Source organism: Mycolicibacterium hippocampi, from assembly GCF_010723735.1.
Classification (GTDB): domain Bacteria; phylum Actinomycetota; class Actinomycetes; order Mycobacteriales; family Mycobacteriaceae; genus Mycobacterium; species Mycobacterium hippocampi.
Genome location: NZ_BLLB01000002.1, coordinates 1588019 through 1700570 on the forward strand (window position 1 = coordinate 1588019; position 112552 = coordinate 1700570).

Genomic DNA, 112552 nt, shown 5'->3' on the forward strand with positions numbered 1-112552 from the left:
CCAGGTCCCTGTTCATCCACGCCTGCAGCGCCTCGGGCGTCATGTGCACCGACCGACCGGTCGGCGCGGTGAGCCGCCGCATCAGCTCGGCCTGCACGTGACCGTCGATCTCGCGGCGGTCGTCGTTGTCGAGTTCCATCCCCGCGAACCAGCTGTCGTCCTCCTCGAGCCGGAACAGGGTGCCGGAGAAATCGAACAGCACTGCCGCCACGTCGTCCACGCCACCATCGTGCCAGGTGTGAAATGTCCGCCAAACGGCTAAATAACCGCATGACCGCGTCCGAATCGTTCCCGCTGCAGACTGTCGTGGTGGTTCCCGCGCACAACGAGCGGGCCGATCTGCCGGAATGCCTGCGGGCGCTGGCCACCGCTGCGCTGTGCCTGTCCACCTCGGTGTCGGTGGACGCGGCCGATGTCGGCGCCACCCGAGCCGCCGGGTTCGAGTACGCGCGGTCGCTGTTCGCCGGGCTCGACGCCGCGGACATGGTTCTCGGAGTGGTTCGGGTGCCGAACTGGCGGAACTTCTCGCCCGCGCACCGCTTCGAGGAGGCCGGGCTGACCGTGCACCGCGACCGGGAGTTGTCGGTGGCGACGTCGGACCGGCGCGAGGGCCGCACCCCGGGCGGGTTCGCCCAATACCTGAAGAGAGCGTCGTGACCACCGCGCGTACCGGCAACTCCGCGCGACTGGCCGCCCAACCGCTGGCTGACGGTGGTACCCCGACGCACGCGTGGCTCGACGCCGGGTTGCGGCTGCCCAGCCTGGATCTCAGCGACTGCCCCGAGGTGGTGGTGGTCGGCGCGCATCCCGACGACGAGACGCTGGGATTCGGCGGGACGGCGGTGCAATTGGCCGAGGCCGGAGTGCGGGTGCAGATCGTCTCGGCCAGCGACGGCGGCGCCGCTCACCCGAACCAGTCTCTGCTGCAGCGCTTTCAGCTGGAGCGGGTGCGCCGCGCGGAGCTCTACAGCGCAGCCGGGGTAATGGGTCTCAACGCCCCGTTCTGCCTGGGGCTGCCGGACGGGCAGCTCGCCCGGCACGAAGATCGGCTGGCGGATCTGCTCACCGAGTTGCTGGCCACCAAGCCGGCCGGAACGTGGTGTGCCGCGACCTGGCGCGGTGACGGCCATCCCGACCATGAGGCGGTGGGCCGGGCCGCGGCTACCGCGGCCGAGCGCAGCGGTGCGGTGCTGATGGAGTACCCGGTGTGGATGTGGCACTGGGCGCAGCCCGTCGACCCCGCGGTGCCGTGGGATCGCGCGTACTCGGTTCCGCTGAGCCGCTTCGCCATCGAGCAAAAGAACCGCGCGGCGCAGACCTTCCGCAGCCAGTTCGTGCCGCGGGCCCCGGGGGTCCCGCCGGTTCTTCCCCCGTTCGTGCTGAGCAGGCTGCTGGCCGTGGGTGAGGTGGTCTTCCGCTGACTACTCGACTGCCCGACAGCTACTTCGACCGCATGTACGCGGAATCCGCGGATCCGTGGGGCCTGCAGGCGCGGTGGTACGAACAGCGCAAGTACGCGATCACCACCGCCCTGCTGCCCTATCCGCGCTACCGGCACGCGTTCGAGCCGGGCTGCTCGGTCGGCGTACTCACCGAGAAGCTGCTCGGCCGCTGCGATCACGTGACCAGCACCGACATCAGTGTCGGCGCGCTGGACGCCACGCATCGGCGGCTGCTGGCGAGCAGAACCAGGGATCGGGTGACGTTGTTGCGCGGCTCGCTCGACCAGCCCTGGCCCGCCGGACCTTTTGATCTGGTGGTGCTCTCGGAGTTGTGTTACTACCTGCAGCCCGAGCTGCTGCGCGAGGCGCTCGACCGTGAGGTGCCGCGGCTGGGTCCGGCCGCGACGGTGGTCGCGGCCCACTGGCGCCATAGGGTGCCGGACTATCCGATGGCCGGGGACCGGGCCAACGACATCATCGGCGCGACACCCGGCCTGCATCACCTCGGTGTGTACCGCGATGCCGACGTGGTTATCGATGTGTTCGACAGAGCCGGGGGAGCGTCGGTCGCCTCCCGCACCTCGGTGCCCGGCGCTTAGTCGCCTCGCGCCCGGGAAGCTTTGGCCTGCAATACTTCCCGCTCGCGGTCGTTGTCGGCGAGTGCGATCGCGCGGTCGAACTCGACTGCCGCCTCGGCGTCCCGGCCGAGTCGTGACAGCAGCTCACCGCGCACGCTGGGCACCAGATGCGACCGGTCGAGCCCCTCGATCCGGTCGATGATCTCCAGCGCCTGCGAAGGGCCCGTCAGCGGGTCGGACATCGCGACCGCGACGGCCCGGTTGAGTTCGACGACCGGAGACGGGACCAGTGCCAACAGCGCGTCGTAGAGAGCGACGATGCGCGGCCAATCGGTGTCGCCGGCGGTCGGCGCGACCGCGTGACATTCGGCAAGTGCGGCCTGCAAAGAGTAGTAACCCCACCCGGTCTTCCTGCGCTGCAACACATCAGAAGCCTGCTGCAGCGCGCGCACACCACGCTGGATCTGAGCACGGTCCCACCTGGCCCGGTTCTGGTCCTCGAGCAGAATCGGGGAGCCGTCGGCGTCGGTGCGGGCTCCCAGACGCGAGGACTGGAACTCCATCAGCGCGACCAGCCCGAGCACCTCGGCCTCGTCAGGGGCCAACGCCGCCAGCACGCGGCCGAGTCGCAATGCCTCGCTGCACAGTTCACCGCGAATCCACCGCTGTCCGGCGGAGGCGGCATACCCCTCGTTGAAGATCAGGTAGAGGACGTTGAGGACCGAGGACAGCCGCTGCGGGCGCTCCGAGCGGCCCGGGATCTCGAAAGGTACTCCCGTCAGCGCCTTCTTGGCCCGGACGATGCGCTGTGCGATCGTGGCCCGTGGGGTGAGAAACGCCTTGGCGATCTCGTCGGTGGTCAGGCCGCCGACCACCCGCAGGGTCAGCGCGATCTGGTTCTCCCTCGACAGCGCCGGGTGGGCGGACATGAAGATCAGCCGCAGCACGTCGTCGTCGATGCGGTCGGGGTCCCAGGTGTCGTCGACGTGGTTCTCCAGTTCGCGAGCCAGCACGGCGTACTTGGCGTCGAGGTTGTCCTGCCTGCGCCAGTGGTCGATGGCCTTGCGTTTGGCGACGGCGGTCAGCCACGCGCCCGGGTTGCGGGGCACTCCGGTGTCCGGCCACTGGGTGAGGGCGTCGACCAGGGCTTCCTGGGCGAGGTCCTCGGCCAGGCCGATGTCCCCGACCGTGCGGGTCAGCGTGGCGACGATTCTTGCTGCCTCGATGCGCCACACCGCGTCGACGGTCTGTCGCAGATCAGCGGTGTCCACGTTCCCCATTACTTCCCGGCGGCGCTCAACGCCCAAGCACCGTGCTCATGTCCGAATTCGCCCACAGGTTGAGGAAGTTCGTCATCATCAGCAGCCGGCTGCGCGTCTGTTCGCTGTCCGCGACGCGCGGGTCGAACCGGTCGGCCACCGGTTCGGCAGCCGCTTGAGCAGGTAGCCGGGCACATCGAGCAACCACGCCGGTCCCGTGATCGCGACGTAGGTGAGCAGGTGCCGACGTAACTCGCCGACATCCAGTGGCGCTCCGCCCGCCGCGGCGAACTCGGCGACGAAATGGTCGAGCAGCGAGTCGAAGTGGGCGTTCCACATGTCGGTGTCGGCGCTGCACATCGAGCCCCAGATCGCCATCGCGAGGTTCATCCGGCCGACGCATCCCCAGTCGAGGAGCCCGCATCGGAGCTCTCCTGCGGTGTCCCGCCAGAACCACGCGTTGTCGACGTTGGCGTTCCAGTGGCACAGCGCGACGTATCGGGGATCGGCACCCAGGGAGTCCCACAGATCCTCGACCCGGGCCGCGCACACCGTGACCTGCTCACGCAGCCGGGAGAGGAACTCCGGAGAAGTCACACCGGAAGGCAGCAGGGCAGGCTGCCGGGAAGCCAGTTCGCCGAGCTGATCGACACGGCGGTGCAGCTGGTCGGCGGTGTACGGGGTCCGCTCGCCGACCGACAGCCGTCTCATGTCGACGGGGAACTCGAAGCCGGCACCCAGCAGACCGGCCCGGTGGGCGCCGGCCAGCCTGGCGAGCGCACCCAGCAGGGCGCGGTAGTGACCGGGAGGATCCGGCATGACGTGATCGGCGCATTTGTCGTAGTGGGGCTCGATCCCGTTGCTGCCATAGGCGATCCGGGTGGTGATCAGGATTCCGGTTCCGGATCGCTCGTCGTAGTCCGCGAACAGGCACCGGGGCACGTCTATCGGGAATTCCGGGGAGCCGGTGAGCAATGCGAACCGCACTTCTTCCGCCATCTGGCTGCGTCCGACGTCGCGTCCGGGGTCGTCGAAGTCGCGGGAGAACTTCACGAACAGGTCTCGCGGTAGGTCGCCGTCCTGTCGGTACGACACTGACAGCACCGCTTTCCGTCCTGTGCTGCCCCCGCCGAACTCCCTCAGCTCCTCGATCGCGACCACGGCGTTGTCGCCGGTGAGGGCACCCGCGCGGCGGAACGCCTCGGTGAGGAACTCCGCCCCGCCGGCACCCAACGAGTTGGTGTCGGCCGGGACGTCGAGGCCGAGATGACCGCCGGGGAACCACCGCTGGTCATCCATCGATCCCGCCGAGGTGCCCATGCCCGTGATTGTGCACGGCCGGCTCACACGTAGCGGGAGCGGCCGGCCAGCGCGCCGGCCCCGATCTGCACGGCATAGACCACCAGGAACATCATCCACGGCACCGTCCAGCCGTGCGTCACGTCGTGGAGCAGGCCGAACAGAAACGGTCCGGTGCCCGCGACGAGATAGCCGAATCCCTGCACCATGCCCGACAGTTGCGCGGTGTCCTCTGCGGTGCGGGCACGAAGCGCGATCACCGCGAGCGCCATCGAGAACGCGCCCATGCCGACACCGATCAGCACGCTCCAGAGAACGGGGTGCGCGGCGGGAGCCAGCATCACGCCGGTCGCCCCTGCGAAGCCCACCACGCCGAGCGCGACGATCCACCAGGTCTGGTTGGCACTGCGGGCGGCCAGTGGGGAGATCACCAGCGCCACCGGCACCCCGATCAGCGACACCAGTCCGACCAGCAACCCGGCGTGCAGCTTGTCGATGCCGTTGTCGATGAAAACCTGTGGAAGCCAACCCATCACGATGTAGGCCATGAACGCCTGACAACCGAAAAACAGCGTCACCGTCCAGGCCAGCGGGTTGCGCAGCAGCGAACGGGGCCGACCCGCCAGCCTGCCCTGCTCAGCCCACGTTCCGCGGTGGCGCCGGGAGGCGGGCAGCCACACCGCGAACGCCACGAAAGCCACCGCCGCCCATGCCGCAAGAGCGACGCGCCAGCCACCCAGTGGGCCCTCCAGCCCGGGTGTCACGGCCGAACCGAGCGCTCCGCCGCCCTGCAGTGCAGCGGTGTAGATGCCGGTCATCAGGCCGACCCGGGCGGGAAACGACCCCTTGATGACGACGGGGATCAACACATTGATCAGCGCGATGCCGGCGCACGCCACAAGGGTGGCGCCGATCACCACGTGCGGTCCGTCGATGACCCGGGCGGCCAGGCCGATGGTCAACGCGACCATGGCCGCCGAGATGGTGCGCCCGAGGCCGATCCTCGAGGACAACCGCGGCGCGGCCAGTCCGGCGGCCGCGAAGCACAGCGCGGGCAGTGTGGTCAGCAGGCCGGCCCAGGTGGCCGACACCGCGAGGTCGGTGCGCATCTCGCCGAGCAGGGGCGCCACGCTGGTCACGGCCGGCCGCAGGTTCAATGCGGTCAGCACGACGGCCACCGCGAGCAGCGCCCCACCGGCCACCGTGGGAACCCCGCCCGGCTCGTCGGGCGGGGGTGTGTCGATCTCGGGCTTGGTGCTGCGCACCCCGCTACACTGCCATACATCCCATGATTGGTTGAAAGGATCTCTCTGTGCCGTTGAGCACTGCCCGGCGGGCCGGCCTGGTCGAGCAGGTCATCGACCAGCTTCGGCATGCGGTGACCGCCGGTGAATGGCCGGTCGGTCAGCGCATCCCCAACGAGGCCGTGCTCGTGGAGTCGCTCGGCGTCGGACGCAACACGGTGCGCGAGGCGGTTCGCGCCCTGGCCCACGCCGGGATCCTGGAGGTCCGGCAGGGGGACGGCACCTATGTGCGGGCGACCAGCGAGGTGTCGGGAGCACTGCGCCGACTCTGCGGCGCCGAGTTACGCGACGTGCTCCAGGTGCGCCGCGGCCTGGAGGTCGAAGGAACGCGCCTGGCCGCGGCCAACCGTACCGAGGCCGACCTCGCAGAGCTGACGGCGTTGCTGGCCCGCCGTGATCAGTGCCAGGCGGCCGGCGACACCGACGAGTTCGCCCGCGCTGACGCCGAGTTCCACCTCGCGGTGGTGCGCAGCTCGCACAACCCGATGCTCACCGAGCTGTACCGGGGCTTGATCGAGGCCATCACGGCCAGCGTCGCGACCACCCACGAGAAGCCGGTGGAGATCGTCGATCACGCAGTGCTGCTCGAGCACATCGCCGCAGGCGACGTGGAGCGGGCGGCGCGGACGGCCGCCGCGCTGCTCGACGGCATCCTGGCGACCCTGGACGGCTGATCCGGGTCGGAACCGTCGCGGCGACGAAAGCGATCGCGTCTCACGTCGGCTGCCAGAGGACGGCTAATTGTCGGTTGGTGGTGGTGGTTGGTAGGGGGTGTACCACTTCCATTGGGCGCGTTCGCCGGTCGGCCCGCGGTACGGGGCGACGGCCGGGGGCGCTGTGGTGGGTGGTCGGGCCAGTGATCCCGAACTGAGTTCCTGGCCTTCGTTGTCGGTGACTTTGAGGCGGTGCGCGGGCCCGGTGAGGGTGATGCCGCCCTGGTGGTGCAGCCGGTGATGGTAGGGACACAGCAAGACCAGGTTGTCGAGTTCGGTGGGGCCGCCGTCTTCCCAGTGCCGCAGATGATGGGCATGCAGACCTCGGGTGGCGCCGCAGCCGGGGACCACGCAGCAGCGGTCCCGATGCTCCAGGGCGCGGCGTAGCCGCCGGTTGACCGTGCGGGTGGCCCGGCCGGCGCCGATGACCCGGCCGTGGCGTTGGAACCACACCTCACAGGTCGCATCGCAGAGCATCATGCGGCGTTCACTGTCGGACAACAATGGCCCGAGGTGCAGGGCGGCGAGGTGTTGGTCGACGTCGAGGTGGGCGATCACGGTGGTGCGTTGCCCGTGTGGGCGGCGAGCTACTTCGGTGTCCCAGCCGGCGTCGACCAGGCGCATGAACGCATCCACGGTGCTCGGGAACGGCGGCGCCTGATCCGACACCGGTCCGCCGGTGTCGTGGTCGTGGCGCCAGTCGGTGACCAGGGCGTCGAGGTGGGAGGCCAGGGCGGCGTCGACGACCGCGGCCTCAGCGTGCGGCAGCCGGATCCTGTAGGTGGCGTGGGTGTCGTCGCCGGTCTTGATGACCGACCGCTCCGGCTCGGGTTGCGGCTTGGGTTCGGGCTTGGGTTTGGGTCGGGGGGCTGCTTTGAGGGCGGTGTGCAGTTGGGTGACCGTCGCCGATTCGGCCAGCTTCGCGTAGTGGGCGTCGGAGCCGTCGGCGGCCCGCCCGGCGATCACCCCGACCTGATCGAGTGACAGCCGCCCCTCGCGCAACCTCTGGGTGCAGCGCGGAAACTCCTCGAGCCGGCCGGCGATGGTGGTGATGGTGTTTGCGTTGGTCGGTGAGGTGCCCAGTTTCCAGGCCACCAGCCCGGCCACCGAACGGGCCCCGGTCAGACCGCAGAGTTCGTCGCGGTCGATCTCGGCGACGATCTCCACGATCCGCCCATCGATGGCATTACGCTGCCCCGCCAACTCCGCCAACTCGGCGAACAACACCTCAAGACGCTCCTTGGGAGCCAAAGAAGTTGCCGCCGAAGACATGCCACCATCATGACAGCGGGGTCCGACATTTCGGGTTGAAAGAGCTAGCCGACCGCCCGGCCGGAACTCTCCCAGAACTGCGCCCGCACAGCCTTCTTGTCCGGCTTGCCGAGCGCGGTGACCGGCACCGAGTCGACGACGATCACCTGCTTGGGCACATGCACCGAGCCCTTGCGCTCCTTCACCGACGCCTGGATCTCGGCGGTCATGGTGGCGACCGCGGCGTCGTCGGAGGCCATGTCGGGCCGCAGCACCACCACGGCCGTCACCGCCTCGCCCCACTTCTCGTCGGGCGTACCGATCACACACACCTGGGCGATCGACGGATGCTCGGCCACAACGTCTTCCACCTCGCGCGGGAACACGTTGAAACCGCCGGTGACAATCATGTCCTTGGTGCGGTCCACGATGTAGTAGAAGCCGTCGGAGTCTTCCCGGGCCAGGTCGCCGGTACGCATCCAGCCGTCGCGGAACGTGTCTGCGGTGGCATCGGGCAGGTTCCAGTACCCCCCGGCCAGCAGCGGTCCCGACACGCAGATCTCGCCGACCTCCCCCTGCGGCACCGGGGTTCCGTCCTCACCCAGCAGCGCCACCCGCGCGAACAGCGTCGGGCGCCCGCACGAGGTCAGCCGCTTCTCGTCGTGGTCCTTCTTGGGCAGGTAGGTGATCACCATCGGCGCTTCGGACTGGCCGTAGTACTGCGCGAAGATCGGCCCGAACCGCCGGATCGCCTCGGCCAACCGGACCGGGTTCATCGCCGAGGCCCCGTAGTACACCGTCTCCAGCGACGACAGGTCCCGGGTGTGGGAGTCGGGATGGTCCATCAGCGCGTAGATCATCGAGGGCACCAGCATCGTCGCGGTGATCTTCTGCTCCTCGATCACCCGCAGCACCTCGGCCGGGTCGAACTTCGTCAGCACGATCAGTTCGCCACCCTTGACGATGACGGGGGTGAAGAACGCCGCACCGGCGTGGGACAGCGGTGTGCACATCAGAAAGCGCGGGTTCTCCGGCCACTCCCACTCGGCCAACTGCACCGTGGTCATCGTCGTGATCGACTGCGTCGTCCCGATGACACCCTTGGGCTTGCCGGTGGTGCCGCCGGTGTAGGTCAGCCCGCCGATGTGGTCGGGCGGCAGGTCGGCTGCCACCAGGGGCTTGGCCGGATACTTCGCCGCCTCCGCGTTCAGGTCGATGGCCTTGACGCCGCTGTCCGCGAGTTCGGCGGGCACCGGGCCGATCGTCAGGATCTGCTCGAGCGACGGCACCTTCTGCATCAGGCCCAGCGCACGCTCGACGAACATCGGGTTGGGGTCGATGATCAGCGACGTCACCTCGGCATCGGAGAGCACGTAGGCGTGGTCGTCCAGTGACCCCAGAGGGTGTAGCGCGGTGCGGCGGTAACCCTGTGACTGGCCGGCGCCGATGATCATCAGCACCTCGGGCCGATTCAGGGAGAGCAGACCCACCGCCGCGCCGGTTCCCGCCCCCACCGCTTCGAAGGCTTGGATGTACTGGCTGATGCGATCGGCGAGCTCGCCGCCGGTCATCGTGGTGTCCCCGAGGAACAGCACCGGTCGGTCCTTGTGTCGTTTGAGCGCACCCACCGTGAGGTGGCCGGAGTGCAGGGGATGGCGCAGCAAGTCACTCATGGGGACCAGACTAGAACGTGTTCCAATTCCAGTCACAGGGTCTGCACCATTTCCGCCGGAACTGCATTCCAGCAGGCGTGCTCTTGGGCAGATTCATACGGTCAATGCAACATCCAGTGATTTGAGGGGTTGCTATGCCGTCAGGGTTTCCGGTGCCGTGGGTAGTCAAGCGGGAGTTCTTCGATCTGGTCTGTGGCGGGATGACCACGACTGAGGCGTCGTTGCGGGTGAGCGTGTCGCGACGTACCGGCTGGTTGTGGTGGCGCCAGGCTGGGGGCATGAAATTACGGATAGGCGGCGACGGCCTGGGTGGACTGGCCTACGCGGGAGATCTGACACGTGCTGGTGGGCGCGGACATCGGCTGAGCTTCGCTGAACGCTTTGAGATCGACCGCGGCCTGCAGGCCGGTCTCAGTTTCGCCGAGATCGGTCGCCGGCTCAAGCGCGACCGATCGGTGATCTGGCGCGAAGTGCGGCGAAACAGCCTGCCCAACGGCGATTACCACGCCTTGATGGCCCAGGCCGGGCCACCGACAACGCCCGCCGCCCGAAGAATTTCAAGCTCAGCGATCACCGGCTGTGTTCGATGATCGAAGCCTGGATGGACGACGGCTGGAGCCCGAGGCTGATCTCGCAGATGTTGGCGTGTGACTTTGCCGATGACAAGCTGATGCAGATGAGCCACGAGACCCTCTACCAGAGCCTCTATGTTCAGACTCGTGGTCAGTTACGTGCTGATCTGCACAAATGCCTGTCGACGAAACGCTCCACACGCAAACCCCGTGGGCACCCCGGCCGCAGCGGTGTCTACACCCCTGGGGAAATCTTCACTATCAGCGATCGCCCCGCTGAAGCCGGCGATCGTGCCGTACCCGGGCATTGGGAAGGCGATCTGATCATGGGCTCGGGCAACCGCAGCGCGATCGGCACCCTGGTCGAGCGCAGCACCCGGTTCACCATCTTGTTGCATCTGCCCGGCGACCACACCGCCGAGACCGTGGCTGCGGCGATGATCGAGGCGATGGCCGAACTGCCCGATCACCTGCGCCGATCGATCACCTGGGACCGCGGCAGCGAGATGGCGAACTGGCAGCACATCAAGATGGCCCTGGGCACCCCGGTGTACTTCTGCAACCCGCACTCACCGTGGCAGCGCGGCACCAACGAAAACACCAACCGGTTATTGAGGTTCTGGTTCGAAAAGGGCAGCGATCTGAGCGGCTACACCAAAGCCGACCTCAGACGTATCGCCGACAAACTCAACACCCGGCCACGGCCCACCCTCGACCTCGACACACCCGGCCAACGACTCAACGCACTTCTTAGCCAAGCCGCCTAAATGTTGCACTAACCGGTTGACATTGCCTTGCACTCTTGCTGCTGGAACGCAGTTCCGCCGAGATCGGGGCCAGCTACTGCCAGACGCCCTCCTTCTTCCACCTCAGCTCCTTCTGGACCCATTCGTTGTCCTGCGGGAACTCCTCGGTCTCGGTGATGCGACGCACTTCCAGCCGGGCGCCAGGACCCAGCGGGCACTTCAGCGCCCACTGCTTGGCCTCCTCGATCGACGACACCCCGAGCACCCAGAAACCGTTGAACAGCTCCTTGGCCTCGGTGTACGGGCCGTCGGTCACCACCGGGGTGTCGGAGTCGAAGTCGACGACGAAGCCCTCCTCGGGCCCGGCGAGCCCCTCGCCGGCCAGCAGCACCCCGGCCTTGATGAGCTCCTCGTTGTAGCGGCCCATCGCCTCGATCACCTCGTTGAAGTCGACGTTCTCCATCGCCTTCTCGGCCTCCGGGGTCGACCGCAGGATCAGCATGTAGCGGGTCATCGTTCTCTCCTTCTTTTGTCGGGAAGGGTCCGTCCAGTCTTGTTCACCGGGCCCTCACAACGACGTCGATCGGCGAGACCGGGAATCGACATGAACTCGAGAAAATTTTCAGAAGTCTTCAGAAGTCTTCAGAAGTCGTCGAACCGGCCGGGCACCTGACCCCATTCGCGCAGCCATCCCTTGCGCGCGGCCGGGTACCACTTGAACGACGCGGGCACATAGACCCACCCCGCGCGGATACCGGCCCGGATCGCGCGGTACCGACGTTCGTCGGTGCGGCTCCACCGGATCTCGAAGCGCTCCCGCACGACGGAAGGCAGACCACCGAATATGACCAGACGCATCGGGGGCGCCAAAGCCATCCGGACCGGCTTCGTGGGAAGCAGCGCGTCGGCCAGGGGTCGCAGCCGCGGATGGCTCGGATAGTCGGCAGACGCGCTCATGTCCGGGATGGTGCGCCGGTTGATGAACTCGATCAGATAGTCCGAGGCCGGGTTCGGCTCGAGAACGTCGCGGCAGTAGCGCGCGACCTCCCGCTCGAACGCGGCGCGGTCCGCGGGGACGACGCTGTCCGTCATGCCGTAGCGCCGGTACCACTCGCGGCCCTCCGCGTAGAGTCGCTGGCTGTCTTGCTCGGTGAGCCGGTACCGGTCCCAATACGTCGCCAGTCGGTCGACCATCCGTTGGAAAGTCGCGTGCGCCCACCAGAACGTTGCCGGGTCCAGCGCATGGTAGCGGCCTCCGCCGAAGCGCGCGCCCAGCGTTCCCTTGATGTCGTGGTGGAAGTCGCGGACGCGCAGCCCCGTCTCCTCGGCCTGCGCGCCGTCGTAGACGGTACCGAGAATGCCGGGGAGCGAACGGAACACACGATCGACCGGGTCATCGAAGAAGTCCGAGTGGTCGATCAATCCCTGCCCGATGGCCGGGTGCATCGTCTGCAGCAGGCCTGCGGTGCCGCCCTCGAAGGCGATCCGCATGTCACCCGCCCACCTCCACAGCAGGGACTGGGGCCCGAGCTCAGCCCGGGAGTTCACCGACGGCATGCTGCTGCTCTCCGAAGTACTTGTCCAGCAGGTCGTCGCTCGATCGCTTACCCCAGCGCTCCAAGTATGCCCTGCCCCGACGGGTACGTGAAAGCATCTGGTAGCGAACGGCATTCTTCGCGATGACCGGGACGATGGCCCAGGGAAGTGCACGGGGCAGCCCGAGATCGTCCATGCCTTCTGCTAGAAGGAAGTACCTCAGCATGCTCAGCAACCGGGCGCGGGCGTAGGCGCCGCGCAGGCCCACCAGATTTGGATAGTGGAGTGCACGTTGCGCATCGACGATCGCGTTGGCCAGTGCCGGTCCGGCCTCGCTGACCGTCGATTGGGTGATCAGCAGGTGGTAGTTCAGTCGGTGTTGCTCAGCTTCTCTGTCGCACAACCAATCTTCGTCGACACCCATCAGCCAACCGACGTACTTCCACATGTGCATGATCGCCCGGGACTCGGCACTGCTGACCCGGACTCCGAGCATCCGCACACCCAGCAGCAGGGCCCCGTTGAACAAACCCAGTGTCGCGGCCTGGTCGGTCTGATTGATCGGCAGGCCCCACTTCTCGATGTCCCAACGACCGTTCGTCTCGAACTGATGGTTGACGAGCGCGTGCATCAAGCGCACGTGGACGGTCAGCGCAAAACCTTCGCCCTCGCGACGCATCGCGTCGGGTTGGGAAACGGCGATCGCCCATTTCTGCGTCTCGGCCAGTCGGCGTACGGTTTTCCGTCCGGTCAAACCGCCGGTTTCGACGAGCAGATCGGTCGGGCCGCCGAAGCGGTACCCGCCGATCAACGACAACTGCAACATGACATCCGAGGCGTTGGTGCCCAGCCTGCGGTAGGCGCTCGCACCCTCGTTGACGAGGTCGAAGTCCACCCAGGACGGGACGTGCTCGACGGTGGCGAAGAAGTCGCGCAGCGGCGGCGGGCATTGCGGCACGCTGTCGACGCCGTGGTGCAGCGCCTGTTTGAACTGCCCCATGGTCACCCGGTCGGGATGTCCTGGTTCGTCGATCCGCATCGCGGCGACCAACGCCGCCCCCACTTCGTCGCGGTGCATGAGGCGTTGTCCGATCGTGTCGATCAATTCACGGTCGGGACGCACCGTTCTGGTGAGCAGGCGGAGGGGACGGCCGAGGCGGCGGTTGCGGTACTGGGCCGCCATGAACCGCCGGGGGTGCGTGACGTCGGTGTCCTGTGTCAACATGGACGTCATGCTGACACGAGCGATTACTCGCGTTCAATTCGCGTCCTCATGAGCCGCAAGCCATCTCCGCGCCAGCGCCGAGCGCCGAGCCAGGAAAGATCCAGGGCGATGGTCGAGCGCATCCTCGACGCGGGGCAGCAGATGTTGATCACCCACGGCTATGACGGCGCGTCGACCAACCGCATCGCCGCGGCCGCGGGGATCAGCCCGGGATCGCTTTATCAGTACTTCCCCAACAAAGACGCGATCGCGGCGGCGGTCATCGACCGCTACAGCGACCAGCTGTCCTCCCGTGTTGCCGCACGGGTGTCGGAGCGATTGGACCAGCCGGCGCCCGACTACGTGCGGGAGTCGATTGCCGCATTGGTCGACGCTCTGGACGTGCACCCGGAGTTCCTGCGGGCGGTCATGGAACAGACGCCGCGGCTGGGCGCGGGCAGCAAGTTGATCGCGTTCGAGCAGCGAATCGGCGAGCTCACCGTGGCATATCTGACGATCAATCGACAGCAGATCCGACCCGGAACCACGCTGGACACGGCGTCATGGATGCTGGTGCGGATGGTCGAGCACCTCTGCGTTCGCTACGTTCTCGATCAGCCGGCCATCAGTCGCGATCAGTTCATCGACGAGCTCACCCTCATGGCGCTGAGCTACCTGCGACCGTGGCCGACTCCACCCGAAGAGTGCTTCCCCGACCTCGGCTGAGTCGCCCCGCCAACGCGAATTGAACACGAGCGATAGCTCGTGTCAACATGTGACCCCGCATGTTCAGCGTGGGAAATCGGGAAACCGTCCCATCGAAAAAAGTTAGCGGTCATACTGCTCCCTATCGGTGTGCATAGTTCGCGGGTAGGGCCGAGGTGCGCTCGACAACAGCTGGGCAGCTGGTGTTGTATGACCACATTCAGCACGAATAAGGGACGGACAGATCTCACACGGCACGCAAGTCACGGACATTAAGTGAACAACCATTCAGATACACCAAGGGCCGTTGTCCATGGTGGGCGGGCGCCCGGCGACGGCGTCGACGTGATCACGGGCTGGGCCGGCGGCTACGTCAGGCGTCACCCGATGGCGTCACTGTCCACCGTCGGAGATCAGTTCGTGCTCGGCGTGCGGACCCTGCAGTACTTCTTCATCGACTTGTTCACGGGCCGGTTCCAGTGGCAGGAGTTCATCAGGCAGGGCGCGTTCATGGCCGGCACCGCCGTGTTGCCGACCGTCCTGGTGGCACTCCCGATCGGCGTCACCCTGTCCATCCAGTTCGCGCTGCTGGCAGGTCAGGTGGGTGCCACGTCGCTGGCAGGCGCCGCAAGTGGGCTCGCCGTCATCCGCCAGGCGGCGTCGCTGACCGCGGCGATCCTGATGGCCGCTGCCGTTGGATCGGCGATCACCGCCGACCTGGGATCGCGCAAGATGCGCGAGGAGACCGACGCAATGGAAGTCATGGGTGTCTCGGTGATTCGGCGGCTCGTCGTTCCCCGATTCGCCGCCGCCGTCCTCGTCGGCGTAGCGCTCACCGGCATGGTCTGTTTCGTCGGCTTCCTCGCCAGCTACCTGTTCAACGTCTACTTCCAGAACGGCGCACCCGGCAGCTTCGTCGCGACCTTCGCGTCGTTCGCGACCACCGGTGATCTGGTGGTGGCACTGGTCAAGGCCGTGATCTTCGGTGCCATCGTCGCGGTGGTGTCCTGTCAGAAGGGCCTGTCCACCCAGGGCGGCCCCACCGGGGTCGCGAACTCGGTCAACGCCGCGGTGGTCGAGTCGATTCTGGTGCTGATGATCGTCAACGTCGCGATCAGCCAGCTCTACATCATGATGTTCCCGCGGGTCGGGCTATAGCGATGGCGGCGTCGACGTTCTCACCCGCCGTGGTCGGCGGACTGTTGCGAATGTACCGGCGGGGGACGACGCCGATCGTGCGGCTCGGTCACATGCTGGCGTTCTTCGGCCGCGCCGTCATGGGTGTTCCGGTGGTGTTGCGGCACTACCGCGCCGAGTTCACCCGGCTGCTCTCCGACGTCGCCTGGGGCAACGGCTCATTGGTGGTCGGCGGCGGAACCGCCGGGGTGGCCATCGTGCTCGGCATCACCGTCGGTGCGCTGGTCGGCATCGAGGGGTACAACTTCCTGGACCTGCTCGGGCTCGGCCCCGCCACCGGCATCATCTCGTCGTTGGTGAACACCCGCGAACTCGCTCCGATCGCGGCATCACTGGCCTTTGCCACCCAAGCCGGCTGCCGGTTCACCGCACAGCTGGGTTCGATGCGCATCGCCGAGGAGATCGACGCGCTCGAATCCCTTGGCATCCGGCCTATCCCGTACCTGGTGACGACCCGACTGATGGCTTCGGTGATCGCGGTGATCCCGCTTTACGTCGCGTGCCTCGCGGTCAGCTACCTGACCACCCAGTTTGTGGTCCAGATAATCAGCGGCGGGTCGACGGGTTCGTACCTGCACTACTTCAGCTTGATGCTGTCCGGGCAGGACATCCTCTACTCGGTCCTCAAGACCATCATCTTCGTGTGGATCGCATCGACGGTCCAGTGCTACTACGGCTTCTACGCCAGCGGCGGCCCGGTCGGTGTCGGTGTCGCTGCCGGCCACGCGATGCGGGCCAGCATCACCGTGGTGATCATGGTCAACATGCTGCTGACGATGGCCCTGTGGTCCATCGATGCCGGAGCGAGGTTCGGAGGTTAGATGGCGAATCCCTTTGAGCTGGACGGGCGTGGCCCCACCGAACGGCAACTCCTCGGCAGCGGCATCGCGCTGATCGTGATGACCGCACTTGTCGCCGGCCTGCTTCTGCTCAAGTCGACCGGGCGCCTCGAGTCCAGCGTGCGGGTGGTCGCCGCCTTGGTGAACGTCGGCGACGGCCTGCCGCAGCGCTCCGACGTCAAGTACCACGGTGTGTTGGTCGGCGCGGTCACCGACGTCACGCCAGCGGCCTACGGGGACCCCAACTTCGTGCACATCGACCTCAAGTCGGAATACGCCAGGGCGATCCCGTCAGGCGTGACCGCACGGGTGGTGCCCAGCAACGTCTTTGCGGTGTCGTCGGTGCAACTCGTGGATTCCGGCGGCGGGCCGCCCATCGCGTCCGGGGCCGAGATCCCCGAGGACACCGAGTTGCCGACCGTGTTGTTTCAGACCACCATCAGCAAGTTACGGGACATCCTCGCTGCGACCGGGCGCGGTCGCGAGGACGATACGATCGGCATTCTCGCCGCGGTGAACGCGGCGACCGAGAATCGTCGAACCGAATTGCTCACCAGCGGTGCGCAGTTGAACCGGCTGGTCGATCAGCTCGATCAGATCGTGGCCACCGAGCCGGACCAGACCACGGTCTCGGCACTCGTGGATGCGACGCGCGGCCTCGCGCAGACCACCCCCGAGCTCGTCGACGCGCTGCACCAGGCGGTGCAACCCATGCAGACGCTCGTCGAGCAGGACGCACAGCTCACCGCGTTCGTCAACGGCGGCATCCACACGGTGGGCACGACGCACACCGCGCTGAACAACCACACCGATCGGATGGTCCGGATCACCACCGAACTGACCCCGGTGATCGGCAGCCTGGCCCAGACCTCGCACCACTGGGTGCCCGCGTTCGTCAAACTGGATGAGCTGTCGGACCGGTTCTTCGACGAGGTCTGGATCCACGAGCGGGACATCGGCAACTTGCGGGTGAACCTGTCGTTCACGCCGACCTACTCATACACCAGGGCGGACTGCCCGGAGTACGCCGGGCTGAAGGGGCCGAGTTGTTTCACCGCCCCGCTGGTGCCGACTCGGCCCGAACTACCGGATGTGCTGTTGCCACAGAACTACCAGCCGCCTGCGGACCTGATGCCCCCACCGGGCACCGAGATCGGGCCCAGCGGCAATCTGGTCGCCGTGGGCCCGCCGCTGGTGAACCCCAATCCCGATCTGACGGACCCCAATCCGCCGCTACCCCCGTGGATGGCTCCGTCGCAGCCGGTGCCTGGCACCGCCAACCCGGCGTTGGTCCCGGTCCCCCCGCCGCCGACACCGTTGTCGCCGCCGGCCCCGGTGGCGCCGCGCCCGGGCGATCCAACGGCGGCGCCAGCATCGTTCGGTGGGAACGTGGGACCTGTTGGCAGCCAACAGGAACGCACTCAACTCGGCATCGTCACCGGTCAACCGGCCACGGTGGCGACCCAGCTGCTGCTCGGTCCGGTGGCACGTGGGACCACGGTTTCGACGAACGACGCCATCAGCGAGGAGCCTCGATGAAACACCGCGGCGCACTGGCAGGATTGTCGATCTTCATGGTCGTGGCCGTCACTCTGACGTGGCTGGTGTACGTCACGCTCCGGCGCGATGTGGCCGGGACGACGGCACCGTACGCGGCGATGTTCACCGATGTGTTCGGGCTGCGTGAGGGTGATGACGTCCGAATGGCCGGTGTCCGGGTCGGCCGGGTGCAGAGCATCGAGCTGCAAGGTCATCTCGCCAAGGTGTCGTTCGTGGTCCAGAGCAACCAGCAGCTGCTGGGGACCACCGTCGCATCTGTGACTTACCAGAACATCGTCGGTCAGCGTTATCTCGGTCTGTCGCTGGGTACCAGGGGAGAGCCCGACCCGTTGCCGGCGGGCAGCGTCATCCCCATCGAGCGGTCCGATCCGTCGTTCGACGTGACCAGACTGCTCAACGGTTACGAGCCGTTGTTCAGCCTGCTCAACCCGAGGGATGCCGACAACCTCACCCGAGGCGTCATCCAGTCGCTACAGGGCGACGAGGCATCGATCACCGCACTCGTGGACCAGACATCCCGGTTGACCGACTCATTCGCCGGCCACGACGAGGAACTCGGCACAGTGATCACCGACCTGAACATGGTGATGAGAAACCTCGCTCAGCACAACGACAGCCTCGATCAGATTCTCACCGAGGCACAGTCGGCGGTGTCCATCTTCGACGGGCGGCGGTCCGCGTTGGTGGACTCGACGGGGTCGATCGCAAGGGTGGTTCAGCAGCTCTCGGAGATCACCGATGAGGTGTACCCAGATCTGAAGGAGCTGGTGGATCGTCAGCCGGGGTTCGCCCAGCACATGGTTGGCATCGAACCTCAGCTGGCGTTCACCGGCGCCAATCTGCCGTTGCTGCTCAAGGGTTTTGCCCGGCTCACCGGTGACGGAGCCTATGCCAACGCATATGCCTGCGACCTCAACGCCACCGGATTCTTCCCCGGACTCAACGACGTGGTGCCGATCGTCGTCGATGCGGCGACACCCGGCAACAAGGCCCGTTACTCCCCGAAGTGCAGGAACATGGCAAATGGCTGAATCGAAGAAGAAGTCGCGGCGGTCACTGGAGGACCGCAACAAGGTCGGGTTCGGCCTCCTCGCGATCATCGTGGTGAGCGTGCTTGTCGGGGCGTTGCTGTTGGTGCAGGCCGCCGACGTCGGTTACCGCCACTACACGGCGCAGTTCCTCCAGGCGGCTGCGCTGCGACCGGGTAATCCGGTCACCGTCGCCGGGATTCCGGTCGGTGAGGTGACGAGCATGGAGTTGGCGGGGGACCACGTCAAGGCCGGTCTCAAGGTGCGCAATGACGTCGAACTCGGCGCGGACTCCCGGGCGATCATCAAGGTCACCACCATTCTCGGTTCGCGCTACCTGTCACTGCAGCCCGCCGGCGGGGGCTCGCTGCCCGACGGCAGGTTCGATCTCGCCCACACCGAGGTCCCCTACGATCTGCAGGAGGCCCTGGCAGACGTCACGACCACCTACGAACAGGTCGATACCGACCAGTTCGCCGAGACGCTCGGAATCCTCGGCGAGCAGTTGCAGGGGCTGCCACCGGTGGTCCCGCAGGCGCTGGAGAACACCCATACACTGTCGACGATCGTCGCCGACCGCCGCGACCAACTCGGCTCGTTGCTGGAAACCACGGAACTGGTCAGCACCACACTGCGCCGTCAGCAGGCGAATATCGCCAGCATGGTCCGGCAGGGTAACGATCTGTTGGGCGAGTTCGTGATGCGGCGGGCATCTTTCCACGCCATGATGAACGCGATCACCAATCTTGTTGAGACGCTGAGCAATATCGTGATCGATGACCGTCACGAGCTGGAGGGGCTCCTGGTCGATGTCCGGGAGCTCTCCGACATGCTCGGCCAGAACGACGCGATGCTGCGCAGTGTCCTGCAGTCGGCCCCGCTGGCGTTGCGCGGCCTGGCCAACGCCACCGGTTCGGGCAACGCGGTCGATTTCAACGCCGCCAACGGATTGCTCGTCGATTCGTGGATGTGCGCGATCAGCGGCCGGGCCAAACAATTCGACATGATCGAGTACTTCAAGGACTGCAAATGATGAGCGTCAGAACACGGCTGGTGGCACTGTTCGCCACGGCAGTGGTGGTCGCCACCGGCGTTGCTGCAGTCGGATGGTCCGTGGTGTCGGACCGGCTCGACACCATCTCGGTGACCGCGCAGTTCGACAATGTGGCTGGACTCTATGAGGGCAATACCGTTGCGGTACTGGGAATGCCGGTGGGACAGGTCACCAAGATCGTCGCGAAGGGTGGCTACGTAGAGGTTGAGTTCACCGTTGACGGTGACGTCCAGGTGCCTGCTGATGTCCAGGCGGTGACCATCTCGAACTCGATTCTGACCGACCGGCAGATCGAACTGACACCGCCCTACCGGGGCGGGCCGACCTTGCAGCACCGCGACACCATCGGCCTCAATCGCACGACCACTCCGGTCGAGTTCGCCAGGGTGCTCGACGTGCTCGACAAGCTGTCCACCTCGCTTCACGGCGACGGCCAGGGGGGCGGTCCGGTCGCCGGCGTCGTCGACGCCAGCGCCGCGATTGCCGACGGGAACGGTCAGGCGATGAAGGATGCGCTCGGCGAGCTGTCCGAAGCTCTGCGGCTGAGCTCAGATCGAGGCGCGATGACCCGGGACCAGCTGAGTGCGGTCATCAGGAACGTCAGCACGTTGTTCGAGGCGGCGGCCAACAACGATGCCACCCTGCGGGAATTCGGCTCGCATGTGAGGCAACTCAGTCAGGTACTCGCCGACGAGAACTTCGGTACCGGGACGACCGGAAAGAAGATCGATGACGTGGTCAACCAGTTGGGTGAGGTGCTGGTCACCCACCGGGATGCAATCAAGCAGATTGTCGCCAACGGCGACATGGCGTTGAACACGACGGTGGACCATCGGCGGGATCTCGCAGAGCTCCTCGACCTGGCTCCGATGACACTGGACAACATCTACAACGCGATCGACCGGACCAACGGGGCGGTGCGCGTCCATGTGCTCACCGACAAGGTGCTGTTCGACACCCAAACGGTCAAAGAGATGTGCAACATGATGGGTTTGCGTCAGCTGGGCTGCAGTACCGGTACCCTGCAGGACTTCGGTCCCGACTTCGGTCTGAGCTACGTGCTGGACGGCCTCGCGGCGATGGGGCAGAAGTGATGGCCCACCCCAGAAAGTCTGTCGCCACACTGGCACTCGCCGCCTGCGTCTCGATAACAGGCTGTGCGACAGAGGGATTGGCCAGCCTGCCGCTACCGGCACCCGGCGGGGGTTCGGATGGCTTCATGTTGACAGCGGTGTTCTCGAACGCGCTGAACCTGCCGGCGATGGCGAAGGTCAGGCTTGCCGGGGCCGATATCGGACAACTGGAGTCGATGGAGGCCCGCAACTACACCGCGGTGACGACGCTGCGCATCAGGGACGGGGTGCAGTTGCCGCAGGGCAGTACCGCCGAGTTGCGTTCGGCAACCCCGCTGGGGGACGTGTTCGTCTCGATCCGGCCTCCGGATGCGGTGCCGGCGGGTACGCCATTGCTCGGGGACGGCGACACCATACCGATCGAATCCACCACTGCGGCAGCGACTGTCGAGTCTGTGTTGAGCTCCGCGGCGATCCTGGTGAACGGCGGTGCGGTGCGGAACTTCACCAACATCATCAACGGTCTGGGTCGTGCCACCGGTGATCAGGGCCAGGCATTCGGTGACCTGATCCGCAAGACCAACCACACCCTGGGGACGCTGAACAATCGGTCCGACCAGATCGCCACCTCGCTGACCGAGACCTCGCGGCTGGTCGAACAGCTGGAGGCCAAGAACGACGATCTCGGCGAGTTGATGGAGCAGGCCGGCCCGGCCACCGAGACCCTGGCCGCCCACACCAACGAGATCACCGATCTGGTCCTGCAGATCGGCGACACCGCTGGGCAGTTGAGGAAGTTCCCGTCGATCGGGGGGACCGACACCAGCGGTCGAAGTGTCATCGCGGACGCCAACACGATCGCCGAGGCGTGGAACGACGTGGTGCTGACTCCCGATGCGACGCTCTACGCGCTGAACCGGTTGATGCCGCCGTTCGTCAAGTCGACAACGAGCAATGCGATTGCGGTGCGGGCCAGCATCGATCGGTTGGTGCTCGGATCGATTCCCGATATCGGGTTTGCCGGGGACACCGGTCTGCACGGGCCCAAGCGCTACAACTGGCATCAGCTCGTCGGGTCGATTCAGTACACCCTCTTCCGGTTGCAGGAGCGGATCGTGGGGAAGGGACCCGGCGTGCCGCAGTTGCCGGTGATGCCGAGCCTCACCGACCCAGGGCAGATCGTGACCGCCCCGGGCCCCGCGGCGCCGGCCCCGCCACCACCCCCGGGGGCGGTACCGCAGGCGCCACCGGCATCGGTATGGACTCCGCCGCCGACACCCGCGTCGCAGGCACCTCCGGGACCTGGGGTGCCGGCGCCGCCGGTTTCCGCGCCGGTGCTGCCGGCTGAGGCACCGCGATGATCGGCGTCGTAGCGGACCGCATCGTCGGGATCGTCCGCATGGGCCACCGGCGCCGGGCCTGGTTGTCGGCGGGCGCCCTGCTGCTGACCTTGGTCGTGGCGAGCGGATACCTGTTCATCGGTGCGCTGCAAGTCAACCCGGTAGCGTCGAGCTACCGGGTGACGGTGACGCTGCCGGAATCCGGGGGACTGCTGCCGAATCAGAACGTGACATTGCGCGGCGTCCCGATCGGCCGGGTCGAACGCCTGGACATCACTCCCGGGGGTGTCAACGCGGTCGTGACGGTCGATTCGACGGTTGCGGTCCCGGCGTCGAGCGAGGTGCGGGTGTCCGGGCTGTCACCGGCCGGTGAGCAGTACATCGACTTCGTCGCCGCCAGCGGCGAGGGGCCGTATCTGAGTGACGGAAGCGTGGTGGCCGAGGCGGACACCACGGTGCCGGTGAGTCTGGCGACGCTGCTCGCGAACGCCGATGGTGCGCTCGCGCAGGTGGATACGGCCAAACTCGAGCTCATCAGGGAAGAGCTCAGCATGAGCGATGCCGGACCGCAGAAGCTCGCCGACATCATCGACGGTGGCACCTTCCTGCTGTCGACCCTCGATTCGGTGCTGCCCGAGACCACCAGCATGCTGCGCACCAGTCGAGTGGTGCTGTCCCTCGCGGCCGACAAGAACGAGGGCATCGGGGTCGCCTCGGAGAACCTCGACCAGACCTTCAACGGTGTGAACCGGATGCGCGACGGGTTCCGCAGGCTCACCAATCAGGCTCCAGAAGCGTTGACCGCCATCGACAATCTGTTCGTCGACAACTCCGACACCATGGTGCAGCTGCTGGGGAATCTGACCACCACTTCGCAGCTTCTTTATCTTCGGGTCCCTGCCTTGAACGCGTTGTTCCCCGACTACCGCACCTCGGTCCTCGATGCCATCGGCAGCATCATGCACGACAACGGACTGTGGGCCACCGGGGACATTTACCCGCGCTACACGTGTGATTACGGAACGCCCCGTCTGCCACCGTCCTCGGCTGACTACCCGGAGCCCTTCATGTACACCTACTGTCGCGACGACCATCCCGGCGTCCTGGTCCGCGGAGCGAAGAATGCGCCCCGTCCGGCCGGCGATGACGGTGCCGGTCCGCCGCCGGGCGCCGATCTGGGCCGCACCACCGATCCCACACCACAAGGGCGGTACACGATCCCGACACCGTACGGCGGTCCGACACTGCCTATCGAGCCGCCCCGATGAAACCCGACGAAGGAAGTCGCCACGAGATGAATGTGTCTGTCGAGAATGACCGGAAACTCCAAGACGAGACATCCGATTCCGCACCCGATACCGAGGTCGGCGACGACGGAACCGACGACGGCAGTGACGGTGCGGAAAGTGTTGCAGCCGAGCGTAGGCCGTGGCGGCGTCGTCTGGTCTTCGCGGCGGTGGCGGTACTGATCGTCGGCGGATTTGCGACGTCGGGATTCTTGGGGTGGCAACTGTGGCAGGACCGGCAGGTGGCACGTGCCGGGGAGCAGGCGCAGGCGGCTGCGGTCGAGTACGCGCAGGTACTGACGAGCATCGACTCCGCCAGGGTCGACGAGAACTTCGACCGGGTGCTCGACGGCGCGACCGGTGAGTTCAAGGACATGTACTCCGAGTCCAGTGTGGAGTTGCGGCAGTTGCTCATCGACAACGAGGCGGCCGCGCACGGCGTCGTCGTCGAGTCAGCTGTGCAATCGGCGACGACGGACGAAGTGGTGGTGTTGCTGTTCGTCGACCAGTCGGTGTCCAACTCTTCGATTCCCGACCCGCGTATCGATCGAAGCAGGATAAAGATGACAATGGAGTTCGTCGACGAGCGTTGGCGTGCAAGCAAAGTCGAGCTTCCCTGAGGTGGGATGGTCCGTGGTGCGGTTCAGTGGGATAGCGGCGGCAGTGGGGCTGGCGGCCGGCGTGATTGCGGCACCGACAGCCGCGGCATCTGCGCAGACCTTCTGTTCGGAACTCGGCGGCGCCTGGAACGGCCAGTACTGTCACACCTCGGTGCTGTCGGACCGGAAGGCGATCCGCGACATCAAGGTGGCGATCCCGGCAGAGGTCGTCGACGACCCGGTGGCCGGACCCGTGGTCCGCGACTACCTGCGCACGCTGGTGGACAACTGGCGGACCGCGGGTGCGAAGATGGTCACCGACAGTTTCGGCGAAGGCAACTACCAGATATTCCGACGTGCCGGTGCGATGACCCTGGTGTATCGCGAGACTTATCACGCTGACGGTCCCGACTTCAACAACGCCTACCGCACATTCACGTTCGACACGACCAACGGACGGCAGCTGCAGCTGGCCGATGTGGTGAAGTCGGGCCTGGATCCGTTGGTGGTGATTCCACCGCTGGCGGAGCCGTTCGTCAGGCAGGCGCTCGACGTGGCCCCGCCCCAGCACGAGCCGGGCAGCTACCCGTTCGTCGTCGACCGTTGGACGCCGGACAACGTGTACTCCGGCGGTTACAAGGCCTGGGCGCTGACCCCGGATGAGCTGATTCTCTACATGCCGGACTATCCCGTGGGCCGGGATTCCCCCACGAACTTCACGCCGGGGGTGATGCAGTGGTCGATGGACGGCGGGACCGTGCAGGCGCATATCCCGCTGGCTGCGCTGGCGCCGGTGCTGCGTCCAGAATTCGGCGGTTCCTGAGCATGTTCGGGAATCGCGCCCGCTGTATGTCGCTGGTTCTGGCGCTGCTGCTGCTGGTGGCAGCACCGGTGAGTTCGGCGGAACCCGGGCAGGACGGAGTCACTCCGTCGCTGCCGCCGTTCACCCCGTACCCGTCGGACTGGTCGCCTGACTACACAGTGTTCCCGTATGACGTCTGGCGGTCCCGGGTGACACCTGAGCAGATCATCGCCCAGCGGGAATCCTGTCAATGGTTCAACGCCCAGTACGACCAGTTGTGGCAGCAGGCCCTTGGGTTTCAGCAATTTCTCGGAGACCACCATGACGACTGGTCGGCGACCGGTGTCCGGGAGGCCGGTGCTTTCGTGCTCGCCAACCTCGACCAATCGGCGGCCTTCCTGAAACCGCGTGCGCACACGTTGTTCATCGTGAACTACCCGGATCTGAGCGAGTATTCGCCGTTGTTCCACGGGGACTCGATCTACCGGCTGTGGTTTCAGCTGACCCAGATCAGCGACAAGATCGCACGGCGGGTTCCGTCGGGTCAGATCAACGCCAACACGGCGACCCTGAATGTCTACGGCAGGGCTATCCGCGATTCCGGGGTCTGCGACGGCGCTTGACTGCGGCTGTGTCCACCGGCCGAGCCGACCCGTGTCTTACCGCCCTGTGGGCCTCGGCCGCGGCGGGGACATCCTGGCCGGCTTCGGTCGTGGCGCATCCGTCCACGGACGCATCGCCGCCATCGTCTCACCCCGCAGTTCAATGGTGATCGTCTCACCGGCCTCGATGCGGTCGAGTAGTCGTCCGGTGCGCCTGCGAAACTCGTCGAGCGACACCGGGATCAGCCTGTGGTGGCGATCGTGCGCGGCCTGTAGACGCGCGACCGGCCGCCCACGCCTCAACACGTTGAACGAATCTCCTGCCGCCACCCGCTCGATGTAGTTTCGCGCATCGCCACGCAGCTGGCCGACTCCGATCGCATCGCACATGTGCACTCCAGTCGCGCCGACCCGATGGTGGCTTTACCGTCTTATGTTAATGGCCATTCGTCACTTCGGCGCACTGATTCGCGATGCTCGCGAGGCCCCTTCCACATCGCGTAGCCGGGCTGCCGCTGTCGCTTGAACAGCCTGCGGGCCAGGTAGTCCACCACATGGTGTCCAGCCTCGCGAGCACGCTCGCGTCCCGACGGCTTGGCTGTAAGTGAATGTTGATGACCACCGAGAGAATCGATCGCAGATCTGGCGGCGGCCTTGACACATTGACACAAAGGACTAGCCTTTGTGTCAACAACGACGTCGGGAGGCGCCACATGGTCGCGGTCATCGAGGATGCTGCTCAGCAGGTCCCGCCCGAGGTCCGACCTAAGGTCATCAACGAGTTCCGCAAGCACTCGGGCAGCGTGCTGGGTGGCTTCTTCGGCGCGGCCGCGTTCGACGAAGTGGCGCTTGTGCCGGTGGCCGCCGCGGTCGACAAGACCGGACGGTTCGAAGCGAACTTCGCCGACCGTGGTGTGCGCAGCGGCTTTTCGACATTCCTGGCGATCTGGGGCGACGCCGCCGATCGCGCCGCCGAGGGGGAACGGCTCAAGACGCTGCATCGCGACGTGCACGGGCGCGGCAAGGGAGAGTTCGCGGACGTCCGATACAGCGCGCTGGATCCGAAACTGTGGAACTGGATCGCGGTCAGCGGTTTGATGCTGGTGCTCAACTCCTTCACGCCGTGCACCGGCATCACGCTGACCGAGGACGAGCGTGCCGTCGCCTACCAACAGCTCCTCGATTCGTTCCGCGCGCTGGAGCTGCCGAGCAAGAACGCCAAACTCCCCGCCAGCTACGCCGAGGCGGTCGAGTACTACGAGGCCATGGTCGACGGTGAATTGGCGGCGAATCCGTTTCTGCGCCGGGTCACCGAGAACCTGACCCGGTTGCCGCTGCCGACGCTGGTCCTCCCGCCGGCGCTGCGGCTGGCGCTCACTCCGTCCTGGCTGGTGCTTCGTCCGCTGGCCGGACGTGTCGTGAAAGTGTGCTCGTTCGGCATCCTGCATCCCGGGGTACGTGAGCTCACCGGGTTCGACTGGCGGAGCCGCCATGACCGGGAGTTCGCCCTCTACACCCGGCTACTCCAGCTGGCGTGGCGCACCCTTCCCGACCGGGTCTTGCTGATCCCGTTGGCCCGCAACCGCATCGAATACGAGAAGCTGGTGCGCCTGCACCGTTCGGTGGGGCTGGAGTCGTTCGCTCCACCGGCGGGCAGTTGCCCGGTGGGCTGAGGCGGCCATGCGAAGAATCCGCAACACCGACAGCCGCACCGAGCAGGAGTCGGCGATTCTGAAGGCCGCTGCCGAAGAGGTCGCGCTGGTGGGCATCGGCCGGCTGAGCATGGACGTGGTGGCCCGGCAGGCCGGGGTCAGCCGCAGCACGTTGTACCGCCGGTTCCCCAGCCGGGACGCGTTGATCACCGAGTTGGGCCGTCAGACCTTCGAGTTCGCGATGGCGCGGCTGCAGACCGTGGCCATCGACTCCGGGCCACAGGCCGCCTCGGTGGCCGCGTTCCGCGAAGGGGTCCGGCTGCTCACCGGAGAGCCGGTGATGCGCCGGTTCCTGCAACTCGACGGCGAGTTCGCTGCGACCACCGAGATGGTCGCCGAGGCGCGGTTGTTCCTGATCAGTGCGGCGACGGCGATGGCCAAGGCGCTGCGGGCGGCCGGTGCGACGATGCCCGACGACGAACTGCTGGCCATCGCCGAGGCGCACATCCGGCTGGCCGCGTCGCTGGTTCAGGTCCCCACGAACGTCCTCGACGTCACCGACGACGATGCGGTGGCCCGCTACGCGCGGACCTACCTCGCACCACTCGTACACTGATCGGAATGGGCGTTCACATAATTTGATGTGCAACGAGTTGACGGCGATATTTCTGGCTCCGGCCAGCATGGAAGGATGAAACTGTGGATCACATCTGCATGATTGAGCGAAACCGGACAGCGGCGAGCGTCGGCGTGGCACGCTTCTGACCATGGCTGATCTGCCCGAACCCCGATTCCTCGACGACCGCGTAGCGCACTGGGCCGCCACCACGCCCGATGCCGAAGCGATGGACTACCTCGATCGGTCCTGGACCTGGGCGCAGTGGAACGACCGCGTGCGACGGCTGGCTGGTGCGCTCAAGGAGCGCGGCGTCCAGCGCGGCGACGTCGTCGCGTTCCTCGACAAGAACCACCCCGCGTGCGTCGAGCTGACGTTCGCTGCGGCGTCGCTCGGTGCCGCCAACGCGATCGTCAACTTCCGGTTGGCCGCCGACGAACTCGACTACGTCCTCAACGACTCGGGGGCCAAGGTGCTGATCGTCGGGACGGAGTTCAAGCCCGCGATCGACAAGATCCGCGACAAGCTCACCAGCCTCGAGCACGTCATCGCCGTCAGCCCCGAGGGTGACGACGAGTACGAGGCCATGCTGGAAGCCGCGACGCCGGCCGAACGCGGTGACGACGTCGACCCCGGTGACGTCGCGATCATCATGTACTCCTCGGGCACCACCGGACGGCCGAAAGGCGTGGAGCTCACCCAGGCCAACATGATCGCCCACACCGTGAACGCCCACGAAGGCTTCGAGTTCGACGAGGGTGACAAGAACATGGTGTCGATGCCGCTGTTCCACGTGGGCGGCTCGTCGTACGTGCAGTTCGGCATCCACGACGGAGTTCCGAGCGTGATGACCCGCGAGGTCGACGGTGCCGCGCTGGCCGGGGCGATCCTCAAGGGCGCCAACCGCACCTTCCTGGTGCCCGCGGTGCTGGCCAAGGTGCTGGAATCCGGCGAGGACGCCGTCAAGTTGTTCGGCGCACTCAAGACCTACGGCTACGGTGCGTCGCCGATGCCGCTGCCCCTGTTGCGGTCGGCGCTCGAGGCCTGGCCGAACACCGATTTCATCCAGGCCTACGGACTCACGGAACTGTGCGGGGTGATCAGCCATCTGATGCCCGAGGCGCACCGCGCCGAAGACCACCCGGAGCGGCTGACGAGCGCGGGGACGCTGGTGCCCCACGCCGAGGTCCGCGTCGTCGACCCGGACACCCTCGAAGACGTCCCCACCGGCGAGCAGGGTGAATTGTGGTTCCGCTCACCGCAGTTGATGAAGGGCTACCACAACAAGCCCGAGGCGACGGCCGAGTCGATCACCGACGACGGCTGGTTCCGCACCGGTGACGTCGGCCGCGTCGACGAGGGTGGTTACATCTTCGTCGAGGACCGGCTCAAGGACATGATCATCTCCGGCGGCGAGAACATCTACTCCATCGAGGTGGAGCGGGTGTTGGCCGAACACCACGCCGTCGTCGAGGTGGCGGTCATCGGTGTGCCCGATGAGCGGTGGGGCGAGGTCGTCAAGGCGGTCGTTGTGGTGGAGGGTGAGGCCAGCGAGGCCGACCTCATCGCGTTCGCGCGCGAGCGGCTGGCGGCCTACAAGTGCCCCAAGACCGTCGACATCACTGACGAGCTGCCGCGCAACCCCACCGGCAAGATCTTGAAAAAGGACCTGCGCAAACCTCATTGGGACGGGCGCGACCGCACGACGGTCTAGGCCTTGACCGGTACCGCAACCTCGTTGCGCCGCCGGAACGGTAGCGTCCACGGCGGGTCGTAGAACCACGCCACCACATCGCCACTCGGTTCGACGCCGTTGTCGCCCAGGGCTTTGTGCAGCCGTTCGGTGGCGGCCGCAACGGCCTTCGGGCCACGGTCGCCGCTGAACCGCAGCACTGCCATCGTCTCCGCGGGCACTGGGACCAGCCGCACCGTGTCGTCGTCGGGCTCCGGCAGTGTCTCCATCGACCACTTCGAGGGCATGAAGAAGCGCATCGTCCAGCCCTCCTCGGCGTTGCCGGTCTGCGAGACCGGAGCGGTCATCGCGATGTCCTCGCCCGCCGACTGCTGGCTGACCGGGGCGGTCATCGCGATCTCGGTGTCGTGGTGGTTGCCGCCGAAGATGTAGCCGGCCAGCCGGCGGAAGCCGGTGTTCAGCGCGGCCTGCTTGTCGCCTTTGACGGTGGTCTCGGCGGCTATGCGCGGCCCGTACTGCCGGATCTCCACGCCATCGGCCAACGGCCGCCGGAGGTGGTGCGGTTCCTCGGTACCCGCGCGGATACCGACGATCGACAACGCGGACTCACCGATCTGGCCGACGATCTTCACGATGCGGTTCATGGCACACTCCCTTCTCGACGGGCTGGCTACCCACGTCACCACGCGGAACCCTCGCCCGGTGGTGTATTCGTCACCGCCGCTGATGCGGATGGGTTCTTTCCGCAGCGTTGTAGCGTGGCGAGATGAACCGGCCGACGGTCAGTGTCCGCACCGAGGTCTCTGCCCCGGTACAGCGCGTCTGGCGGTTCGCCTCCGACATCACGCTGATGCCGGGGTTCAGCGACGAGTTGCAGACGGTCGAGTGGGTCGACGGCGATGCGCCTCGCCTCGGCGCGCGGTTCCTCGGCACCAATACTCACCCCATGGTGGGCACCTGGACGACGCAGTCGTGCGTCGTCGACTTCGACCCGCCGCGAGTATTCGGGTGGGCTGTCGGGAACCTCGACGCCCCGGCCGCCACTTGGCGTTTCGATCTGACGCAGACGGAGCCGGCCGCCACGATGCTGCGATACACGGCGGTCATCGGACCCGGCCCCTCGGGAGTGACGATGATGATCGAGCGCGAACCACACCGCCGCGAACAGATCGTCAGCAACCGGTTGCGCAGCTTCGAACAGGCGATGACCGCGACAGTTGCCGGGATCAAACAACTCGCCGAGTCCACTGCGCGATGAGACGCCGCCGATGGTCGGCCTCGGGGTCACTGATACCGCCCGACAACGAGGCCGTCATCTCGTCGATCGCTTCGACGAAGCGTCCGTCGCGGGCCAGCAATTCGGCGCGAACCGTACGCAAGCGGTGGTCGGGCTCGAGACCGGCCAGTGCGGCCAGACCCGCGGGTGTCCCCCTGGCTTCTGCGACGGCGACGGCCCGGGCCAGCCTGGCGGAGGAACTCGGCGCCACGTCGATGAGCAGGTCGTAGAGCCGCACGATCTCGTCCCAGTCGGTGTCCGGGTAGGACGCCGCGGCGGCGTGTGTTGCGGCGATCGCCGCCTGCAACTGATAGGGGTCGGCGACACCGCCGGAGCGCCGCAACGAGTCGGCCAGCAGTGAGCACCCTTCGTCGATCGCCACCGCATCCCACGCGGCACGATCCTGCTCGGCCAGCACGACGGGATTGCCGTCGGCATCGGTGCGGGCGCCGCGCCGGGCCTCGGTCAGCAGGATCAGAGAAAGAACCGACATCGGAGCCCCCTCATCGGGCATCAGCGCGCAGACCAGCCGTGCCAGCCGGACCGCTTCCCGGCAGCCGTCCACATCGATGAGCTCGCTGCCCCCGGACGCGGTGTGCGCGCTGGTGTACAGCGTGTAGATCACGGCGCACACCGCCGAGAGGCGTTGCGGCAGCTCGTCGCTGGACGGCACCTGGTAGGGGATCGCAGCGCGTGCGATCTTGGCACGGGTGCGGGTCAACCGCTTGGCCACCGCGGATTCAGTGCTCAGCAAGACCGCGGCGATCTGGGCCGTCGACAGCCCGCACAGCACCCGCAGCGCCAACGTCACCTGGGCCTCCAGAGCCAGCGCGGGGTGGGCGCAGGTGAACAACAGCCGCAACATGTCGTCGTCGACCACATGTCCGGGTGGCTCGTCCTCGAAGTGCGGTTCCATGGCCGCACGCTCCTTCGCGGTCCGAGCACCCTCTCGCCGGATGACGTCGACGGCCGCCCGCCGGGCTGTGACGGTCAGCCAGGCGCGCGGCGAGTCGGGTACTCCGGTGACCGGCCACTGCCGCAACGCGCGGGCGGCGGCCTCCTGCACTGCGTCCTCCGCGAGGTGCAGGTCGCCGACGGTGCGAACCAGCGTGGCCAGGATCCACGCGCCCTCGGCACGGATCGTTTCGGCCAGCCGGGTATCGGCAGCGCTCACCCCTCGAAGCTCAACCCTCGAACTCGATGACGGGGCGCACCTCGACGGCGCCGCCCCACGCTGCGGGGATCTCCGCGGCGGTCCGCAAGGCCTCGTCCAGGTCGGCGGCCTCGATCAAGAAGAAGCCGGTGAGTGCTTCCTTGGTTTCGGCGTAGGGGCCGTCGCTGAGGACGACGTCGCCGCCGCGGGCCCCGGTGACCCGGACAGTGGTGGCCGTGGCGGTCGGATACAGCGCGGCGCCGCCACGGATCTTGTCGGCGTGTGCCGCGCCGAACTTGCCGTATTCGGCCATCTCGGCCGCCTGCTCGGGTGCGGTCCAGTCGACGTCTGCGGTGTAGGTGATTGCGGCGTACTGCGGCATGGTGTGCTCCTTGTTGTTGAGTGTGACGTCGTTGATGCGACCCCGAAGTGGAATCACATCAAGAAGACGAATGGAACGCACCGAAAAGGACATCAGCGCGGGGCGATACCCCCACCGCTCGCAGGGCAGTCCCGTCGGCCGGCGTTGGTAGCGTGGGGGAACAGGCGTCCGGCCCGAACCGGGCGCGACCGGTGGAGACGACCAGAAGCCGTGGGCTGCAATGAGTGTTGACGATGTCGACGTACTGGTGATCGGCGCGGGGCTGGCCGGGTTGCGCTGTGCCGGGGTGCTTGCCGCCGCGGGGCGTGAGGTGCGGGTGTGGGAAGCCTCCGACGTCGTCGGCGGCCGGGTCCGCACCGACGTCATCGACGGCTTCCGCTGCGATCGCGGCTTCCAGGTGCTCAACCCCGCCTACCCTGAACTGGGCCGGGCCGTCGACGTCGACACGCTGCGGTTACAAGCCTTCGGGCCGGGGGTGGCGGTGCGCCGCGAACACGGCTCGACGGTGTGGGTCCACCCGCTGCGGGCCCCGGCCAGGGTGCCGGCGATGCTGAGCCGAGGTGGGCTGGGGCTGCGCAACCTGGTGGCCGCGGCGCGGTGGGCGGCGCCCGCCCTGCGGCCGCGCGCGCTGACGTTGACCGTTGACGACTGCTCGCTGCGCAGCGCCCTGGATGCGGCGGGCGTTCGCGGTGAACTGCGGCGGGTGATCGACCGATTCTTGGCGGGGGTGCTCCTCGAGGGCTCGGGTGAGACCTCCAACGCGTTTGTGCTGTTGCTGCTGCGGATGTTCGTGCTCGGGGTTCCGGCGCTGCCTGCCGAGGGTATGCAGGCGCTGCCGCGACTGCTCGCTGCTCCGATCGACGACCGAATCTCTGTGCAGCACAACGTCGTCGACATGGGTCGCGAGGGCAGCCGGTGGCGGGTGACCGGCGGTGCGGGCACCGTGCGGGCGAACCAGGTGGTGATCGCCACCGATCCGGGGACCGCTGCCGACCTGGCCGGGCTGCCCGCGCCTGCAATGCACGGCGTGGTGACCGACTGGTGGGCCACCGACGACGCGCCCGCCGATCCGCCGATGCTGTGGGTCGACGGTCGCGAGACGGCCGGGCCGGTGGTCAACACCGCAGTCATCAGTGCGGCCGCCCCGAGCTACGCGCCGCCGGGTCGGCACCTGGTCGCGGCGTCGGCGCTGCTGGGGACGGACGGATCCGCACCCGACGAGTCGGTGATCCGCCGCCACGCCGCCGGCATCCTCGGCACCGATGGCGCGCGCTGGAGCTTGCTGGTCCGCCACGTCGTCCCGAACGCGTTGCCTGCCCAGCAGCCGCCGCTGGCGGTGCGCCGTCCGGTACGCCTCGGCGACGGCCGATGGGTGTGCGGGGACCACCGCGACACCGCTTCCATCCAGGGCGCGCTGGTCAGCGGTAGGCGCACCGCCGAGGCGCTGCTGAAGAGTCCGGGGTGACCGCCGACGTGGCGGTGGAGTTGTCCGACCTGCTCGAGCGGCTGCACGTTGTCGCGCTGCCGATGCGGGTGCGGTTTCGCGGCATCACCACTCGGGAGGTGGCGTTGATCGACGGCCCTGCCGGGTGGGGTGAGTTCGGCGCCTTCGTCGAGTACGAGCCGCCAGAGGCCGCGCACTGGCTCGCCGCGGGCCTCGAGGCGGCCTACGGCGCCCGGCCCGACGTGCGTCGGGACCGCATCCCGATCAACGCCACGGTGCCCGCCGTCGCCGCCGCCGAGGTCGCCGGAGTGCTGGAACGTTTTCCCGGTGCGCGGACGGCGAAGGTGAAGGTCGCCGAACCCGGGCAGTCGCTGGCCGACGACGTGGCGCGGGTCAACGCAGTGCGTGCTCTGGTGCCGACGGTGCGGGTCGACGCCAACGGCGGCTGGGATGTGGACGACGCGGTCGCCGCGGCACACGCGCTCACCGTCGACGGCCCGCTGGAGTATCTCGAACAGCCCTGCCGGACCGTCCCCGAACTCGCCGAGGTCCGGCGCCGCATCGAGGTGCCCGTCGCCGCCGACGAGAGCATCCGCAAGGCGGACGATCCGCTGCACGTGGTCCGCTGCGGCGCCGCCGACATCGCGGTGCTCAAGGTGGCGCCGCTGGGCGGAGTGCGCGCCATGCTGGCCATTGCCGGCCAGATCGACATCCCGATCGTCGTCTCCAGCGCCCTGGACTCCGCGGTGGGCATCGGCGCCGGGCTCGTCGCCGCCGGCTGCCTGCCCGACCTGCCCTATGCGTGCGGCCTGGGCACCGGGGGGTTGTTCGTCGAGGACGTCGCCGAGCCGGTGGCGCCCGTCGACGGTCACCTGCCCGTCACGACGGTGACGCCCGACCCGGCGCGCCTGGAAGCACTCGCGGCGCCACCCGAGCGCAGGCAGTGGTGGATCGAGCGGATCCGGGCGTGCCGCCCGCTGTTGTCCTGATCTGTGGGATGCATGGCCTGGACGCCATCGGCTGACTGGCCAACACTGGGACCATGCCGCGCACGGTGCTCATCCTCGGGTTCGAAGGTGTGCAGGCGCTCGACATGGTGGGCCCGTTCGAGGTGTTCACCGGCGCGTCGCTGTACGTGAGCGCCCAGGGGGCCGAGGGATACACCGTGCGCATCGTGTCCTCCGGAGGAGCACCGGTCAGCACGGGCACCGGGCTGACGCTGGTCGCCGAGCCGCTGCCGGACCCCCGCGAGGCCGTGGACACAGTGGTGCTTCCGGGTGGCTGGGGCACCGAGACCGCCCGCCACGACGGCGAACTGCTCGACTGGATATCGACGGTGGCCGGGCACGCCCGGCGCGTGGTCAGCGTCTGCACCGGGGCGGTGCTGGCCGCTGCGGCCGGGCTGCTCGACGGCTGCGTGGCCACCACACACTGGGCGTTCGCCCCGCAGATGGCAGCCGAATTCCCGTTGGTCACCGTGGATCCCGATCCGATCTTCGTCCGCAGCTCCGAGAAGGTGTGGACCGCGGCGGGGGTCACCGCGGGGATCGACCTGGCGCTGTCGCTGGTCGAGGACGACCACGGCACCGACGCCGCACAGACCGTCGCCCGCTATCTGGTGATGTACCTGCGTCGCCCGGGTGGGCAGACCCAGTTCGCCGCGCCGGTGTGGATGCCACGCGCCCGCCGCACGCCGATCCGCGACGTGCAGGAATCGATCGAAGCCGAACCCGCAGGAGTGCACAGCATTTCCGAGATGGCCCGCCGTGCGGCGATGAGTCCCCGGCACTTCACCCGGGTGTTCACCGAGGAGGTCGGTGAGGCGCCCGGGGCCTACGTGGAACGGATCCGCACCGAAGCCGCCCGCCGCCAGCTCGAGGAAAGTGAGGACACCGTGACGGTCATCGCCGCGCGGTGCGGTTTCGGTTCTGCGGAGACGTTGCGCCGCAACTTCGTCCGTCGTCTCGGTATCTCGCCGGATCAGTACCGCAAGACATTCGCCTGACACGACAAGGAGATCGACCATGCAGATCGCGATCATGCTGTACCCGGGGTTCACCGCACTGGACTTCATCGGCCCCTACGAGAGTCTGCGTTACCTGCCCAGCGCCGAGGTCCGGTTCGTGTGGCACCAGCCGGGGCCGGTCGCCGCGGACTCGGCGGTGCTGCTCGTCGGCGCCACCCATTCGTTCGATGAAACCCCCTCGCCGGACGTGCTGCTGATCCCGGGCGGATTCAGCACCGTCGAGCACGCCCGCGACCCGAAGGTGCTCGACTGGGTGCGCACCGCCCATCAAACCTCGACGTGGACGGCGTCGGTGTGCTCGGGCTCGCTGATCCTGGCGGCCGCGGGCCTGCTCGAGGGCAAGCGGGCCACCTCGCACTGGGCGGCGTTGCCGGTGCTGCGCACGTTCGGCGCGCAACCGGTCAACGACGAACGCATCGTGTCCGCCGACGACAAGACCGTCACCTGTGCCGGGGTGTCGGCCGGGATCGACCTCGGACTGTGGCTGGCGGGCCGCATCGCAGGCGAGGGCAAGGCCAAGGCCATCCAGCTGTCCATGGAGTACGACCCGCAACCACCGTTCGACTCCGGCCACATGTCGAAGGCCTCGGCGAGCACCAAGGCGCTGGCCACCGCGATGATGTCCAAGGAGCTGGCCAAGCCCGCGGCGCTGGCGGCGAGCACCGGCCTGCTGTGGGACGCTGCTCTTCAGCGAATTCGGCGTGCCAAGCGACCCGCGCCCCATTGAGGCTGCGTCCACGGTGGAGTTTTCCGGCGATTCACCACCCGTGATGCAGTCTCAACGACAATCGAAGTACCGTCGTCGGGGTGAATTTGGCTTATGACGAACGCGGCTCGGGGGAGCCGGTGCTGTTCATCGCAGGTCGTGGCGGTGCGGGTCGCACCTGGCACCTGCATCAGGTGCCGGTCTTCACCCGAGCCGGCTACCGCTGTGTGACATTCGACAACCGCGGGGTCGGCGCCACCGAGAACGCCGAAGGGTTCACCACCGAGACGATGGTCGGCGATGTCGCCGATCTGATCGAGAAGCTAGACCTCGGTCCGGCCCGGATCGTCGCGGTGTCCATGGGCTCCTACATCGCCCAGGAGCTGATGGTGGCCCGCCCCGAACTGGTGAGATCGGCGGTGCTGATGGCCACCCGTGGCCGCCACGACCGCTCGCGTGATTTCTTCTGGAAGGGTGAGCTGGCGCTGGCCGAGTCCGGCATTCAGTTACCCGTCGAATTCGAGGCGAAAGTCCGTCTGCTGGAGAGCTTTTCACCGAAGACGCTGAACGACGACAGCGCGGTGCGTGACTGGATCGACATGTTCACGATGTGGCCGCAGAAGCCGACTCCCGGTATGCGGACCCACCTGAGGATCGCCCCGCAGGACAGCCGGCTGGCCGCTTACCAGAACGTGACCACCCCGGCGCTGGTCATCGGTTTCGCCGATGACGTGGTGTTGCCGCCCCATTTGGGCCGCGAGGTCGCCAACGCGCTGCCCAACGGGCGTTTCCTCGAGATACCCGGCACCGGGCACCTCGGGTTCATCGAGAAGCCCGAGGTCGTCAACACCGCGGTCCTGAATTTCTTCGCCGATAGTCTGTAGGGATGAACCCCTCGACGGCGCAGTCCCGGGTTGTCGTCGACGAACTGATCCGCGGCGGTGTCCGCGACGTCGTGCTGTGTCCGGGGTCGCGCAACGCTCCGCTGGCGTTTGCGCTGCACGACGCCGACCGAGCCGGCCGGCTGCGGTTGCACGTGCGCATCGACGAACGCACCGCGGGCTTCCTGGCGATCGGGCTGGCCGCCGCGGAGCGGGCCCCGGTCTGTGTCGCCATGACGTCGGGCACCGCGGTGGCGAACCTGGGCCCGGCGGTGGTGGAGGCCAACTACGCCCGGGTTCCGCTGATCGTGCTGTCGGCCAACCGGCCCTACGAACTGCTGGGCACCGGCGCCAACCAGACGTTCGAGCAGTTGGGATACTTCGGAACCCAGATGCGTGCCAACATCAGCCTGGGTCTGGCACCCGACCTGCGCGGGGCGTCGAGTGAGCTCGACACCTTCAACGCCCAGTGGCGGTCGGCGACGTGCCGGGTTCTGGTGGCGGCCATGGGATCTCGTTCGGCCAACGCCGGGCCGGTGCAGTTCGACATCCCGCTGCGCGAGCCGCTGGTGCCCGCCGCCGACGACGCCGACGAGCCGGGCCGGCAGTACGCTCCCGAGGGCCGTCCCGGCGGCAGGCCGTGGACCTACACGCCGCCGGTGACGTTCGACCAGCCGCTGGACATCGACCTGACCCCCGACACGGTGGTCATCGCCGGACACGGCGCCGGCGTGCATCCGAACCTGGACCATCTGCCGACGGTCGCCGAGCCGACGGCGCCGCCCGCGGGCAACCCGCTGCATCCGTTAGCGTTGCCGCTGCTGCGCCCCAAACAGGTCATCATGCTGGGCCGTCCGACACTGCACCGCCCGGTCTCGGCGCTGCTCGCCGACTCCTCGGTGCCGGTCTTCGCGCTGACCACCGGCCCGCGGTGGCCCGATGTGTCGGGCAACTCGCAGGCGACCGGCACCCGCGCGGTCACCACCGGCACGCCGTCGCCGGACTGGCTCCGTCGCTGCAAGGAGGGCAACCACCATGCCGTCACTGCGGTACGCGAGCAACTGTCCGCCCATCCGTTGACCACAGGCCTGCACGTCGCCGCGGCGGTGGCGGATGCGGTGCGGCCGGGTGACCAGCTGGTGCTGGGCGCGTCGAACCCGGTCCGCGACATCGCCCTGGTGGGGTTCGACGCCACCGGGGTGAAGGTGCGTTCCAACCGCGGCGTGGCCGGCATCGACGGAACGGTGTCCACTGCGATCGGCGCGGCGCTGGCGTTCGAACGTGCCGGCGGGAGCCGCACCATCGCGCTTCTCGGCGACCTGACGTTCGTGCACGACAGCTCGGGTCTGTTGATCGGGCCGACGGAGCCGACACCGCAGGGCCTGACCATCGTGGTCTCCAACGACAACGGTGGCGGCATCTTCGAACTGCTCGAGCAGGGTGATTCGCGATTCGCCGACGTGTCGTCGCGCATCTTCGGCACTCCTCACGACGTCGACGTCGGCGCGCTGTGTCGGGCCTACCACGTGGAGAGCCGCCAGATCGAGGTCGGCGAACTCGCCGACGCCCTCGACGAGCCGGGTGACGGGATGCGGGTGTTGGAGGTGAAGGCCGACAGGTCGTCGTTGCGGGCGTTGCATGCGTCTATCAAGGCTTCACTGTGAGCGAAGCTCTGAGCGAAGCGCTGGCCCGGTTGAAAGCGTTGTGGCGGCTGATCATTCCGCATCTCTACGGTGAGCCAGGGGAGACACGCGGCGGCCGGATCGTGCGACGTATCCGGATCGGCATCGTCGTGGCGGCGTGCCTGGTGACGTTGCAGTCGGTGCTGCTGGTGCTCGGCGCGTGGCGCAACGACCGGCAGATCGAGCGTCACCTCGGGGTGGCTGAAGCCAGTGTGCTCGACGCCGGGCCGCGACGTTCGACCATCGAGTTCGTCACCCCCGACCGGGTGACCTACCGTCCCGAGCTCGGCGTGTTGTACCCGTCGGAGCTGGAACCCGGGATGCGCATCTACGTCGAGTACGACACCAACAATCCGGATCTGGTGCGGGTGCGCGACCGCGACGCCTCGCTGGCGGTGATCCCCGCAGGCTCGATCGCGGTCGTCGGTTGGCTGGTGGCGGGTGCGGCGCTCGGTATGACCGCGATGCTGGAACGGCGCCTGGACCGGCGCGAGGTGACCTCCGGTCAGGACGCGACGAGTTCGTCGAGCCAGTCGTTGTCGTAGATGTCGAGCTTTTCGCCGCCGTTGAGGTCGTAAACCGTTGGGGTGCCGGTCTGCAGCGGGTCGATCTCGAACAGGTAGCCGAAGTTGTTGTCCTCCATCTCGGCGATGTCAACCGCCTCCTCGTCACCCGCGACGGCATCCGCCACGGCGTCGGACAATCCGGAGGCGGCCGCCATGTCGCGGAGTTCGTCGGCAGTGAACGCCGGCCCGCCGGAATCCTGGTTGGCCCATAGCTCTTCGACGAAGCGCTGGAACTGCGAGCCGTCGGCGGCGGCTCCGGACACCGGCGGTTGGGCGGCCAGGAACATCGCGTTGGCGACCGTCGAGGAGTATCCGTCGTAGTCGTCGTCCATGAACGTCAGCGGACGGTAGGTGACCTGGAGCCGGCCGACGTTGATGAGGTAGGCCAGCTGGTCGCCGAAGTCGCGTTGCAGGTCGGCGCAGTGCCGGCACTGCGGTTCGGTGAAGATCTCGATCTGTGCCGTCGCGTCGTCGAAGCCGGCGACGATCCCGTACCCGTCGGCGGCCAGCGCCAATGGCGCCCTGGCGGGGTCGCGTAGGGCGGTTCCGGTGATCTGGTTGGTGCAGCCGACGACCGCTAGCAGCAGCCCGAGGATTCCGATGACCAGGGTGGTTCTGGAAATCCGCATGTCGAGAGACTAGTTGCGCCTGGCAATTCGTGTGGCATATCCCTTCTGGCAACCTCGGCGACAGATGGTGATGTCACTGTCGCGTTGTGCGGGTCGCGATCGTCGCAGAATCATTCCTCCCGAATGTCAACGGCGTCACCAACTCGGTGCTCCGGGTGATCGAGCATCTTCGCCGTACCGGTCATGAGGTGTTGGTCATCGCCCCGGACACCCCACGGGGGCAGGCCCCCGCCGACAGGGTGTACGAGGGGATCCGCGTGCACCGCGTGCCGTCGCGGATGTTTCCCAAGGTGACCTCACTGCCGTTGGGTGTGCCGCGGCCGCGGTTGGTCGGCGTGCTGCGTGGGTTCGATCCCGACGTGGTCCACCTGGCGTCGCCCGCGCTGCTCGGCTACGGCGGTCTGCACGCCGCGCGCTACCTGGGAGTGCCGACTGTCGCGGTGTTCCAGACGGACATCGCGGGTTTTGCAAGCAGCTACGGCATCGGGATCGCCTCCCGTGCGGCGTGGGCGTGGACCCGGCATCTGCACAAGCGGGCCGACCGCACTCTCGCACCGTCCACGTCGGCGATGGAAGACCTTGCTGCGCATCGCATCCCACGCGTGCACAAGTGGGCGCGCGGGGTGGATGTCACCGGATTCGCGCCGTCGGCGCGTGACGAGCAGCTACGCCGGTCCTGGTCACCGGACGGTAAGCCGATCGTCGGCTTCGTCGGGCGTCTGGCACCCGAGAAGCACGTGGAACGACTGGCGGCGCTCGCCGACCGTGATGACCTGCAACTCGTCGTCGTCGGCGACGGCGTCGATCGCGCCAAACTCCGATCCGTGCTTCCCCGAGCGGTTTTCACCGGTTCGCTGTACGGCGAGGCGCTGGCCGCCGCGTACGCGAGCATGGATGTCTTCGTGCACCCCGGTGAGCACGAGACGTTCTGCCAAGCGGTTCAGGAGGCGATGGCCTCGGGGCTGCCGGTCATCGCGCCCGACGCCGGCGGACCACGCGACCTCGTCGCGCCCTACCGCACCGGCCTGCTGCTGCCTGTCGACGAGTTCGAAGGCCGGTTGGCGGACTCGGTCGACCACCTGGTGGCCGAACGCCGTCGGTACTCATTGGCGGCTCGGCGCAGTGTGCTCGGCCGGACCTGGCCGGTGATCTGCGACGAACTGCTCGGCCACTACGACGAGGTGCTCGGAGTCGGCGCCGCGAAAGCTGCGTGAGCCCCCGAGGCCCCGCAGCCTCAGCCGCGGTGCGGGACGAACTCCTGCGCCTTGGTCTTGGCGCCCTGGACCATCAGATGCCAGGCCGCCGGGTCACCCTTGAGGATCGACGAGGTCAGCTCCTTGGCCTGCTCGTAGGTGGCGTGCGGCGGTATCGGCGGCACCTCGGGGTCACATCGGATGTCCAGCACCATGGGGCCGTCGGCGGCCAGCGCCCGATCCCACGCGGCGCCGATGTCGTCCTCGTTGTCCACGGCGATGGCCTGCAGCCCCATCACGCGGGCCACCTCGGCATAGGAAACCTCGGGAATGGTTTGTGATTCCTCGAACTTCGGTGCGCCACCCATGGCGCGCAGCTCCCAGGTGACCTGGTTGAGGTCGTTGTTGTGGAAAACACAGATGATCAGCCGCGGATCGGTCCACTGTTCCTGGTAGCGCCTGATCGTCAGCAGTTCGGCCAAACCGTTCATCTGCATCGCGCCGTCGCCGACCATGGCGATCACCGGCCGGTCGGGGTGGGCGAACTTGGCGCCGATCGCATACGGCACCGCGGGGCCCATGGTGGCCAACGTCCCTGACAGCGACCCGCGCACCTCGTTGCGGAAACGTACGCAGCGCGCATACCAGTTGGTCGAGGATCCGGAGTCGGCGGTGACGATCGCGTTGGCAGGCAGCCGTTCGGACAGTTCCCAGGCGACGCGCATCGGGTTCACCGGCTTGGCGGACAACATGCTCTGCCGCTCGATGGTTTCCCACCAGCGGGCGACGTTCTTCTCGATCGTCTCCTGCCAGGTCCGATCTTCGTTGCGTTCGAGCAACGGGATCAACCCGTCCAGCGTCGACGCCGCGTCGGCGACGATGTTGAGTTCGGTCGGGTAGCGCATGCCGATCGCGGTGCCGTCGATGTCGATCTGAACGGCACGTGCCTGCCCGTATTCCGGCAGGAACTGGCTGTACGGGAAGTTCGACCCGACGATGAGCAGGGTGTCGCAGTCGCGCATCAGTTCATAACTGGGGCGGGTGCCCAGAAGTCCGATCGAACCGGTGACATACGGCAGGTCGTCGGAGAGCACATCCTTGCCCAGCAGGGCCTTGGCCACGCCGGCGCCGGTGAGTTCGGCGACCTGTTGCACCTGGGTGGCAGCCGAGCGTGCCCCTTGCCCGATCAGGATGGCCAGTTTGCTTCCGGCGTTGATGATGTCGGCGGCCCGGCGCACCTGGTCGTCATGGGGCACCACAATCGGGTGCTCGTAGCCCGGGGTGCTCGACGGCACATGCTTGAACTTGTGTCCCGGTGCCTCGTAGGGCTCTTCCTGCAGATCGGCCGGGATGATGATCGCCGTCGGGGCGCGACGGGTGAGCGCGGTGCGGATGGCACGGTCCAGCGCGTTCGGCAGCTGGTTGGCCACGTTGACCTCGGCCAGGTATTCGCTCGCCACGTCCTTGAACAGGGACTGGAGGTCGACCTCCTGCTGGTAGCTCCCGCCCATGGCGCTGCGCGCGGTCTGGCCGACGATCGCCACCACTGGGACACGGTCGAGTTTGGCGTCGTACAGACCGTTGAGCAGATGTACCGCTCCCGGCCCCGAGGTGGCCATGCAGACGCCGACGCGACCGGAGAACTTTGCGTAGCCGACCGCTTCGAAGGCGGCCATCTCCTCATGTCGAGCCTGGATGAACTGCGGCTTGTTGTCGGATCTTCCGAAAGCGGCCACCAGGCCGTTGATCCCGTCGCCCGGGTAGGCGAACACCTGCTCGACGTTCCATTCGCGCAAGCGCTTCAACACGAAGTCCGCGACGTCCTCTGCCATGTTCCTCCTCCGCGGTGGCGGACACCAGTCGGTGTGCCGCTGCGCTCTGGCCGGGTACCCGAGCGCGCCGGCCGGAAACGGCGATCACAAAATTCGAGGGGTCGATCAGTTGCGCACGCGCAACATCTCGTCGTTTCAGGACGTCGCGGGCCAGAGCAGTGTCAGGATGCTGGCTTCGTCGTCGGTTTCGCCGGCTGCATCGGCGAACGCGGCGAGCGCACTGGCGAGTGCGTCGCGTTCGGTGGCCGGCATCCGGCGCAGGATCCGCTGGATGGCCGTTCGGCGTCGCCGGGTGACGTTCTCCACGAGCCGGCGTCCCGGCAGGGTCAGGGTGAGGACGATGTTGCGGCGGTCCACTTCGGAGGGCCGACGGTCGAGCAATCCCTCTCTGATGAGTCGATCGCAGGTGCGGCTGGCGTTGGACGGGTTGACGTCCAAACCGGCGGCGACCGAGGCGAGATTCATCGGACCGCGGGTGTAGATCATGACGAGCACCCGGAACTGTGGAACCGTGACGACGTCGTCGACTCCGGCCAGGGACGCCGCGGCGATGCCGACCAGCGCTCGGGACGCCACCAGGACGGCGTCGACCTGCTCCGGCGCCGGGGCATCGGCGGGGGTGCGCCCTGGGCGCTGCTGAGCCATGACGTGGATTCTCCCCGAGTTCCTTTGGGCGCGGCAAACCGCCTCACCCCAGCCGCGCCGCCGCCTGAGCGGTTTCCTCGCTGCTCTCTTTCAGCTGAGGTATCAGGCCGCCGGCGAGCACGTACCGCGCTTGGCGAGGGGAGAGCCGGTGGCGCACCTGAAATGACGACTTCTTGGTGAGGTTCTCCACGGTGATCGGGTCGGCGCCGTCGAGTGCCTTGTGCAGACCGCGCAGTGCCAGCAAGTCGTCCTGGTCGACCCCCTCGTAGTCGCCGGCGTCGATGAACTCCAGCGCCAGCACACCGAAATTGGCCAGGTTCTGCCAGTGGATACGGGCATAGGATATTGCGATCACCGCCCGAAGGCCCAGATGCCGCAACGCGATTGCCGCGTGCTCGCGCGACGAACCCTGACCGTAGTTCTCGCCGCCCACCACGATGTGCCCGGTATCGCCGGCGTCCTGTGCCCGCTGCGGGTAGGTCTCGTCGATCTGGGTGAAGCTGAACAGCGCGAGCTTCGGGATGTTGGACCGGAACGGCAGCGCCCGCGCGCCGGCGGGCGAGATCTCGTCGGTGGAGACGTTGTCCCCCGCCTTCAGCAGTACGGGTGCCTCGAATTCATCGAGCATCGGCTCCGGGTCGGGTAGCCGGGAGATGTTGGGGCCCTTCACCGGTTCGACTCGCTGGGCGTCATCGGGGTTCAGCGGCGCCACCAACATCGCGGTGTTGATGCTGTGCCGCGACGGCAGGTCGAGCGTCGGGTAGGACACGCCATGCTCGTGTGCCCAGTCCCGGGGATCGGTGATCACTCCGGTGAGCGCGGAGGCGGCGGCGGTCTCCGGCGAGCACAGCCAGACCCGGTCTTCCTTGGTGCCCGATCGGCCGGGGAAGTTGCGCGGCATGGTGCGCAACGAATTGTGCCCGGTGGCCGGCGCCTGTCCCATCCCGATGCACCCCATGCAGCCGGCCTGGTGGATGCGTGCGCCGCTGACTATCAGCGAGGTCGTCGCCCCCATCTTGGTGAGATCGGTGAGGATTTCGCGCGACGTCGGGTTGATGTCGAAGCTGACGTCGGCGGAGGTCTGTCGGCCGTCCACCATCGCGGCTGCGATCGCGAAGTCCCGCAGGCCGGGATTGGCGCTGGAACCGATCACCACCTGAGCGATCTGCTCGCCGGCCACCTCACGGACCGGCACCACGTTGCCCGGAGACGACGGTTTGGCGATCAGCGGCTCCAGCGAGCACAGGTCGATGGTGTCCTCGACGTCATAGCCCGCCCCGTCGTCGGCGAACAGCTCGACCCAATCGTCGTCGCGTTCCTCGGCGCGCAGGAAGTCGCGCACCGCCTCGTCGCTGGGGAACACCGTGGTGGTGGCGCCGAGTTCGGCGCCCATATTGGCGATGACGTGCCTGTCCATCGCCGTCAGCGAGGCGAGTCCGGGTCCGTGGTACTCGATGATCCGGTTGACGCCGCCCTTCACATCGTGGCGGCGCAGCATTTCGAGGATGACATCCTTGGCCGAACACCACTGTGGCAGCTCGCCCTCCAGCCGCACGCCCCACACCTCGGGCATGCGTAGGTGCAACGGCATGCCTGCGATGGCAACCGCGACCTCCAGTCCGCCCACACCGATGGCGAGCATGCCGAGCGAGCCCGCGGCCGGGGTGTGGGAATCCGAGCCGACCATCGTCTGACCCGGGACGCCGAACCGTTGCATGTGTGTGGGATGCGAGACTCCGTTGCCGGGTTTGGAGAACCACAGGCCGAACCGTTCGGCGGCGGTGCGCAGATACTCGTGATCTTCGGCGTTCTTCTCGTCGGTCTGCAACAGATTGTGGTCGACGTACTGCACGCTGACCCGGGTGCGCGCGGTGTCCAGCTCGAGCGCCTCGAGCTCCTGCATCACCAGCGTGCCCGTGGCGTCCTGGGTCAACGTCTGGTCGATGCGCAGCGCGATCTCCTCGCCGGGCGTCGTCTGTCCGGATACCAGATGTGATTCGATCAGCTTCTGGGTGACATTCGCCGGCATCACATCTCCTGCCGCAGTCGGAATCCGATGGTTGTCGGTTAGCCCGATCGCGGAGACGTCAAACGGTGACGTCCGGCGCGAGTTACGTCGGCTCAGCCCCGCCTTGCGCTTCGACCGCCACCGGCTGCCACTGCTCCCAGGTCGCGAGTCGGTTCTCGTAGTCGGCCTTGGCCAGTTGCAGTGGCACCTCGCCGAAGAACACCCGCAGCGGCGGTTGCGGTGCGTCGACGACCTTGAGGATCGCGCGGGCCGAGGCCTGCGGATCGCCGGGCGTGGAGTTGCGGGAAGCGCGTTCCTCGGCGGCGGCGGCATGTACGTCGGCGTAGTCGGGCAGCGGCTCGGCGCTTTTGGCCGACGGGCCGGCCCAGTCGGTGGAAAAGCCCCCCGGCTCGACCAGCGTGACGTGCACGCCGAAGGGCGCCACCTCCTGGGCGAGGGCCTGGGAGAAACCTTCCAGCGCCCACTTCGACGCGTGGTACATGCCGACATTGGGGAACGCGGTGATGCCGCCGATCGAAGACACCTGGATGATGTGGCCGCTGCGTTGCGCGCGCAGGTAGGGAAGCGCGGCCTGGGTGATCCACAGCGCACCGAATACGTTGGTCTCGATCTGAGCGCGCGCCTCGGCTTCGGAGATTTCCTCGATGAACCCGAACTGCCCGTAGCCGGCGTTGTTGACGACGATGTCGAGCCGGCCGAAATGTGTGTGGGCCTGTTCGACGGCGGCGAAGTCGGCCGCGCGGTCGGTGACGTCCAGCGTGATCGGCAGCAGCGCGTCGCCGAACTCGGCGACCAGGTCGTCGAGGGTGGACACGTCACGTGCGGTGGCGGCGACCTTGTCGCCACGCTTCAGCGCCGCGATCGCCCATTCGCGGCCGAAGCCGCGGGAAGTGCCGGTGATGAACCAGATCTTTTCGGTCATGGCTGGGTCAATGCGCGCACCGCCACCTCGCATTCCCATCACAAGCAGGTTCACAGGTAGCGTCGGTCGGGTGAATCGCGCGTCGCTGGAGAAGAATCCCCATGAGGTGGCGTCGATGTTCGACGGCGTCGCACGCCGCTACGACCTGACCAACACCGTGCTCTCGCTGGGCCAGGACCGGTTCTGGCGCCGCGCCACCCGCGAGGCACTGAGAATCGGGCCCGGCGACAAGGTGCTCGACCTGGCGGCCGGCACCGCCGTGTCGACCGAGGAGCTTGCGGCCTCGGGCGCGTGGTGCGTGGCCGCGGACTTCTCCGTCGGCATGCTCGCCGCGGGCGCGGGCCGCCGGGTGCCGAAGGTGGCGGGTGATGCCACCCGGCTGCCGTTCGACGACGGGGTCTTCGACGCGGTGACGATCAGCTTCGGCCTGCGCAATGTCGTCGACCACGCCGCGGGGTTGCGGGAGATGGCCCGGGTGACTCGCCCCGGGGGGCGGCTGGTGGTGTGTGAGTTCTCGACGCCGACGAACGCGCTGTTCTCCACGGTGTACAAGGAGTATCTGATGCAGGCGCTGCCGCGGATCGCCCGTGCGGTGTCGTCGAACCCCGACGCCTATGTGTATCTGGCGGAGTCGATCCGGGCGTGGCCGGAGCAGCCCGAGCTGGCGCGGCGCATCGGTGAGGCCGGCTGGACCGACGTGCGGTGGCGCAACCTGACCGGGGGCATCGTCGCCCTGCACGCCGCCACCAAGCCGCAGTAGCTTCGTCCCGCGAACGCGCGCGTCTGCACGCCGACGCGCCGCCACAGACGTACATCTGCGCGCGTTCGCCGCCCGCGAAAGCGCCCGTCAGCGCACCCAACAGCGCTAGCGTCACGACCATGCCGCACGGACGCCTCGCCGACCCCGACACCACGCTGGGCACCGACCCGCGCTCGGACCCCCGGATGGTCGCGGCATTCGCCCGATTCGGTTTGGACGGACCGATGCCGTCGAGCGGGCTGACTGTCGACTCCCCGCTGGAAGAGCGGCACGCGTTCGCGGCGATGAGCGAAGAAGCCATCGGCATGATCTTCGAAACGCTGGCCCACGACGTCACCGAGCCCGACGGGGTGTCGTCGACCGCCACGACCATCACCGGTGTCGACGGCAACGACATCACGCTGTACATCAGCGGGCCTGATCACGCCGATGGCCCGCTACCGGCCATCCTGCACCTGCATGGCGGCGGGATGGCGATCGGCAGCGCGACGGACCTGTGTTACGTCCGGTTGCGTGAACATCTCGCCGCGACCGGTCTCGTCGTCGTCGGGGTCGAATTCCGCAACTCCAGCGCCAAATTGGGCTCATATCCGTTCCCGGCCGGGCTCGACGACTGCGCGTCAGCCGCCCGTTGGGTCAGCGCCAACCGCCGCAATCTCGGCATCAGTCACATCGTCGCATCCGGCGAATCCGGCGGCGGAAACCTGACACTGACGTTGGCGCACAAGGCGAAACGGGAAGGTTGGATCGACCAGATCGCAGGCTTCTATGCGCAATGTCCGTTCATCTCGAATCGGTGGCAGCAGGACTGCGACGACCTGCCGTCCCTCGAGGAGAACGACGGGTACTTCATCAGCCGCGAGCAGGCCGCGCTGCTCGGATCGCTGTACGACCCCGACGGAACCCACGCTCGGGATGCGACGTGCTGGGCTGCGATGGCCACCGACGTTGAACTCAAAGGCCTTCCGCCGCATATGATCTCGGTGAACGAACTGGACCCGTTGCGCGACGAGGGCCTGCAGTACTACCGCAGGTTGCTGCGCGCGGGGGTGCCTACCGTAGGTCGCGTGGTGGCGGGTACCTGCCACGGCGGGGACCTGCTGTTCGGCAGCGCGATGCCGGAGGTGTTCGGGGCCAGCGTCCGCGATCTCAGCGGCTTCGCGCACTCGCTGGCCTAGGTCCGGCGAGCGAGCGTGTCTGCACCCCGACGCGCCGCAGCAGACGTACCAACGCGCACCCTCGCGGCGCTCGACAGTGTCAGCAATGTTCCCACAGCCGCGCGGACTGACCGCCGACGTCCGGATCGTGGATCTGCTGGAAATTGCGCCCGCCCCGGCCGAAGGTGGCGATCACCGCAGGGGGCGCCGCAGACTCGGTGATCGGGGTCGCCAGCCACCGGCACGGTCGAACGTGAACGAGGTCGACGCTCTCGCCGTCGGCGTCGTAGAAGTACGGCCCGTCGAGCAGTCCTAGCCAGTACAGCCCGTCGCCGTCACGGCTCCACACGAACGACCCGTCGGCGACCGAGGCGAAGCGTTCGATACGGCGGGCCAATCGCTCCGGGTCACGATCACCGCCGAAACCGCACAGCCCCAACGTATGTGCACGCTCTATCGCACCCTGTGGATCCAGGTCGTCACGGCGCGACCGCAAGGGTGCGCGGTACACAGACGTCACGCTCGCCCCACGATGAACGCGCGCAAATGCACACCGATGGCGGCGCGCCGGTGTACAAACACGCGCCCTCGCGGAGCGAAGGCACCTGTCACGTGAAGGGGCGGCGGGCGTCGATCCGGCCCGAGAGCCGGCCCGCCCCGCGCCACACCCGGGCCACCGCGTCCACGTCCTCGTCGGTGACGAAGTTGCCCATCACCCGCACCGCGATCTTCATCAACGCCGACGACCGCATCGCCAGTGGCCCGGCTGCCGGCAGGAACCGCGGGAACGTCAACAGCAGCGCCAGCCGGCGCGCCACCGAAAATCCCCGCGCGTAGTGCTCGTGCAGGACCGCCGGCCACGCGCGCGAGTAGTCGTCGAGGTCCAACAACTCCACGGCCAGTCGGCCGGTTTCCAGTCCGTAGTCGATGCCCTCGCCGTTGAGCGGGTTCACACATGCGGCGGCGTCGCCGATCAGCATCCAGTTGGGTCCGGCCACCCCGGAGACGGCACCACCCATCGGCAGTAGCGCCGACAGCCCGGCCCGCGGTTCCCCCTGGAAGCCCCACTCCTCGCGGCGCAGTTCGGTGTAGTAGCTCATCAGCGGGCGCAACGCCGCGTCGGCGGGCCGTTTGGAGGTGGCCAGCGCTCCGACACCGATGTTCACCTCACCGTTGCCCAGCGGGAAGATCCAGCCGTACCCCGGCAGCACCTCACCGGCAGGGGAGCGCAGCTCCAGGTGGGAGGTGATCCACGGTTCGTTGCTGCGCGGGGTGGCGATGTACCCGCGGATCGCCACCCCGTAGACGGTCTCCTTGTGCCATTCGCGGCCGAGGATGCGACCCAGGGTGGAGCGGGCGCCGTCCGCGACGATCAGGTCGGCGCACCGGACGACCTCCCCGGAGTCGAGCACCACGCCCGTCACCCGACCGGACAGATCACGATGCACGTCAACGGCTTTGGCGCCGAGCTTCATCTTCGCGCCGTCGTCGACGGCGACCAGCCGGATGCGCTCGTCGAGCTCGGTGCGCGGCACCGCGCTGCTCGAGGGCGGGAACGACGGGCCCGGCCAGGTCACCTCGACGTCCGCGCCGAACCCCGACATCCGCAACCCGCGGTGGGCGATCTTGTCCTCGAGCCAGGAACCGAGCCCGAGGCGTCGCATCTCGGCGATCGCACGCGGGGTCAGCCCGTCGCCGCAGGCCTTGTCGCGGGGGAACTGGGCGGAGTCGATCACCAGCACGTCGCGTCCCGAGCGCGCCGCCCACGCCGCCGCCGCGGATCCGGCAGGCCCGGCCCCGACCACGACGACGTCAGCACTGCTCGACCCCTCGGTCGCACCTGTCGCCGGGTAGTCCATGACTCCCAGTATGTTGGCAGTGTGAGGACACCGGCGAACGTGGTGGCAGGAGTGGACTTCGGGGATGCCCAGTTCGCCCAGGATGTCCGGGACGGCGTGGCCCGGGTCGAGGCCCTGATGTCCGAGGAGCTGGGCCGTGCCGACGCACTGATGTCCGAGGCCGTGCAGCATCTCTTCCAGGCCGGTGGGAAACGGTTCCGCCCGCTGTTCACGGTCTTGTCCGCCCAGCTGGGACCCGAGCCCGACGCCTGGCAGGTCACCGTCGCCGGATCGGTGATCGAGCTGGTGCACCTGGCGACGCTCTACCACGACGACGTGATGGACGAGGCGCAGATGCGTCGCGGAGCGCCCAGCGCCAACGCCCGATGGGGCAACAACATCGCGATCCTGGCCGGCGACTACCTGTTCGCGACGGCGTCGCGGTTGGTCTCACGGCTCGGTCCGGAGGCGGTGCGGATCATCGCCGACACCTTCGCGCTGCTGGTGACCGGCCAGATGCGGGAAACGCGCGGCACCGCCGACCACGTCGACTCGGTGGATCACTACCTCAAGGTCGTCTACGAGAAGACAGCCTGTCTGATCTCGGCCTCCGGCCGGTTCGGGGCGACGTTCTCCGGCGCCGACGCCGACCAGGTCGAGCGGCTGGCCCGGCTCGGCGGCATCGTGGGCACGGCCTTTCAGATCTCCGACGACATCATCGACATCGACAGTGACCCCGACGAGTCGGGGAAGGTGCCGGGCACCGACCTCCGCGAGGGTGTGCACACCCTGCCGGTGCTGTACGCGTTGCGCGAGACCGGACCGGACGCCGAGCGGCTGCGTGAACTGCTGTCCGGTCCGGTCAACGACGACGACGACCTGGCCGAGGCACTTAGGTTGTTGCGCGCCTCACAGGGCATCGCGAAGGCCAAGGAGACCGTGGCCGGGTATGCCAAGCAGGCCGAGGTGGAGCTGGCCCAGCTGCCCGACGGGCCGGGACGTCAGGCGTTGGCCACGTTGGTGAACTACACCATCACCCGGGACGGCTGAGGCCCGAAGGAACCAGCTGGTGCCTCCTGAGCGTTGAGTACAGCGATGACTCTCGTAGGTTCGGCGCAGCTTTCAAGGAGGAAGCCACGATGACTTGGCATCCGCATGCCAACAGGGCGAAGACGTTCCTGTTGCTGGTGGTGTTCTCGGGTCTGATCGTCGGTGTCGGCGCCATGTTCGGGCGCAACATCATGTTTCTGGCGGTGCTGTTCGCCGTCGGCATGAACGCCTACGTGTATTTCAACAGCGACAAGATGGCGTTGAAGGCGATGCACGCCCAGCCCGTCACCGAGATGCAGGCGCCGGTGATGTACAAGATCGTGCGCGAACTCGCCACCACCGCCCGCCAGCCGATGCCGCGGCTCTACGTCAGCGACACCGCCGCGCCGAACGCGTTCGCCACCGGCCGCAACCCGCGTAATGCCGCGGTCTGTTGCACGACGGGCATCCTCGGAATCCTCAACGAACGTGAGCTGCGGGCCGTGCTCGGCCACGAGCTGTCCCATGTCTACAACCGCGACATCCTGATCTCGTGTGTGGCCGGCGCGATGGCCTCGGTGATCACCGCCCTGGCCAACCTGGCGTTCTTCGCGACGATGTTCGGCGGCAACCGGGACGGTGGAACCAATCCTTTTGCGATCCTTCTGGTTTCGCTGCTCGGTCCGATCGCCGCGACGGTCATCCGGCTGGCGGTGTCGCGGTCGCGGGAGTACCAGGCCGATCAGTCCGGCGCCGAGCTCACCGGCGATCCGCTGGCGCTGGCGAGCGCGCTGCGCAAGATCAGCGCCGGGGTGCAGCAGGCGCCGCTGCCGCCGGAGCCGCAGCTGGCCGACCAGGCCCACCTGATGATCGCCAACCCGTTCCGCGCGGGCGAGAAGATCGGCAAGCTGTTCGCGACGCACCCGCCGATGGAGGACCGGATCGCCCGGCTGGAAGCCATGGCAGGCCACCGCCCCTACTGACCCCCGCCGGAACGGTATTCCAGCAGGCCCGCACGCGCATTTTGGCTGCTGGAATACAGTTCCGGCGAAAGCCCGCGGCGCTGTCCCGGTGCGCGGGGTGCGCGCCCGGAAGCCGCCCCTTAGGGTGAGCGGCGTGCTGATGAGAATCCTCACCGGGGCAGCGGCAGCTGTCGCAGCCCTGGCCCTGCCCAGCGTCGCCGCGGCCGACCCGCCTGCGCTGCCGAACGTCAACGCCATGGCGCCGGTGAACCCGATGGACTTCGCCGCCAACGAGGGCGCCTGGTACTCCTTCGGCGTCCCCGGCGGGGTGACGTGTGTGATGGACCGCCAGACCGGCAGCTATGGCTGCAGCGGTCCACTGCCGGCGGCACCGGGTGGCGCCAACCTGGTCACCGGCTGGGTCGGCGGTAGCCCCGGCTTCAGCAACTCCGATCGCCCGATGTACGGCGCCGTCGACAACCCCCGGCCGCTTCCGCCGGGCACCCGGATGAGCTTTCGCACCCTGAGCTGCGGCACCGACGGCGTCGTGACGTCCTGCCTCAACACCGTCGACCAGTCGGGCTTCGTTCTCAGCCCGGCCGGCAGCTTCACCTTCTGAAACACTGCTGACCTCTTCGACGACACATAGGCTGTGATGGTGCGCAGCAGAATTCTCGTCGGCAGGCTCGTGGCTCCCGCATGCGTCGCCGCGGCCGCTGTCCTCAGTGTGTCGGGGCTCGCCGCGGCTCAGCCGCCGCCGCCACCTCCCACGCCGCCGGCCCCGAACATCAACGCGATGGCGCCGGTGAACCCGAAGGATTTCGCGGTCTACGACGGCTCGGCCTACGTGTTCGGCTCGGCCGGGCTGACCTGCATGCTGCAGCGCTCCGGCGGCTACGGCTGCAACGGCCCGATCCCCGCGGGGCCGGAAGGCGCGAATCTGGTCGGCGGCAGCTCGGGCGGAGTGCCGACCTTCGGTTCGTCGGCCACCCCGATGTACGGCGGAACGGTCAACCCGCTCCCGCCGAACACCCGCCTGAGCTTTGGCACCGTCAGCTGCGGTGGCGACGGGACGATGACGTCCTGCGTCGACAGCAAGAATCAGTCCGGCTTCGTGATCAGCCCCGCCGGGTCATTCATCGTCAACCCGGTGAACCCGTTGGTGGCCCGGCCCGAGGGCACCAACCCCTACATGAACTAGAAGCCCGATCCGTGCACCTCGTGGCCGGGCTTCTCCACCATCAGGCCCCGGTAGGCCTGCTCGACGGTCGAGCCGTGATTGATCACGCCGTCCACCTCGCGGGCGATCGGCATCGAGATGCCGCATTTGTCGGCGAACTCCATGATCACGCTGGAGGCCTTGACGCCCTCGGCCACCTGGTTCATCGACGCGATGATCTCCTCGAGCGGCTTACCCGCGCCGAGTTGCTCGCCGACGTGCCGGTTGCGGCTGCGCTGGCTGGTGCACGTCACGATCAGGTCGCCCATGCCGGCCAGCCCGGCGAAGGTGTCGCGGTGCCCGCCGAGCGCTTCGCCCATCTTGGACATCTCCCGCACCGCGCGGGCCATCACCATGGCGCGGGTGTTCTCCCCGATGCCCAGCGAGTAGCCCATGCCCACCGCGATCGCGTACACGTTCTTCAGCGCGCCGGCCATCTCGACGCCGACGACGTCGTCGGTGGTGTAGGTGCGGAACCTCTTGGTGCGGAACAACTCGGCGAGGTGAGCGGCCAAGCCCTGATCGGGCATCGCGAGCACGGCGGCGGCCGCGTAGCCGTCTGCCACCTCCCGGGCGATGTTGGGGCCGGCGAGGATCCCGGCGGGGTGGCCGGGCAGTATCTCGTTGACGATCTGGCTCATCCGGTAGTTGGTGCCCTGTTCGAGGCCTTTGACCAGCGAGACGACCGGCACCCAGGGCCGCAGTTCGCGGGCCAGCTCAGTCAGTACGTTGCGGAAGCCATGTGACGGCACCCCCATGACGATGACGTCGGCGCACTCGGCGGCCTCCGAGAAGTCGGTGGTGGCCCGTAGCGTCTCCGACAACTCCACCTCGTCACCGAGGTACTTGGAGTTGCGGTGGTTGTTGTTGATGTCGTCGGCGGTCTCCTGCGAGCGCACCCACTGCAGCGTCGGCCCGCGCCTGGCGCAGATCGACGCGACGGTCGTCCCCCAGGATCCGCCACCGAGGACGACGACGTTGGGATCGCGCTGCGCAGGTGCCATAGCGACACATTAGGACCGCCGCCTCGACTGCCGGGCGCGTTTGGGGAGCATCGGCGAGCATGGGGCTGACCTGGGAGAGCATCTTTGTGCCTAGAGCTGGCGCCAACGTGTCAGGGTGCGTACCACCATCCGTATCGACGACGCGCTCTACCGCGAAGTCAAGCAGCGTGCGGCGCGCACGGGCCGGACGGTCGCCGCGGTACTCGGAGACGCAGTCCGCCGCGGCCTCACTCCGACAGACACCGGCGCCCGCGACAGATTCGCAGTGCACCCCACGGGCGACGGTGGACTGATGCCCGGGGTGGATCTGTCGTCGAACTCGTCGCTGCCCGAAATCATGGATGACAAGGCATCGCTCGATGCGATGCGTTGACACCAATGCCGCATGCCTATCTCGCCGCCTACACGCTCGAGAATGCGACGTTCCTCAGCGCCGATCGCGGCTTCGCCAGGTTCGGCCGGCTGCGGTGGCGGCATCCGACGGACGGCCTCAGCGGTAGTTGACGAACTGCACCGCGACGTCGAGGTCGGCGCCGCGCAGCAGCGACTGCACCGCCTGCAGGTCGTCGCGCTTCTTCGAGCTGACGCGGATCTCCTCGCCCTGGATCTGCGCCTTGACCCCCTTGGGGCCCTCGTCGCGGATCAGCTTGGTGATCTTCTTGGCTTCCTCGCTGCTGATGCCCTGCTTGAGGGTGCCGCTGACCTTGTAGGTCTTGCCGCTGGCCTGCGGGTCCCCGGCGTCGAAGGCCTTCATGGAGATGTCGCGGCGTACCAGCTTCTCCTTGAACACGTCGACGGCGGCCTTCACCCGCTCCTCGGTGGAGGAGACGATCTCGATGGCCTCCTCGCCCTTCCACTCGATGCTGGTGTCGGTGCCGCGAAAGTCGAAGCGCGTGGACAGCTCTTTGGCCGCCTGGTTGAGCGCGTTGTCGACCTCCTGGCGGTCGACCTTGCTGACGACGTCGAACGATGAATCCGCCATTGGACTCGTCCCTCCCTCGATGGTGGTGTGAGTGCTTGGTTCCATCTTGGCCGCTGCGCGGCGCAACGTGAACACCGGCCCCCACCCGCCGGTTTGTGCCCGGGGCCGGTGGTCGTTGTATCCTGCTGAACGCGCTTGGAGCGCACACGCAGCACCCCAGGCAGGTTGCCCGAGCGGCCAATGGGAGCGGACTGTAAATCCGTCGGCTTACGCCTACACAGGTTCGAATCCTGTACCTGCCACGCTGTTCAGGCCCCCTTTCGAGGGGGCCTGATTGCGTTCCGTGGACGCGAATTGTCACAACCCGCGCGGAACTCAGCGCGGAGACGGCCTCTCCTTGCCCAGCCACTTCCGGATCGTCATGCGGTCCAGGCCCAGACGGGTAGCGAGGCCATTCTCGCTCCAGCCGTCGGCCACTGCGACGATCACCGTGCCGCGTGCCTGGGCCGCCGCAAACGCCGCCCTGTCCCGAGTCTCCCGAATCTCTTCGGCGACGTCGTCGAGGGTCGCCGTCCGCGACTCCGGATCGGTCTTGAGGTAGCGCATCGCGGCGTTCACCGCGACGTTAACGCTGCCGGTGTCATCCCCGAAAGCCTTCGCGGCCACCCGCCTGACGAGGTCGAGTTGCTCCTGCTGGTCGTCGGAGATCTTCAGTGGGCTGCCGGTCGTGCCGACGATCTTGCCCTGCTTGCTGTTGGTAGCCACGAGGCCCTCCGTTGCTGTAGATAGGTCTACAGTAGAAACGACGACTGTAGAGCTGTCTACAACGGCGTCAGGTCTCCGGTCGCGGCCCGCCGGCTACTCGCGCGAAACTGGTGGCTGCACTGGCCAGCGCGTCCGACTGGGAGTGCGGCGCCATGGTGCCGCTGCACAGCCGGCGCGCCGCGGCGAGGAGCGCCAGCTCGCGGTCGATCTCGTCGGGCGTGCGGGTCACAGGTCCACTCGGACTCCGCCCGAGAATGCCGAATCGTGCAGGACCAGAGCGGCTGGGGAAGCTCCTGGGGGAACGTCGAACGGCAACAGCACATTGATGGCGAACCCAGGCCCGAGGTCGAGCACCATCGAGTCTGTGTTTATGCGGATGGCCGCCATGTTATCCGCGGCATACTCCCGGCCATTGGCGTCGAGGAGCTGCTGATTGCCGACGAAGAACGACTGCGGCTCGTTGCCGACATTCGTCACCGTCACGTCAGCGACCACCCACGTACCCCGCGCCGGCGGGAGCCCCATGCGGCCGCTGGTGCTAACGTTGTTCACCCGGAACTCGAACTTACCGTCGCGCACGTTCTGGCCGATGCCGCCGGAAGCCTCCAGCGATGACCCGCCGGATTCGTCCATGTTCGATGCGACGGCGCCCATGAAGGCGACGCACCCCCCGAATCCGAGGATCAGTACCGCGCCGACGCTGAGCAGCACCCACAGCCCAGTGCGACTCTTGCGTTGTGGCGGCTGCCCCGGCGCCGGTGGAGCGTATTGGCCGGTCCAGTCGTTGCCGTCGAAATACCGCTGCTGCCCGCTGCCCGCCGGGTCCGGATACCACCCCGGCGCGCTCACAGAATCCTCCCCATGCACGGATGATAGCGAGCACCTCAAACTTGTCACGCGGTTGTCACCACTCGCGCGGATCATGTCGGTTCGGTGTGGAACACCACGTAGTACTTCGCCCAGCTCAGCGGGATTCTGCGGTCAGGGTTGGTCGCCGCGGAGCACTATTTCTCGGACCTGTAAATCCGTCGGCTTACGCCTACACAGGTTCGAATCCTGTACCTGCCACGCTGTTCAGGCCCCCTTTCGAGGGGGCCTGATTGCGTTCGGCTGGACGCGATCAGGCGGCGGGGCATTCACCGCCGCGCCGCGGGTGAGCCCGAACGGGCTCGGGGCCGTACGAACTCACTCGGCAGGAGCGGGTATCGCTGACAGTGGTTGACCTTGCTCAGCGGCCCACACCATGTCGATGCAGAATTTCTCGCCGATCGGAAGTTCCTTCGGCGTCGAGACGTGCTGCCAGAATGCGTTCTCGCTGAGCAGGCCGAGGGTCCCAACCCTGACCTCTTTCTCAACTCCTGGAACCCGCACGACGACCGAGCCGTCCGCTACGTCCATCTCGAATCGGTACGTGCCGTTCAGTGCCAGGGGCGGGTTGAACGTACCTTTGGCCACGTTCGTAGGTGTGTCGCTGTCCCGATGCCGGGTCAACCCCCAGCTGACGGGGGAGACCGTGAGCTGCACCAGGTTTCGGCTCAGGCTGTCATCTGCTGCGATCCCCATGACCAGGGTCTCGTGCCCTCCGTTCCTGACCTTCGTCCAGCGTCCCTCTGCGCCGACGCGACGAACGGTGCCTCGAAGGGTCTGCACTGCGTAGACGTTGGTGTCGTCGGACGAAACGAAGTGGCCATCGCGGATGAACGCGCCTGTCGCCACCGGAAGCGCGGGGCTGCCGGGTTCGCCTGCGCGCATTTCCCATCTGTCAGCGAGACCGCCTGCGGTGTCGGGTCGTTCAAAATCATCGACGAACGATGCACCCGGCTCCAGTGGAGGGGGCGGGGGAGCGACGGGCGGCGGCGGCGTGTAACGAGATTCGTACGGCGGCGGTTCATGAGCACAACCACTGACCGCCGTGAACAGCAATGCAGCAGCAAACAGCCGCTTCGACCCCACCATGCAGGAAGTCTAGTCGGAGTTATCCCTGGACCACTGGAAAATGGCGGTGTGGGCGCACCCAGCCGGTGTTCTGCTCGACACTGACGATCCCGTGTTACGCAGTAATGGATCAACAAAGGAGGGCACCGCCGCGCCCGGGAATACTCGCTGCCGTTTCCGCGGTAGATAACCCACATGGACAAAGCAGCTATCGAGGAGATGAACCGCACGGTGATCGCGGAGTTCCGCGCCACCGGCGGTAAGGCCGGTGGGGTGTTCGAGGGCAAGCCGCTGGTGCTCGTGCACCACGTCGGCGCCAAGTCGGGTACTGAGCGCATCGCACCTCTGGTGCCGTTGTTGGACGACGGCCGAATCTTCGTCTTCGCCAGCAAGGGCGGCGCCGACAACCACCCGGACTGGTACCACAACCTGATGGCCCGCCCGGAGGTCACCGTCGAGCAGGGCACCGAGACGTTCCGCGTCACCGCGCGGGCGCTCGAGGGGGACGAGCGTGATGAGGTCTACGCCAAGCAGGTCGCCGTGGAACCGCAGTTCGGTGAGTATCAGAGCAATACGACGCGGGTCATCCCGGTCATCGAGTTGGTGCGCGCCGGCTGATCACAGCCGCCACAGCGATTCCTGCGCCACGCTGGCCACCAGGGTTCCGTCCTCGTCGACGATCGACCCCCGCGCCAGGCCGCGAGCATCGCTGTGGCTGACGGCCTGGGCATCGTAGAGATGCCACCGCTGCGGGTCGAAGGGGCGGTGCAGCCACAGCGCGTGGTCGAGGCTGGCCGCCCCGCCGCGGGGCACCTGCTCGCCGGGCGGCCGGGCGATCGCCACCAGACCCACATCGGAGATGAAGGTCAGCGCACACGCCCGCAGCAGCGGGTCGTCCTCGATGGCGTGCCGGCTGCGGAACCACATCGGCTGGATCGGCCAGTCGTCCATGCCTGCGCCGGCGGTGCGGATCTCGAAGTGATCGGCCCACTGCTCGGGTAGTGGGTTCGCCAGCGTGGTGTCCGGCAGCGCGACGCTCGGCGCTTCGGGGCGCTGCCAGTCGGTGGTCGTTTCGGCTCGGTGAAACGAGGCCAGCATCTCGAAGATCGGAACCCCGTCCTGGCTGGCGGTGACCCGGCGGGTGTTGAACGACTTGCCGTCGCGGGTGAGCTCGACGACGTACTCCACGTCGACGCCGACCCGGCCGCCCTTGATGAAGTACGCGTGCAGCGACTGCGGCAACCGTCCGGGCTCCAGCGTCGCGCCGGCCGCGGCCAGTGCCTGGGCGGCGATCAGCCCGCCGAAGAGCCGGCCGCCGGCACCGAACGTCGCTGTGCTGCGGAAACCCTCGCCACTGCCGTCGAGCTGTACCAGTTCGGCGATCCAGCTCGGCGTCCAGCTCGGCATGGTCCTCCATCGATGATCGGCGCGGTTGACACATGTTAAGTGGCCGACCCCGCGGTCGCCGAACCGGCCACCGCGACAGCGCGGCGGCCGACTCGACGGGCCGGTTCAGGCCGGCTTACGGAACCGCTGGATCCCCCACGCGAGATATCCGTGGTCGGCGGCATCCACCCAATTGCGGAGCCCGACAACCATTTTGTCGAGGTAGGCCGCCGACGACCGCTGCTGCAGCTCGGCGCGCCGGGACTCCAGTTCTTCGCGGACCCGGTCGTAGTGGGTGCGCAGGTTGTCGACCAGGTCGACCTGGTCGAGCACTTCGAAGCCGACGTCCTGGGCGGCCTCGCGGTAGAACCGCATGGACCCCAGGTCACGCAGGTTGAGCCGGTCGTAGACCGGTTGCAGCACCCCGTCGGGCACGTCGTCGGCCTGCATCGGATCGGTGAAGACCAGTTCGCCGCCCGGCTTGAGCAGCCGGAACGCCTCGTCGATCACCTTGCGCCGGTCGGGCGCGTGCAGGAAGGCGTCCTGGGACCAGACGACGTCGACGCTCCCGCTCGGCATCGGAACGTCGTCGAAGCTGCCGTGGATGACGCTGACCTGGCGATCCAGTCCGGCCTTGCGGTTCTTGGCCCGGTTGGCGTCGTTCTGCGTCTCGGAGATGTTGACGCAGGTCACGGTGCAGCCGTGCGCGGTGGCCAGCCGGCGGGCCGAGCCGCCGTACCCGGCGCCCAGGTCGACGACCGCGCTGGAGGCGTCGAGCCCGGACAGCGTGCCCGCCATCCGGTCGACGGTCGCGACCCCGGCCGCACCGATGTCGTGGGTGTCCTCGTAGCACCCGACGTGGATGTCCTCGCCGCCCCAGATCAGCGAGTAGAAATTGTCCGCGTCGTCGCTGTCGTAGTAGGCCTCGGCCTCATCGGTGGCCGTGGGTCCGGTCTCCACCGACTTCTCCGCCACATGGACGAAGAAGTCGGGTTCGTTCTCCTGGTAGGTCTCCTGGAAGTCGCCGTAGGTGCGGACCCGTTCGAAGCCGGCCTCCCGGATCAGGCGCCGCACGTAGTTCTTCCGCAGCGGGAACATGTTCAGCGTGTACTCGGCGCCGTCGGGGAACGTGTACTTGAACCGCGCCAGTCCCTCGTCGACGTGTTCTGGTTCGGCGGAGACCTGGTCCCCGCAGTAGTAGTACTTGTGTTTCGACGTGAAGCCGTGGTCGAGCATCTCGTCGTAGTTGCGCTGGTCCAGGATCAGGATGCCGTCGTGGCGCAGCGCAGCGTAGAACTCGGCGAGTGCGCGGCGGCGGTCCTGCTCCTCGTGAAGATGGGTGAAGGAGTTGCCCAGGCAGATGATGGCGTCGTACTTGCCCTGGATGCTCTTGTTGAGCTCGCGCCAGTCGGCCTGGACGCTCTTGAGGATCAGCCCGCGCTTCTTGCCGTTCTCGAAGGCTTTGGCCAGCATCGCGGCCGAGCCGTCGGCACTGGTCACGTTGAATCCGGCGCCGGTGAGCCGGACCGAATGGAATCCCGTTCCGGTGGCGACGTCCAGCACGCTGTTCTTGTCGCGGGCGCGCAGCACGTCGATGAAGAACCGGCCCTCGGACTGAGCCCTGGCGTCCCAGTCGATCAGCTCGTCCCATTTCTCGACGAAGCTCATCACGTATTCGCCGCGGTAGAGATCGGTGTTGCGGTCGGCCAGCGGATCCTGACCGTAGTCCTGCTCGTGCATCCGTAGTTCGGCATTGTCTCGGGTGCTCGTGGAAGTCATGCGACCTTTCTTTGACGTTGGCTTCCGCACGCATCCGAAGACGCCGATGCGTGCGCTGTTCCGTCGTTCTGAGGACTGCGCACGCCGGGCGAAGGCGTTGCCGCGCCGTTCCCCGCAGAGCGGGGGACAGGCAACCGCCGCACCCACACCGCGGTTCCACCCTATTTTCATGGCATCGTTCCCGCGACCGCTGGGGTCGGTTCGGCCGCCGGTCGTACGGTGAGGTGGCGTCGTCACGGAGTTGTCACGGAAGGGAGAACATGTCCGAGCCAGAGCCGGCCGTGCTGGTCTTCGACGTCAACGAAACCCTCATCGACATCGAGTCGCTGCAACCGCACTTCGAGCGCATCTTCGGGGATGCCCGGGTGCTGCGGGAGTGGTTCGGACAGCTGGTGATGTATTCGATGGCGCTCACGCTGTCGGGTCGCTACACCGATTTCGCCACCCTGGGCCGTGCGGTGCTGCAGATGACAGCCGAGGTGCACCGCGTCGACGTCGGTGACGACGACCTGCGCGATTTCGCCGCCGGGATGCAGACCATGCCGGCACATCCGGACGTCGCCGACGGGCTGACCGCGTTACGTGACCACGGCTACCGGCTGGTCACGCTGACCAACTCACCCGCGCCCCCGGACGGGCGCACCCCGCTGCACACCGCGGGTCTCGGCGACTTCTTCGAACACCAGTTCAGCGTCGACCCGCAGCGGATGTACAAACCGTCGCCGCAGCTCTACACCGCCGTCGCCGAGGACGTGGGGGTGCCGGCCTCGGCCTGCATGATGGTGGCCGCGCACCCGTGGGATCTGATCGGCGCGCAGGCGGCCGGGATGAGCGCGGCGCTGCTCACCCGCCCGGGCAACGCCGCGCTGCCGCTGCCCGGCGTCCCCGCGCCGACGGTCGTCGCCGATGACGTCGCCGACCTCGCCCGCCGACTGAGCGGAGCCGGCGCATGAAGATCGCGATCAGCGGCGCCGGGGTCGCGGGCGCGGCGCTCGCCCACTGGCTGCACCGCACCGGCCACACCCCGACGCTGATCGAGCAGGCGCCGCAATTCCGCACCGGCGGCTACATGATCGACTTCTGGGGTGTCGGCTACCGGGTGGCCCGGCTGATGGGTCTCGAGGACCAGATCGTGGCCGCCGGGTACGACATCAAGTCGATCCGCTCCGTGGGGGCAAACGGAAACACCAAGGCCGACGTGGATGCCGAGGTCTTCCGCAACATCAGCGGTGCCGATTTCACCAGCCTGCCCCGCGGCGACCTGGCCGGCGCGATCTACGACACCATCGAGGGCAAGATCGACACCCGCTTCGGTGACAGCATCACCTCACTCGTCGACCGACCCGGCGCTGTCGGGGTCACGTTCGAGCACGCGCCACCTGATGAGTTCGACCTCGTCATCGGTGCCGACGGGCTGCACTCCAACGTCCGCCGGTTGGTGTTCGGTCCCGACGAGGCGTTCGAGCACTACCTGGGCTGCAAGGTGGCGGCCTGTGTGGTGGACGGATACCGGCCGCGCGACGAGCTGGTCTACGTCACCTACAACACCCCGGGCCGTCAGGTCGCGCGGTTCGCGCTGCGCGGTGACCGCACGATGTTCCTGTTCGTGTGGCGCGCCGGCCACGACGACCGACGGCCCCCGAAAGATCAGCTGCGCAACACTTTCGGCGACGCCGGATGGGAGTGCGAGCAGATCCTGGCCGCCGTCGACACCGTCGACGAGCTGTACTTCGACGTGGTCAGCCAGATCAAGATGGATCGCTGGTCGCAGGGACGGGTGCTGGTGATCGGTGACGCGGCCGGGTGCATCTCACTGCTCGGCGGTGAAGGCACCGGGTTGGCGATGACCGAGGCCTACGTGCTGGCCGGCGAGCTGCAGCGGGCTGAAGGCGATCACCGGCTCGCCTTCGGCCGCTACGAAGACCGGCTGCGCCCCTTCATCGCCGGCAAGCAGGCCGGGGCCGAACGGATGCTGGGGTTCTTCGCCACCAGGACCCGGTTCGGCCTGTGGTTCCGCAACTTCGCGATGAACATGATGGACGTCGGGCCGCTGGCCAAGCTGTTCGCGGGCAGCGTCCGCGACAACATCGACCTGCCGGACTACCGGCTCTGAGACCTCAGACCAATTCGCCCGGCGACAGCGCGGTGCCTGCGGGTGAGGCATCGCAAAGACCCACCGTCGGCGGCCGGACTCGGCCCCGCATCATTGGGACCAATGGCCATTGCGGGCCCGGACCTGCGAGCGCATCCTCGTCAGGTGGGCAGTGCGGTGCCGGGCGAGAACGACGTCGACGAACGCGGTCTGCGGGGCTTCGGTACCTCGGTGTCAGATATCCAGCCGGCGACCGGCTACGGCCGGGCGCGGCCCCGTGATCACTCGAGAGGTCGAGGCGTCCGCAGTAGCCGACTTGGCCTTTGCGCCGCCGCGGGCCGCATTGGCCGCCGTTTTGGGTGACGAAATCCACTTGCTGCCAATTCGTTTGACGGTGGGCGAACCTGGGGATCCGGCATCGTCGCCTCGCCTGGTGCAGGTGCCGGACGACACACCGGATCTGGATGGTCACGATGTCGTGACGGTTGCCGACGACGGTCCCCAATGGTTCAGGTTGCGATCGCTGACGGTCCGCGGGACGGCAACGGCTGTCGGTGACCAGTCCTACCGTGTCACAGCGCGGCGCGTGGTCGGCTGGGACTACGGCGCCCTTCGACGCACACCCGCACCCTCACCGAACCCGAACCCACGACCGACTTCGCTGACCGCGGTCGACCATCAGGACGTGAACCCCTGCAGCTCGCCTCATCTGGATGCCGAGCTCTCCACAGCTCGGGTCATGATCCTGGCCACCCGATCACCGAGCGGGATGCCGTTCGCGGTACCACTGTGGTGCGTCCCGCATGAAGGCCGGATCTACGCGACCACGGCGGCGTCCTCGTGGACGATACGCAATGTGTCCGCTTGCCCTCAGGTGGCCGTGTTGCTGGGCGGCGACGATGCACCCGACCCTGGCCGACTACTGGTTCGCGGACACGCCCGTGCGCACCAAGGCTTTCCACCGCTGCCCGTGCTCGCGCGCATAGCCTGGCGTTACTATCTGCAACCGCAGTTCGCTGTCGTCGAGCTGAGCCACCTGGCGCTGTGGCCGCGACGCATGAAGTACTACGCCCAGTCCAAGCCGGCGCATCTTGTGATCACTCCGCAATCAGCGACCGAATGTCGGGTCCCCTAAGGGATTTTCGGCATTGGTCAGCTGGGCAGTTGCTCATCGGACGTCGGGCCTTCCTGGTGTCGAGAGAGCGCAGGATCAGTTTGCGGATCTCGCTGGCCCACAGCACGGTGCTGGCCATCACCAGACAGACCAACCATTGGATAGGGGACAGTGCCTCGGTGGAAAAGGCGCGTTGCAGAAAGGGCAGGTGCACGACGGCCAACTGCAGGAGCGCCGAGACACCGATCGCGACCCACAGCCACCGATTACCCAAGAAGCGGTGGAAAGCCGTGCCGGTCTCGGAACGAGCGCACAGCGCGTTGAACAGCTGAGCGAGCACCAGCACGGTAAAGCCGGCTGTGCGGGCATTGTCCAGCGACTCCTCGCCGGCGATCAGACCGCCAGGCAGGTAGAGGTCGAGGGTGAGCAGCGTGGCGACCGCCATCACCACGCCGGTCAGCACGAAGCCACCCCACATCCGGCCGTCGATAATGCGCTCCGACGTCGATCGTGGGGGCCGGCTCATGATGTCGTCAGCCTCGGGGTCGACGCCCATCGCCAGCGCCGGGCCGCTATCGGTGAGCAGATTGATCCACAGGATCTGAGTGGCGAGTAGCGGCAGCGCGATCGTGCCGTCGACGTCAGTGAGGCCGATCACGCCAGCCAGCACGACGCCGAAAAAGACGGTCAGCACTTCGCCGATGTTGGAGGAAAGGAGGTAGCGCAAGAACTTCCTGATGTTGGCGAAGATCCCGCGGCCTTCCCGAATGGCTTTGACGATGGTGGCGAAGTTGTCGTCGGCAAGGATCATCGTCGAGGCTTCCTTGGCGACCTCCGTCCCGCTGCGTCCCATCGCGATGCCGATGTCGGCGGATTTCAGGGCTGGGGCGTCGTTGACGCCGTCTCCCGTCATGGCGACGATCTGGTGGTCGGCATGCAGCGCGTGGACGATGCGTTGCTTGTCCGCCGGAGTGACTCTGGCGTACACCGAGCGGTGGCGCACCGTCTCGCGAAACTGCTCCTCGTCGAGCGACGCAAGCTCGAGCCCGGACACCGCGGAGACTTCCTCGGTCATACCGAGATCGCGGGCGATCCGTGCTGCAGTACGGGGATGATCCCCGGTGATCATCATGACCCGGATCCCCGCGCGTCGGGCCCGGGCGATGGCGTCCGCCGCCTCCGGGCGGGGAGGGTCGATGATTCCGACCATGCCGCAGTAGACCATCTCCCGCTCGAGGGATTCGTTGATCTCGGGGAGAGTGGAAGTCTCCAGTAGCCGATATGCGACCGCCAGGGTGCGGAAGGCATCGCCGGACAGGCGTTCCACGTCGGCGATGATCTGCGTCCTCTGGACCGCATCGAGCGGTTCGATTCGATGGCTGACGTGGACGTGCGTGCAGCGGCTGAGCACGACTTCCGCAGCGCCCTTGGTCACGACGGTGACCCTGCCGTCGCGGTGGGCGTCCGACTCGAGACTCGACATCAGCTTGCGTTCGGAAGTGAAAGGGATTTCACCCATTCGGCGAAACCGCTCGGTCCGGCGGTGCCCGGTGCCGATTTTCATTTCGGCGACCAGGAAGGCGGCGTCGGTCGGATCGCCCTGTACCGCCCACTCACCGTCCTGCTCCTGCAGCGCGGCGTCGTTGGCGAGACAGCCCCCGCCGAGCACCAGCGCGCTTTGGCGCCACAGATCGCTGCCCTCCGGGAGTGCGACACCGTCACGCTCGATCCGCCCAGCGGGATGGTATCCGGCACCGGTGACCGTCACCTCACCCACCGGTGTGGCGATCCTTCCGATTGTCATTTCCCCGGTGGTGAGGGTTCCGGTCTTGTCGGAGCAGACCACCGTCGCCGACCCCAGCGTCTCCACCGACGAGAGCTTCTTGACGATCGCATTCTGGGTGGACATCCGCCGAACCCCGAGCGCCAGCACCACCGACATGATGGCGGGCAGTCCCTCCGGCACAGCAGCGACCGCCAGCGAAACGCCCAACAGCAGGGCGGTGACCACATTGTTGATGGTGTGGACGCCGGACATGAGCAAGATGGTGGCGATCACCACTACGGCGATCGAGAGCACCGCGATTCCCAGCATCCTTCCCAGCCTGGCGATTTCGCGCTGCAATGGCGTGCGTTCCTCATGCACAGACCGCAGCAGGACGACGATCTGACCCATCTGGGTCGCCATCGCGGTGGCGGTCACCACCGCCCGCCCGGCGCCCTGATTCACCGCAGAGCCGTTGAACACCATGTCGAGCCGATCCCCGAGCGCGGCCGGCGCGGCCAGTGTCCGGGCATCCTTCATGACGGGCTCGCTCTCGCCGGTGAGACGCGCCTCCGACACCTGCAGCGTGGCAGCCGACAGCAGTCGGGCATCGGCCGCCACGGTGTCACCCTCCACCAGCACCAGCAGATCGCCGGGCACCAATTCGCGGGTGGGGACCCGCTGCTGCACGCCGTCCCGAACCACCGTCGCCGTCGCTGCACTCATCCGGGCGAGCGCCTCGACCGCATGCTCGGCATGCGCCTGTTGCACGTACCCCAAGCCGGCGTTGACAACGATGATGGCGGCAATCACCGAGGCATCCATCGGCCAGCCCGGCGCTCCGTCAACCGCCCACACGATCAGGGAGATCCCGATCGCGGCGAAGAGCAGGTAGACCAGCGGGTCGCGAAACTGCTCGACGAACTTGCGCCACCGAGGAACAGGCGGCACGGTCGCGATCTCGTTCGGGCCCACCTCGCGGAGTCGTCGCGCGGCCTCCTGCACGCTCAGCCCGCGGTCGGGGTCGCTGCCGAGTTGTTCAACGACGGTGTCCCAGTCCAGCAGCGAAGGATCGGCATCGGCCACGGCACTGACCACGCAAGAGATCCTCTCCGATGGTTCGGTCATCGAATCCGTAATCTGTAGCACGAGTGCCCAGGATCGGCGCCTCGCGAGGGCCACAGCTGCTGTGTGTGGCGGCGTCGTAGCGCCGACGCGTCTGATGTTCACCTGCAATCAATCTCACCTCTGCCTGGCGGCAGGGCGTCCCCTGCCGCGCTGGGTAGGGTCGACAGGATGATCGGTCCAGCTCTTCATGGGTTTCGCGTACTGGGCGCGCCGCTGCGCGCAGCCGTGGCGGGCACGCGGATGGCTGCGACCGCGACTGTCGCGATGGCCGCAGGCGGCACGGCCCTGTTGGGCGGTAGTGCGGTAGCCAGCGCGAGCAGGTCACTGGCCGGCGCCGCTCCTGATGTGGAGGCGTTGGCCCGCGCCGCGGTCGGCATGGCCATCGAATCGATCGGTGGGCCTCCCGTGAGGCGTAGCAGCGCCAACGGCGACCGGCACTGGGTGGAGGTGCGCGGCTTGACGGGGCGCAACGCCGCGGCCACACAGGCAGATGTGCTCGCATCGGTGCGCTCGACTTCCGGCGTCCGGACGGCTTTCCTGAACCGATCCGTCGGCCGCATTGTGGTGACGGTGGACCCGGGGGGCCCCTCGACGGCTGGGCTCTGCCGGATCGTCGCCGACGCCGAGCGCCGCACCGTGGAGCCAGGCGCACGATCGGTGCCGGCGAGCCTGCCGGGGGATGATGCCGTTCTGGTGGCCCGTGCCGCGGCGGCGGTGAGCGCCGCGGCTGGGCTGGGGCTGTCACTGACAGGAACAGTGCTGCGGCTGCCGGGACTGCCGGATGCGGTCGCGGTGGCGCCCACATTGGTGGACTACACGCCAGTACTTCGCCGTCATGTCGAGCGACGTATCGGACCCGAAGGCACAGATTTGCTATTCGGCGTGGTGTCAGCGTCAACGGCGGCGCTGACGGTGTCCCCGACGACTGCGGCCGCCGAGGCTGCGACGCGGGCGATGCTTGCCGTCGAGGCGTGGAACGGGCGGCTGGCTTGGCGCCGACACGAACCCGAACTGGCCGCTGATGTAATGGCCGACGACGCGGTCGTGGCACCGGCATCCGCGACAGTGGCCGACGGGCCTGCGGAACGCTATGCCGATCGAGCGGGACTGGCCGGCCTTGGAGCCGCCGCTCTGCTGGGCGGGTGGTCTCGGAACCTCAACACCGCAGGCGCTGCCGCTCTGGTGGCTGTTCCGAAACCCTTGCGGGCTAGTCGGGAGGCCTTCGGCTGCGCGATGAGTCGCGGTCTTTCCGCTCGGCATGACGCCCTGGTTCTGCGTCCGCGCGCGCTGCGGGCGCTCGACCGGATCGACGCGATCGTCATCGACCCGCGTTCGCTCTACACCGACGAGCTGATGGTGAGTCGCATCCGGGGGGTTACGAACTCCCACCGCGAGCAGGCATGGAACGCTGCCCGCGCTGTACTTGACGGGGGCGCCGCTCCTGGCTGGCACAAGCTGTCGACCACGCCCGAGGGTGGGCCTGGCCAGGCCTTGATCAGTCCGATCCGCGATCCGTATGCGCTGGCGCTGGTCACCGAGGCCCGCCGGACGCGGCCGCGGGTGGTCTCCATCGATGACGACGGATTACGTTCTCTGGCACAGGCGTTCGACGTTCTGCACCCTGTCTCCGGTTCGACCGATGCCGCGTTGGCCGCGGTGGTGGCCGACCTGAAGGCCGACGGTGCGACGGTTGCACTGCTCACCACGCCGGAGATGTCGGCTTCGCACGAGGCCGACATCACCATCGGGGTGCTGCGCGATCACCAGCCGGCCCCCTGGGGTGCCGACGTGTTCGTTCCCGATCTCGTTGCGGCCTGGCGCCTGCTGCATGCGCTGCCGGCCGCGCGATCCGCCGCGAGCCGCGGCGTCAGGTTGTCGGCGCAGAGCACGGCGCTCGGTGCGCTGATGTTGATCCCCGGTGTGATCGGACACGGACCGGCGTCGATAAATGCCGGGGTCGCCGCGGGGCTCTGGGCGGGCTTCAGCTCCGGGGGAGGAGTCTTTCGCGCCGCGGTGCCCTCCCCGGAACCGGGTCACGACTGGCATGCGCTGCCGCCGTCTGAGGTCCAGCGGTTGCTGCCCCGACCGCCCGAGCAAGTCGCGGGCGATCCGGGTCTCGGCCGCATCGCGTCGGCGGCACCGGTTCGCACGTTGCGCGACGCTACGACCGGATCATGGCGACTGGCCCGGGATTTCCTGTCGGAGCTGCGTGCCGACCTGTCCGATCCGATCACACCGATCTTGGTGACGGGCGCAGTGGCGAGCGCACTGCTCGGCTCGCCCCTGGATGCGGTGCTGGTAGGTGGCGTGTTGTTGGGGAACGCTGCCTTGTCGGCCGAGCAACAGCTGCACGCGGAACGTGTCCTTCGTCGTCTTCTGGCAGTGCAGGACCCATTGGCGCGTCGGCGCGTCGGACCGCTGAACAGCCGGCGCCACGAAAAGGTCGCCGCAGAGCGTCTGCGTCCCGGCGACATCATCGAGGTCCAGCCCGGTGAAGTGATCCCAGCCGATGCGCGGCTTATCGAAGCGTCCAACGTCGAAGTCGACGAGTCGTCACTGACTGGTGAATCACTACCGGTGCCGAAGCAGACGGAACCGACACCGGGTGCGCCGCTGGCGGAACGCAGCTGCATGCTTTTTGCCGGCAGCACGGTTGTTGCGGGATCAGCGCTTGGCGTCGTCACGGCGGTCGGTTCGCATTCGGAGATGCGCCGGGCGTTGGCGATGGCGCCGACGAAGTCGCGCGAGATCGGCCTTCAACACCAATTGAGTCGGATCACCGGGCGGGCGTTGCCGTGGAGTATGGCGGGCGGCGGCCTCGTCGGGCTGCTCAGTGTGCTGCGGGGTACCCCGCTACGCGAGGCCGTGGAAAGCGCCGTGGCTCTGACCGTGGCCGCTGTTCCCGAAGGCCTTCCATTGGTGGCCACCCTGGCTCAGCTGGCCGCCGCCCGCAAGCTCTCGGGTGAGTCGGTGCTGATCCGCAACCCGCACTCGATCGAGGCGCTGGCCCGTGTCCGTGTGGTGTGTTTCGACAAGACCGGCACTCTCAGCGAAAACCGGCTGCAGGTGAAATCGGTACGTTCGGCGCCCGGCTATACGGCCGGGCAGGTGCTGGACGCGGCGGCAGGCACTGTCTTCGCCAGGGACGGACACCGTCCTGACCACGCCACCGACGCGGCGATCCTCACCGCGAGAGACGATGGCGCGTGGCGGCAAGCCGGCGACGAACCAGTGCCGGAAATCGCGCGCGAGGCGTTTCTGCCCTTCCAGTCGGGGCGCCCGTTCGCCGCAGCTCTCGTCGGCAACCGACTGATCATCAAAGGTGCCCCGGAGGTTCTGGGCTCGGCGGGGGCCGCTGGTAGCGATCCGCTGGTGCGCACGAGCGGTGAGATGGCCGCCGCCGGCCTGCGCGTTCTGGCGGTGGCCGAACGTGAACTCGACGCCGACCAGATCGCTGCTGCCGCAGCCGATTCGAGCGTCATGGAGGAGTTCTGTCGCGCTGAACTCTCCCCCGTCGGGCTGATCGGATTGGCCGACACTCCACGTGCCAGCGCCCGCGACCTGTTGAAGCAGCTGGACGATCGCGGCATCGGGGTCCGGCTGATCACCGGGGATCACCCGGTCACCGCAACCGCCGTCGCCAACGAACTCGGTCTCGACGTCACCGAGGAGCAGGTGCTCACCGGCAGCGAATGGGAGGCGTTGTCGGCCGACGGGCAGGCCGACGCGGTCATGTCCCGGTATGTGTTCGCCCGGATGTCGCCCCAACACAAGATCGACGTGGTACAGACCCTCGAGCGGATCGGGATCGTCACCGCAATGGTCGGCGACGGCGCCAACGATGCCGCAGCGATCCGGGCGGCCAGCGTCGGCATCGGGGTGGCGGCACGCGGTAGTGATCCCGCCCGGAGTGCCGCAGACGTGATCCTGCTCGACGGACGCATCGAGGCACTACTCGACGCCCTCGACGAAAGTGAGCAGCTGTGGCGCCGGGTCCAGTCCGCCGTCTCGGTGCTTCTCGGTGGCAATGCCGGCGAAATGCTCTTCGCGCTGATCACCAGCTTGCTGACGGGACGTTCGGTACTGAACGCCCGGCAGATGTTGCTGGTCAACATGCTGACCGACGCACTGCCCGCCGCGGCGCTGGCGGTGAGCTCGCAGGCAGGCACAGCGCAGGTCGAGCGTGACGAGGCCGCGCTGTGGCGCGCAATCGGGATTCGCGGCACCGCCACCACCATCTCGGCCACGCTTGCGTGGTTGATGGCCGGCGCCACCATCGCGCCTCGCCGAGCTGCGACCGTAGCGTTGATCGGTTTGGTGTCCGCCCAGCTGGCGCAGACCCTGGCCGACTCCCAAGACCACCTGGTTGTGTTGACGTCGGTCGGGTCATTCGCGGTGCTGGCAGCGGTGATCAGCACGCCTGGACTCAGCCAGCTGTTCGGGTGTACGCCTGTTGACCCGCTGGGCTGGGGTCAGGCTCTGCTGGCCACCGCTGTGGCCGCAGCGATGTCGGCGCTCGCCCCTGAATTGCTGGCGCGCGCATCGGAGATGGCCCGCACCGTCGTCGGTGCGCATGTCGACGACGACGATCCCTTCGGCGACGAGGTGGGTTCAGTCGTCGACGACGACAACGCCGACGTTCACGAGGACAGCGTAGATCTCGCGAAGCGGCGGCGTCAGCAGGCGAACACCGACCATGATGAGGGCATCAGGGCCGGTGCCGCGCAGATAGTCACCCATACAGCCAGGCAAACCCATGAGCATGACGAATCAGCGTCGCGCGACTGAACAGGACACGAACATGTCGACAATGGCGCGATCGTTTCTGGCCTCGCACCGAGACGCTTCCAAGATGGTCGAGAAGGCCGAGAAGTTCTCGCTCCGCCTCCCTATCGTCGGTCGGGTGGGATTACCACCCCCTGACCAACTCGCGTTCTTCGGGGTGGTCGGCGGGCTCGCGGCGCTCGGGGTGATCGACTGGCCAGTGGCCTTGGCGATCGGCGCGGGCCAGGCCTTGATGGCCCGGCACTTCACCGGTCAACCCCCGGACGCTGCGGAGCCCGACAGTCCTGGGGCCGGCCGGGGGTGTGGCTGATGTCTCAGCCGCGATGGTGAAAGTCCATCAGGCGCTCTCACAGCAGTTCGCCCAGCGACGATGCGGTGCCCGCCGGCGCGATCCGCACCAGCTCGCCTGGGTTGTATGTCAGCTGGTAGACGTTGCCGTCGGGCCCCTGCAGAAGCAGCACGGTCGAGCCGGCATCCGGATCGAAGTCCTGCGGATCGCCGCACGACGTGAACTCCGGCGTGCACGTCAGCACCTTGATCCAGCCCTGCACCAGGTCGGCGATGAAGACTTTGTTCAGATAGTCGGGGCCGAACGTGTCCCCGTCGTAGACCAGCACCGAGGTGATGGCCGCGCCGCTGCCGCGCGGATAGGTGTAGATCGGGTTGATCGACGAGCACGTGTTACAGACACCTTCGGCGTCCGGCCAGCCGTAGTCCCCGCCGGCCGTCACCAGGTTGACCTCCTCGAAGGATGCCGCACCCACGTCGGCGACCAGCAGGCCGCCGCCCGGAGTGAACGTCAGCCGGAACGGATTTCGCAGTCCGTACGCGTAGAGCTGCGGCAGCGCTCCGGCGCCCAGATCCGGGTTGTCCGACGGTGTGGTGCCGTCGGGGTTGATCCGGATGATCTTGCCGTGCAGGTTCGTCAGGTTCTGCGAGTTCGACCCGGAACCGTTGTCACCTAGACCCCAGTACAGTTTGCCGTCCGGTCCGAAACCCAGCGCGCCGCCCTGATGGTTGAACGCCGCGGATTCGGTGGACTGCAGCAGCACCAGCTCCGAGCCGGCGGTGTTGCCGACCACCGTCACCCGCGACAACCGATTGCGCAGCGTCGAGGTGGTGTAGGCGACGTACAGGTGCCCGTTGGTGGCGAAGTCGGGGTCGACGGCCAGCCCGCTGACACCCCGCTCGCCGAGCGTGTTGACCGACAGCGTGATCAGCGGCTGCTCGCGCAGCACACCGTCCTCGACGATCTTGATCGCGCCGCCCTTCTCGGCGACGACGATCCGGCCGTCCGGCAGGAACCGGCTGTCCACCGGCGTGTTCAGACCCGACACGACGACGGCGCGCTCGAAGCCGATGAACACGGTCTCGGTGGTGCGGTGGCCGCTGCTACCGAGAAGCCCGAAGGACAGCAGGTTGAGCAGACCGGCGAAGCCGTGGATGTGGAATCCGCTGCGGGCGTCGCTGACGGTGACGTCGAACCTGTCCTGTCCGGCGTACGACGCGCCGGGGGTGTAGGCAAAGGTGCCGTCAGGGTTGATCACCACGGTCCCGTGGGTGGGCCTGGTCGCGGTGTACGTCAGCCGGGTCGAGTCGGGGTCCTCGGCATGCAGGTCACCCACGATGCGACCTTCGACGACGGTGTTCTCGGCCGGGTCGTGATCCAGGGTGGGGCTCTGATTTTCGAAGAAACGCTCGAACGGGCTCGGTTCCTCCACGGCCGCAGCGACATTCGCGCTCAGGGTTGCTGCCGACTCGTCGGGGTCGACTTCCTCCTGTGAAGCGGACCGGGACTTCGGCGGTGCCTCGTCGGAAACCTCGGTGGGAGGATCACTTTCGATCTCCTCTCCAGGCGCCTCTTCGGCCTCTTCGGCTGCAGCATCCGAGTCGGCGTCGGCTTGCTCGGCTTGTTCGTCTGCCTCTGCTTCTGCGTGCGACTCCGCTTCGGATTCAGTCGAACGCTTCGTCTCGGTGGTCTCGGCCGGACCCGCGTCGGTGCCCGGCGTCTGCGACGACTGCGACGACGAGGACGACGCCGAACTAGACGACGAAGCACCCCCATCCGAGTCCGACGTGTCCGCCGACGCCGCACCCGCTCCCGCGAGCACCGCCGCGCCGATCCCCAGAGCAAACGCCAATCCGCCGACCCGCCCGATGTAGCGACTCCCCGGCCGGTCCGTCCTCGCGATGGCTGCTGATCCCCCCATGTCGCCTCCTTGCGAACACCACCGCGAAGCCCCGCCTGCACCCGTGTTCAGCGATCGCCCACAGCTAGGCAAACTGTATTTCCGCCGACTTGCCGGCCACAGCGGTTTCGCCCGAAGGCCGGCAATCCGTCACATTCAGGTCAGCGGGTGCCCGCCGAACCGGTTGCGGTTCAGGTCGCCAGCGACTCGTCCAGCCAGCTGCGCAGCGCGGCCAGCGGTGCCGCGCCTGCTTTGCGGGCCAGGACGCGGCCGTGGTCGATCAGCAACAACGTCGGAACCGCGCTCACGTCGAAACGCCGCGAGAGCCCCGGCGCGGCGTCGACGTCGATCTTGACGAGTTTGAGCCCACCGGCGCGTTCGCCGGCGAGCTGCTCCAGTGCCGGGCTCACCATGCGGCAGGGTCCACACCAAGTGGCCCACAGGTCGACGAGCACCGGCACCGACGCGCTCTCCACGACATCGGTGAAGTCACCGTCGCCGGCCGAGGTGATCCACGGCAGCCACTGCCGGCACTGGCCGCAGCGTGGCCTGCCGCTCCCGCCGGCAGCAACACGGTTGCGCCGACCGCACTTCGGGCATGTCACGGTGCTGGTCGTCATGGATGACCCCTCTCTGCGCACAAGGCATTCACCTCAACGCGGCGGTATGCAGTTCGGTGTAGGACGCCTCGATCCGGTCGGCGAGCCGGGCCACGTCCGGCAGCGCGTGCGGGTCGGTGCACAGGCCGATCCCGACGTCACCGGCGCACGAGATGGCCGAGATCCGCAGCGCGTGGTGCACGGCGGGCTCCGAGGACGAGAACAGGTGCAGCACCCGCCTGCCGGCGACACCGACGGACGCCCCAGGCCCGGGCACATTCGAGATGGCCACGCTGAACTCCCTGGCGCTGCCGGCCAGCCGTTGGGCGGCGGCACCGACATGCCGAAGCCGGCCGAGCGCGTGGAAGAGATCGAAGAGTTCCTCGGCGTCACCGAGTTGCTTGCGGCGGGCGGTCTCGGCGCGGATCAGGTCGAGCCGGGTCAGCGGATCCCTTTCTGCAAGCGGCAGATCGACGTTGATGAACGAGTCCCGGTTCCCCATGTCGGCTGCGGCCTCGTCACGGTGGTGCAGGCTCACGGGCACCTGGGCCCGCAGCCCGTGCACCGCCGCCCCGTCCGGGCTCAGCCAGTCGCGCAGCCCACCGGCAACCACGGCCAGCAACACGTCGTTGACCGTCGCGCGGTCCGGTCGCGACGCGCCGACCGCCTTCAAGCCCGCGAGCGGCACCACGGTGAACGCGAGTTCGCGGGCGGCACCGACGGGCCGGTCGAACGGCGACCGCGGGACGGGCCGGCCGAGTTCCCGCAGCAGCGCCTCTGGCATCCGGCGTGCCTCGGTCAGCCGCGACGAAGCCGCGGCCCGGCCGGTGCCGACGCGTGCCGGCGGGTCGGGGTGGGGGTCGAACAGCACCGAGTCCAGGAATCTGACCCCGGCGATCCCGTCCGCCATCGCGTGGTGGATGCGGGCCGCGATCACCTCGCGTCCGTCGGCCAGTGGTCCGATGACGTCGAACGCCCACAGCGGCCGGCTGTGGTCGAGGTGCTCGGCCATCAACTCGCCGACGGTGTGCCACAGGTCGGTGGACGTGGCCCTGCGCCGGACGTGGGTGGTGATGTCGAAGTCGGGGTCGTGGGCCCACCGGGGCCCGTCACTGTCGTCGACCACCCGCTGGGTGGCGCGAGGTTGCCCGGCAAGCCGACCGGAGACGGTGCGGCGCAACCGGTTCAGGTCCAGCGGTTGCCCGCCCGGTTCGAGCACCATCAGCTTGAGGGTGTGGCCGGTGATGGCATCGGACTCCAGGCCCAGGATGCGCGCGTCGTCCTCGGACAACCGTTCGGCGTCCTCGCCCGTCATCGGCACAGTATGAACGACGCCCGCGAGTCGCAGGCGAAGTCGGATCGGCCAAGATTGGGGCATGGACGTCAACGAGGTGCTGTTGCCCGGCGTGGGGCTGCGCTACGAGTTCGACAACTCCGACGGTGATCGCATCGGCGTGGTCGCCAAACGGGCCGGAGACTTCGAGGTGGTGCTGTACGCGGCCGAGGACCCCGACGTCGCCCAGCCGCTGTTCCACCTCAGCGTGGAGGAAGCCGAGGCGCTGGCGCAGATCCTGGGTGCCCCCCGCATCGCCGAACGGTTCGCCGACCTCACCCACGAGGTGCCCGGCCTCGATGCCGGCCAGGTGTCGGTGGACCCGGGTAGTCCCTACGCCGAACACCCTCTCGGTGACGCCCGGGTGCGCACCCGGACCGGGTCGTCGATCGTCGCGATCGTGCGCGACGAGGAGGTGCTGCCGTCACCCGGGCCCACCGACGTGCTGCGCGCCGGGGACGTCCTGGTCGTCATCGGAACCGCCGACGGCATCACCCAGGTCGAGCACATCTTCGACAAGGGCTGAGCAGGTGCATGGCTCGGTTGCGTTCCTGGTCGAGATCGGCCTGTTGCTGGTCGTTCTGACGGTTCTGGGCGCACTGGCACGGCGGGTATCGCTGTCCCCGATCCCGTTGTATCTGCTGGCAGGACTGGCACTGCACGACGGCGGCCTGCCGCTGGACGACTCGGTGGTCGAGTTCATCCAGACCGGCGCCACCGTCGGCGTCGTCCTGCTGCTGCTCACGCTGGGCCTGGAGTTCTCGGTCAGCGAGTTCGCCGCCAGCCTGCGCAAGCACCTGCCGTCGGCGTGGGTGGATCTGGCGTTCAACGCCACCCCCGGGGCGATCGCCGGATGGCTGTTGGGCTTCGACTTCGTCGGGATCCTGGCGATGGCGGGGATCACCTACATCTCCTCGTCGGGCGTGGTGTCGCGACTGCTGACCGACCTGCGGCGGCTGGGTAACCGGGAGACCCCGGCGGTGCTGGCGGTGCTCGTTCTCGAGGATTTTGCGATGGCCGCCTACCTGCCGCTGCTGGCCGTGCTGGCCGCGGGCGGCGAGTGGTGGCAGGCCGTGGTCGGGATGGCGATCGCCATGGTGGCGCTGGCGCTGGCCTTCCTCGGGTCGTATCGCTGGGGGCATGTGGTGGCGCGGCTGATGGCTCCCCCGGATTCCGAGCTGCTGCTGCTGCGGGTGCTCGGGGTGGCGCTGGTGGTCGCCGGTCTGGCCGAATACGTCCACGTCTCCGCTGCGGTCGGCGCGTTCCTGGTGGGTCTGACGCTGACCGGGGAGTCGGCCGAACGCGCCCGAGAAGTGCTCAGCCCGCTGCGCGACCTGTTCGCCGCGATCTTCTTCGTCGCGATCGGGCTGGAGGTGGTGCCTGCGTCGATGATCCCGATGTTGCCGGCGGCGGTGCTGCTGGCGGTGGTCACCGCGGCCACGAAGGTCGCCTCCGGCATGTACGCGGCGCGCCGGGAGGGTGTGGCCCGGCGGGCTCAGTGGCGAGCGGGCACCGCGCTGATCGTGCGGGGCGAGTTCTCGCTGGTGATCATCGCCCTCGTCGGCGCCTCGATCCCGATGATCGAATCCATCGCGATGCCGTACGTGTTCGTCCTGGCGTTCATCGGACCCGTCGCCACCCTGATCGCCGGACGGGCGGCTCCGGCCCGGATCTCACCTCGGGTCAGGCGGATCGCCCGCAGCCGCATCGACAGCGGGTGAGTCGAGTCAGCGAGACGACCACGACTCTTCGCGGGCCGACTCCCGGTCGCTGAGCTGAACCGACAGTTGTCGGATCTCGTCGCGCAGGTCGTCGATCTGGGCGGCGGTGGCGGCGCGGCTGGCGGTGTCCTCCTCGGACACCCGTTCCACGATCCACGAGGCCACCGTCGCGGTGATGACACCGATGAGGCTGATGCCGCCGATCATCAGCAACACCGCGATCACCCGGCCGGCTCCGGTCACCGGGTAGGTGTCGCCGTAGCCGACGGTGGTGACGGTGGTGATCGACCACCAGACTGCGGTACCGAAATTGGTGATCGTGGAGTCCGGGGCGTTGCGTTCGGTCTCCAGCATCGCCAGCGACGCGACGTAGACCAGCAGGATCGCGCTGCCGGCGGTGTAGGCCGCGACCCGCCCGCGGATGGCGTCGCCCCCCGCCCGGTGCAGCACCTTGACCAGCACCACCAGTCGCAGCAGCCGGAGCGGCCGCAGGAACGGCAGCACCACGATGGCCAGGTCGAGCAGATGCCGGAAGAACCACCGCGCGCGCTGGGGCGCCAACGTCAGCCGGACGACGTAGTCGACGACGAACACCAGGTACAGCAGCGACATCACGCCGTTGAGCAGGTTCGTCACCCCGCGATCGGGGGTGGTGAGCACCTGGATCGAGTAGACGGCGAGGAAGACGACCGCCACCGCGGCTAGCGCCCACTCGCTGCGGGACTCCCAGCGTTCGAGCCGATCGGCTGAACCCATCGAGCGACACCCAACCTTTCCTTCGTCAGCCGCTCGGTGCGACTGCCGGCACCCCTCGAGGAGGCCGCCCCGACAGATTAGTCGTGCGCTCCCAACGGTCGGGTAACGGTCTGATACCCGTCGGGCTGTTGCCAGCAAACTCGCCGTCAGATTTTCGGTTTGGGCACCGTCCCGCTCGGCGACTACGTCTGACGCGGGCAGCGGCCGCCCCCGAGTCACCGGGCTGCTACCTTATTGAAAATGATTATCAATAAAGTGGGGCCTACTCGTCTGGCGAGGTCGCAGCACAGCTTCCGCCGAGACGCATCGGGAAACACCGACGGCTCATTGGTATGGTCCGCTCGAGCCAGTCGTACCCACCTCGGTTGGGTCAGGGAATCCGGTGAGAGGCCGGAGCTGACGCGCAGCGGTATGGGGGACGGGCGGAGCAATGGCCACTTGCCCTCTTCGGGGCTGGGAAGGCGCTCCGGCCGGACGATCCCGAGTCCGAATACCTGCTGGCTCGGGCTTGCTGCGCACCGGCGCGTCGAGCTCGGCAATGGAACGGACTCCGCGATCGAGTCCCCAGTCGAAAGGCACCAGTGTGTCCGAGTGCTCCCGCATTCTTGCTCTCTCGCTGTCGGCAGTCGTTCTGATGACCGGATGCGGCGCCCCGATCCGCGACTCGGGTGTCGACGCCCGCAGTGACGACGCCGGCACGGCGGCCATCGGTTACCCCGTCAGTGTGCAGAACTGCGGACGAACCGTGGTCGTGGAGTCGCCGCCGCAGCGCGCCATCTCGATCAATCAGCCGGCCACCGAGCTGCTGTTGACGCTGGGACTGTCCGATCAGATGGCGGGCAGCGCGTCGTGGAGCGACCCGGTCCTGCCGCAGCTGGCAGCAGCCAATGCCGAAGTCCCGGTTCTCAGCCACGATTTCCCGTCTTTGGAACGCGTGCTCGCCGAGAAACCGGACTTCGTCTACGCGACGTTCGACTGGTCGTTCACCGACGAAGGTGTGGCGCCGCGAGAACAGTTCGAACGGCTCGGCGTACCCACATATCAGTCCTCGAGCGAGTGCGGGGGACAGGACGCGCTCCAGGACAGGTCGCTCACTCTCGACGACCTCTACGCCGAGATCGCCGACCTGGCAACCATATTCGGTGTGCCGGAGCGGGGTGATGACCTGGTGGCGTCATTGCGTTCCCGCAGCGCCGAAGCTTCCGACGGCCTCGACGCCGAAGGTGTCACGCTGATGTGGTGGTACTCGGCGACCCGCACGCCCTACATCGCCGGTTGCTGTGGAGCTCCCGGCATCATCACCGACGCCGTGGGGGCCACCAACGCCTTCGCCGACAACCGGCAGCTGTGGCCGGAGATCTCCTGGGAGTCGATCCTCGACCGTGATCCCGACGTGCTCGTCCTCGCCGACCTGACCCGCGGCGACGACGGTGACAGTGCCGAAGCCAAGATCCGGTTTCTCGAGTCCGACCCGGTGGCCCGTCGCCTGACCGCGGTCCGCGAGCGCCGGTGGATCGTGTTGCCGGGCAGCGCGATGGACCCGTCATTGCGAAACGTCGACGCCGTCGAGGCACTGGCTGCCGGGCTGCGTGATGTCCTGCCCGGCCTGGAATGAGCGTGACCACGTCGCCGGAGGGCGTGCGTCACCCCCGAGTTGTCCGCCGCGGCGGCGATGGCGCTGCCGGGATGCTGCTCGGCACGATCATCGGTGTGGGGGGACTTCTTCTGTCGATCGCTGCCGCCATCACCATCGGCCCCGCCGACCTCGGGCTGCGCGATGTGTACACGGTCATCGCCCGAAACCTGTGGAACGCGCCCTCGGACATGACCGTGATCGACGAGGGAATCATCTGGCAGTTGCGGCTCCCGCGCGCGCTGCTGGCAGCGGTCTGCGGTGCCGGGTTGGCGATCTGCGGGGTGGTGCTGCAGTCGCTGATGCGCAACCCGCTCGCCGACCCCTTCATCCTCGGGATCTCGTCAGGTGCTTCGACCGGTGCGGTGTTGGTGATCGTCACCGGACTGGGTGGCACGCTGAGCCTTTCGAGCGGCGCTTTCGTGGGGGCGTTGGCAGCGTTCTTGTTCGTCCTGACACTTGCGGTGCTGGCCGGAGGCGGAACGGATCGCCTGGTGCTCGCCGGTATCGCCGGCACGCAACTCTTTTCGGCCATCACCGCGTTCATCGTGTTCTCGTCGGCCGATGCTCAACAGACCCGGGGTGTGCTGTTCTGGCTGCTCGGCTCCCTCGGTGGCGCCGGCTGGGATCAAGTTGCAGTGTGCGGAGCGATCTGTGCCCTCGCCTTGCTCATCTGTCTGACGCAGTCCGATGCGCTGGACGCCTTCGCCTTCGGCAATGACGCTGCCGCGGCGCTGGGTATTCCGGTGACGCGGGTGCGCATCCTGTTGATGGTGGTGACAGCGCTGCTGACCGCGGTGCTGGTCAGCGCCGCAGGAGCGATCGGGTTCGTGGGGCTTGTGCTGCCCCACGCGGCACGCATCATCGCCGGACCGCTGCACAGGAGGTTGCTGCTGGTCAGCGGGCTCGTCGGGGCGATCTTCCTGGTATGGGTGGACGCCGCCGCCCGAACGGTCTTCGCCCCGCAGGAACTACCGGTCGGCGTCGTCACCGCACTGGTCGGCGTTCCGGCGTTCGCGCTGATCCTGGCGCGCCGCAGGCGGATCCGATGATCACCGCCGACGCCGTGACGTGGTCGACGAGTGGCAGGCTCATCGTCGACGGTGTCTCGCTGATGGTGGCGGAAGGCGAGACCCTCGGCCTGCTCGGACCCAACGGAGCGGGGAAGTCGTCACTGTTGCGGTTGCTTGCCGGACTGCGACGGCCCACCGGTGGCACGGTGCTGCTGGAAGGCCGGCCGCTGCCCGATCTGCGTCGGCGCAGTGTCGCCCGCCGCATCGCGGTCGTCGAACAGCAGGCGAACACCGTCCTCGACCTGACCGTGGAGGAAATCATCAGTCTGGGCCGGATCCCGCACCGCGGGATCTGGCGCGGTGACGATGGGGCAGATGCCGAGGCCGTCGAGCGGGCCATGCGGCAGACCGGCACATCGCAGTTGCGCAGCCGGGATTGGCGCACGCTGTCCGGCGGCGAACAGCAACGTGTCCACATCGCCAGGGCGCTCGCCCAGCAGCCGCGTGAACTGCTCTTCGACGAGCCCACCAACCACCTCGACATCCGCCACCAGGTCGAATTGCTCGCCCTCATCCGCGAGCTGCCGGTGACCACTGTGGTCACCCTGCACGACTTGTCGCTGGCCGGGCTGTTCTGTGACCGGTTGGTCGTCCTCTGCGGTGGCCGCGTCGCAGCAACCGGGACGCCGGCCGAAGTCCTCACCCCGGAACTGATCGCCGCCGTCTGGGAGGTCGACGTCCGGGTGAACCCCGACGGGGCGGGGCCGGGGCGGCCGACCATCCACTACCTGCCGCCCTGCTGACCCGGCGGCTGTCGCTTCCCTTCCGCCGGGCATGGCGGCGCGTTAGCGTCGTCGCACCATGAAAATTCTGCGCACCCCCGAAGACCGCTTCGCCGATCTGGTCGGCTACCCGTTCGAGCCGCACTACGTCGACGTCGCCGCCACCGACACCCCGGCGCTGCGGATGCACTACGTCGACGAGGGCCCCCGGGACGGCACCCCCGTGGTGCTACTGCACGGCGAGCCGACCTGGAGCTACCTGTACCGGACGATGATCCCGCCGCTGGTCGAGGCGGGCTACCGGGTGCTCGCACCCGACCTGATCGGATTCGGCCGCTCCGACAAGCCCGGTCACATCGACGACTACACCTACCTGCGGCACGTGCAGTGGGTGACGTCGTGGTTCGAGGCGTTGGACCTGACCGGTGTCACCGTCGTGGTGCAGGACTGGGGCTCGCTGATCGGGTTGCGGATCGTCGCCGAGCACGGCGCCCGGTTCGCGCGGGTGGTGGTGGCCAACGGGTTCCTGCCGACCGCCGACCGGCCGGTGCCCCCGGCGTTCCGGATCTGGCGGGCGTTCGCGAAGTACTCGCCGAAGCTGCCCGCGGGCCGCCTCGTCGGCGTCGGGACGGTCACCAAGGTGCCCGCCGCGGTCCGCGCGGGTTACGACGCACCGTTTCCCGACAAGCGTTACCAGGCCGGGGCGCGCGCCTTCCCGCAACTGGTGCCCACCTCGCCCGACGATCCCGCGGTGCCGGCCAACCGCGCCGCCTGGGAGGTGCTGGGCCGCTGGGACAAACCGCTGCTGGCGCTGTTCGGTGCCAAAGATCCGATCCTGGGCCGTGCCGACCAGCCGCTGATCCAGCATGTGCCGGGTGCCGCGGGCCAACCGCATGCCCGGCTGCACGGCAGCCATTTCGTGCAGGAGGACTGCGGGCCCGAACTGGCCCAGCGCATCCTTGCCTGGAAGGCGTGAGGCGTCACCTCTTCGTCACTGTGATCCACTTCACAACAGGCGTAACCTGGAGGCATTACTCCAGGAAAGGGGATGCGATGAAAGGCGCGCACCGGGATCCGGTAGACCACGCCCGCACGTATCAACCGCATGCCGGTGAATCGTTCATCGACACGCTCTGGTTGCCCGGGTTGATCCTCATCGGCGTCGGCACCGTGCTGATCGCCGGCACGGTCGCAGCGACCGCGTACGGAAGCCGTGACGTGTCGTTGATCCTCGGCCTGATCGCCGGGGCGCTCGTCACCGCAGGCGCACTGCTGATCACGTTGGAGCACCAACGGGTCAAGCGCGTCGAACGCCAGTGGCACGCCGAGCATCCGGATCGCCCGAACCTGCACGCCGGATAGCCTCCGCGCCGCCAGACGATCGCGAACCGATCGCAGACGCTGACGTCTTGTCGGCCGGCGCGGCCGCTTCTAGCTTCGGACGTATGACCACTGTGCTCATCACCGGTTGCTCGTCCGGCTACGGTTTGGCGACCGCGCATCGCTTCCACGACGAGGGGTGGAATGTCGTCGCCACCATGCGTTCTCCGCGCGAGGACGTGCTGCCCCGCTCGGAGCGGATCCGCGTGGTCGCCCTCGATGTGACCAAGCCCGACAGCATCGCGGCCGCGGTCCGCGACGTCGGGCCGATCGACGTGCTCGTCAACAACGCCGGCATCGGACTTGTCGGCGCCTTCGAGGCCACACCGCTGGATTCGACCCGAGAACTGTTCGAGACCAACACCTTTGGCACCATCGCCATGACGCAGGCCGTGGTGCCCCAGATGCGTGCGCGGCGCTCGGGCACCATCGTCAACGTCACCTCCAGCGTGACACTCACCCCGATGCCGCTGGCGGCGGTCTACACCGCCAGCAAGATGGCGGTCGAAGGGTTCACGGCGTCGCTGTCGCTGGAACTCGGTTACTTCGATGTCCGGGTCAGGCTCGTCGAGCCGGGCTACGGCCCGTCGACAGCCTTCGCCAGCAACGGATCCGAGCGGATGGCCGGGCTGATCCCGCCGCAGTACCAATCTTTCGCCGAGCCCATCATGAACTCGTTCGCCCAACCGGCGGCGGTGACCACGCCGCAGGACGTCGCCGACGTCGTGTTCCACGCAGCCACCGATGACTCGGAGCGCCTCAGGTTCCCCGCGGGCGCGGACGCAGTGGCCCTCGCACAGCCAAACCAGGAGTCGCTGTTCGGCTAGCGTTGCCGTGTGGGGACGCCCGACGCCGGTCCGATGGATGCGCTGATGTCGCTGCTGCACCCGGAGGCCGTGCTGTCGAAGATCGTCACCGGGGCAGGGGAGTGGAGCGTGCGCAAGCCCCGCTACGGCGACCCCGCGTTCTGCCTGATGCTGCAGGGGTCGTGCGTGCTCGAACCGGACGGGCTCGATCCCGTCGAGCTGTCTCAGGGTGACTTCCTGCTGTTCCCGGAGACGCCGGGCTTCACCCTCGGCGACGGCGGTGCGGCTGCGCCCACCTTCGCCGGACTCGACCACTCCCGGCACACCCGCCACGGCTGCGCCACCGCGCCGGAGACGATGCGGATGCTGGGTGGCTACTTCCGGTTCGATCCCGCCAACGCGCCGCTGCTGGTCTCGCTGCTGCCGCGGGTGGTCCTCGTCCGCCGTGACGAGCCGGGATCGGCGCGGCTGAGCCGGATCGTCGAGCTCATCGCCGACGAGGCGGACACCTCTGCTGCCTGCCGCGACGTGATCCTGCAGCGCCTGGTCGAGGTGTTGTTGATCGAGGCCATGCGCGTGCACCCGGCACCGCTGGGCAGTGGGCAGCGGGGGCTGATCGCGGGGCTGGCGGATCCCGTGCTGGCGCCGGCACTGCGGGCACTGCATGCCGACATCACCCGTGGGTGGACCGTCGAACACCTCGCGCGCACCGCCGCGGTGTCCCGGGCGGTGTTCGCCCAGCGGTTCACCGCGACCATCGGGGTGCCGCCGATGCAGTACCTCCAACAGTGGCGGATGGCGCTCGCCAAGGAGCTGCTCCGGACCGAACACCTGTCCACCGCGCAGGTCGCCGGCCGTGTCGGATATCACTCCGCCAGCGCGTTCACCACCGCGTTCACCCGGCTCACCGGCAGCTCTCCGTCCGAGTTCGGCCGCCTCGGCCGTGAGGTTCGGACCATCGGCTCACCGCCGTATCCGGGAAACGGTAAAGTCGTCGGTTGATCGCAAACAGATCGGGGGCTCCATGAACCTCGTGCTCGGTTTGTCGATGACGTCTTCATCGGTTCGCTGGGTGCTCGTCGAAGGCACGACGGGCGAGGGCGCCACCCTTGACCGGGGGTCGCTGCCCGTCGCCGCCGACGAGGCCTTCGACGCTGACTCGCTGCTCGACGCATTGTTCGACAAGGCCGCGGCGCGGCCGGTGCACGCCATCGGCATCACCTGGACCGGTGCCGCGGAGGCCACCGCCAGCGCGGTGTGGCAGGCGTTGACCGACCGTGCGGCCCAGAACGTCATCGCGGTCTCCGACCTGGAGGCCGCAGAGGCTTTGACCTGCGGCATCGCCGACATTGCGGGATACGACCGGGTGGTGGTGTGCGTCGTGGAACCCGGCGTCGCGGTCGTCGCCTCGGTCACGCCGGACGGGGTGACGGCCGACCGGGTCGACGCCGCAGCGCTCGGTGACGTCGACGGACTGGTTCCCGATGCCGTGTTCGTGGTCGGGTCGGGCGACGTCGACGGCGTGGTGTCCGCACTCGAGCAGAGCACGCACGCGCCGGTCATCTCCGCCGACGAGGCCGATCTGGCGCTGGCCAGGGGAGCGGCGCTGGCGTCTGCGGCGGCGGTGTCGATCCTGGACGCCCAGGACGCACCGGCCCGGCGGCACCTGTCGCCGGCGGCGGTGCTCGCCTCGGTGCTGGCCGCCGCGGTCGTGACGTTCGTGGTGTCGTTGTCGGCGGCGCTGGGGATGACCCTGACACCGGACGACGAGGCGCCGCGGATGGCACGTTCGGAGCAACAGGTGCGCGAGGCCACCGCCCCCGTGCCGACCAAGTCGCCGAAGATCGCCGAGGCAGCCCCGGAGCCGGCCGCACCGCCGCCGGCACCCGCCGAAGCCGAACCGGTCGCCGTGGAAGGCCCGGTGCCCGACGCCGCGTTGATGGTGGAGCCGCCCGCCGCGCCGGCAGCGCCGCCGCCCGCCGCGCCGGCAGCGCCGCCGCCCGTGGCGCCGCGGGTGCAGCCGGCACCCGCCTACGTCCCGCCCGCGCCGGACTACGTGCCGCCGGCGCCGCCGCCGAACTACCTGCCGCCGGATCCGGCGCCGGTGTATGTGCCGCCGGTGCTGCCGCCGCCCGCCCAGGTGCCGCAGTCGACCATTCCGCAGCAGGAGCCCCGGCTACGGGACCGGATCATCGAACGGATCCCGATCATCAACCGGTTCCACGAACCCGACCCGTACGGCTGACCCACTTCCCGCCGGAACGGTATTCCAGGCGCGGAATTTCGAGTGAGCCCCGCCTGGAATACAGTTCCGGCGCGGCGTCAGCGGGGGACCAGGTTGCGCAGCGGCTCGCCACGCTGCAGGCGCGAGATGTTCGCCGCCACCTCGTCCACACGACCGGTGAAGGTGTCGCTGGTGACCCCCGACGAGTGCGGGGTCATCAGCAGGTTCGGCAGTTCGGCGAACGGCAGTTCGCTTGGCGCACAGTCGCCGTCGGTGGGGTAGCGGTACCAGACGTCGATCGCCGCGCCGCGGATCGCCCCGCCGGCGAGCGCGTCGTAGAGCGCCCGCTCCTGGATCAGCGGCCCACGCCCCACGTTGATCAGCACCCCGTCGGGCCCAAGCGCCCTCAGTTGCGGCTCGCCGATCATGCCCCGGGTGTGATCGTTCAGCGGCGCCGACACCACGGCCACGTCGCATTCGCGCATCAGCCGGTCGAGGTCACCGGTGTCGCCGACCCAGCGCAGTCCGGCATCGAGGGTCACCCGACCGGAACCGGTGACCGCCGCGGCGGTGCACCCGAACGGGCGCAACAGGTTCCAGCTGCGTAGTCCGATGTGCCCGAAGCCGACGAACCCGATGTGCGCGTCCCCGAAGATGGGTGGCTGGGGGATGGAGCTGTCGTACACCGGTGTCGCCCACACATTGTCGCGAAGTGAGCGGTCCTGGGTGAGGAACCCGCGGCGCAACATCACCGCCGCCGACACGACATACTCGGCGATCGACCGGCCATGGTGGAAAGTGTTGGCCACCAGTATATCCGGCGACAGAGCGGCGAAGTCGATCTTGTCCGTACCGGCTCCCACGACGTGGATCAGGCGCAGCGTGCGCGCTTTGCGCGCCATGTCGGCATCGAAACGGCTGCCGACGTACACCTCGGCGTCGCGCAACTGCGCCTCGGGCACGCCACCGATGTGCCAGCGGATGTCGGCGGCAGCAGGAACGATGGCCTCGAACCGCTCCCGGTGCGGCACCACATTCGGGTCCGCGACGACGATCAACATGTCAACCTCGTTGCAGGGCAGGACGCTTGCTGTCGAACGTCCAGCCCGGGATCAGGAACTGCATGGCCACCGCATCGTCTCGACCGCCCAGTCCTTCGCGACGGTACAGGTCATGCGCCGCGGCCACGGCGGATTCGTCGAGCCGCACACCGAGCCCGGGGGCGTCGGGCACGGTGAGGTAGCCGTCGACGATCGCAAACGGGTCGGTGGTGATCGCCTGACCGTCCTGCCAGATCCAGTGGGTGTCGATCGCGGTGATCTGCCCGGGGGCTGCGGCGGCCACGTGGGTGAACATCGCCAGCGACACGTCGAAGTGGCTGTTGGAGTGCGAACCCCACGTCAGTCCCCACGCGTCACAGAGCTGCGCCACACGCACCGAGCCGGCCATCGTCCAGAAGTGCGGATCGGCCAGCGGGATGTCCACCGCGCCGGAGCGGATCGCATGCCCCATCTCCCGCCAGTCGGTGGCGATCATGTTCGTCGCCGTCGAAAGCCCGGTGGCGCGCTTGAACTCCGCCATCACCTCGCGGCCGGAGAACCCGCCCTCGGGCCCGACCGGATCCTCGGCGTAGGCCAGCATGTCGGTCAACTCCCGGCACGTCTTGATCGCGTCGGCCAGCAGCCAGCCGCCGTTGGGGTCCAGCGTGATCCGGGCATCGGGGAACCGCTCGGCCAGTGCGGTGACGGCTTTGGCCTCTTCCGGCGCAGGCAGCACCCCGCCCTTGAGCTTGAAGTCGCGAAACCCGTACCGGGCCCGTGCCGCTTCGGCCAGCCGGACCACGGCTTCGGTGGTCAGCGCCTCTTCGTGGCGCAGCCGCAGCCACTCGTCGGCCGGGCCGCCGCCGGCGGCCTCGTCGGCGGGGGACCGGTAGGCCAGATCCGTCTTGGTGCGGTCGCCGACGAAGAACAGGTATCCCAGGGCCTGTACCCGCGAGCGCTGCCGGCCGTCGCCGAGCAGCGCCGCCACCGGGACCTCGAGGTGCTGGCCGAGCAGGTCGAGCAGCGCGGATTCGACTGCGGTCACGGCGTGCACCATCACGCGCAGGTCGAAGGTCTGCGCGCCGCGGCCGGCGGCGTCTCGGTCGGCGAAAGCGCTTCGCATGTCGGCCAATACGGCGTGGTAGTCACCGATAGCGCGACCGGTGATCAACCCGCGGGCGTCCTCGAGGGTGCGGCGGATCGGCTCCCCGCCGGGGACTTCGCCGACACCGGTGTTGCCCGCGGAATCGGCGATGATCACCAGGTTCCTGGTGAAGAACGGGCCGTGGGCGCCGGACAGATTCAGCAGCATGCTGTCGCGGCCGGCGATCGGCACGACGGTGATGTCGGTGACGACGGGTGTTCGGTTGCTCATGGTTGTCCTCCGGCTCTCCTGGCGGTCACGACGCGAACCATTTGTCGCCGTTGGCCACCGGGCGGACCACGCGGGTCACTTTGTCTCCCAGCGTCTGCAGTGCGTCGATGAGGTCGCGTTCACGTTGCGGGGTCAGCCGCTCGACGGGCACCGACGCGCTGATCGCGTCCTGCGCCGGCCTGCAGTAGCGCAGTGGCACCGCGAAACAGCGCAGCCCGGTGGTGTTCTCCTCATCGTCGGCGGCGTATCCGCGCACCCGCACATCGTCGAGCTCCCGGTCGAGTGTGGCGCGGTCGGTGATCGTGTTGGGTGTCAGGCTCTGCAGCTGCGCCGGGACGTGCTCGTCGCGGTCAAGGCCGAACCGTTCGGCCAGCAGTGCCTTGCCCAGTGACGTGGCGTAGGCGGGCAGCCGCCTGCCGACGCGGTTGGCGGTACGCAGATACTGCTTGGACTCGCGGGTGGCCAGGTACACGACGTCGGTGCCGTCGAGGCGGGCGAGGTGGAACGTCTCGTCCAGTTGTGCGCGCAGGTCGTCGAGGAAGGGGGTGATCAGCGGTAGGTAGGGATCACCGTCGAGGTAGCTGGTGCCGACGAGCAGAGCGCGGATGCCGATGCCGTACAGGGTGCCGCTGTTGTCAGAACGCACCCAGCCCTGGCCGACCAACGTCCGCAACAGCGCGTGGGTGCTGCTGCGGGGCATGGCGAGTGCGTCGCTGATCTCCCGCAACCGCGCGGGCTCGTCACGGCGGGCGGCGAGGTACTCGAGGAGTTCGACGGTGCGCACCGCAGACTTGACCTTGCGCACCGAGATGTCCTCTGTCACGGTCGGCTCCTCAGATCGTCAGCAACTCCCGACCGATGAGCAGGATGGCTCCCGCGGCCGAGACGGTGATCGCCAGCCGGCGCAGTCGTCCCGGGTTCAGGTGCCGGTTGAGGACATGCGACAGCAGGTAGCCCAGGACGGCCGCGGGAACCAGCACGGCAAATCCCCACAGCGTGTGCTTGTTCACCGCACCTGTGGCAGCGAGCACGATCAGCGACATCACCGAGCCGATCAGGAAGAAGCCACTCATCGTGCCGCGCAACTGCGCCCCACTGTTGCGTTGCCATACCAGCGCCATCGGCGGACCGCCGATCGCCGTCGCGGTACCCAGAAGTCCCGACGCCGCCCCGGCCAGCACCACGTTGCGCCGCCGTGCCGCGGGGATCCAGCCGCTGCTGGTCAGAACCACCCCACCCAGCACCACACCGGCCAGCAGGATCGCCAGCGCGCGGTGCGGCAGCACCGCCAGCAACAGCGCCCCCGCGACGGTGCCGGGTAGCCGGCCGGTCAGGGCCCAGCCGGTGCCCGCCAGGTCGATCGCCTCGCGTTCGCGGACCACCACCATCAATGTGACCAGGGTCGCGACCATGATCAGGGTGCCGGGGATCAGTGCGGGGTCGACCAGAGCGACTATCGGCGCGGCGAACATCCCGATGCCGAAGCCGATGGAGGACTGCAAGGCCGACGCCAGGACGATGGCCAGTGCCAGGACGCAATACCCCGCAACACTCATGCGTGATCCACTTCGTTACTCGCTCACGCTCACGCCGGTACTGTCTCAAGTCCACTCCCCTCCAGCAGCATCGGGTGGTGGCATTCGGCGCTGTGCCCCGGGATCTGCGGGTCGGCGACGGCTACCGGCGCCGTGGTCGCGCACACGTCGGTGGCCTTCCAGCAACGGGTGCGGAACCGGCAACCCGACGGCGGGTTGATCGGCGAGGGCACCTCGCCCTGGAGAAGGATCCGCTGCTTGCGCGCGTCGCTGTCCAGCGTCGGCGCGGCGGACATCAGGGCTGCGGTGTAGGGGTGGTTGGAGCGCTCGAAAACGGCTTCGGTGGGGCCGGTCTCGACGATCCGGCCGAGGTACATCACCGCGACGCGGTCGGCGACGTGTCGCACCACCGACAGGTCGTGGGAGATGAAGATGTAGCTGATGTTCAGCTGTGCCTGCAGATCGTTGAGCAGGTTGAGCACCTGGGCCTGCACCGACAGGTCGAGCGCAGAGACGGGTTCGTCGCAGATGATGACGTCGGGGTTCAGCGCCAGCGCCCGGGCGATGCCGATGCGTTGGCGTTGCCCGCCGGAGAACTCCTGCGGATACTTGTCGGCGGCCTTGGCTCCCAGGCCGACGAGGTCCAGCAGGCCACGGACCCGCATGTCACGGTCGCGGCGATCCTTGATCAGACCCTTGTGGCTGCGCCACGGTTCGGCGATGATCTCCGCCGCCGACATGCGGGAGTTCAGCGACGCGTAGGGGTCCTGGAACACCATCTGCACCCGGCTTCGGAACTTCAGCAGCTCGGCGCCGCGCAGGCCGAACGGGTCGACCCCGTCGAAGCGCACCGTTCCTTCGTCGGGCCGCTCGAGCATCAGCAGAGTCCTTGCCAGCGTCGACTTTCCGCACCCCGACTCACCGACCAGGCCGAGCGTCTCGCCACGCTTCAAGTCCAGTGTGATGCCGTCGAGCGCACACAGCTTGTTCTTGCCGGCGTGCGGCACCCGGAACGACTTTCGGACGTCGCGGACCTCGAGCAGGTTCTGGGGCATCTCAGGCATTGGAGACCTCTTCCGGGAAGTGGCACGCGGCTTTGCGGCTCGGGAGGGATGTCGCCGCCGGGGCCGCCCCGGCGCGGACGTCGTCGAGCACGGGACGGGTGGTGGCGCAGATCTGCTGCGCGATGGGGCAGCGGGCCTGGTACACGCAGCCCTGCGGGATGGAGTGCAGGTCGGGCGGCGACCCGCCGATGGACTTGAGTCCGTCGCCGCGACGGGCGTTGACGGGCACCGAGTCCAGCAGGCCCTGGGTGTAGGGATGCTTGGGGTTGCCGAAAACCTCGGTCACGGTCCCGGTTTCGACGATGTTGCCGGCGTACATCACCGCCACCCGGTCCGCCTCCTCAGCGACGAGCGCCAGGTCGTGGGTGATGAGCACGACCGCCATCCGGTATTCGGTGCGCAGGTCGCGCAGCAGCGCCATGATTTGGGCCTGCACCGTCACGTCGAGGGCGGTGGTCGGCTCGTCGGCGATCAGCACGCTCGGGTTGAGCGCCACCGCCATGGCGATGAGCAGCCGCTGCCGCATGCCACCGGAGAACTGGTGCGGGTAGGAACTGAGTCGTGTCTCCGGCTGCGGGATGCCGACGCGCTCCATCAGCTCCACGGCCTTGCGCTTGGCGTCTTTGTTGCTCATGCCCTGATGGATCCGGAACGGCTCTGCCAGTTGGGTTCCCACCGTGTACAGCGGGTTCAGCGCGGTCAGCGCGTCCTGGAACACGATCGCCAGCTCGGTGCCTGCCATGGCACGCCGCTTCCGGCGGTCGGCCGTGAGCAGGTCCACCGTTCCCTCGGGACCGGCGATGAGGGCCCGGCCGCCCACGATGTCGGCGACCGGCTCCAGCAGCCCGACCAGGGCCGTCGCGGTCATCGACTTGCCGCAGCCCGATTCGCCCAGCAGCGCCAGGGTTTCACCCCGCCGGGCCGCAAACGACACCTCGTTGACCGCGCGCAGCGTCCCGGTGATGGTGCGGACCTCGACGGACAGCCCGTCCACCTCGAGGACCGGGGCGGGATCGACGGCGTCGACGGCGGCGTGGTGGTCGGCGAGTGCAGTCATGCTCGAGCCTTTCACGAGAGGCGCTTTCCGGATTTGGCGAACCTCGACAGGCTCTTCTGCGGGACGGTCAGCCGCCAGCGCTGACCTGGGTCGGTGGCGATCCGCGCCCAGGCCGCCAGGATGGTGGCCGACACGGTGGTGATGACGATGGCCAGGCCGGGGAAGAACGACAGCCACCACGCGGTGTGCAGGTAGGTGCGGCCCTGGGAGACCATCAGGCCCCAGCTGACGTCGGGCGGCTGGATGCCGATGCCGAGGAAGCTCAGCGAGCTCTCCGCCAGCATGACGTAGCAGAAGTCCAGGGTCGCCACGGTCAACAGCGTCGGCAGCACGATCGGCAGCACATGCCGGCCGATGATCGAGGTGGCGCCGGCGCCGAAGGTGCGTGCCGCGTCGACGAAGACCCGGCTGGCCAGCTCGGCGGACTCGGCCCGCGCGGTGCGCAGGTAGACCGGGATCCGGGTGATGGCCAGCACCAGCACGATGTTGGCCGCGCTCGGGGAGAAGACGTAGAGGACGACGACCGCCAGCAGCAGCGACGGGAAGCTCATGATCACGTCGGCGATCCGCATCGCGACGGTCTCACGCCAGCCGCGGTAGAAGCCGGCCCACATGCCGACGGCGGAGCCGACGACCGCGGAGATGATCACGGCGGGCACCGCCACCGACAGTGTGGTGCGGCAGGCGACGATCAGCCGTGCCAGCATGCTGCGGCCCAGCGGGTCGGTACCCAGCACGTTGGCCCAGCCGTGCGCCAGCGTGAACGGCGGTTGGTTGGAGTTGTCCAGGTCGATCCGGGTGGCCAACTCACCGACGAGCATCGGGCCGAAGATCGCGGTGAGGAACATCACGCCCAGCACCCCGGCCGCGACGGCGGCGACCCGATCGTTGATCAGCAGCCGGAACCACAAGGAACGGGCCCGCCGGCCGGAGGTCTCGGTGTCCGGCTCGCCGACGATCGCGGTGGTCGGTTTGACCGGAACCCGGTCGATTTGAGTCATGCTGTTGTCTCCCGTCAGACCCGTGCCGGTTCGCGTACCCGCGCGTCGAGAAGCGCGTAGCAGGCGTCGATGAGGATGTTGAGGACGAAGATGCTGACCGCGGTGAGCAGCACAGCGGCCTGCAGCACTGCGAAATCGCGTTGCAGGATCGCGTCGATCATCAGCTTGCCGATGCCGGGCCAGCCGAAGATCGCCTCGACCACCACCGCGCCGTTGATGAGGCCGACCGCCAGGTCACCGGCGACGGTGAGCGCGGGGGCCGCAGCGTTGCGCAGCGCGTGGTGGGTGACGACGCGGAAGTCGCTGGCGCCCTTGCTCCGAGCCAGTCGCACGTAGGGTGCCGACAGCGCGGAAACCATGGCGCCGCGCACCACTTGGGTGAGTACACCGAGTGGCCGGATCATCAGCGTCGCGATCGGCAGTACCCAGGACAGGATCCCGGCGTCGACACCGGAGGTGGGCAGCACTCCGAGCAGCACCGCGAACAGCCAGACGCCGGTGATGGCGAACCAGAAGTCGGGGATGCTCGCCGCCGTCATCGACAGCAGGCTGGAGAACCGGTCGGCAAGTGAGTTCGGCCGGTACGCTGCCCAACAGCCGATGACGACGGCGCCGATGACGGCCAGCAGCATGGTGGCGAACGCCAGTTGCAGCGTCGCGGGGAACGCACGCAGCGCCATCTCGGAGGCGGACTCCCCAGTGCGCAGCGAGGTGCCGAAGTCCAAGTGCAGCACGCCCTTGAAGTAGTCGGCCAGCTGCGTGATCAGCGGGTCGTTGAACCCGTTCGCGGTGGCGAACGCCTCGCGCTGCTCGGGGGTGGCCGACTCGGGCAGGTACAGGTTGGTGGGGTCACCGGTGAGCCTGGCGAGCAGGAAGACCCCCAGCAGCACGATGATCAATGGCAGTGCGCTGGTGTACATCCGGCGCCGGACGAAGGAGAACATGAGCTAGGGCCTTCCTGCTGCTCAGGATTGGTCGGTGCGGTCGGTACCGGCCGGGGTCATCGCGGACAGCCGCATCTCGTCGCCGGTCGCCGAGTTCGGGGTGTAGTCGATGCGCGGCGACTTGCCGAGGATGCCCCGCATGTGGGCGAGGTAGGCCATCTGCATGATCTCCTGCGGCTCCTCGGCGAACAGCTTCGCGAACGCATCCTGGCGAGCTTCGTCGGTGAGCTCCTCGGCCGCGCGGATCTTGCGGTCGAATTCCGTTGTGCCGTAGGCGGCCTGGGGCCCGTCGGAGAGCATGTACTGGTCGAGGGTGAACGCCGCGTCACCGGCCTGGTTGCCGTGCATGATCATCAGCAGGTACGGCCCGGTGTTCGCCGGGAACGGCCGCAGCTGGTACTCGAGCTGCGCGGCGGTGTCCATCATCTCGATCGCCACGTTGAGGCCGATCTCGGTGAACTCGCTCTGCATCACCTCGACGGTCTCGGCGATCTTCGGGAACTGCGCGGTGCGCGCGATCAACCGGATCTGGGTGTCGACGGGCACACCGTCGGCTTTGGCCTCGGCGACGAGCGCCTTGGCCTTCTCGATGTCGTGCGGCCAGATCTGGAGTTCGTCGTTGTAACCGACCACACCGGTCGGGATCAGTTGGGCGGCAGGCTCACCCAGGTCACGGAAGAGCGCCTTGACGATGCCGGTGCGGTTGACCGCGTAGTTGATGGCCTCGCGCACCCGCATGTCGTCGAGCGGGGGTTCGGTGGCCTGCATGCGCAGCGCGGTGGTCTCGTTGTTCTGGAACGGGACACCGAGATCGCCGGCGCCGTCTTCGGGCCCGAGTGAGGTGGCGATGTCGGTTTCGTCGTTGGTCACCATGGCCGCCCGGACGCTGCCCTCGCTGCGCCACTGGTATTCGGCGCGGCCGAACGCCGGAGCCTCTCCCCAGTAGGTCGGGTTGCGGCGCAGCGTCAGCTTCTGGCCGTACTCCCAGTCCTCGATCGCATACGGTCCGGTGCCGATCGGTTCGCGTACCTTCTCGACGGTGCTGGTGGTGCGCGGCACGATCTCGACGAACGAGATGCGCAGCGGCAGAATGGGATCCGGTTCGGTGGTGCCGATCACCACCGTGTTGGCGTCCGGGGTCTGTAGGGTCAGCTCCTCGTCGCCGAACACGTAACCGTCGACGTTGCACTGCAGGTCGGAGTTGACCGCCCGGTCGATCGAGAAGGCCGCGTCCTCGGAGGTGAACGGTGCGCCGTCGGAGAACGTCACGCCGGGACGGAGGGTGAACGTCCACTGCGTCGGGCTGCTCTGCTGCCATTCGGTGGCGAGCAGCGGCTCCAGGTCACCGGTGTCCGGGTCGCGCTCGACGAGCGGCTCGGTGATGTTGGAGCGGACCACGACCCCGGTGGAGGTCAATGAGCTCTCACAGGGCTCCAGCGTCGGCGGCTCCTGGGAGAGCACGATGCGCAGCGTGTCGGGGTCGTAACCGCCGCCACCGGAATTCGCGACCGTGCAGCCGCTGGCGGCGACGGTGGCTCCGGCGAGGGCCACAGCGACCAGGCGCTGCCGCTCGAGCCACCTGGGCCGAGTTTTCGGTGCTGCGGGCTTCATGGGTCCTCCCGGGCTGGGATCGTGACGTCCACGTATGTAGATGCTGGCTGTGATGCCAACCACACGGTATGAGCCGGTCTGAACCAGCGTCAACCCCGGCGAAATGGCATTTGCACGGGTTCCCGCACTCGCCGGCGGAACCGGATCCGAGTCCAAAAAGCATGGCTGGGCTCGACTTTTGTGGAACAGTGCCGGCCGCCGATGCCAGGACGATTCATCGTCGGCTGTAGAAATACCGATTGGCTATGAGTCCATGCTATTTCGGACGTGGACGGGTATTCCCAGCTCGCCGTAGCGTGGAACCCACGATGAGCACTTCTACTCGCCCCGCGCAGCACCGGTCCGTGTTGCAGGTCGGGCCCCTCAAGCCCTCGCTGGAACAGACGCTGGCCGATGAGTACGCCGCCCGGCGGCTGCCGGAAGCGGCGGCAGAACGTGAGGCGTTCCTGACCGAGCACGGCGCCGAGGTCTGCGCGGTGGTGACGTCGGGCCGCACCGGTGTGGACGCAGCGCTGATGGCGGCGCTGCCGAACCTGGGGGCGGTGGTCAATTTTGGTGTCGGATACGACACCACCGACGTCGACGCAGCGGCCGCACGCGGTGTCGGCGTGAGCAACACCCCCGACGTGCTGACCGATTGTGTGGCGGACACGGCCGTGGGTCTGATGATCGACACGCTCCGGCAGTTCTCTGCCGCCGACCGGTACGTGCGTGCCGGCCGCTGGCCGGTCGACGGTAGCTATCCGCTGACCCGCCAGGTGAGCAACACCCGGGTCGGCATCGTCGGACTCGGCCGGATCGGCAGTGCTATTGCGTTGCGGCTCAGTGCTTTCGGATGTTCGATCTCATACCACAACCGCCGTCAGGTCGCGCAGTCGCCGTACACCTACGCGTCGTCGCCGGTGGAACTCGCCCGCGACGTGGAGGTGCTGGTCGTGGCGGCAGCCGGCGGCGACGGGACCCGGGGTCTGGTGGACCGCGCGGTGCTCGACGCACTCGGTGCGGACGGCTACCTGATCAACGTCGCCCGGGGGAGCGTGGTCGACCAGGATGCGCTGGTATCCGCTCTGGTGGACGGCAGGCTCGCCGGTGCGGGTCTGGACGTGTTCGCTGACGAGCCACAGGTGCCGGAGGTGCTGGTGGGTTTGGACAACGTCGTGTTGTTGCCGCATGTGGCCAGTGGGACGGTGCAGACGCGCGCGGCGATGGAGGCGCTGACGCTGCGCAACCTCGACGCCTTCCTGGCCACAGGCGAGCTCGTCACCCCGGTCCGCTGACTAACCGCCGGAACGGTATTCCAGGCGTGAAATCTCGAGAAAGCCCCGCCTGGAATACAGTTCCGGCGGAGACTCAGCCGACGCCCTCGACCAGGTCGTCGGTGGTCCACTCTTGCTGCGGCAACACATCTTTGAGCACCCGCAGCAGCGCCGGGTTGCTGGAATCTCCCCGCCACACCGCATCCAGCTCGACGGGTCGCTCACGGAACGCGCCGATGGTCCGGAACACCACGCCCTCGGGGTGCAGCGTGGCCGCCGAGGCGGGCACCAACGCAAGCCCGAGACCGGAGCGCACCAGCACCAGCATGGTGTGCACCTGCGTCACGTACTGCACGTAGTTCGGCGTCGCCCCGGCGATGGTGAACGTGCTGATCAGCAGGTCGTTGAAATAGCGCGCCTGCACCGGCGAGTACATCACCACGTCCTGGCCGTCGAGATCGGTCAGCGTCAACTGCCTTGGCAGATCGGTCAGTGGATGCCCTGACGGCAGCGCGACGATCAGCTGTTCGTGCAGCAACGGCCGAGACACCAGGCCGGGGCGCTTCAGCGGCGGGCGTGCCATGCCGAGGTCCAGCTCACCCGACATCAGGCCCTCGATCTGGGCGGCGGTGACCATCTCACGCAGGTCCAGCTTCACGTCGGGCAGCCGCTCGCGGGCACGCTCCAGCAGCCGCGGCAGCACGGCGTGCGCGGACGCCGCGGTGAAACCGACGACGACGGTGCCCAGGTCCCCCGCCGGGATGCGCTTGACGGTCTGCGCCGCTCCCTCGGCCAGTTGCAGGATGCGCCGCGCGTCGGGCAGGAACGCCGCTCCTGCCGGGGTGAGCGTCACCGTGCGGGTGGTGCGGTCGATCAGCTGCACGCCGAGCTCACTTTCGAGCTGCTGCATCTGGCGCGACAGCGGCGGCTGGGTCATGTGCAGCCGTTCGGCGGCGCGGCCGAAGTGCAGCTCTTCGGCGACGGCCACGAAGCAGGACAGGCGGGCGAGTGAGAACATCAGGCCTTGGGTGTCAGCTCGATCGCGGCGATCTTGAGCCGGGGGACGGCTTCCTCCCATTCCGCGACGGTGGGGACCCGGTCGTCGCGGAAATTCATGCCCATCGTCCGTTGGGCCTTCTTCGGCCCGTAGGACTCGGAAAGTCGGTGGACGATGTCGACGACGGCGCCCGGCTCGGTGATGAGCCGGCCGTGCATCGCGGTCTTCTTGCCGAGGTGATGCACCTGCGCGTCGGCACCGTCGCGGAAGTTGTACTTCCACTGCGCCGCCAGCACCACGTAGAGGACCCCGTCGAGATGGTGGGCGCTGACCGGGACCGAGAACCGCCGCCCGGACTTGCGGCCGGTGAAGTCCACGAGCATGAACTGGGCGGTCCGGCCGCCCAGCGGGGTGCGCAGCACCCGCCGCAACACGATGTTGATCACCCGCAGCAGGGTTTCCGGCGGGTGGGCGACGTCGATCGCCGCAGACTGCTCTGCCATACGCCTACCGTAGGGCTACCAGCGGGGGCTGAGGGCCTCAAACGACGGATCGATGCTGCGCATATAGCCGGTGTCGTCGCGGTCGCGGATCCCGCAGCGCACATACTGCTCGTGCAGCGCGGCCAGCGCGTCCTCGTCGAGCTGCACACCCAGGCCCGGGGTCACGGGTACCGGGACCGCGCCGTCGACGAACGACAGCGCACCGGGGCGCACCACGTCCTCGGTCTTCCACGGCCAGTGGGTGTCACACGCGTAGGTCAGGTTGGGTGTCGCCCCGGCCAGGTGCACCATCGCGGCCAGGCTGATGCCCAGGTGTGAGTTGGAGTGCATGGACAGCGCGAGACCGAAGTTCTCGCAGATCCCGCCGAGCAGCCGGGACCGCTGCAACCCGCCCCAGTAGTGGTGATCCGAGAGCACCACGCGCACCGACTGTTTGGCCACCGCGGGCGCGAGCTGGGAAAAGGCGACGACGCACATGTTGGTCGCCAGCGGCATCGGCGACTGCGCGGCCACCTCCGCCATGCCGTCCAGGCCCGGCGTGGGATCCTCCAGGTACTCGAGGACGCCGGCGAGGCCCGACGCCACCTTCACCGAGGTCTGCGGTGTCCAGGCGGCGTTGGGATCCAGTCGCAGCGGGTGTTGCGGGAACGCGGCGCGAAGTGCCTCGATGGCCGCCATCTCGTCCTCCGGGGCGAACACCCCGCCCTTGAGTTTGATTGCGGTGAAGCCGTATTCGTCGACGATGCGCCGAGCCTGGGCGACGATCCCGTCCGGGTCGAGCGCCTCGCCGTACCGGTCGGCCTCGGCGCCGGGATGCGCTGCCCACTTGTAGAACAGGTAGGCGCTGAACGGCACCGCGTCGCGGACCTTACCTCCCAGAAGGTCTGACACCGGGCGGCCGGTCGCGTGGCCCTGCACGTCGAGGCACGCCACTTCGAACGGCGAGAGGACCTGGTCGACCGCACTCGCCGTGGTGATCATGCCGGCGGTCCCGACCGCGGCGTCGTCACCGTGCAACCGCTGTGCGATGGCCGCGCGAATGGCGTTGAGAGCGAACACGTCCAGACCGGTGATCGCCTCTGCGGCGGCCTGTAGTCGGGCCAGGTGCCGGCTGTCGGCGTAGGTTTCGCCCAGGCCCACTAGACCGGCATCGGTGTCGAGCTGGACGATCGCCCGCAGCGCGTACGGCTGGTGGACGCCGACGGTGTTCAGCAGCGGCGGATCCCGGAACGCTACCGGGGTGATGCGGGCGCCGGTGATGCGGATGCTGCTCGGCGGCACGGTGTCAGACTGCCTGGGACAGCGCGTCGGCGAGCACTGCGCGGCCCGCGGCGGTGATCGACTGCAGCTGGGTGAGATCCTCGGGGGTCGGCATCACCAGCGGCGGGCGTACCGGCCCGGCGGGAATGCCCGCCATCGTGACGCCGGCCTTGACCAGCGAGACCGCATAGCCCGGCACGGTGTCGCGCAGCCGGACCAGGGGCTGGAAGAACGCCCGGAGCAGCGCGTTGGCCAACTCGTCGTTGCCCGCCTCGAGCGCGTCGTAGAACGCCAGCGCGAGGTCGGGCGCGAAGGCGAAGGTGGCCGAGGAGTACAGCGGCACCCCGATCGCCCGGTAGGCCTGCTGCGTGGTCTCCGCGGTCGGTAACCCGTTGAAGAACAGGAAGTCGGGATCGACCTCGTCGGTGACGGCCTGCACGATACGCGCCACCATGTCGAGGTTGCCGGTGCCGTCCTTGAACCCGATGACGTTGTCGATCTTGGCGACGGCGACGGCGGAGGCCTCGGTGAACCGCGCGTTGTTGCGGTTGTAGACGATCACCGGCAGGTCGGTCGCGCCCGCGACGGCGCGGGTGTAGTCGATCAGCCCGGCCTGGGGGACCTCGACGAGGTAGGGCGGCAGCAGCAGCAGTCCGTCGGCGCCGGACTCCTTGGCGGACTTGGCGAACCGCTCGGCGTGGGCCACCGAACCGCCGGCGCCGGCATAGACCGGGACCCTTCCGGCGGCCACCTCGACGGCGGTACGGACGACTTCACCGAACTCGTGTTCTTCCATCGCGTGGAACTCGCCGGTACCGCAGGCGATGAAGACCCCACCGGGTCCCGCCTCGACACCCTTGGCGACGTGGCGGGCCAGCGCGTCGAAATCGACGCTTCCGGAATCGGTGAACGGGGTGACGGGAAAGAACAGGACGCCGTCGAAGGTGGGACGCATGTGCTGGAGCTCCTCGTGGTGTGGGTGGGGTCAGTCCTGCGTGAGTTGGCCGTCGATGCGCCGCCACAGGTGATCGGGGTTGCCGTCGGCGATCGCGCTGGGCAACAACGTCTTCGGGATGTTCTGGTAGGCGACCGGCCGCAGGAAGCGCTCGATCGCCCGGCTGCCGACCGAGGTGCTGCGGGAGTCCGACGTTGCGGGGAACGGACCGCCGTGCACCATTGCGTGGCACACCTCGACCCCGGTCGGCCAGCCGCCGAACAGGATTCGCCCCGCCTTGAGCTCCAGCAGCGGCAGCAGCGTGGCGGCCGCGTCGAGGTCGGAGTCGTCGGCATGCACGGTGGCGGTCAGCTGGCCCTCGATACGCTCTGTGACGGTGTGCATCTCGTCGGCGTCGGCGCAGCGCACGATCAGGCTCGACGAGCCGAAGACCTCGGCCTGCAGAGCCTCCGACGCCAGGAAGCTCTGCGCGTCGGTGGTGAACAGTGCTGCCTGACCGCAGGTTTCGCTGCCACTGACTTCGCCACGGGACACCAGCTGGGCAGCCTGTGACAGCGACTCGACACCGGATGTGTAGCTGCGGGCGATGTTCGGGGTGAGCATCGGGGTGGCCGGGGCGCCCGAGAGTTCCGCGCGGGCGGCGCCGACGAATGCGTCGAGGCCGGGGCCGTCGACGGCGATGACCAGGCCGGGGTTGGTGCAGAACTGGCCCGACCCCATGGTCAGGGAGCCGACGAAGGCCTTGCCGAGTTCGGCTCCGCGGGAGTCCAGTGCGCCGCCGAGCAGGAACACCGGGTTGATCGAGCTCATCTCGGCGTACACCGGGATGGGCTCGGGCCGGGCGGCAGCTGCGGCGACCAGAGCGAGTCCGCCGGAACGGGATCCGGTGAAGCCGACTGCTTTGATCCGGGGGTCGCCGACCAGCGCGATGCCCAGTTCCTGGCCGGTGCCGAACAGCAGCGAGAAGGTGCCGGCCGGCATCCCGGACTGGGCGACGGCGTCGTTGATGGCACGGGCGACCAGCTCGGAGGTGCCGGGGTGCGCGTCGTGGGCCTTGACGACGACGGGGCATCCGGCGGCCAGCGCCGAGGCGGTGTCACCGCCGGCGACGGAGAACGCCAGCGGGAAGTTGGAGGCGCTGAACACCGCGACCGGTCCCATCGGGATGAAGCGTTGCCGGATGTCGGGGCGCGGCAACGGGGTCCGGTCGGGCTGCGGGGTGTCGATGCGCGCGCCGTTCCAGCTGCCCTCGCGCAGCACGCCGGCGAACAGCCGTAGCTGGCCGGTGGTGCGGCCGACCTCGCCGGTGATGCGTGCCTGCGGCAGGCCGGTCTCGGCGACGGTGCGGGCGACGAGGGTCTCACCGAGGGATTCGATGTTGGTGGCGATCGCCTCGAGGAACTGCGCGCGCTGCTCGGAGGTGGTGGCGCGGTAGGGGGCGAAGGCCTCGGCGGCGGCGGCGCAGGCGGCGTCGACGTGGCTGCTGTCGCCGTGGTGGTAGACCGGCTCCAGCGGGGTGCCGGCCGCGGGGTCGAAGCCGCGGATCTGCCGGCCGGTGCCGCGCACGGGGGTTCCGGCGATGATCATCTGACCGGTGAGGGCGTTGGCAGTCATCGTCGCAGTCATGCCGTCAACGGTAGGAGTGCGATCGATTCCTGTCCAAGACCATTTGCCACATAAATGATGCAGCGGCTGCATCAATCCCACGATCCGCCGGAACGGTATTCCGGGCGGAAAAGTTCGAGCAACGACCGCCTGGAATACCGTTCCGGCGGGCGTCAGAAGGCGAGCGGCAGGGTCTTCGGGCCGCTGAGGGAGACCATCGGCTTCCACGGGGCCGGCCCGGTCCGCCGCGGCGGCGCCCAGCGCTCCGTGACCACTCGCAGCGCTTCGGCCAGCTCGAGCTTGGCCAGGTTGGCGCCGATGCAGTAGTGCACCCCGCCACCGAAGGTCAGGATCGGCGGGGTGCCCACCCGGGTGATGTCGAAGCGCTCCGGGTCCTCGAAGATCGCGGGATCGTGGTTTGCCGCGATGAAGTTCAGCAGGACCATCGTTCCCGCCGGCACGTGCACCCCACCCATCTCGAGATCCTCGCCCGCGACCCGCAGCGTGGAACACGCGATCGGGGCGTGGCGCATCGTCTCGTGCACCGCGCTCATGGCCAGCTCGGGATTGCCCGCCAGCAGTGCCCACTGCTCGGGGTGATCGCATAGCAGGTCGATCGAGGCGGCGACCTGGTTGCGGGTGGTGTCGGTGCCGGCAAGCAGGATGCCCGCGGCCAGCATGCGCAGTTCGGCGTGGTCGAGCCGGTCGCCGCCGTCCTCTGCTCTGATCAGATCGGAAAGCAGGTCGTCGGTGAGCGTGTGCCTGCGGCGCTCGATCATCTTGTCGGTGTAGTCGTCGAGCTCGCCCCAGGCCGTCATGGCCACCGACTCCAGGTCGGGAAACGGGGTGAAGCTGAAGGCCAGGAAGATGTCGTCAGCCCACAGCGAGAACTGCTCCCAGTCCTCGGGCGGGGCGCCGAGCAGGGCGCAGACGATCGGCACCGGGTAGGGCCTGGCGATGTCGGTGACGACGTCGCAGTGGCCTCGCTGGGCGGCCCGGTCGACCAGGCCGGTGATCACGTCGACGATGTCGGCGTGCAGTCGCTCGACCGACCGCGGCGTGAACGCCCGTGACAGCAGGCTGCGCAGCCGGTGGTGCTCGGGTCCCTCCATGCACAGCAGCGTGCTGACGACCTTGTCCCACAGCGGGCCGGACGTGATTCCCTGGACTGCCAGACCGAGGCCGGGTGGGATCTGCAGGCGCGGATCCCGCAGCGCGGCCTTCACCAGGTCGTAGGAAAGAACCTCCGGCCCGTAGGGTCCCATCGCGATCGGGGACCTCTGACGGGCGTCGCGCAGCTGCGGGTATACCTGGGCGGGGGTGTCGTCGGTGCCGTAGTCGACGGTCGGCAGGCCGGCCTCGAACACGTTGGGGACTGCGGCTGCGACGCTCATCGCGTTCTCCTACACCCGGTGCGCTCGACGGCCGAATGACCGGACACCCTCAGGAAAATGTATGGTCGCGACCCGCACGGTGTCAACGACCGCGCCGGTCACGCCACCCGAAGGTCGGTGAGGCGCTTGTCGATGACACTCAGCAGTGCCGCGACCGCCGAGGGGTCGCCGCTGACGTCCAGCAGGCCGTCGTCGACGGCCTCGGCGAGGCCGAGTTTCTGGCCGACGAGCGCCGCGACGGTCGGCGCACTCGCGCGAACGGTCACATCGCTGGGTGTCGGGCTCTTACCCGGGCGCACCGACACCCTGCCGCCGCGGATGCGCAGGCATGCGGAGCTGTCACCGATGTTGAACTCGTAGACCGCGTCGAGGTCCTTCGGCGCGTCCTCGTTCATGTCGGCGGCCAGGAAAGTCAGCAGCCACTCGGCGCGGAAGAGTTCGCAGTCGGTGTCGGCATCGGCCATCTGGTGGCGGGCTCCCCACATCGCCAGCGGGATGATCGCCGCGGCCAACTCGCGGCCGGCTTCGGACAGTTCGTAGACCACCGTCGAACCCGGCTGGTCGAGCGCGAGGCGGCGTTGGATGACGCCGTCGGCTTCCAGCTGCCGGACCCGGGTGGCCAGCAGGCTGGTCCCGATGCCGGCCAGCGCATCGGCCAGCTCGGTATAGCGCTTCGGGCCGGAGCCGAGCTCACGCACCAGCAGCAGCGTCCACCGCTCGCCGACCACGTCGAGTGCGTGCGCCAGACCGCAGAACTGACCGTAACTTCGCCTCCCCATGCCGAACATCCTACTCACCGGCTCCTCTTTTCCACCTCAACTGAAGTTTCTGTTTCTCACTTCTATTTCTTATGTTACGTTGCAGAAGTGAGAGTGAACACCCCCCGCGGGGTGCAGACAAAAATGAGGTGAACCGCAATGGCATCGATTTCCCATCCCAGACCCCTGGCCGGCGTGCGCTGGATGCTCATCGCCCTGCTGCGACGACTGCATCCGGTGCAAGCCACCGCGTCGGTACGAGCCCCCGAAATGCGACCCCCCGAAGCGAAGCGCCACTATCCGCCGCAACGTGATGCGCTCTTCGAGCGATCAGCGATGGCGCGGGAGATGTACAGGCTCTGACCAGCGCAGGTTGCACGCGGGCGCAGCGCACCGCAATCCACGCGCCCGACGATCAGTGGTCAGCGAAATGGCATCGTCCGGGCAGCCTCGGCAAACATGGGGTAGCTTTTAGCGACTACCGATTGGCCGCAGCCGAGGAGAAACCGGTGAATGCGACACCATTCGGGCGGTATCGGCTCCAGAAGCTGATCGGCCAGGGCGGTATGGGCGAGGTCTACCAGGCCTACGACACCAAGACCGATCGTGTCGTCGCGCTCAAGGTCCTGCCGCACCACATGGCCGTCGATGAGACGTTCCAGGCGCGGTTCCGTCGTGAGTCGCAGGCCGCCGCGGGCATCAACGACCCGCACGTGGTGCCCATCCACGGCTTCGGCGAGATCGACGGCCGGCTGTATCTCGATATGCGATTGATCGAGGGCAGCAACCTCGGCACCATGCTGTCGGAGACCGAGAAACCGCTCGGTGCCGCGTTCGCCGTCACGATCGTCGAGCAGGTGGCCCACGCGCTCGACGCCGCGCACCAGGGCGGCCTGATCCATCGCGACATCAAGCCGTCCAACATCCTGATCACCGGGCGTGACTTCGTGTACCTGATCGACTTCGGGCTGGTCCGCACCGCGGGCGAGAAGGGGCTGACGACCGCGGGCAGCACGCTGGGCACCCTGGCCTACATGGCCCCGGAGCGATTCGAGGGCGGCGAGGTCGACGCGCGGTCCGACATCTACGCGCTGACCTGTGTGCTCTACGAATGTCTCACCGGCTCAAGGCCTTACCCCGCCGACAGCCTCGAGCAGCAGATCGCCGGACACATGGTCTCCCCGTTGCCACGTCCCTCTGACACCGACCCGCGACTGGCCTCGTTCGACGAGGTGATCGCCAAGGGCATGGCAAAGAAGCCCTCGCAGCGTTACCAGAGTGCCGGTGAGCTCGCCAAGGCCGCGCGCCGTGCTCTCGACGCGCCGGTTCGCAGACGGGGGAGCAGTTCTCGGCATGCCGCCCGGCCCGAGCGCAAGGCGCCCCGGAAGGCGCGTGTGGTGGCCGGCGCCGCGGTGCTGGTGCTCGCGGCGGCCGCCGCGATCGGGCTGTGGCAGTGGGCCCCGTGGAGCGACGGCGGCGCCGATCTGCCTGCGCTGCCGGACGGTGCGATCGAGTCGATCGCGGCGACGGTGCCCGGCGACATCCGGGACGCGGGCCGGCTGGTGATCGGGGTGAACGTGCCCTACGCGCCGATGGAGTTCAAGAACGCCGACGGTCAGCTCGTCGGGTTCGACGTGGAGTTGATGGACGCGGTGACCAAGGTGCTGGGCCTGGTCCCCGACTACCGCGACACCTCGTTCGACACGATCCTGCCGTCGGTGCAGGACGGGACCCTCGACGTCGGCGCGTCCTCGGTCACCGATACCAGAGAGCGCGAGGCGTCGGTCGACTTCGTCACCTACTTCGAGGCCGGCACTCAATGGGCGAAGCGGTCCGGCACCAATCCGAATCCGCGGTCGCCCTGTGGCGTCAGAGTCGCTGTGGCACAAGGAACCCTGCAGGAGACCCAGGAACTGCCACGCAAGAGCGACGAGTGCCTGGCCGCCGGCCAGCCGCCCGTGGACATCGTGGTGTCGTTCAGCCAGGACCAGGTGACCGACGCGCTGCTGCGCGGCGAGGTCGACGCGATGTCGGCGGACTCGCCGGTCACCGGGTTCGCGATCAAGCTCAGCCGCGGCGATCTCGTCCCCGCCGGTGACGTGTTCGACTCCGCGCCCTACGGCTGGCCCGTGGCCAAGGGGTCAGGGCTGGCGGAGTCGCTGCGGCTGGCGCTGGAACACCTGATCGAGACCGGTGAGTACCGGGCCATCGCCACGATGTGGGGTGTGGAACGCGGGATGATCGACAAACCGGTGATCAACGGCTCCATCAGGTAGACCGCAACGGTTGCGGTGTAAACGCCCCCATCCGGGGTACGCCTGGAATTCAGCCCCATCGGGGCGTGCCGGAACGACAGCGACAGGTGATCGACTCATGACAGCTCTGCCCCCCGACCCCGATCCGATGCGGGTCCCTCGTGAGGAGCCCGCCGGCGGCGTGCCCCCGGGTGAGACGCCTCCGGACTCGGCCCAGACGTCGGCGACCTCCAACGCGGACCCGACCGCGGGTCGCAACCTGACACCGAGGGCGATCGCCGCGTTCGTCGCGATCGGACTGTTCGCGGCGCTGTTCGCCGTCACCGCGGTGGTTCTCGTACTGCAGCTCCTGGATTAGGAAGTTCCCACCGGGCTGGGGTGTTTGGACTCCAGCGCGGTGCCCTCGATGTCGAGGTCCGGGACGTAGCGGCCGAACCACTTGGAGTGCACCCACATCCGGCTGCCCAGGATGCTCATCACCGCGGGGATCAGCGTGAGGCGCACCACGAACGCATCCAGGAAGACCCCCACGGCCAGCGTCAGGCCGACCGACTTGATGATCGGATCGCTGCCCGCGAGGAAGGCGATGAAGACACCGAACATGATCAGGGCCGCGGCCGTCACCACGCGCATCGACAGGCCGACACCGTTGCGGACGGCCGCCAAGGCGTCGTCGGTCCTGCTGAGCTCCTCCCTGATCCGGGAGACCACGAATATCTCGTAGTCGCTGGACAGCCCGAAGATGATGGCCAGCACGATGATCGGCAGAAAGCTGATCGTCTGTCCGGGTGTGATGCCGAGAAGGCTTGCACCCCAGCCCCATTGAAATATCGCCACCTGAACACCGAGCGCGGCGAAGACCGAGAGCAGAAAGCCGATGATCGAGGTGATCGGCACCAGCGCGGCGCGGAACGCCAGCGTGAGCAACACGAACGCCAGGCCGACCACCACGACGACGAACACCGGCAGCGCGGCCGCCAGTTTGTCCGAGGTGTCGATGTTGGACGCGGTGGTGCCGCCGACCAGGATCGTCGCGCCGGTGTCGGCCTCGATCATGTCGCGGTCGGCCCGGATGCGCTGGACCAGCTCGGCAGTCGCGGTGTCGTTGGGCCCGGTGGCCGGAATGACCTGGATGACCGCGGTGCTTTCATCGCCGCCTGCGGGTGCGGCCGCGACGACGCCCGGTTCGCGGCCGACGTTGGCGGCGATGGTGGACGCGGCCCGCGGGTCGGCCCCGGCCAGGTCGGCGACGACGAGCAGCGGGCCGTTGAAGCCGGGTCCGAGGTGTTCTGCGGTCAGGTCGTAAGCCTGCCGGGCGGTGTTGGACTCCGGTTGTGATGAGCCGCTCGGCAACCCGAGGTGCATGCCGAAGGTCGGCAAGCCGATCAGGATCAGCGCGGCAGAGCCGCCCAGCAGCAGTGGCTTGCGGAACCGCACGACGAATCGTGCCCATGCCGCGCCGAATGTGCGCTGCGGCGTGTACGCGGCGACCTGGGCGACCTCTTTGGGCCGGCCGGGCTGCAGCGGTGCCCGGATGAACTTGGAGACCTTGCTGCCCGCGAAACCGAACAGCGCGGGCAGCAACGTCAGCGCGATCAGCATCGCGATCAGGACCGCCGCGGCCGCGGCCAGGCCCATGTAGGTGAGGAACGGGATGCCCACCACCGACAGCCCGCACAACGCGATGATCACGGTCAGCGCCGCGAACACCACGGCGCCCCCTGCGGTGCCCACGGCCAGCCCGGCGGCCTCCTCGCGCGGCATCAGCAGCAGCAGATTGTTGCGGTACCGGTTGAGGATGAACAGCGCATAGTCGATGCCGCAGGAAAGCCCCAGCATCAGCGCCAGCGACAACGAGGCGGTGGGCATGTCCACGAACGCCGCGACGACGAAGATCCCGAGCGCGCCGATGCCGACGCCGATGCTGGCCGTCAGGATCGGCAGTCCCGCGGCGACGACGGCGCCGAAGGTGATCAGCAGGATCAGGAACGCGACGCCGACCCCGATGATCTCGGGGAGGTGCGGGACGCTGACCTTGTAGCCGGGGTAGACGCTGCCTGCGTATTCGACGCGCGCCCCGGCGTCCTGTGCCGACGCCATCGCGGACTCCAGCGACGCCAGCGAGGCATCGGTCACCTCGCCCAGGGGCGCTTCCCACTGCACGGTGCCCAAGCCGACCCTGCCGTCCGGGGCGATCTGTCCGGTCTGCGTGGGGCCGGCGGCCGCTGCGACGCCGGGGATGGCGTTGACGGTCGCGACGGCCTCACCGATTCCCGCGGCGAGCGCCGGATCGGTGATCGCGCGCCCTTCGGGAGCGGCGAAGGTGAGCTGGGTCTGCGCGCCGCCGAACGCCGGCAGCTCCTGACGCAACTGCTCGACGGCCCGCTGCGATTCGGTGCCGGGGATGGTGAAGTTGTCGCTGGGCTCACCGCGGAACCCGACGAACGCGACCGCCACGGCGGCGAGTATGGCCAGCCAGGCGCCCAGTACCAGCCAGCGGCGGCGATAGCTGAAAGCACCGATTGCGAACAGGTAGCGCGACATCGTGTTGGTGTCTACTTTCGGTCGTGACCACAGGGACTTGGCCCAGCAATGCCCGCACCGGCGGTGGATTACGCACGTCCGCTCCCGCCGATATGTGTGACCCGAGTCACCGTCGCTCTCGTATCCTGAAGCGGTGACGTCGACGTCCCTGCCTCCGGGTCCGCGGCTGCCCCGCGCGGTTCAGGCGGCGCTGATGCTGCGGTTCGGGCCCCGGTTCGTCGCCGCCTGCCGGCGCCGGTACGGTGCGGCGTTCACGCTGCAGGTCGCATCGATGGGCACGATCGTCTACCTCACCGACCCCGCCGACATCAAAACCGTCTTCGCCGGAGATCCGCGTACCTACCATGCGGGAGAAGCCAATTCGATGCTCAAAGGGCTGCTCGGGGAGACCTCGGTGCTGGTGGTCGACGAGGATCTGCACCGGGACCGCAGGCGGCTGATGCTCGCGCCGTTCGCGCGGGACGCGGTCGCGAAGCAGGCGTCGCTGATCGCGGAGATCGCCGCGGAGAACATCGCGGACTGGCCCGTCGGCACGGCGTTTCCCGTCGCCCCCCGGATGTCGCAGATCACGCTGGAGGTGATCCTGCGCACCGTCATCGGCGCCACCGATCCCGCGCGGCTGGCCGCGCTGCGCGAGGTGATGCCCGAATTGCTGCGGGTGGGGCCGTGGCAGACGCTGGCGCTCCTCGACCCCCGGCTTCTGCGTCGACGCCCGTGGCGCACGCTGCGCGAGGCCATCGCCGAGGCCGACCGGCTGCTCTACGCCGAGATCGCCGAGCGTCGCGCCGACCCGAACCTCGAGCGGCGCACCGACGCCCTGGCGATGCTGGTGGCCGCCGCGGACGACGACGGTCGCGAGATGACCGACCTGGAGCTGCGCGATCAGTTGATGACGCTGTTGCTCGCCGGCCACGACACCACGGCGACCGGGCTGTCGTGGGCGCTGGAACGGCTGACCCGGCATCCGGCGGTGCTGTCCCGGGCGGTGCGGGCCGCACACGACGGGGACGACGAATATCTGGACGCGGTGGCCAGGGAGACGCTGCGGATCCGGCCGGTGGTGTTCGACGTCGGCAGGATCCTCACCGAACCCGTCGAGCTGGCCGGACATCGGCTGCCTGCCGGGGTCATGGTGGTGCCCGGCATGGTGGCGGTGCACGCCAGCGAGGCGCTGTATCCGGACGCGCACCGGTTCTACCCCGAACGGATGATCGGCGCGACGCCCAGCCCGTCGACGTTTCTGCCGTTCGGCGGGGGCAACAGGCGGTGTCTGGGCGCGACGTTCGCGATGGTGGAATTCCGCGTTGTACTGCGCGAGGTCCTCCGCCGCGTCGAGCTGGAGACCACGACAGCCGCGGGGGAGCGCCAACGCCTCAAACACGTGATCTTCGTGCCGCACCGCGGTGCGCGAATCCGTATCCGTTCGGTTCGCCCTGCCGGGCACAGCGACGTTTCCCGCTGCCGAACGAGCAGGTGGGTGTAGTCTCAGGGGTAGGCCGAGTTCGCGCCGATAGTCCGATGCGACAAATTCCGGCGCGACAATACTCAGCCCGCGACGCGATTCTCTTCGCTCGGACACAGTGCGGGGTCTGCCCCGTACCACTCAAGGACGTTGCTCATGGATTCGTCTGATCTGTTCTCACACCGTCAGGCGCCGCATGTCTCCAACACCGGCCCGAAGTCCCAAGAGCCGGTGCAGGCGCCAGTCTTCTCTGATCAACCGAAGAAGAACAGCTCTGCTGATTCGCAATCCCAGTGAACGGCTTGGCGCGGTCCCGCCGCGCTTCCCGGCCGATCAGGGTGATGCTCGCCGGCCAACTCGGCGGCGAGATCGACGGCGCCTGGTGGCCGCACACCGCTTCGGTGGCCACCGAGCTCCCTGAATTGGTCGGTGCTCTGCACCGGGCTCTCGGTGAGATCGTGGACATCCGGATCAACTGGTCGGTCACCGAAGGTCAGCTCGACCTGGAGACGATCGCCACGGGTGCGCGGCTGATGCGTGCCGGCGAGCAATACCGGCGGCCCCGTCTGATGGTGGTCGTCGGTCGCAACGCGAGCGCGAAACTCCTTGTCGTGCCGAGCATGACGTCGCAGGCGCTCGGCCTGATGGTGCTTCGGACCGCTGCCGGGCTGCCCACCTCGGGCGGCACCGGGGATTCCCGGCTCTATGAGACAGCCCGCGTGGTGATGCGGCTCGCCGAGGTCGAGAGCGCAAAGTGGTGCGATCCCATCAGTTCTTGACGGAAACACCCTTCGACGGTGAAAAGCGCTGTGTCAGTGGCGCATTCGAAGCGTTTCGAGAAGAAGGCCGGGTCGTGCTAGCCTTATCTGGG

Annotated in this window: 106 protein-coding genes, 1 tRNA gene, 3 pseudogenes and 1 riboswitch (1 of these 111 only partly in view); of the genes and pseudogenes, 60 read left to right on the forward strand and 50 right to left on the reverse strand. The window is 68.0% G+C overall.

Features of this window, described 5'->3' with window-relative positions; genetic code table 11:
* A protein-coding gene (locus G6N53_RS08795) for an HAD family hydrolase (RefSeq protein WP_163888130.1) crosses the window boundary here: on the reverse strand, positions 1–220 show its beginning. 470 nt of this gene lie to the left of the window's left edge; the window shows 220 of its 690 coding nt (coding positions 1–220); its start codon is at positions 218–220; its stop codon lies off the left edge, out of view.
* Between the two features lie 50 nt (positions 221–270).
* Here G6N53_RS08795 and G6N53_RS08800 point away from each other — a divergent pair, with 50 nt between their 5' ends.
* The 3 genes from G6N53_RS08800 to G6N53_RS08810 are packed head-to-tail and all read left to right on the forward strand — an operon-like array spanning position 271 to position 2041.
* The gene (locus G6N53_RS08800) at positions 271–657 is read left to right on the forward strand and encodes a hypothetical protein (protein ID WP_163888131.1); all 387 of its coding nucleotides are present in this window, start codon (positions 271–273) and stop codon (positions 655–657) included.
* Entirely contained in the window at positions 654–1421 is a 768-nt protein-coding gene (locus G6N53_RS08805; protein ID WP_163888132.1) for a PIG-L deacetylase family protein, read from the forward strand. The genes G6N53_RS08800 and G6N53_RS08805 overlap by 4 nt, the downstream gene beginning before the upstream one ends.
* Positions 1418–2041: an SAM-dependent methyltransferase gene (locus G6N53_RS08810; protein ID WP_205390534.1), complete on the forward strand. Its 624-nt coding sequence runs from the start codon at positions 1418–1420 to the stop codon at positions 2039–2041. The genes G6N53_RS08805 and G6N53_RS08810 overlap by 4 nt, the downstream gene beginning before the upstream one ends.
* Here G6N53_RS08810 and G6N53_RS08815 read toward each other — a convergent pair.
* From G6N53_RS08815 to G6N53_RS08825, 3 genes and pseudogenes are all read right to left on the reverse strand, one after another.
* The gene (locus tag G6N53_RS08815) at positions 2038–3300 is read right to left on the reverse strand and encodes an RNA polymerase sigma factor (protein ID WP_163888134.1); all 1263 of its coding nucleotides are present in this window, start codon (positions 3298–3300) and stop codon (positions 2038–2040) included. The genes G6N53_RS08810 and G6N53_RS08815 overlap by 4 nt on opposite strands.
* 16 nt (positions 3301–3316) lie before the next feature.
* Positions 3317–4578: pseudogene (locus G6N53_RS08820) on the reverse strand (hypothetical protein).
* 44 nt (positions 4579–4622) lie between these two features.
* Entirely contained in the window at positions 4623–5843 is a 1221-nt protein-coding gene (locus tag G6N53_RS08825; RefSeq protein WP_163888135.1) for a CynX/NimT family MFS transporter, read from the reverse strand.
* Between the two features lie 47 nt (positions 5844–5890).
* Here G6N53_RS08825 and G6N53_RS08830 point away from each other — a divergent pair, with 47 nt between their 5' ends.
* The gene (locus G6N53_RS08830) at positions 5891–6556 is read left to right on the forward strand and encodes a FadR/GntR family transcriptional regulator (RefSeq protein WP_163888136.1); all 666 of its coding nucleotides are present in this window, start codon (positions 5891–5893) and stop codon (positions 6554–6556) included.
* Between the two features lie 63 nt (positions 6557–6619).
* Here the strand turns inward: G6N53_RS08830 and G6N53_RS08835 are convergent, their stop codons facing one another.
* Both G6N53_RS08835 and fadD8 read right to left on the reverse strand, forming a co-directional pair.
* Positions 6620–7867 (reverse strand): HNH endonuclease signature motif containing protein, encoded by a 1248-nt coding sequence (locus tag G6N53_RS08835; RefSeq protein WP_163888137.1) that lies wholly within the window; start codon positions 7865–7867, stop codon positions 6620–6622.
* A gap of 44 nt (positions 7868–7911) precedes the next feature.
* Entirely contained in the window at positions 7912–9519 is a 1608-nt protein-coding gene (fadD8, locus tag G6N53_RS08840; protein ID WP_163888138.1) for a fatty-acid--CoA ligase FadD8, read from the reverse strand.
* Between the two features lie 134 nt (positions 9520–9653).
* On the opposite strand from fadD8, the pseudogene G6N53_RS08845 reads away from it, so the two are divergent.
* Positions 9654–10858, forward strand: a pseudogene (locus tag G6N53_RS08845) (IS30 family transposase).
* Positions 10859–10931: 73 nt separating this feature from the next.
* On the opposite strand, the gene G6N53_RS08850 reads toward G6N53_RS08845, so the two are convergent.
* From G6N53_RS08850 to G6N53_RS08860, 3 genes are all read right to left on the reverse strand, one after another.
* Positions 10932–11351, reverse strand: a complete 420-nt coding sequence (locus tag G6N53_RS08850; protein WP_163888139.1) for a YciI family protein — start codon at positions 11349–11351, stop codon at positions 10932–10934.
* Between the two features lie 128 nt (positions 11352–11479).
* The gene (locus G6N53_RS08855; protein WP_163888140.1) at positions 11480–12394 is read right to left on the reverse strand and encodes an oxygenase MpaB family protein; all 915 of its coding nucleotides are present in this window, start codon (positions 12392–12394) and stop codon (positions 11480–11482) included.
* A complete protein-coding gene (locus G6N53_RS08860; protein ID WP_163888141.1) occupies positions 12369–13607 on the reverse strand; it encodes an oxygenase MpaB family protein in 1239 nt (412 codons plus the stop codon). Before G6N53_RS08860 ends, G6N53_RS08855 begins: the two co-directional genes overlap by 26 nt.
* 99 nt (positions 13608–13706) lie before the next feature.
* Between G6N53_RS08860 and G6N53_RS08865 the strand changes: the two genes are divergently transcribed.
* The 12 genes from G6N53_RS08865 (at position 13707) to G6N53_RS08920 (ending at position 25683) form a co-directional block, all read left to right on the forward strand.
* On the forward strand, positions 13707–14303 hold the full coding sequence (locus G6N53_RS08865; protein ID WP_163888142.1) for a TetR/AcrR family transcriptional regulator: 597 nt from the start codon (positions 13707–13709) through the stop codon (positions 14301–14303).
* 324 nt (positions 14304–14627) lie between these two features.
* Positions 14628–15440 (forward strand): MlaE family ABC transporter permease, encoded by an 813-nt coding sequence (locus G6N53_RS08870; RefSeq protein ID WP_163895653.1) that lies wholly within the window; start codon positions 14628–14630, stop codon positions 15438–15440.
* 2 nt (positions 15441–15442) lie between these two features.
* Complete coding sequence (locus tag G6N53_RS08875; RefSeq protein WP_163888143.1) at positions 15443–16300, forward strand: ABC transporter permease; 858 nt, start codon at positions 15443–15445, stop codon at positions 16298–16300.
* On the forward strand, positions 16301–17857 hold the full coding sequence (locus G6N53_RS08880) for an MlaD family protein (RefSeq protein WP_163888144.1): 1557 nt from the start codon (positions 16301–16303) through the stop codon (positions 17855–17857). It begins immediately after the preceding gene.
* Positions 17854–18909 carry an MlaD family protein gene (locus G6N53_RS08885; protein ID WP_163888145.1) on the forward strand — a complete coding sequence of 352 codons (1056 nt, stop codon included), beginning with the start codon at positions 17854–17856 and terminating at the stop codon, positions 18907–18909. Before G6N53_RS08880 ends, G6N53_RS08885 begins: the two co-directional genes overlap by 4 nt.
* The gene (locus G6N53_RS08890) at positions 18902–19939 is read left to right on the forward strand and encodes an MCE family protein (RefSeq protein WP_163888146.1); all 1038 of its coding nucleotides are present in this window, start codon (positions 18902–18904) and stop codon (positions 19937–19939) included. The genes G6N53_RS08885 and G6N53_RS08890 overlap by 8 nt, the downstream gene beginning before the upstream one ends.
* Positions 19939–21054: an MCE family protein gene (locus G6N53_RS08895; RefSeq protein WP_205390335.1), complete on the forward strand. Its 1116-nt coding sequence runs from the start codon at positions 19939–19941 to the stop codon at positions 21052–21054. Before G6N53_RS08890 ends, G6N53_RS08895 begins: the two co-directional genes overlap by 1 nt.
* Positions 21054–22394: an MlaD family protein gene (locus G6N53_RS08900; protein ID WP_163888148.1), complete on the forward strand. Its 1341-nt coding sequence runs from the start codon at positions 21054–21056 to the stop codon at positions 22392–22394. The genes G6N53_RS08895 and G6N53_RS08900 overlap by 1 nt, the downstream gene beginning before the upstream one ends.
* The gene (locus G6N53_RS08905) at positions 22391–23641 is read left to right on the forward strand and encodes an MlaD family protein (RefSeq protein ID WP_163888149.1); all 1251 of its coding nucleotides are present in this window, start codon (positions 22391–22393) and stop codon (positions 23639–23641) included. The genes G6N53_RS08900 and G6N53_RS08905 overlap by 4 nt, the downstream gene beginning before the upstream one ends.
* A 26-nt stretch (positions 23642–23667) precedes the next feature.
* Positions 23668–24279, forward strand: coding sequence for an Rv1363c family protein (locus G6N53_RS08910; protein WP_163888150.1), 612 nt, complete (start codon positions 23668–23670; stop codon positions 24277–24279).
* Between the two features lie 13 nt (positions 24280–24292).
* A complete protein-coding gene (locus G6N53_RS08915; protein WP_163888151.1) occupies positions 24293–25081 on the forward strand; it encodes a mannan-binding protein in 789 nt (262 codons plus the stop codon).
* A 2-nt stretch (positions 25082–25083) separates the two neighbouring features.
* Positions 25084–25683 carry a hypothetical protein gene (locus tag G6N53_RS08920; protein WP_205390336.1) on the forward strand — a complete coding sequence of 200 codons (600 nt, stop codon included), beginning with the start codon at positions 25084–25086 and terminating at the stop codon, positions 25681–25683.
* 36 nt (positions 25684–25719) lie between these two features.
* On the opposite strand, the gene G6N53_RS08925 is transcribed toward G6N53_RS08920, so the two are convergent.
* The gene (locus G6N53_RS08925) at positions 25720–26052 is read right to left on the reverse strand and encodes a type II toxin-antitoxin system Phd/YefM family antitoxin (protein ID WP_163888152.1); all 333 of its coding nucleotides are present in this window, start codon (positions 26050–26052) and stop codon (positions 25720–25722) included.
* A 323-nt stretch (positions 26053–26375) separates the two neighbouring features.
* On the opposite strand from G6N53_RS08925, the gene G6N53_RS08930 reads away from it, so the two are divergent.
* The 3 genes from G6N53_RS08930 (at position 26376) to G6N53_RS08940 (ending at position 29644) form a co-directional block, all read left to right on the forward strand.
* Positions 26376–27335 (forward strand): oxygenase MpaB family protein, encoded by a 960-nt coding sequence (locus G6N53_RS08930; RefSeq protein ID WP_163888153.1) that lies wholly within the window; start codon positions 26376–26378, stop codon positions 27333–27335.
* 7 nt (positions 27336–27342) lie between these two features.
* On the forward strand, positions 27343–27930 hold the full coding sequence (locus G6N53_RS08935; protein ID WP_163888154.1) for a TetR/AcrR family transcriptional regulator: 588 nt from the start codon (positions 27343–27345) through the stop codon (positions 27928–27930).
* 151 nt (positions 27931–28081) lie between these two features.
* The gene (locus G6N53_RS08940; RefSeq protein ID WP_163888155.1) at positions 28082–29644 is read left to right on the forward strand and encodes a long-chain-fatty-acid--CoA ligase; all 1563 of its coding nucleotides are present in this window, start codon (positions 28082–28084) and stop codon (positions 29642–29644) included.
* Here G6N53_RS08940 and G6N53_RS08945 read toward each other — a convergent pair.
* Entirely contained in the window at positions 29641–30267 is a 627-nt protein-coding gene (locus G6N53_RS08945; protein WP_163888156.1) for an SOUL family heme-binding protein, read from the reverse strand. The two genes, G6N53_RS08940 and G6N53_RS08945, sit on opposite strands and share 4 nt — an antisense overlap.
* A gap of 122 nt (positions 30268–30389) precedes the next feature.
* Here G6N53_RS08945 and G6N53_RS08950 point away from each other — a divergent pair, with 122 nt between their 5' ends.
* A complete protein-coding gene (locus G6N53_RS08950) occupies positions 30390–30881 on the forward strand; it encodes an SRPBCC family protein (protein WP_163888157.1) in 492 nt (163 codons plus the stop codon).
* Here the strand turns inward: G6N53_RS08950 and G6N53_RS08955 are convergent.
* Together G6N53_RS08955 and G6N53_RS08960 are read right to left on the reverse strand one after the other, a co-directional pair.
* Positions 30850–32073: an RNA polymerase sigma factor gene (locus tag G6N53_RS08955; RefSeq protein ID WP_163888158.1), complete on the reverse strand. Its 1224-nt coding sequence runs from the start codon at positions 32071–32073 to the stop codon at positions 30850–30852. The genes G6N53_RS08950 and G6N53_RS08955 overlap by 32 nt on opposite strands.
* Positions 32074–32083: 10 nt before the next feature.
* Entirely contained in the window at positions 32084–32491 is a 408-nt protein-coding gene (locus G6N53_RS08960) for a YciI family protein (protein WP_237166464.1), read from the reverse strand.
* A 163-nt stretch (positions 32492–32654) separates the two neighbouring features.
* Here G6N53_RS08960 and G6N53_RS08965 point away from each other — a divergent pair, with 163 nt between their 5' ends.
* The 7 genes from G6N53_RS08965 to G6N53_RS08995 all read left to right on the forward strand — a co-directional run bounded on the left by G6N53_RS08965 (position 32655) and on the right by G6N53_RS08995 (position 39718).
* Positions 32655–33899: an FAD-dependent oxidoreductase gene (locus G6N53_RS08965; RefSeq protein WP_163888159.1), complete on the forward strand. Its 1245-nt coding sequence runs from the start codon at positions 32655–32657 to the stop codon at positions 33897–33899.
* Positions 33896–34867 carry an o-succinylbenzoate synthase gene (locus tag G6N53_RS08970; protein WP_163888160.1) on the forward strand — a complete coding sequence of 324 codons (972 nt, stop codon included), beginning with the start codon at positions 33896–33898 and terminating at the stop codon, positions 34865–34867. The genes G6N53_RS08965 and G6N53_RS08970 overlap by 4 nt, the downstream gene beginning before the upstream one ends.
* A gap of 53 nt (positions 34868–34920) precedes the next feature.
* A complete protein-coding gene (locus G6N53_RS08975) occupies positions 34921–35883 on the forward strand; it encodes a GlxA family transcriptional regulator (protein ID WP_163888161.1) in 963 nt (320 codons plus the stop codon).
* Between the two features lie 19 nt (positions 35884–35902).
* On the forward strand, positions 35903–36631 hold the full coding sequence (locus tag G6N53_RS08980; RefSeq protein ID WP_163888162.1) for a DJ-1/PfpI family protein: 729 nt from the start codon (positions 35903–35905) through the stop codon (positions 36629–36631).
* 80 nt (positions 36632–36711) lie between these two features.
* Positions 36712–37494, forward strand: coding sequence for an alpha/beta fold hydrolase (locus G6N53_RS08985; RefSeq protein WP_163888163.1), 783 nt, complete (start codon positions 36712–36714; stop codon positions 37492–37494).
* A 2-nt stretch (positions 37495–37496) separates the two neighbouring features.
* Positions 37497–39155 carry a 2-succinyl-5-enolpyruvyl-6-hydroxy-3-cyclohexene-1-carboxylic-acid synthase gene (menD, locus tag G6N53_RS08990; RefSeq protein ID WP_163888164.1) on the forward strand — a complete coding sequence of 553 codons (1659 nt, stop codon included), beginning with the start codon at positions 37497–37499 and terminating at the stop codon, positions 39153–39155.
* Positions 39152–39718, forward strand: coding sequence for a DUF3592 domain-containing protein (locus tag G6N53_RS08995; protein WP_371870810.1), 567 nt, complete (start codon positions 39152–39154; stop codon positions 39716–39718). Before menD ends, G6N53_RS08995 begins: the two co-directional genes overlap by 4 nt.
* Here the strand turns inward: G6N53_RS08995 and G6N53_RS09000 are convergent.
* A complete protein-coding gene (locus tag G6N53_RS09000) occupies positions 39679–40368 on the reverse strand; it encodes a DsbA family protein (RefSeq protein WP_163888165.1) in 690 nt (229 codons plus the stop codon). The genes G6N53_RS08995 and G6N53_RS09000 overlap by 40 nt on opposite strands.
* Before the next feature lie 86 nt (positions 40369–40454).
* Here G6N53_RS09000 and G6N53_RS09005 point away from each other — a divergent pair, with 86 nt between their 5' ends.
* Complete coding sequence (locus G6N53_RS09005; RefSeq protein ID WP_163888166.1) at positions 40455–41582, forward strand: glycosyltransferase family 4 protein; 1128 nt, start codon at positions 40455–40457, stop codon at positions 41580–41582.
* A 20-nt stretch (positions 41583–41602) separates the two neighbouring features.
* Here the strand turns inward: G6N53_RS09005 and G6N53_RS09010 are convergent, their stop codons facing one another.
* The 4 genes from G6N53_RS09010 to G6N53_RS09025 form a co-directional block, all read right to left on the reverse strand.
* Positions 41603–43393, reverse strand: coding sequence for a thiamine pyrophosphate-requiring protein (locus G6N53_RS09010; RefSeq protein WP_163888167.1), 1791 nt, complete (start codon positions 43391–43393; stop codon positions 41603–41605).
* A 135-nt stretch (positions 43394–43528) separates the two neighbouring features.
* Positions 43529–44038 (reverse strand): MarR family transcriptional regulator, encoded by a 510-nt coding sequence (locus G6N53_RS09015; RefSeq protein WP_163888168.1) that lies wholly within the window; start codon positions 44036–44038, stop codon positions 43529–43531.
* A gap of 43 nt (positions 44039–44081) precedes the next feature.
* On the reverse strand, positions 44082–46067 hold the full coding sequence (locus tag G6N53_RS09020; RefSeq protein ID WP_163888169.1) for an aconitate hydratase: 1986 nt from the start codon (positions 46065–46067) through the stop codon (positions 44082–44084).
* A gap of 82 nt (positions 46068–46149) precedes the next feature.
* On the reverse strand, positions 46150–46989 hold the full coding sequence (locus G6N53_RS09025; protein WP_163888170.1) for an SDR family oxidoreductase: 840 nt from the start codon (positions 46987–46989) through the stop codon (positions 46150–46152).
* 70 nt (positions 46990–47059) lie between these two features.
* Between G6N53_RS09025 and G6N53_RS09030 the strand changes: the two genes are divergently transcribed.
* Together G6N53_RS09030 and G6N53_RS09035 are read left to right on the forward strand one after the other, a co-directional pair.
* On the forward strand, positions 47060–47749 hold the full coding sequence (locus G6N53_RS09030; protein ID WP_163888171.1) for a demethylmenaquinone methyltransferase: 690 nt from the start codon (positions 47060–47062) through the stop codon (positions 47747–47749).
* 119 nt (positions 47750–47868) lie between these two features.
* Entirely contained in the window at positions 47869–48927 is a 1059-nt protein-coding gene (locus G6N53_RS09035) for an alpha/beta hydrolase fold domain-containing protein (RefSeq protein WP_163888172.1), read from the forward strand.
* A 79-nt stretch (positions 48928–49006) separates the two neighbouring features.
* Here G6N53_RS09035 and G6N53_RS09040 read toward each other — a convergent pair whose 3' ends face one another.
* Both G6N53_RS09040 and menJ read right to left on the reverse strand, forming a co-directional pair.
* Positions 49007–49426, reverse strand: coding sequence for a GAF domain-containing protein (locus G6N53_RS09040; RefSeq protein WP_163888173.1), 420 nt, complete (start codon positions 49424–49426; stop codon positions 49007–49009).
* A gap of 88 nt (positions 49427–49514) precedes the next feature.
* Positions 49515–50765, reverse strand: coding sequence for a menaquinone reductase MenJ (gene menJ, locus G6N53_RS09045; protein WP_163888174.1), 1251 nt, complete (start codon positions 50763–50765; stop codon positions 49515–49517).
* Positions 50766–50786: 21 nt separating this feature from the next.
* Between menJ and grcC1 the strand changes: the two genes are divergently transcribed.
* The 4 genes from grcC1 (at position 50787) to G6N53_RS09065 (ending at position 53936) form a co-directional block, all read left to right on the forward strand.
* The gene (grcC1, locus tag G6N53_RS09050; RefSeq protein WP_205390337.1) at positions 50787–51794 is read left to right on the forward strand and encodes a nonaprenyl/(2E,6E)-farnesyl/geranylgeranyl diphosphat synthase; all 1008 of its coding nucleotides are present in this window, start codon (positions 50787–50789) and stop codon (positions 51792–51794) included.
* Between the two features lie 89 nt (positions 51795–51883).
* Positions 51884–52756, forward strand: coding sequence for a zinc metalloprotease HtpX (gene htpX / locus G6N53_RS09055; protein WP_163888175.1), 873 nt, complete (start codon positions 51884–51886; stop codon positions 52754–52756).
* A 139-nt stretch (positions 52757–52895) separates the two neighbouring features.
* The gene (locus G6N53_RS09060; protein ID WP_205390536.1) at positions 52896–53354 is read left to right on the forward strand and encodes a hypothetical protein; all 459 of its coding nucleotides are present in this window, start codon (positions 52896–52898) and stop codon (positions 53352–53354) included.
* A 36-nt stretch (positions 53355–53390) separates the two neighbouring features.
* Positions 53391–53936, forward strand: a complete 546-nt coding sequence (locus G6N53_RS09065; RefSeq protein WP_163888177.1) for a hypothetical protein — start codon at positions 53391–53393, stop codon at positions 53934–53936.
* On the opposite strand, the gene G6N53_RS09070 is transcribed toward G6N53_RS09065, so the two are convergent.
* A complete protein-coding gene (locus G6N53_RS09070; protein WP_163888178.1) occupies positions 53933–54958 on the reverse strand; it encodes an NAD(P)H-dependent glycerol-3-phosphate dehydrogenase in 1026 nt (341 codons plus the stop codon). The genes G6N53_RS09065 and G6N53_RS09070 overlap by 4 nt on opposite strands.
* A 115-nt stretch (positions 54959–55073) precedes the next feature.
* Here G6N53_RS09070 and G6N53_RS09075 point away from each other — a divergent pair, with 115 nt between their 5' ends.
* Complete coding sequence (locus G6N53_RS09075; RefSeq protein ID WP_163888179.1) at positions 55074–55331, forward strand: ribbon-helix-helix domain-containing protein; 258 nt, start codon at positions 55074–55076, stop codon at positions 55329–55331.
* A gap of 14 nt (positions 55332–55345) precedes the next feature.
* A pseudogene (locus tag G6N53_RS30140) lies at positions 55346–55462 on the forward strand (hypothetical protein); the annotation flags it as partial.
* Here G6N53_RS30140 and G6N53_RS09080 read toward each other — a convergent pair.
* Positions 55449–55940 carry a YajQ family cyclic di-GMP-binding protein gene (locus tag G6N53_RS09080; protein WP_159230268.1) on the reverse strand — a complete coding sequence of 164 codons (492 nt, stop codon included), beginning with the start codon at positions 55938–55940 and terminating at the stop codon, positions 55449–55451. The pseudogene G6N53_RS30140 and the gene G6N53_RS09080 sit on opposite strands and share 14 nt — an antisense overlap.
* Positions 55941–56099: 159 nt before the next feature.
* On the opposite strand from G6N53_RS09080, the gene G6N53_RS09085 reads away from it, so the two are divergent.
* Positions 56100–56182: transfer RNA gene (locus G6N53_RS09085), tRNA-Tyr, on the forward strand.
* 73 nt (positions 56183–56255) lie between these two features.
* On the opposite strand, the gene G6N53_RS09090 is transcribed toward G6N53_RS09085, so the two are convergent.
* The 4 genes from G6N53_RS09090 to G6N53_RS09105 all read right to left on the reverse strand — a co-directional run bounded on the left by G6N53_RS09090 (position 56256) and on the right by G6N53_RS09105 (position 58601).
* Entirely contained in the window at positions 56256–56645 is a 390-nt protein-coding gene (locus tag G6N53_RS09090; RefSeq protein WP_163888180.1) for a hypothetical protein, read from the reverse strand.
* A gap of 67 nt (positions 56646–56712) precedes the next feature.
* Complete coding sequence (locus G6N53_RS09095; RefSeq protein WP_163888181.1) at positions 56713–56874, reverse strand: hypothetical protein; 162 nt, start codon at positions 56872–56874, stop codon at positions 56713–56715.
* A complete protein-coding gene (locus tag G6N53_RS09100; RefSeq protein WP_163888182.1) occupies positions 56871–57494 on the reverse strand; it encodes a DUF4352 domain-containing protein in 624 nt (207 codons plus the stop codon). Before G6N53_RS09100 ends, G6N53_RS09095 begins: the two co-directional genes overlap by 4 nt.
* Before the next feature lie 336 nt (positions 57495–57830).
* On the reverse strand, positions 57831–58601 hold the full coding sequence (locus G6N53_RS09105) for a hypothetical protein (RefSeq protein WP_163888183.1): 771 nt from the start codon (positions 58599–58601) through the stop codon (positions 57831–57833).
* 174 nt (positions 58602–58775) lie between these two features.
* Between G6N53_RS09105 and G6N53_RS09110 the strand changes: the two genes are divergently transcribed.
* Positions 58776–59198 (forward strand): nitroreductase family deazaflavin-dependent oxidoreductase, encoded by a 423-nt coding sequence (locus tag G6N53_RS09110; RefSeq protein ID WP_163888184.1) that lies wholly within the window; start codon positions 58776–58778, stop codon positions 59196–59198.
* Here the strand turns inward: G6N53_RS09110 and G6N53_RS09115 are convergent, their stop codons facing one another.
* Complete coding sequence (locus G6N53_RS09115) at positions 59199–59987, reverse strand: acyl-CoA thioesterase (protein WP_163888185.1); 789 nt, start codon at positions 59985–59987, stop codon at positions 59199–59201.
* Positions 59988–60092: 105 nt separating this feature from the next.
* Entirely contained in the window at positions 60093–61745 is a 1653-nt protein-coding gene (locus G6N53_RS30735) for a glycine/sarcosine N-methyltransferase (RefSeq protein ID WP_163888186.1), read from the reverse strand.
* A 260-nt stretch (positions 61746–62005) separates the two neighbouring features.
* Here G6N53_RS30735 and G6N53_RS09125 point away from each other — a divergent pair, with 260 nt between their 5' ends.
* The 3 genes from G6N53_RS09125 to G6N53_RS09135 all read left to right on the forward strand — a co-directional run bounded on the left by G6N53_RS09125 (position 62006) and on the right by G6N53_RS09135 (position 64972).
* A complete protein-coding gene (locus G6N53_RS09125) occupies positions 62006–62698 on the forward strand; it encodes a haloacid dehalogenase type II (protein ID WP_163888187.1) in 693 nt (230 codons plus the stop codon).
* Complete coding sequence (locus G6N53_RS09130) at positions 62695–63858, forward strand: FAD-binding domain (RefSeq protein WP_163888188.1); 1164 nt, start codon at positions 62695–62697, stop codon at positions 63856–63858. Before G6N53_RS09125 ends, G6N53_RS09130 begins: the two co-directional genes overlap by 4 nt.
* Positions 63859–64270: 412 nt before the next feature.
* Positions 64271–64972: a pyridoxamine 5'-phosphate oxidase family protein gene (locus tag G6N53_RS09135; protein WP_163888189.1), complete on the forward strand. Its 702-nt coding sequence runs from the start codon at positions 64271–64273 to the stop codon at positions 64970–64972.
* Here G6N53_RS09135 and G6N53_RS09140 read toward each other — a convergent pair.
* Positions 64935–67814, reverse strand: coding sequence for a cation-translocating P-type ATPase (locus G6N53_RS09140; RefSeq protein ID WP_237166465.1), 2880 nt, complete (start codon positions 67812–67814; stop codon positions 64935–64937). The two genes, G6N53_RS09135 and G6N53_RS09140, sit on opposite strands and share 38 nt — an antisense overlap.
* 198 nt (positions 67815–68012) lie before the next feature.
* On the opposite strand from G6N53_RS09140, the gene G6N53_RS09145 reads away from it, so the two are divergent.
* Together G6N53_RS09145 and G6N53_RS09150 are read left to right on the forward strand one after the other, a co-directional pair.
* Entirely contained in the window at positions 68013–72632 is a 4620-nt protein-coding gene (locus G6N53_RS09145) for a cation-translocating P-type ATPase (RefSeq protein WP_163888191.1), read from the forward strand.
* Positions 72633–72654: 22 nt separating this feature from the next.
* Entirely contained in the window at positions 72655–72939 is a 285-nt protein-coding gene (locus G6N53_RS09150) for a hypothetical protein (RefSeq protein WP_237166466.1), read from the forward strand.
* A gap of 37 nt (positions 72940–72976) precedes the next feature.
* On the opposite strand, the gene G6N53_RS09155 is transcribed toward G6N53_RS09150, so the two are convergent.
* The 3 genes from G6N53_RS09155 to G6N53_RS09165 all read right to left on the reverse strand — a co-directional run bounded on the left by G6N53_RS09155 (position 72977) and on the right by G6N53_RS09165 (position 76732).
* The gene (locus tag G6N53_RS09155; protein WP_163888192.1) at positions 72977–74839 is read right to left on the reverse strand and encodes a PQQ-dependent sugar dehydrogenase; all 1863 of its coding nucleotides are present in this window, start codon (positions 74837–74839) and stop codon (positions 72977–72979) included.
* 170 nt (positions 74840–75009) lie between these two features.
* Positions 75010–75438 (reverse strand): thioredoxin, encoded by a 429-nt coding sequence (gene trxA, locus G6N53_RS09160; RefSeq protein WP_163888193.1) that lies wholly within the window; start codon positions 75436–75438, stop codon positions 75010–75012.
* Between the two features lie 28 nt (positions 75439–75466).
* A complete protein-coding gene (locus tag G6N53_RS09165) occupies positions 75467–76732 on the reverse strand; it encodes a wax ester/triacylglycerol synthase domain-containing protein (protein WP_163888194.1) in 1266 nt (421 codons plus the stop codon).
* Positions 76733–76793: 61 nt separating this feature from the next.
* On the opposite strand from G6N53_RS09165, the gene G6N53_RS09170 reads away from it, so the two are divergent.
* The gene (locus G6N53_RS09170) at positions 76794–77276 is read left to right on the forward strand and encodes a cation:proton antiporter regulatory subunit (RefSeq protein WP_163888195.1); all 483 of its coding nucleotides are present in this window, start codon (positions 76794–76796) and stop codon (positions 77274–77276) included.
* A 4-nt stretch (positions 77277–77280) separates the two neighbouring features.
* On the forward strand, positions 77281–78471 hold the full coding sequence (locus G6N53_RS09175) for a cation:proton antiporter (RefSeq protein WP_163888196.1): 1191 nt from the start codon (positions 77281–77283) through the stop codon (positions 78469–78471).
* 6 nt (positions 78472–78477) lie between these two features.
* On the opposite strand, the gene G6N53_RS09180 is transcribed toward G6N53_RS09175, so the two are convergent.
* Complete coding sequence (locus tag G6N53_RS09180) at positions 78478–79227, reverse strand: potassium channel family protein (RefSeq protein ID WP_163888197.1); 750 nt, start codon at positions 79225–79227, stop codon at positions 78478–78480.
* A 330-nt stretch (positions 79228–79557) separates the two neighbouring features.
* Positions 79558–79743, forward strand: a riboswitch (cobalamin riboswitch).
* A gap of 118 nt (positions 79744–79861) precedes the next feature.
* On the opposite strand from G6N53_RS09180, the gene G6N53_RS09185 reads away from it, so the two are divergent.
* From G6N53_RS09185 to G6N53_RS09220, 8 genes are all read left to right on the forward strand, one after another.
* Positions 79862–80842: an ABC transporter substrate-binding protein gene (locus G6N53_RS09185; protein ID WP_163888198.1), complete on the forward strand. Its 981-nt coding sequence runs from the start codon at positions 79862–79864 to the stop codon at positions 80840–80842.
* A gap of 71 nt (positions 80843–80913) precedes the next feature.
* Positions 80914–81912 (forward strand): FecCD family ABC transporter permease, encoded by a 999-nt coding sequence (locus tag G6N53_RS09190; protein ID WP_163895663.1) that lies wholly within the window; start codon positions 80914–80916, stop codon positions 81910–81912.
* Positions 81909–82676 (forward strand): ABC transporter ATP-binding protein, encoded by a 768-nt coding sequence (locus G6N53_RS09195; RefSeq protein WP_163888199.1) that lies wholly within the window; start codon positions 81909–81911, stop codon positions 82674–82676. Before G6N53_RS09190 ends, G6N53_RS09195 begins: the two co-directional genes overlap by 4 nt.
* Before the next feature lie 58 nt (positions 82677–82734).
* Entirely contained in the window at positions 82735–83631 is an 897-nt protein-coding gene (locus tag G6N53_RS09200; RefSeq protein WP_163888200.1) for a haloalkane dehalogenase, read from the forward strand.
* Positions 83632–83708: 77 nt separating this feature from the next.
* Positions 83709–84017, forward strand: a complete 309-nt coding sequence (gene usfY, locus G6N53_RS09205; RefSeq protein ID WP_163888201.1) for a protein UsfY — start codon at positions 83709–83711, stop codon at positions 84015–84017.
* An 83-nt stretch (positions 84018–84100) separates the two neighbouring features.
* Complete coding sequence (locus G6N53_RS09210; protein ID WP_163888202.1) at positions 84101–84862, forward strand: SDR family oxidoreductase; 762 nt, start codon at positions 84101–84103, stop codon at positions 84860–84862.
* Between the two features lie 33 nt (positions 84863–84895).
* Complete coding sequence (locus G6N53_RS09215) at positions 84896–85843, forward strand: AraC family transcriptional regulator (protein ID WP_163895666.1); 948 nt, start codon at positions 84896–84898, stop codon at positions 85841–85843.
* A 22-nt stretch (positions 85844–85865) separates the two neighbouring features.
* A complete protein-coding gene (locus G6N53_RS09220; RefSeq protein ID WP_163888203.1) occupies positions 85866–87086 on the forward strand; it encodes a DUF7159 family protein in 1221 nt (406 codons plus the stop codon).
* Between the two features lie 77 nt (positions 87087–87163).
* Here G6N53_RS09220 and G6N53_RS09225 read toward each other — a convergent pair whose 3' ends face one another.
* Genes G6N53_RS09225 through G6N53_RS09265 form a run of 9 tightly spaced genes read right to left on the reverse strand, consistent with a single transcriptional unit; the run spans position 87164 to position 96692 of the window.
* On the reverse strand, positions 87164–88126 hold the full coding sequence (locus G6N53_RS09225) for a 2-hydroxyacid dehydrogenase (protein WP_163888204.1): 963 nt from the start codon (positions 88124–88126) through the stop codon (positions 87164–87166).
* Position 88127: 1 nt separating this feature from the next.
* Positions 88128–89480, reverse strand: coding sequence for an enolase C-terminal domain-like protein (locus G6N53_RS09230; RefSeq protein ID WP_163888205.1), 1353 nt, complete (start codon positions 89478–89480; stop codon positions 88128–88130).
* A gap of 25 nt (positions 89481–89505) precedes the next feature.
* Positions 89506–90303 (reverse strand): IclR family transcriptional regulator, encoded by a 798-nt coding sequence (locus G6N53_RS09235; protein WP_163888206.1) that lies wholly within the window; start codon positions 90301–90303, stop codon positions 89506–89508.
* A gap of 10 nt (positions 90304–90313) precedes the next feature.
* Entirely contained in the window at positions 90314–91036 is a 723-nt protein-coding gene (locus G6N53_RS09240; RefSeq protein ID WP_163888207.1) for a sulfite exporter TauE/SafE family protein, read from the reverse strand.
* Positions 91037–91065: 29 nt separating this feature from the next.
* Positions 91066–92070: an ABC transporter ATP-binding protein gene (locus G6N53_RS09245; protein ID WP_163895668.1), complete on the reverse strand. Its 1005-nt coding sequence runs from the start codon at positions 92068–92070 to the stop codon at positions 91066–91068.
* Between the two features lies 1 nt (position 92071).
* Entirely contained in the window at positions 92072–93136 is a 1065-nt protein-coding gene (locus G6N53_RS09250) for an ABC transporter ATP-binding protein (protein WP_163888208.1), read from the reverse strand.
* Between the two features lie 11 nt (positions 93137–93147).
* Positions 93148–94137: an ABC transporter permease gene (locus G6N53_RS09255; protein WP_163888209.1), complete on the reverse strand. Its 990-nt coding sequence runs from the start codon at positions 94135–94137 to the stop codon at positions 93148–93150.
* A gap of 14 nt (positions 94138–94151) precedes the next feature.
* Positions 94152–95081 (reverse strand): ABC transporter permease, encoded by a 930-nt coding sequence (locus G6N53_RS09260; RefSeq protein WP_163888210.1) that lies wholly within the window; start codon positions 95079–95081, stop codon positions 94152–94154.
* A 21-nt stretch (positions 95082–95102) separates the two neighbouring features.
* Positions 95103–96692, reverse strand: coding sequence for an ABC transporter substrate-binding protein (locus G6N53_RS09265; protein ID WP_163888211.1), 1590 nt, complete (start codon positions 96690–96692; stop codon positions 95103–95105).
* 308 nt (positions 96693–97000) lie between these two features.
* Between G6N53_RS09265 and G6N53_RS09270 the strand changes: the two genes are divergently transcribed.
* Positions 97001–97969, forward strand: a complete 969-nt coding sequence (locus G6N53_RS09270) for a 2-hydroxyacid dehydrogenase (protein WP_163888212.1) — start codon at positions 97001–97003, stop codon at positions 97967–97969.
* Between the two features lie 73 nt (positions 97970–98042).
* On the opposite strand, the gene G6N53_RS09275 is transcribed toward G6N53_RS09270, so the two are convergent.
* The 7 genes from G6N53_RS09275 to G6N53_RS09305 form a co-directional block, all read right to left on the reverse strand.
* Positions 98043–98966: a LysR family transcriptional regulator gene (locus G6N53_RS09275; RefSeq protein WP_163888213.1), complete on the reverse strand. Its 924-nt coding sequence runs from the start codon at positions 98964–98966 to the stop codon at positions 98043–98045.
* A complete protein-coding gene (locus G6N53_RS09280) occupies positions 98966–99448 on the reverse strand; it encodes a hypothetical protein (protein ID WP_163888214.1) in 483 nt (160 codons plus the stop codon). Before G6N53_RS09280 ends, G6N53_RS09275 begins: the two co-directional genes overlap by 1 nt.
* Before the next feature lie 15 nt (positions 99449–99463).
* Positions 99464–100729 carry a glucarate dehydratase family protein gene (locus G6N53_RS09285; RefSeq protein WP_163888215.1) on the reverse strand — a complete coding sequence of 422 codons (1266 nt, stop codon included), beginning with the start codon at positions 100727–100729 and terminating at the stop codon, positions 99464–99466.
* Between the two features lie 4 nt (positions 100730–100733).
* Complete coding sequence (locus tag G6N53_RS09290) at positions 100734–101663, reverse strand: 5-dehydro-4-deoxyglucarate dehydratase (RefSeq protein ID WP_163888216.1); 930 nt, start codon at positions 101661–101663, stop codon at positions 100734–100736.
* A gap of 30 nt (positions 101664–101693) precedes the next feature.
* Entirely contained in the window at positions 101694–103289 is a 1596-nt protein-coding gene (locus G6N53_RS09295; protein WP_163888217.1) for an aldehyde dehydrogenase (NADP(+)), read from the reverse strand.
* A 152-nt stretch (positions 103290–103441) separates the two neighbouring features.
* Complete coding sequence (locus tag G6N53_RS09300; protein ID WP_163888218.1) at positions 103442–104662, reverse strand: cytochrome P450; 1221 nt, start codon at positions 104660–104662, stop codon at positions 103442–103444.
* A 98-nt stretch (positions 104663–104760) separates the two neighbouring features.
* Positions 104761–105441 (reverse strand): winged helix-turn-helix transcriptional regulator, encoded by a 681-nt coding sequence (locus G6N53_RS09305; protein WP_308206967.1) that lies wholly within the window; start codon positions 105439–105441, stop codon positions 104761–104763.
* Between the two features lie 138 nt (positions 105442–105579).
* Between G6N53_RS09305 and G6N53_RS09310 the strand changes: the two genes are divergently transcribed.
* From G6N53_RS09310 to G6N53_RS09320, 3 genes are all read left to right on the forward strand, one after another.
* Positions 105580–105783: a hypothetical protein gene (locus tag G6N53_RS09310; RefSeq protein ID WP_163888220.1), complete on the forward strand. Its 204-nt coding sequence runs from the start codon at positions 105580–105582 to the stop codon at positions 105781–105783.
* Positions 105784–105929: 146 nt separating this feature from the next.
* The gene (stpK7, locus tag G6N53_RS09315) at positions 105930–107696 is read left to right on the forward strand and encodes a serine/threonine protein kinase StpK7 (RefSeq protein ID WP_163888221.1); all 1767 of its coding nucleotides are present in this window, start codon (positions 105930–105932) and stop codon (positions 107694–107696) included.
* A gap of 97 nt (positions 107697–107793) precedes the next feature.
* On the forward strand, positions 107794–108033 hold the full coding sequence (locus G6N53_RS09320; protein WP_163888222.1) for a DUF6480 family protein: 240 nt from the start codon (positions 107794–107796) through the stop codon (positions 108031–108033).
* On the opposite strand, the gene G6N53_RS09325 is transcribed toward G6N53_RS09320, so the two are convergent.
* On the reverse strand, positions 108030–110219 hold the full coding sequence (locus G6N53_RS09325; protein ID WP_163888223.1) for an MMPL family transporter: 2190 nt from the start codon (positions 110217–110219) through the stop codon (positions 108030–108032). The two genes, G6N53_RS09320 and G6N53_RS09325, sit on opposite strands and share 4 nt — an antisense overlap.
* 193 nt (positions 110220–110412) lie before the next feature.
* On the opposite strand from G6N53_RS09325, the gene G6N53_RS09330 reads away from it, so the two are divergent.
* Entirely contained in the window at positions 110413–111702 is a 1290-nt protein-coding gene (locus G6N53_RS09330; RefSeq protein WP_163895670.1) for a cytochrome P450, read from the forward strand.
* 272 nt (positions 111703–111974) lie between these two features.
* Positions 111975–112460, forward strand: a complete 486-nt coding sequence (locus G6N53_RS09335) for a DUF5994 family protein (RefSeq protein WP_163888224.1) — start codon at positions 111975–111977, stop codon at positions 112458–112460.
* The last annotated feature ends 92 nt before the right edge of the window (positions 112461–112552 follow it).

What these genes read in the sequence shown, in the direction of transcription:
- G6N53_RS08800 (WP_163888131.1), top strand. Translation starts at nt 271, where the DNA reads ATGACCGCGTCCGAATCGTTCCCGCTGCAGACTGTCGTGGTGGTTCCC.
- G6N53_RS08815 (WP_163888134.1), bottom strand. Translation starts at nt 3,300, where the DNA reads ATGGGGAACGTGGACACCGCTGATCTGCGACAGACCGTCGACGCGGTG.
- G6N53_RS08835 (WP_163888137.1), bottom strand. Translation starts at nt 7,867, where the DNA reads ATGTCTTCGGCGGCAACTTCTTTGGCTCCCAAGGAGCGTCTTGAGGTG.
- fadD8 (WP_163888138.1), bottom strand. Translation starts at nt 9,519, where the DNA reads ATGAGTGACTTGCTGCGCCATCCCCTGCACTCCGGCCACCTCACGGTG.
- G6N53_RS08850 (WP_163888139.1), bottom strand. Translation starts at nt 11,351, where the DNA reads ATGACCCGCTACATGCTGATCCTGCGGTCGACCCCGGAGGCCGAGAAG.
- G6N53_RS08855 (WP_163888140.1), bottom strand. Translation starts at nt 12,394, where the DNA reads ATGCCGTCGGTGAACTCCCGGGCTGAGCTCGGGCCCCAGTCCCTGCTG.
- G6N53_RS08860 (WP_163888141.1), bottom strand. Translation starts at nt 13,607, where the DNA reads ATGACGTCCATGTTGACACAGGACACCGACGTCACGCACCCCCGGCGG.
- G6N53_RS08865 (WP_163888142.1), top strand. Translation starts at nt 13,707, where the DNA reads ATGGTCGAGCGCATCCTCGACGCGGGGCAGCAGATGTTGATCACCCAC.
- G6N53_RS08875 (WP_163888143.1), top strand. Translation starts at nt 15,443, where the DNA reads ATGGCGGCGTCGACGTTCTCACCCGCCGTGGTCGGCGGACTGTTGCGA.
- G6N53_RS08880 (WP_163888144.1), top strand. Translation starts at nt 16,301, where the DNA reads ATGGCGAATCCCTTTGAGCTGGACGGGCGTGGCCCCACCGAACGGCAA.
- G6N53_RS08885 (WP_163888145.1), top strand. Translation starts at nt 17,854, where the DNA reads ATGAAACACCGCGGCGCACTGGCAGGATTGTCGATCTTCATGGTCGTG.
- G6N53_RS08890 (WP_163888146.1), top strand. Translation starts at nt 18,902, where the DNA reads ATGGCTGAATCGAAGAAGAAGTCGCGGCGGTCACTGGAGGACCGCAAC.
- G6N53_RS08895 (WP_205390335.1), top strand. Translation starts at nt 19,939, where the DNA reads ATGAGCGTCAGAACACGGCTGGTGGCACTGTTCGCCACGGCAGTGGTG.
- G6N53_RS08900 (WP_163888148.1), top strand. Translation starts at nt 21,054, where the DNA reads ATGGCCCACCCCAGAAAGTCTGTCGCCACACTGGCACTCGCCGCCTGC.
- G6N53_RS08905 (WP_163888149.1), top strand. Translation starts at nt 22,391, where the DNA reads ATGATCGGCGTCGTAGCGGACCGCATCGTCGGGATCGTCCGCATGGGC.
- G6N53_RS08910 (WP_163888150.1), top strand. Translation starts at nt 23,668, where the DNA reads ATGAATGTGTCTGTCGAGAATGACCGGAAACTCCAAGACGAGACATCC.
- G6N53_RS08920 (WP_205390336.1), top strand. Translation starts at nt 25,084, where the DNA reads ATGTTCGGGAATCGCGCCCGCTGTATGTCGCTGGTTCTGGCGCTGCTG.
- G6N53_RS08925 (WP_163888152.1), bottom strand. Translation starts at nt 26,052, where the DNA reads ATGTGCGATGCGATCGGAGTCGGCCAGCTGCGTGGCGATGCGCGAAAC.
- G6N53_RS08930 (WP_163888153.1), top strand. Translation starts at nt 26,376, where the DNA reads ATGGTCGCGGTCATCGAGGATGCTGCTCAGCAGGTCCCGCCCGAGGTC.
- G6N53_RS08935 (WP_163888154.1), top strand. Translation starts at nt 27,343, where the DNA reads ATGCGAAGAATCCGCAACACCGACAGCCGCACCGAGCAGGAGTCGGCG.
- G6N53_RS08940 (WP_163888155.1), top strand. Translation starts at nt 28,082, where the DNA reads ATGGCTGATCTGCCCGAACCCCGATTCCTCGACGACCGCGTAGCGCAC.
- G6N53_RS08945 (WP_163888156.1), bottom strand. Translation starts at nt 30,267, where the DNA reads ATGAACCGCATCGTGAAGATCGTCGGCCAGATCGGTGAGTCCGCGTTG.
- G6N53_RS08950 (WP_163888157.1), top strand. Translation starts at nt 30,390, where the DNA reads ATGAACCGGCCGACGGTCAGTGTCCGCACCGAGGTCTCTGCCCCGGTA.
- G6N53_RS08965 (WP_163888159.1), top strand. Translation starts at nt 32,655, where the DNA reads ATGAGTGTTGACGATGTCGACGTACTGGTGATCGGCGCGGGGCTGGCC.
- G6N53_RS08975 (WP_163888161.1), top strand. Translation starts at nt 34,921, where the DNA reads ATGCCGCGCACGGTGCTCATCCTCGGGTTCGAAGGTGTGCAGGCGCTC.
- G6N53_RS08980 (WP_163888162.1), top strand. Translation starts at nt 35,903, where the DNA reads ATGCAGATCGCGATCATGCTGTACCCGGGGTTCACCGCACTGGACTTC.
- menD (WP_163888164.1), top strand. Translation starts at nt 37,497, where the DNA reads ATGAACCCCTCGACGGCGCAGTCCCGGGTTGTCGTCGACGAACTGATC.
- G6N53_RS09000 (WP_163888165.1), bottom strand. Translation starts at nt 40,368, where the DNA reads ATGCGGATTTCCAGAACCACCCTGGTCATCGGAATCCTCGGGCTGCTG.
- G6N53_RS09010 (WP_163888167.1), bottom strand. Translation starts at nt 43,393, where the DNA reads ATGGCAGAGGACGTCGCGGACTTCGTGTTGAAGCGCTTGCGCGAATGG.
- G6N53_RS09015 (WP_163888168.1), bottom strand. Translation starts at nt 44,038, where the DNA reads ATGGCTCAGCAGCGCCCAGGGCGCACCCCCGCCGATGCCCCGGCGCCG.
- G6N53_RS09020 (WP_163888169.1), bottom strand. Translation starts at nt 46,067, where the DNA reads ATGCCGGCGAATGTCACCCAGAAGCTGATCGAATCACATCTGGTATCC.
- G6N53_RS09025 (WP_163888170.1), bottom strand. Translation starts at nt 46,989, where the DNA reads ATGACCGAAAAGATCTGGTTCATCACCGGCACTTCCCGCGGCTTCGGC.
- G6N53_RS09035 (WP_163888172.1), top strand. Translation starts at nt 47,869, where the DNA reads ATGCCGCACGGACGCCTCGCCGACCCCGACACCACGCTGGGCACCGAC.
- menJ (WP_163888174.1), bottom strand. Translation starts at nt 50,765, where the DNA reads ATGGACTACCCGGCGACAGGTGCGACCGAGGGGTCGAGCAGTGCTGAC.
- htpX (WP_163888175.1), top strand. Translation starts at nt 51,884, where the DNA reads ATGACTTGGCATCCGCATGCCAACAGGGCGAAGACGTTCCTGTTGCTG.
- G6N53_RS09060 (WP_205390536.1), top strand. Translation starts at nt 52,896, where the DNA reads ATGAGAATCCTCACCGGGGCAGCGGCAGCTGTCGCAGCCCTGGCCCTG.
- G6N53_RS09065 (WP_163888177.1), top strand. Translation starts at nt 53,391, where the DNA reads ATGGTGCGCAGCAGAATTCTCGTCGGCAGGCTCGTGGCTCCCGCATGC.
- G6N53_RS09070 (WP_163888178.1), bottom strand. Translation starts at nt 54,958, where the DNA reads ATGGCACCTGCGCAGCGCGATCCCAACGTCGTCGTCCTCGGTGGCGGA.
- G6N53_RS09080 (WP_159230268.1), bottom strand. Translation starts at nt 55,940, where the DNA reads ATGGCGGATTCATCGTTCGACGTCGTCAGCAAGGTCGACCGCCAGGAG.
- G6N53_RS09105 (WP_163888183.1), bottom strand. Translation starts at nt 58,601, where the DNA reads ATGGTGGGGTCGAAGCGGCTGTTTGCTGCTGCATTGCTGTTCACGGCG.
- G6N53_RS09110 (WP_163888184.1), top strand. Translation starts at nt 58,776, where the DNA reads ATGGACAAAGCAGCTATCGAGGAGATGAACCGCACGGTGATCGCGGAG.
- G6N53_RS09115 (WP_163888185.1), bottom strand. Translation starts at nt 59,987, where the DNA reads ATGCCGAGCTGGACGCCGAGCTGGATCGCCGAACTGGTACAGCTCGAC.
- G6N53_RS30735 (WP_163888186.1), bottom strand. Translation starts at nt 61,745, where the DNA reads ATGACTTCCACGAGCACCCGAGACAATGCCGAACTACGGATGCACGAG.
- G6N53_RS09125 (WP_163888187.1), top strand. Translation starts at nt 62,006, where the DNA reads ATGTCCGAGCCAGAGCCGGCCGTGCTGGTCTTCGACGTCAACGAAACC.
- G6N53_RS09130 (WP_163888188.1), top strand. Translation starts at nt 62,695, where the DNA reads ATGAAGATCGCGATCAGCGGCGCCGGGGTCGCGGGCGCGGCGCTCGCC.
- G6N53_RS09145 (WP_163888191.1), top strand. Translation starts at nt 68,013, where the DNA reads ATGATCGGTCCAGCTCTTCATGGGTTTCGCGTACTGGGCGCGCCGCTG.
- G6N53_RS09150 (WP_237166466.1), top strand. Translation starts at nt 72,655, where the DNA reads ATGGCGCGATCGTTTCTGGCCTCGCACCGAGACGCTTCCAAGATGGTC.
- G6N53_RS09155 (WP_163888192.1), bottom strand. Translation starts at nt 74,839, where the DNA reads ATGGGGGGATCAGCAGCCATCGCGAGGACGGACCGGCCGGGGAGTCGC.
- trxA (WP_163888193.1), bottom strand. Translation starts at nt 75,438, where the DNA reads ATGACGACCAGCACCGTGACATGCCCGAAGTGCGGTCGGCGCAACCGT.
- G6N53_RS09165 (WP_163888194.1), bottom strand. Translation starts at nt 76,732, where the DNA reads ATGACGGGCGAGGACGCCGAACGGTTGTCCGAGGACGACGCGCGCATC.
- G6N53_RS09170 (WP_163888195.1), top strand. Translation starts at nt 76,794, where the DNA reads ATGGACGTCAACGAGGTGCTGTTGCCCGGCGTGGGGCTGCGCTACGAG.
- G6N53_RS09180 (WP_163888197.1), bottom strand. Translation starts at nt 79,227, where the DNA reads ATGGGTTCAGCCGATCGGCTCGAACGCTGGGAGTCCCGCAGCGAGTGG.
- G6N53_RS09185 (WP_163888198.1), top strand. Translation starts at nt 79,862, where the DNA reads ATGACCGGATGCGGCGCCCCGATCCGCGACTCGGGTGTCGACGCCCGC.
- G6N53_RS09190 (WP_163895663.1), top strand. Translation starts at nt 80,914, where the DNA reads ATGCTGCTCGGCACGATCATCGGTGTGGGGGGACTTCTTCTGTCGATC.
- G6N53_RS09195 (WP_163888199.1), top strand. Translation starts at nt 81,909, where the DNA reads ATGATCACCGCCGACGCCGTGACGTGGTCGACGAGTGGCAGGCTCATC.
- G6N53_RS09200 (WP_163888200.1), top strand. Translation starts at nt 82,735, where the DNA reads ATGAAAATTCTGCGCACCCCCGAAGACCGCTTCGCCGATCTGGTCGGC.
- usfY (WP_163888201.1), top strand. Translation starts at nt 83,709, where the DNA reads ATGAAAGGCGCGCACCGGGATCCGGTAGACCACGCCCGCACGTATCAA.
- G6N53_RS09210 (WP_163888202.1), top strand. Translation starts at nt 84,101, where the DNA reads ATGACCACTGTGCTCATCACCGGTTGCTCGTCCGGCTACGGTTTGGCG.
- G6N53_RS09215 (WP_163895666.1), top strand. Translation starts at nt 84,896, where the DNA reads ATGGATGCGCTGATGTCGCTGCTGCACCCGGAGGCCGTGCTGTCGAAG.
- G6N53_RS09220 (WP_163888203.1), top strand. Translation starts at nt 85,866, where the DNA reads ATGAACCTCGTGCTCGGTTTGTCGATGACGTCTTCATCGGTTCGCTGG.
- G6N53_RS09225 (WP_163888204.1), bottom strand. Translation starts at nt 88,126, where the DNA reads ATGTTGATCGTCGTCGCGGACCCGAATGTGGTGCCGCACCGGGAGCGG.
- G6N53_RS09230 (WP_163888205.1), bottom strand. Translation starts at nt 89,480, where the DNA reads ATGAGCAACCGAACACCCGTCGTCACCGACATCACCGTCGTGCCGATC.
- G6N53_RS09240 (WP_163888207.1), bottom strand. Translation starts at nt 91,036, where the DNA reads ATGAGTGTTGCGGGGTATTGCGTCCTGGCACTGGCCATCGTCCTGGCG.
- G6N53_RS09245 (WP_163895668.1), bottom strand. Translation starts at nt 92,070, where the DNA reads ATGCCCCAGAACCTGCTCGAGGTCCGCGACGTCCGAAAGTCGTTCCGG.
- G6N53_RS09250 (WP_163888208.1), bottom strand. Translation starts at nt 93,136, where the DNA reads ATGACTGCACTCGCCGACCACCACGCCGCCGTCGACGCCGTCGATCCC.
- G6N53_RS09255 (WP_163888209.1), bottom strand. Translation starts at nt 94,137, where the DNA reads ATGACTCAAATCGACCGGGTTCCGGTCAAACCGACCACCGCGATCGTC.
- G6N53_RS09260 (WP_163888210.1), bottom strand. Translation starts at nt 95,081, where the DNA reads ATGTTCTCCTTCGTCCGGCGCCGGATGTACACCAGCGCACTGCCATTG.
- G6N53_RS09265 (WP_163888211.1), bottom strand. Translation starts at nt 96,692, where the DNA reads ATGAAGCCCGCAGCACCGAAAACTCGGCCCAGGTGGCTCGAGCGGCAG.
- G6N53_RS09270 (WP_163888212.1), top strand. Translation starts at nt 97,001, where the DNA reads ATGAGCACTTCTACTCGCCCCGCGCAGCACCGGTCCGTGTTGCAGGTC.
- G6N53_RS09275 (WP_163888213.1), bottom strand. Translation starts at nt 98,966, where the DNA reads ATGTTCTCACTCGCCCGCCTGTCCTGCTTCGTGGCCGTCGCCGAAGAG.
- G6N53_RS09280 (WP_163888214.1), bottom strand. Translation starts at nt 99,448, where the DNA reads ATGGCAGAGCAGTCTGCGGCGATCGACGTCGCCCACCCGCCGGAAACC.
- G6N53_RS09290 (WP_163888216.1), bottom strand. Translation starts at nt 101,663, where the DNA reads ATGCGTCCCACCTTCGACGGCGTCCTGTTCTTTCCCGTCACCCCGTTC.
- G6N53_RS09295 (WP_163888217.1), bottom strand. Translation starts at nt 103,289, where the DNA reads ATGACTGCGACGATGACTGCCAACGCCCTCACCGGTCAGATGATCATC.
- G6N53_RS09300 (WP_163888218.1), bottom strand. Translation starts at nt 104,662, where the DNA reads ATGAGCGTCGCAGCCGCAGTCCCCAACGTGTTCGAGGCCGGCCTGCCG.
- G6N53_RS09305 (WP_308206967.1), bottom strand. Translation starts at nt 105,441, where the DNA reads ATGGGGAGGCGAAGTTACGGTCAGTTCTGCGGTCTGGCGCACGCACTC.
- G6N53_RS09310 (WP_163888220.1), top strand. Translation starts at nt 105,580, where the DNA reads ATGGCATCGATTTCCCATCCCAGACCCCTGGCCGGCGTGCGCTGGATG.
- G6N53_RS09320 (WP_163888222.1), top strand. Translation starts at nt 107,794, where the DNA reads ATGACAGCTCTGCCCCCCGACCCCGATCCGATGCGGGTCCCTCGTGAG.
- G6N53_RS09325 (WP_163888223.1), bottom strand. Translation starts at nt 110,219, where the DNA reads ATGTCGCGCTACCTGTTCGCAATCGGTGCTTTCAGCTATCGCCGCCGC.
- G6N53_RS09330 (WP_163895670.1), top strand. Translation starts at nt 110,413, where the DNA reads ATGCTGCGGTTCGGGCCCCGGTTCGTCGCCGCCTGCCGGCGCCGGTAC.